The following is a 115343-nucleotide window of genomic DNA, read 5'->3' on the forward strand; positions in this document are numbered from 1 at the left end:
GATAAAAACACAGGGGACTGCACTAAATGGTGCCATAGATGATTGGATTGCCAAGATTCTCCAAAAAGAAATGAGAACCTACCAAAGCAACTATATGTTCGAGGCACGACTCTTAATAAAGTTTAAAGATTTCCTGAACAGAATTGGAAAAGGAAACCTACCCATGACTCCAGGAGTACGAGAGGTGACCAAGGACTATCTAAAACAATGGGGTACGCTAAAAACGGAGCTGCAAAGTCTTAAGGTCAAAGATGTAAATGCGTATAATGCGCTGTTAAAAAAAGAAGGCTTACCAGAGTTGTATTGGCCACAGTAAATATGAAAAAGTATCCATCAAAAATAAGTTATGGCCTTTTACTCTTTGTATTGGCAGTACCAATTGGCACCATTTTTCCGTTGATTTCTTCACAAAGATGGTTCGCGATTGGGGTTAACTTATGCATTGTGACTTTTATACTGATACTCTTTTTCAACCTCTTTTATGCCATAGATGAAGAATGGTTATATATTAAATTGGGCTTGGTGTTGATTAAAAAAATTGATATTCAATCAATAATAATGATGTCAGAGACAAGAAGCCTCATAAGTGCCCCGGCAGTTTCTTTGGATAGGTTAGAAATAATCTATAGTAAGCACAAGAGTATCATTATATCACCAAGGGATAAATCTGGATTTATCGACCATATAACTCTTATCAATCCTAACATAACCGTACAATATAAGGCAACATGAGGACCATCACCATCTTAACTTTCTTTATCATAGCAATAGGCGTAAATGCCCAGAACATTTACCTTAAAAACGTAAATATCTTTGACGGCAATAGTAATACTATTTCATCTACATCTGCTGTCAAAATAAAAGGAAAAACTATTGAATGGATTGGAAATCAATTAAGTCAGGACCCCGATGGGTATCAAGTAATTGATGGTTTAGGCTACTACCTTATGCCAGGGATGATCGATGCGCATACCCACATAAGTGATTTTAAAGCTGCAGAACGAGCACTGAATTCGGGAGTTACCACTGTGCGATCTGCCAGTACTAAATTCTATCAAGATGTGACCCTTGGTAATCTGGCTAAAAAGGGAGTTATACCAGGGCCCGACTTTGTCAGCGCAGGTGTATATGTCACCCCTAATTTAGGAGAGACGATATTGGCTGACACAAGATTAAGCAATCTTAGTGAAGGAGTTTATTCTGAAGAGGCCCTGCGCCAATTGGTAAGGATTAATGCAGCACGTGGCGTGGATGTTATTAAAACCAGGGGGACGGAACGGGCAGGACTCCCAGAAACTGATCCAAGACAACAAACATACACCAAAGAGCAACTCCGTATTGTTGTAGATGAAGCAGCTAAACATAATCTAAAAGTTATGGTGCATGCACATGGTGATGAAGGAGGAAGAGCAGCTGTTGAAGCCGGTGTTGTAAGCATAGAACACGGTACTTTTCTAAGTAGGGCAACTCTTGGGCTTATGAAAACGAAAGGCACCTTTTTAGTCCCTACTTTTATAACCATTGAAGATTTAAAAGTTCCAGGTGGGGAGTACAGTAATCCTACATTAGAGTTACGCGGTAAGTTTATGATGGTTGAAGCTGAAAGAACAATCAAAGAAGCACTGGCACTAGGCGTAAAAATGGCAACAGGCGCAGATAATGACTATAGCGCCGAAAGCACAACAAGGGTGTCGTTGGAAGCCGAACACTTCGTGAGATTGGGAATGACCAACTTTCAGGCGTTGCAAGCGGCCACAAAAAATGGGGCAGAACTGCTCGGTCTTAGTAATCAAATTGGAACCTTGGAATCTGGCAAGGAGGCGGATATGATCTTACTTCCCAATAATCCATTAGAAGACATCGTTGCCCTTCAAGATGTTTTGTTGGTCATTAGCAATGGGCAGATAGCATTGAAGCGCATTCCTTTTACGCTTAATGAATAACAGTATTGAATTGAGAACTGTAAAAAAATACCTAAAAAAAGTGTTGGTGACCATAGTATTCCTAATAGCGGCCTTAGTAATCGCGTATCTACTCTTTGTAAACTTCTATCCAAGTTTTGGTGGTAATGTATCCAAAGAATTACAAAAGCAATATGCAAAATCTCCTAATTACAGGGATGGAAAGTTCGTTAATATTAAGGATGTTCCAAAGGATTTAAGTTTTGGGGAAACTGTAAAACTTGCCTACAAATTTTTTACCACAAAAGTTCCTGAAGGTAGACCAAAACAGGATTTAAAGGTTATAAAACTGGATTCTTCAGATGTTGCGAGTTTTAAGAACAATACCCGCCTCATTTGGTACGGACATTCTGCTTTTCTATTACAAATTGAGTCTAAAAACATCTTGATTGACCCCATGTTTGGAAAAGTTGCGGCGCCGCACCCTTTACTGGGAGGAGATCGTTTTAATAAGGAAATACCATTGGAAATAGAAAAATTACCCCGTATTGAAGCGGTGCTAATTTCACATGACCATTATGATCATCTTGATTACGAGTCCATCGGAAAACTAAAGGATAAGGTAGCTATGTTTTATACGCCGCTTGGCGTAGGAGTCCATCTGGAGAAGTGGGGAATCAAAAAAGAACGTATTGTTGAACTGGATTGGTGGCAGGAGGCAAAACTTGATGGATTGCTATTCGCATGCACACCGGCACAACACTTTTCAGGAAGGAAGTTTGGAAATGAACAGAGTACGCTATGGAGTTCTTGGGTCATTGTATCTTCAAAAGAAAGCATCTTTTTTAGTGGTGACAGTGGATATGGAAGTCATTTTAAAACAATTGGAGAAAAATATGGCCCTTTTGATTTTGCCATGATGGAATGTGGGCAATACAATGCCATGTGGCCAGATATTCATATGTTCCCTGAGGAAACTGCACAGGCTGGAAAGGATGTAAATGCCAAGGTAGTAATGCCCATTCACTGGAGCGGATTTAAATTGGCATTGCATAGTTGGAGAGACCCTATAGAACGGGTTGTTAAAAAAGGAGCTGAGTTAGGAATTCCCATTGCCACACCAAAAATAGGAGAGGTCATTAAACCTAGTGATTCCCTCCAAACCTATGAGGTTTGGTGGAAATAGCAAGATTCGGAATTAGGGTATAATTTCCTGAAAAGCTTTTCAATTTTATGAAAAGCTCCCTCATATTTATAGACGGTAAATACAACTGTACGGATTTGGAAAATTATTTCCATATGCAGGTGAATCTCAATATTTTTATAGAGCAATTAAAAATATAGCAGTTCCAACTTAATTAATCTTGTTCTTTCAAAGAGAATCAATTGATGGAGAAAAGTAACGAAAACCAGTCTGCGTACTATCCGGATATTTCCATATTCCTTATTTTAATTCCTTTTATAAGTGCCATCAATTATCACCTTACCTATGCAAATATCAAGTTCAATGGATTCTTAATATTGACCTTTACTATTGATACTGTAACTGGATATATTGCCTGGTTCTTTACAAGAAAGCTAATCTTATACCTAGATATAAAACTTCCCTACAGTAAAGGCATAATTAAGCGTTTGGGTATACAATTACCCGCCACTACAGTTCTTGGATTGTTTATTATCAGTTTTTTAACCGAACTGACCAGCTTTATAGCCAAAGGAGAAGGAGCGCCACTGGATTTCTACACTATTGACCTTATTATTATTGGAATTTGGTTCTTTTTCATAAACGCCATTTACCTTGGGCTCTACTATTATAATCAATGGAAAAAAACAGAGCAAAAGATAGCAAGGGAAGAAAAATTAAAAGCAGGTGGTTTCATAGTGAAAGTTGGCAAAAAAGACATGAAACTGGATTTTGACAACCTAGCTGGTTTTTTCATTGATACTGACTATACTGTTGCTCAGGATGCCAATGGGAAAAAGTTTTATTTGGATGATTCCTTGGAAAAAGTTGAAAACAGACTCCCAGGAGATACTTTTTTCAGATTGAACAGAAAATACATATTACACCGCAATATGATATCTGGCTTTAAGCGGATAGAAAACGGAAAAATTCTGGTGCTTCTTCATAAAAATGAGCTTTTCCCCTCTAACATTACTGTTAGCCGCACAAAAGCCCCTTCATTTAAAAGATGGTTTCGGCCAAATTTGTAACATTTCAGAGGGTTAAATACTACACTTCAGCATAAAAGGAAGAACTAACCGAGATTTCAATGTCAGCCAGGCCATACTTTTGGGGCATTATTATTTCAATTATGAAACTAAAACTTTTACTTTTTCTGATTGTAAGTTGTTTATCACAGCTAGTAAACAGCCAAAACAATTTTTCCAAGAATCATAGGAACTTTCCCCTAATAGTAAGCTTGCAGTTTAATTCTTTATCAATGCCTTTTAAAAATATGAAAGCTAATTTTTCCAATATTGGCATCGGCATTGGAACAGAGGTAAGCCATAATGGTAACAATAACTGGGTACAACAATTTAATGTGGTATGGTATCGGAATAAAAATACTGGAAATGGCTTGTTTCTATATTCTCAAGCTGTATGGCGGCCCCATATCACTAATAATTTTTATACTGAATTAAAACTAGGGGCTGGCTATATGCTGAAATCCAGACCTACGCAATCATTCAAGCAAGAAAGTGATAACTGGATTTCGGTCGGAAAGAAGGGCAAAGGGCTCTTTGCCATTCCGGTCGGAGTTTCAATAGGTCACAATGACTATTCAGAAAAAACTTATGTATCACCTTTTGCGAGCTATCAATTTATAGTATTGAAGGGGTATAATGAAAGTATTCCCATTGTACCAGAAACTCTCATACAAGTTGGATCAAGAATACACTTTAAAGATTAAGACAATGAAAATCAATAGCTTTTATGTACACTTTATTTGGATGGTTCTTGCTTTCAATGATCTCAATGCGCAAGAGTTTGAAGTAGCATCATGTGACCCAATAGAACCAATTAATGCCTTTGCAAGAGGGGAAGCTTTGGAAAAGGCCATGGAAAAGTTGGTTAGCAGCGGGGTGCCTGGAGCTTCGATTGCCATTTTTTCGGATAATGGTTGGTGGTATACTGCTAAGGGATATTCAAGAATTGAGGACAAAACTTCTTTGGAGGTGTGCAACCTTCAATATTTACAGAGTGTAGCCAAAACCTATCATGCCGTTGCCATTTTAAAACTGTATGAACAAGGCAAAATTGATCTTGAGATGTCTATCTCGAAATATCTCCCGGAGAAAATCAGCAATTATGTAACAGATGCTGAAAAAATAACTGTAAAGATGCTCTTGAATCATACTTCAGGTATTTCAGAATACAATTTTAACCCGAACTATGTAGCAAAACTTCTACAAAGTCCTGAATATGCTTTTACAGGGGAAGAGTATCTGAGCTATATAAAGAAAAAACCTCTTGATTTTGAACCAGGGAGTCGCTACTCATACCGTAATACCAATTACGTTTTATTGGCCTTGATACTTGATGAACTGACTGGAGACCATGAGAAATTTATTGATGATACTATTTTTAAGCCATTAGGCCTTACCCGTACTTTTTATAGAAATGACGACAATTTTCTAAACTATCCCGAATTGGTGAACAGTTATTGGGATCGTAACAGTACAGGAATAGTGGAAAACGCCACTTACCTGCAGCGTAAAAATGTCGAACATATGATTGGCGATGATGGTATAGTAACCACACCGATAGAAGCCATAAAGTTTTTAAAAGGTTTGGTAGAAGGTAAACTATTATCTGAAAAAACTTTAGCGCTTATGAAAACATGGGTGAAAAGAGACAATGGTGAATTAGCTTACGGATTAGGTCTAAGTCATGTCGAAGTGGGTGGGATAGAAGCTTATGGACATTCTGGCGGGGGAATTGGAGCTGGTTGCGAGCTTTATTATTTCCCACAGAAAAACCTATACTACTTTATTGCTATCAATTTAGGCACAGTAACATATAGCCCTTTACATGATGAAATAGAAAAAGTACGATCAGAAATATATAGCATATTGTTACAATGATCAAAGAATGTAATAGGTCGTTGACCATTAGTTTGTTTCAAGACAAAAGATAATTAAACACGAAAAAAAGAGATTAATTGGGATTCTACATATAACAAGTGCATAGATTATTTAAAATCGATTATCCAGTGGATAATTGGTTTTAAATACAAATCCTTTAAATAATTATGCTCTTGTGGCAAACTAACGAGAATCGTCTAAAATTTTTTATTACGTACATTTTTATCGAATACGCGATTTTTAAACAAATCTAAAAGGGTTAGCTTTTTTTGGCGCTGGCAATGCGGTTGGAAATTGTGTTTTAAAAAATTAATGCGATAGCATAATTATTTTAAAAAAGCAATCGAGCGCATTGGCGTGCGGCAATTTTACATAACGGCTAATTATAGATACAGACGAAATGTTTGTCGCTGGGATTTTCTAAGAATTTGAAGTTTTCCAAAAAGGATTTTTATTTACCGAAATTTCGAAGCAGCGTAAATTAAAAAGGTTGATGACCCTGTTGCTACGCTAAATAAAAGGAATGCTCTCTAGAGATATTTTACATAATAGAATTATGACCTACAGCTAAAGGATTGAACCTGGAATACTTATACATCAATCTGTATCATAATGTTCTGCGTTATGTAACTTGAGCTTTGATTAAAAGCGAAAGTTTGTGCTACTTATTAAAAAAAATTCTTCTAAAATGTCCTTTAAGAAGGTAATGGAATACTGTTTTGCCGAACCAACAGAGTGGGAGAGGTGAAAGTGTATGGAATGGTCCAAAACCTAAATTGTTAATAAAAATTGCCAAAAACACCTTGAAATAGCAGGAAAACCCCAGAATTTCTAAGGTTTTTCTATAATGGTTTTTGGCAATCATTTTCTATATTACCAATCTCCAAAGTATTGACTTCCTACGTTTTACTTCCCCCAAGAAATACCCTTTAATGGGTATAGCATTCAAGTAATTCATTTTCAAGATTTGAATAACTGATATTTTTAAATACTAACTAAAAACCTATTAAAATGAAGAAAGTGTTCTTTTTGTTGACTATCCTATTAATTTTTCCCATGACAAATTATAGCCAGGAAAATGATGATGAAAAATTGGAAAAAGCTGTAAATAAAGGAAAAGAAATAGGAACATTGGTTAAATCAATTGTTGAAACTGCATTGCCCGTTTGGGGCTCAATATCAAGCGTATTATGGCCAGATGGGAAAAATAAAAAGGTTAAGAAAGAAGATGCTGATGCAGCAATGGTAAAATTTCAAGATTCATTGCAAAAGCAATTAAAAGCGCGATTAGTAAATACCGCTAAAGAAGAAATAAAACCAATTGAAGATTTAGCCTCCGAACTTAGTGTCGTCTACAGGATAGCTGAAGCTTCTATGCTAGGACAGCAAGAATTACCTCAGTTGACAGCTGAATTGAACAGAGAAGACGTCAATTGGGCAGACGCAAGGGATGAGTTAGACGATGTTAAAGCAGATCTCAACAAAATGGACGATGTAACAGTCGACGAAATCAGGCAAAAAGTTAAGGAAAGAACACTCAGGCTTACATTAGAAAATATCAAATCCAACAAGGAAGAAACCTTAAGGCGGTTGACAAGATATTTGAGAGATGACACTAAAGATAAAGAAAGGGCTGTACAACAAATCCAAAAGTTGATGGAAGACCTCCAGCCAGTAAATTATCTCACATCAGGCTATATCTTTGATATTTACAGCGATTTAAGAGGGTTAAACTTTTGGTCAAAAGAGGCGATGAATGGTAACGAGAAAGTTGAAAATGTAATGTTTTCAGAATTGGAAAAAACCCTACCAAAGCAATAAGATGAATCGACTAATTATAGCCTTTCTTTTTGGTTTGAACGTATGTCTTGCTCAACAGGATTTGTCTATAGAAAAAAATAAAATTTATGCTTTTATTGTAGGCATATCAAAGTTCGATACAGAACATTGGAATAAGGAGACATCTATCTTAAAGACAAGTATTAATGAGGCGGTAGATGGTCTGTACAAAGAATTGGACAATAAGCCATACATAGAAGAGGTTTTTTTGTTTGATTCTATCCACAAGACAAGTAGAGAATATTTGGATAAAGCAATAAGTGAAGAACTGTTCAAATTAAACCTTAAGGGTGAGCCAAGCGTAGTACTATTTTTTTTCATTGGTCACGGTCTATATATAGAAAACGATGATTTTTATATAGTTACCTCAAATGCTAAAAAAAACTCAGGAAGGGATTTATTTGGAATTAACAGGGATTTTCTTAGGCACATAAATGGATTTTTAAAAAAGTCGCATGTATTGACTTTTATTGATGCATGCTCTTCAGGAGAAATAGAAAACCTACCTTTTTTAGATAATATGAGAAGGACTTGGAAGGACAATGGTGTTTTACATTATATGTTAACTTCAACTACAGACGCAAGACCATCTTATGGGGCTTACTTTAGCAAATCTCTATTAGAGTTTATTAGAGATAAAGGTAAGGGCGCTGGAAAGGATTGCGATTTGGATTTTTCTTATGTCAATAGCACGAAAGCTATCATTCCATACATGAGGAAAGTTTACCTAGATGCTGGGAAAGATACCACTGAACTTTCAATTAAAAAATTTGAACCGATATTTACTTTTAGTTCAGATAAATTCTGTCTAGATTCCTTCAGAGGGATAAAGGGATGTGGAGTAATTCAGAACAATAAAGAGATAGATGTAAGTTGCGTAATTAAAAATCCAGGAGGCAAAATTTTGATTAATAAAGAATTAAAACCTAATGAGTATTTATGGTTTTTTGGCAAACTTGGAATTGACTACTCAATTAACTACTCTTGGTATGACTCAAGAATGAAAGAAGAAAGAAACAAAAAGGACAAGTTTAATTTCACATCTGAAAACCCTGTTTCTGAGCTTTTTTTAGAGGGCAAGGCTAATTACAGTATCAGATATGCAGATTTACTTTTCCAATCAAGTAAGGCTGCGGAAATGATTGGTGTAAGGGAAGAATTTATTACAACTCGATTGGCTCAGGCCAAATTTATTGAAAGAATATCCAAAATTGCCGATGATGGCGATTACGCCTATGTTGAAAGAATCGATACTCTTCTCAAACAATCAGACTCAAGAGTTGCTAACAATTGGTCAAAAAGAAATGGAGAATGGTACGTTGTAGAATCAGGAGATGCTACAATAAACTTTAAGGGGAAGATTAGACAGCTATTTGCAGAAGGAGATTTTAAAAAAGCTTCATTACTTTCTCATGACCTTTATTTGCGAAGTGGAGAAAAGGAAAACTTAGAACTGAGTAGAGACATGGAATTAGCTTTTTTGACAGCAGATTTAACTCGTAAGGAAGATTCCATTCAAACTTATTACAATTCCGCAGATTTGCCATGGGTCGCAGTAACTGAAAATGCTATCACCAGGCTTTCTCCTATTCCCGAGCTGCAATCTGTTTCAGATAAATCCACAGTAGAATTGATAATGAAATTAACGGATATAAAAACTAAGGTCACCGAAAAAATTGTGGCTTGGATTGAGGAAAACAATGCTGGTTATATTAATCTTAAAAAAGAGTAAGTATTTTTTTTAATACTATCCGAATAGTTAGAGAGTGGGTGAAATCGTATTGAATGGAAAACTATACTTAGTTGAACTTTTCAATATTTATGTAAAACTCCATGACGACCTCCTTTAGTCCCATCAAAATATGAGAAGCATTTTGTCTCTCCAATTCCGAAAATGTGTCTACTGGCAGGTAATTAAACATATAAAACGCTTGGTTCAGCCATTCTGATAATGATACCTTAATACTCGTTTATACTTTTAACCCAGTGTTTTTCTTTTAAAAATCACCATCTTGAAGAAAGTAAATAATCATTAGAAGTATAATATGAAAAAAAAGTATATCTAGGCAAGGATGCTGAAATGATTGAAGGCATGTATAAACATCTTTCTTTTCGTAATTACAGTAGACACACGGTAAGCAATTACATCAAAGAAATGAACCATATCTGCTGCCATTACCGATGTAGCCCAAAAGATTTAGATCAGCGACAAATACAGGATTACCTCTACCTTCTTGTTTCCAATAAAAAATTTGGGCCAAATAAAATTGCGGTTGCAATAGCTAGTTTTACTTATTTCTATCATAACATTGCTAAAACTACTAAAAAGATAAAGCTACTCCGAAGCCCAAGAATTCCAAATAGGGTGCCATTTGTTCTTTCCCCACAACAGGTTTACCAATTTATTGAATCATTATCTACGCTTAGGGATAAAGTAATTGTTCAAATGTTGTATTCCACCGGAATTAGAGTAGGGGAGTGTGTAGGTTTAAAAAGGCAAGATATACACCCTAGTCGTATGGTGATAAGAATAGTAAAGGGAAAAGGTCAAAAAGACCGTTACGTTCCACTTAGCCCAATGCTGTTTGGACAACTGGAACAATATTACAAGCAATATGATCCTAAAGATTATATTTTTTACGGTAGGAGTAAAGAGGAACCAATGAATAGAATAACAGTTAATCGAGTTATTTGGAAGGCAAACTTTATTCTAAAAACCAAGGAAAAGATTACACCTCATACTTTTAGACATTCTTTTGCTACCATGCTAACTGAGGAGGGGGAAAACCTCTTCACAATTCAAAAGATATTAGGGCATAAAAGTATTAATTCGACCTTCCGATATATTAAGGCATCTAAAACGAAACTGAAATCTTGTATAAATCCGTTAGATAAGATATACAGCGATAATATTGAATCTAAACCCTAGAAAATGTATGGAATAGATAGCGTGACTAATTATCTTTTTTGTTTAAATAAATCTCCATAACCGCCTCTTTCAGTTCCATTAAAACATGACAGCAGTTTTGCCTTTCCAAGTCTGAAAAGGTGTCCATGGGAATAAAGTGGAGCATAAAAATGGTTTTGTCCAAACTTTGGGTAAGAGAAAGAAGATCTCCTTCATGGCATTCTTCAAAATATGAGAGTAGGGGAGTGAGGTCATCGTTGCTAAGTTCATTATTTCCTTGTTTCATGTGTAAGAAATTAATATCAAATATTCTGATAATCGGAATAAATATACTTAAAAACGGACAAAATAGTGCATTAAAGTTTAGATTTCCGGATAAAAATTTCTTATAAGGTAACTTTATGAACTGAAAATCAGATAAGAATGACAGAGTTAGGTTTGTTTCTTGCCAAGAAATCAGTTAATCGTTCAGATGTTGCTAGAAAAACGGGAATAAGCAAAACACGTTTAAGCGAACTTTCTAATAATAAAAGAACAAAACTTCGCGCTGATGAACTCTATTTAATAGCTCTAGCAATTGATGTAAATCCTTGCGAAATCTTAAATGAGGTATGTAAGCATTTAAAAATTGAAAAGGGAGGCTAATCTGTTTCAGATATCCAAAATATGGCTGCATACTATTACATCGAAGATTTAATTGATTTTGATGTCAATACCGAATTAGAAATTGAGGAAGGTCTTGTATTGAAGGTTGCACCAGAGGAACAACTTGAATTGTTAAAAAGGTTGCTAGTTCAATTTGGAGTTATACCATTTGATTTTAGTTTACACGAGCATAGGGTAAAAAAAAGGCTCGAGTCTGGAGGAGCAAATCTAGAAAAAAGAAAAAACGATGATTTTAGATACTTTGTTCTAGAACATAGTATTGGCAATCACTATGATCTAAACTTTGCAAAAGCACTCCAATTAATGGACAAGGATTTTTTTGTTCCCTTTGGATTTGCTAAATCCTCTGAAATAGGAGTCTCAATAAAATACTCATTTGAGCAGTTAAGTGCGCATACTTATTTTATTGACAAGAACATAATTAATTTTGATGCACAAAGAAGTCAGTTTTATCCAAAAAAATGGGACGCTAAGTCTTTTACGACTGAGGACAAAGCCCAATTTTTGAAAAATCTCCAATTACTCAGAAACTTCGAGCGGATAAAAGATGATTACATTCATATCTCTAAGGCCTTAGATGATTTTTTTAAGATAAATGAAATTTCGAATAATTCGGTTTTTAAAATTGTGAGCTATATAGCTTGTTTAGAATTGCTCCTTGTAGATAATGGTATGGATCGTTTGAAATCCATTAATATGCAATTACAATCGAAAGTGAATTTGATAAACAATAGGCTTGACACTCCAATAATAGTATCAGATTTTTTCAAAGGCCCTGATTCACTTGATTTAGGCACAGTAATAGGAAAAATATACAACTATAGGAGTTCAATTGCCCATGGTGACATTCTTGATTTTGAGAAAAAGCTTAAGGTATTGGAGAAGGTTTCGTATTACGATGTTCTGAGGTTTTTAAGAATAATTCTGAAACAAACAGTTTTGTTTGCTCTCCAAGAGCCTCAAATGGTTACCGATTTAAAGAGTTGCTAGAAGAAAATGCGGGCAGGCGAGGGTGTGAATTTGTGGCTTGGCACAAAGAGCCATTGCCCTGGGCTTTGTGTGTGGGTGCGTAGCACCGGAATAGCGAAGCTATAAGACACAAAGGGAGCGTGGAAGCATATTTTCTTCTTGATTTTTTGTTTCTTTTTTATCAAGAAAAAAGAAAGGAATAACTTTGCTTTATGCACGAAATAACCTTAAAAAACGTTAGAGATTTACTGGAATCAGGCACACTTGAGTTAGTAGCAACTCAAGATGCCATTAATCTACCAATACTTCAAAGGATTTATAAAAAAATGAAAATTGGTATTGAATTTGCTAATATTAGGGTAAAAGGTTCTCGCATTGTTGATGGACATCACAGATATATTTGTTCTGAATTATCAAAGACTAAAATAGGTCAAAATGACTGGCAAATATCATCAACTGCCGTCGATTGTAGTTGGAGGGATGTAAATATTATAGAGAAAGACTATGAAACCCCTGAAATGATTCAAGTACACAACGAAAGAGATGCAGAATTAAACGACGTAGATATTAATGTTTTAAACGATTTATAAAATAAAACATATCTTTGTAACATGTTGATTTTATTAGACATAGATGGAGTAATGGTTCCTGCAGCAAGTTGGAAACGGCCTGAATTTGAAAATGATGGATTTCCGAGGTTCAGCAGAAGAGCTGTATTTAGCCTTCAGAAAATTATTTCTGAAACAGGTGCAGATATTCTATTGACAACTTCTCACAAGTCTAGTTATAGTATTTCTGAGTGGAAAAAGATTTTTTCTGCAAGAGGATTCCAAAATCTTAATATTAAGAGACTTAATAAGAATATTAATAATCTTAATAGGAGAGAAGAAATAATGAAATGGGTAAATAAAGGAAATGAAAATTCCTTTGTTATAATTGATGATGATAAAACTTTAAATAATTTACCATATAATATTAAATCTAAACTTGTACAACCAAGTGCAACGGTTGGTTTAAATGATGAACTAGCTGATTCAGCTATTAAGATTCTGAAATCTTCTGAAAGAATAGCTAGTTAAGAATAATACATATATCGTATCTAAAATCCCATCATATTCTGGTGGGATTTTTATTTTACATAATGTTATAAGCGCTCACAAAAAAAAGCTGATTTGGTGGAGGATGTTAGCAAGTGCTTAGAATTTACGCATCAGCGAAATTTTAAGCTTTTGCAGAAAGCTGACGAAAAGCCCGTGAAATTTTTCTTCTCCAAAATTTCAATTGAACCAAAGGTTTCAATAAAAAACGAAAGCTGAGCTTTTAATGACGCTGGCCAAGTGGCTGAGAATTGCGTATAAAAATAAATGTAAGGGCATTTACTTTTTATGAAAGCAATGTGCTGTTGGCCGAGCGGCTATTTTACATAGCGACTGATTATAGATACAAATGAAAACATGCGGCGTTAGCCGACCGCTAGTGAATGTTTCATGACCCTGTTCCTAATTCCCATAAATGACGAAATGTTGAGGGATATTTTACATAATAGAATTATAGCTTACAAATGGATAAACAGCTAGAAAAGCAAAATAATACATTTGTACTATAATGTTCTTGCGTTATGTAACTTGAGCTTTGATTAAAAGCGAAAGTTGTTACAATCTTCATTGATTTTTTTTCTTTCTAAAAACTTCCTGAAAATGTAATGGAATACTCTTTGCCCGAAGCGACGATAGAAGCGAAGTGGTAATGTGTATGGAATGGTATTTTACTACAATTGTATAATTTTATAACGGTTTTCCGTAATTGATTACTTGTTAAAATTTAATATATTTGAATTGCCCTCATCACTTAAATTTTGGCTTTATTATTACTCATAAAACGTTATGTTATTTGGTATTGCTAATAACTATTTTAAAAAGTATAAATGAGAGTAGAGGACATCATATTTTTTTCCCCTAATTTTAAAACAGCTTATTTAAATTTAGATGATGACAATGAACTGATAAGTGCTTTTGTTGATAGAATAGAAGGTTTTTATTTCAAACCAGCAGAAAAACTTAATGAAGAATTTGAGTCTTTTGCAAAAGGTCTTATTGTGTTAACAGCCATTGATTTTATTGGTGAATTTTTAATAAGAACAAATAATTCAGATAGAATCAAAAGATTTTGTTTAGGACTAAATAGTATTAAAAAAGAAGATGAAAAAGAAGCTAAAAAATTGGTTGACATTCTGAACAACGACTATCGTAATGGACTCGTTCATGAAGGACGAATAAAAAACTTAGGTCAATTTTTTAATGGGATTGAGGCACTAATTGTGGTTGGTGAAGGTAATTCTATGGTCAATCCGCAAATTTTGCTGAATGAGACAAGAGATAGGTTTTATGAATACATTGAAATGATTAAGCAATCTAAAGAGGAATTGTTTCAGTTTAGAAATAAAATCAAACAAAGGTTTGAAGATGAAATAAAAGCCTTACCAGAATAAAGATGTGTTGTTTTACTAAATTATATTTCAATTTTATATGAATTACAGACTTGAAGAATTATCTGAGGATGATTTTGAAAAATTAGTAAATACAATTTGTCAATCCATTTTGGGTACAGGAGTTATATCTTTTACAAAAGGCAAAGATGGTGGACGTGACGGTAAATTTACTGGAACAGCAAACAATTTTCCATCAAAGACTGGTAATTGGTCAGGTAAATTCATTATTCAGGCTAAACATACAACCAACCCTATAGCAAGTTGTTCGGATTCTGATTTTAAAACAATTATTGGTAAAGAAATTATTTCAATAAAAAAGCTAATAGCAGCTGGAGAGGTTGATAATTATATTCTATTCACAAATAGAAAATTTACAGGAATTACTGGTACTTCTCTGGTAAAACAAATAAAAACAGAAACTGGTCTAAGCAATGTTGAAATTATTGGAAAAGAAACTATAAATGATTCCTATTTAAGCGGAAATAAAGATATTGTAAAGCTGTATGGCCTAGATAAATTTAGTTTGCCATTTTCATTTTCAGAGGACGAATTAAAAGATTTAATTGTTGATTTCAAGTCGCAAATGGATACTATTGAGGACGAAATAGCTAAGGGTGTTGCAAAAGTTAAATTTGATTATAAGAAGCTTGATATTAGCGAGAAAAACAAAAAAAACATACTAGGACAGACGTACTTTGAAGACGTAATTTTGTCTGAATCTTTAGAGCATTTTGATAAAATCGATGTTTTTTTACAAAATCCAAGAAATTCGGATTTAAAGGATTATTATTATGATATTGCCGACGAATTAAGGCAGATAATAACTGTAAAAAGAGAGGATTTTGGGGCTTTTGAAGAAATTTTAGTATTCATAAGACAGCTGACTACTGAAGGGAGCACTAAATTAAAAGGAAAGAAAAGGTTTGTTAGTGTATTTTTGCATTACATGTATTATACCTGCTCAATTGGAACAAAATAAGTGATAAAGCCTGACAAACATATGAACTTAGATATTTCACTTATAAACGTAAGTGCACATATCCTTTCTAGCTTTAAAAGAAGAAATGTTGTTAAGTATGATGAGCTTTTAAACGCAGTTAAAAATAATTTGGAAAAAGATTCAGAAGAAATATTTCCATATGCATTAAATTTTCTATTTCTATTGAATAAAATTAAATACGAGAAGGACAAAGATTCTTTTATCTTGAATGAAGTTAAATAAGCTATATACAAATAAGGATAACTTTAAAAATATAAAGTTCAATCGCGGTATTAACGTGGTTTATGCTGATGTGAAAACCAAAGTAAGTGCTAATAAGAATGCTCACAATTTGGGGAAAACATTGTTATCTGAATTGATTGATATTTTATTACTTAAAGGAATAACACCAAAAAATCACTTCCTTTTTACTACAAAGGACCAAACTGGAAAAGATATATTCTCTTCATATATTTTTTATTTAGAAATTTTGTTAAATAGTGGAAAATTTTTGACAATCAAAAGGGATGTTCAAAATCATTCTAAGATATCTTTTAGTTTAAGTGTTAATGAAACAAATGGTTTTAATCCACCTCAAAAATGGGACGACGAATTAGTTCCAATAGAAAAAGCTAAACTATTGCTTGCCGAATACTTAAACTTTGATTTTTTCAAGAATAAGGATTACGATTACAGAAAGTCAATAAATTATAGTATTAGGAGACAAGGAGATTATGCAGATATATATAGACTAACCAAATTCAAAGGAAGGGATATTTACTGGAAACCTTTCATGTTTGATTTTTTGGGTTTTGATGGAAATTTATTACTGGATAAATATGATAGCGATAAGAGCAAAGATGATATCCAACAATACATTAATAAACTTAAGAATGAGTTTTCTATCAATATTAATGATAGAGATGAAATCGTTGCTCAATTACAAATAAAAGAGGCACGTTCTGTTGAAATGACTAAAGAGATTGACAAGTTCAATTTTTACGAGCAAGACAAAAGTTTAATACAGGAAGGAGTTGAAGAGTTTGAAGTAAAAATCAGTAATTTAAATACAATTGCCTATAATTTAGAGTATGACATTAATAACTTAAAAAAATCAATTAAAAATCAATTTAGTTTTGATTTAAAAAAGATTGATAAAGTCTTTAAAGAAGTAGATTTATTTTTTCCAGACCAGTTAAAAAAGGATTATCAAGAACTAATTAGTTTTAATAAAGAGATAACCGAAGAAAGAAATAAACTACTCAAAAAGACATTAAATAAAAAGGGCGTTGAACTCGAAAGTATCAGAAAGGAATTAAAAGAATTAAATTCTCAAAAAGAGCAGTTGTTATCGGTCTTACAAAATACGGATACCTTTAATAAATTTAAGGTGTACCAAAAGGATTTAGTTAAAATAGAAGGCCAACTAATTCAACTTAGAGAAAAATTAAAAACAATCGATTTACTCGTTGAAAAGGAAGAACAAATCAATGATATCGAAAAGAACTTAGAAGGTTTAATTAATTCCATAAATAAAGAATTTCAAAACACAGATAAAAACGAGTTTTATAAAGAGGTAAGAACTAAGTTTTCACAATATTATAAAACCATTCTAAATGAAGATTCTTACATATCATGGACAATAAATAATAGTGGGAATGTGGATTTTCAATCGCCGAAAGTGCTCTCAAATACTGAGAACAGATTTGACACAGCTCAAGGAGATGGATACACTTATACTAAACTATTTTGCGTTTGCTTTGACCTAGCAATTTTGACTGCATATTTTAAAGAATCTTACTATAGATTCGTATATCACGATGACGTGCTAGCCAATGAAGATAATGGTGTAAAGCACAGGCTCCTGAATTTAGTTAGAAAACTAATTGAAGACTATAATATTCAATACATATTTTCCATTATCAAAGATGATTTGCCAGCTGATGAATCAGACTTACCTATAAAATTCAAAGATTCTGATATTGTGCTTAATTTGAGTGACAAAAGTGAAACTGATACCTTATTTGGTTTTAAGTTCTAAATCCTTTGGCCTAGGAGAATTTTAGCTAAACAATAGGCGAGGGGAGCGGCCATATTTTAGGGGGCTGGTTACTATTTTTCATGACAATTGAAAAGGTGCTTTTACCTCAAAACAGTCTTAAGAGTTACAATGGATCCTAAAATATAGCGATTGAGCCGTACATTGTTTCTAAAATTATCTGTAAGCCTTGATTTTTTTGTTTCTTTTTTTATCAAGAAAAAAAGATAAAAGAAACGCTTACTAGTTACAATGTTGAATTTCTATTTTACATAATGTTAGAAACACCTAAAGAAAAGCTTCAATCAAGACGAGAGGTTAGCAAGGGCTAAGAATTTTGCTCGCAGAGAAAATTTTAGCTGTTGCGGCAAGCTAACGAGAATGTCATAGAAAAAAATCTTGCACACATTTGCTCGAATACGAGAATTTTAAATGAATCTAAAAGGCTAGCTTTTAAATGGCGTTGGCAAGCGTTGGCAAATTGTGTTTAAAATAAATTGCCATGAGCAATTTGATTTTAAAAAGCAATCGAGCGTTTGGCAGCGGCTATTTTACATAACGGCAAATTATGAGTACAGACGGAAGGTTTCTTAGCAGGATTGCGGAATTTCAAAGTTTAGAATAAATTTTCTTCTGTGTGGAAAATTTGAAGCTACGTAAATTAAACAGCTTGATGACCCTGTTGGTAATTCGCTTAAAAGCTACAAACGTGAGGGATATTTTACATAATAGAATTATGACTTACAGCTAAAGGTTTGAACCTGAAATACTTATATATCAATCTGTATCATAATTTATATTATGTAAAATAGATTGTTTCAACCTCTACTGAACCAAGGCACCTTAAAACAGTTACTTCGTAATCAAAACCGGAATATCAAGTCTTTGAGCAATTTCTTTTGGAGAAACCTGACCCTCCAACACTACCTTAGATTGTTGCTTGGAGATACAAAATAATTCGGTATTGGTTTTGGACACATAAGATGTTAAACCGTCCAGTGCATTTGAGCCTTCAGAAAATACGTAAGAAATGGTATCCTTCAATTCTTCCTTAGGCGCATCCCCAGAGTCACCAATACTAAAAAACTTAGTAGGCTTTGTCGTTTGCCTATTCAAATCGCTAATAATATCCAAATCATATTCTTTAACAGCATTCCCGAAAACTCCTAGAGAGAGATTTGAAAAAGAATGAAATCGTTTGTCATCTCCCATGATTAATACATCTGCGCCACATTCATTCACAACAAATTCTGTGATTCCTTTACCAAAGAAATTGGCGAGTTTCGTCCTTTGTTTACCCATTACCACAATACTCGGTTGTTTACTGGAAATATAGTCCTTTATACAGTTTTTAACATTTCCGTAGGCTATTTTCCAGGACACAGGAAACCCTTCCCGATCGCTTACTCGCTGAATTAGCTTTTGCAATTCCGCTTCTGTGGTTCTATTGTCTTTGTGAATGGTACGCATTGCGGACAACTGATTTTCAGACTTAACCACGTCCACCGGAGCTTTTACACACAATACTTCCACCGCTCCGTCTATCGTTTTGGCCAAACCAATGGCATTGTTTAACACAACTTCCGAAGCATTAGGCAAATCCATTAAGACAGCCAATTTGTATTTTGCTTTGCTCTTTTTAGTATCCATAAGTAGTAGTTGTTTAAGGGTTTTGACTAAAAATAATATGAATACTATTAATATCTAATAGTTTAACTTTTATTTAGTAAAAGTATAACAGCCAGTGCCTTTTCTGCCTTAAAATCTTAAAAAAGATGTTTTAGTTTCTTTACCCAATTAACCGGAATAGTATATGGAGCATAGCGAATTGGAACATCTATCCAATTTGATTTTTTGATTATGGCTTTTTTATGTGAGAACAAATCAAAAGAATGTTTGCCATGGTATCCACCAATGCCAGACTGCCCTACTCCACCAAAAGGCAGGTTTTTATTGGCAATCTGCATAACGGTATCATTTATGATACCTCCCCCAAAGCCATATTGGTTTACTATCTTCTTTTGATGCTTCTTATTTCTAGAAAAGATATATAGCGCCAGTGGTTTTTCAAAATTCAATAGGTATGTTGGAATGTCTGCTTCAGTTTTATATCCAATAATGGGCAATAATGGTCCAAAAATCTCATCTTGCATTAGTGTACTATTTAGCTCTGGTTCGTTCACCAAAGTAGGCTCAATAAATTTTCCCTCATCAATACATTTCCCACCATACAATACTTCCTGGTTCTCAAGTTTTCCTTTCAACTTGTCATAGTGGTCAGAAGTTGTAATTCTGGCATAGTCCCCTGATTCTTCGATGTTTTTGCCATAAAACCTCACTAAATAGTACTTTAATTCCTTTATCAGTTTGTCTTTTACAGATTCTTGCACTAAAATATAATCAGGTGCAATACAGGTTTGTCCAGCATTTAAAAATTTGCCCCAAACAATTCGTTTTGCAGCTAGTTTTATAGCGGCTGTTTCATCAACAATACAGGGATTTTTACCACTCAGTTCCAATGTAACAGGTGTTAAATGTTCTGCGGCACTTTTATAGATAATCTTACCCACACGGGAACTGCCTGTAAAAAAGATATAATCCCATTTGTTAGCTAATAGCGCTTTTGATTCCGGAATGCCGCCTTCAACCACTGTTACATATTCTGGAGGGAATACTTTTTTAACTATTTCGGCCATAATACGAGAAGTATTAGGACTAAATTCTGATGGCTTAAGGATAACGGTGTTTCCTGCTGCCACGGCTCCAATTAATGGTGACATACTTAATAAAAATGGATAGTTCCATGGCGAAATAACCAACACATTACCATAGGGTTCCGAATAAATACGATCTTTTGACGGAAAATTTGCCCAGGTAGATTTCACTCTTACTGATTTACTCCAAAACTCCATATTGGTAAGAATATGCTTTAGCTCTGAAAGCACCAGTTGCGTCTCGGTCGCAAGTGCTTCAAATCTCGGCTTTTTAAAATCCTTGTATAGCGCATCACAAATTGCATCTTCATTTGCAACCAATTCATGTTGCAACCGTTTTAAAAATTGTCTGCGATATTGAACATTTTTTGTTTTATGTGTTTGAAAAAAATCTCTCTGTTGTTTTACTGCATCTGCTATCATAAACGTATTCCAAATTATCTTTCAATTTTAAAACTGAAAAGGACCTTATAAATATAAAATTATACCCGGACGTTTTACAAAATGTATCGCATTTAGTTATCTATGCAATTATGCCCGCAAACAAAAAAGGCATCGTTTTACACGATGCCTTTTTTGTTTTATGTTTGGATTTAATCATAAGGTTACTTCTTCCGTATTGCCATTTGGTAAGGTAATGGTAGCTAAATTGTCACAGGTGCCATCACCAAAGTCTACTATAATTGAGAACCCATTTTTTTCTACATTCATAATTCCAGTGGTAAGATGCTCACAGCTAAGATTCCCTACTAGGTCGGCAGTGGTCTCTACAGCATAAGTATTTCCATTGGCTTGTATCTGCCAAGCGCCAGAAAGACTAAAAGTGCTGCCTTCAAGGTTTTCGCCAAACGTAAAACCAAAAGTTTTTGTGCCACTTTCAGATATGACACTTTCATCTTCCAAGACCACTGTCATGTTACTGGTAACCGTGAAAGATATTGTGTTTTGATCAAGACTACTGGTCAATTCGTAATTTCTAGTTCCATTCACTTTAATGGAACCTACATAGAAATCCACATAAGTAGCCGTAAAGGCAGCAGACTCGTTACCAACTTCATAGGTAACGGTAAGATTACCATTTATGTTTTCAGTTCCATTTAACACACAATTATTGAACGTAACCACAAATCCAGTTTGTGTGGATTCTGTAGAATAGCAGTCATTTGATGTGTTTGTTGATTTTCCAGCGGTGGTATTGTTTGCAAAAAGCTCAGCCAAAACAGTGTCTGCTGCTCCCGCGATTTCGTCCGTTTCTAAAATAGTTTGTAACTCAACTTGTGTTAGCTCTTGTTCATTTCCATACGTATTAGCATCCTCACTACAAGATTGAAAGGCTAAAAACGCCAAAAAGAGAAATGATATGTTGCGCGTTGCAATGATTAGTTTGTTCATTAGTACTTAAGTTATGGGGTTATTCAGCACTAACGAAAAACAGGACTTTTTAGTATTTATTGGTCGTGGATATCGATAAAAGGTTTCTATTTACAAAGACGCTATTATTTGTGTCTGATCTGCACTAAACTGCATACGTTTTCCAGACCAGTAGGATGCAGCAGCCAAAAAAGAAGGCTTTACAGCGTTTAGCCCAACATCTATTGGTGCAGAAAGCTTTGCTCCCGTTTTAATGGCATCAAAAAAGTTCTTCACATGTGCTTGGGTCAGGTTTTCATCATTTTGAAAAATGACAGGTTCACCTTTATGCGGTGTGTAAATATATCCTGCTCTATAAAGTTCTAATTTGCCTTCTGTGCCATGGAAAAGAACGGAATCTTGCTGGTTTTTAACCGGCATTACACTACATTCAAAGGTGAAGTTCCACCCTCCCTTATATTTAATAATAGTATTTACGGTATCCGGGTTGGTTCGATCATCTTTAAGATGGTAAATACCTCCGGTGGTAACAGCATTAATAGGATCCGTATCATCCATCATCCATTGCGCTACATCGCCCCAATGTGTCAACAAATCTGATAAGATTCCAGTACCATATTCTTTATAATGACGCCAGCCATCATACCTTGGCCAGTAATAATCCATTTTTGGAGAAGGTCCAAGAAAGGTTTCCCATTTAAAATTTGCCGGCATGGGCTGTTGTTCCAATTGGCGTCTTTGCCATCCAAAATTGCTCCATACTGCTCTTACAAAAACAATATCTCCCAATTTTTTTGACCCTCCAAAAAACTCCTCTTTTACCCTTTGATACATAAGCCCACTGCGTTGCTGTGTCCCGGTCTGGCAGATTACTCCACTACTGGCGACAGCATTTTTTAGCAAAGGCCCTTCTTCATAATGCAAGGTCACTGGTTTTTCCAACAATAGATGTTTTCCTGCCTCCAGAATCCGAATAGCATAATTTTTATGCAAATGGTCGGGTGTTGCCAAAAGTACCGCATCCACTTGTTTGTTGCTTAATACCTCTTCCAAATCATACGTCATTGGAATTTTATCCAACTTTAAGTATTCTGTTGTTCTTTTTACCTGTTCGTCCCAAACATCGCAGAACATTATGGGTTGAATCTGGTTGGTCTTAAGCATTTCACCAAGGACCCATCTTCCTCTTCTCCCCGCTCCTACTACCGCAATGCCCAATCGATCATTGGACCCAAGAATATTTCCATAAGAAGCAGCTGTTAAAGCAGCTGCTCCAGTTCCAATGATAAAGTCTCTCCTTTTCATTTTATACGTATTTATTCGCTTTTTGGAGCAGCATGCAACAACTCCATACCAATAGAGGTTCTTGGTTTAAAACCTTTCCAATTTCCTGTATTCGCATCAGGTTCAACATTCAAATACTCCTGATAATCCATTCCCTTTAAATGAATTCCCAAGAATGCGGTAATAAAATGCTGATTAATGTTGTTGATACGGCGCATATCCCAAACAGAATCAGCATACCTTAGATACTCATCTATGTGTAAACCTTCCATCATTGTGGCCTCCACTGGTGGATTTGGTGCGACATTATGTCTGGCGTTTACATAGGTAAGCAAATAACGGTCACTATTCAACGATCCCTCATAAATAGCTTTTATGCCTTTTTCATAGCCTGAAATATCATCTTCACTTCCAGCTACAAAAAGCGTTGGGGTTTTTAAGCCTGCTAAGCCTTCAGCATCCCATACCCCATTGGCCATACCCCATGGTGCCAGAGCTACAAAAGCGGTAATTTTATCTGGATCAGCAGATGATTTGTAGGATTCATTGCTCATTCCTCTTGAATCCAATGCATCGCTACCTCCTGTCATTGATTTGAAAAAGTCTAAAGCACCATCACTGTACCCCGCACCACAGGTGTTAAGCCCTCCATATCCACCCATGGAATATCCCACAAGACCGGTTCTACTTGTATCTACCAAATTTGCAAGAAAGCTATCATTTGAAGCGGCTGAAAGGCGTTCAATTTCACTTAAAACGAATAACTGGTCCAAAGATCTATTTGCAAGCGTACTGGTAAAGTGTGCCGCATCCTTATATGTAGAGTCAGTATGGTCAATAGAAACTACTACATAGCCTTTTGATGCTAGGTTTTCAGCCAGATATGTAAACAGAAATCGTGACCCCACATAGCCATGCGATAAAATCACTAATGGAAATTTGCCTTGGTTGCTAATAATTTTTGCATCTCTCAACGCCCTTCCTTTAAAGGTAAATGGGGTTACAGGACGCCCTTCTGCTCCATTTCTACCCAAGACCTGCGTATATATTTCTATTTCCTTGACCCCATCTGGAATAGTGGCTGGATACCATATTTCAACTGTTATTGGGCGGTCATAGTTAGTACCTTTACCTTCTGTAATACTCAAAACATCCAGTTGGTCTTTATTTACAAGGTTTAGGGTTTGCACTCCTACTCCATAACTTCCTCTGGCGGTAAGTTCAGGAGCATCAGGTAGTGCGTCTCCAACAAGAAAATCATTCTGGGAGTGTGCATTTTGAAAGGTTACTAGGCAAAACGTAAATAACAGGAAATAAGAAAAAGAAGTGAACTTAGTCATAGCATGTAAAATTATCAACTTACTAAATGTAATGAAATTATGCACAAAAGATGAACAAGAATAAGCCTCTTGTTGTTTCAATTTGGGATCAGCACAAAAAATATCGGATAAATTGTCTTATTTTACATAAAAATAATGTTGGAAAAAGAAATTGTATTATGAAAATTTTAAAAAAATCTGCACTTTTTGCTTTGCTCTTATTTGCTGTAACTTCTTGTGGTCTTGATGATGGTGTTGAAGGCATTGAACCTCCAAATTTTGATGTTATTGGCTTATGGGACCTAGTAGAAGTAAATGTTAGTCAAGCCCAAGACTTAAATATGGATGAAACATCTTCTACCAATTTATTAAATGAGCTGGACTGTATTTCAGGAACATTATTAATAGATGGGGATTTGGTGTGGACATATGAACAATCGGATATTGCAATAACAGCGATAACCGGAGACCAATTTAATGCGGATTGTTCAGGAACTACTTCTGCTACTGGGACTTGGTTTGCAGATGAGACAGAGGTAACTTTTACCGGAGATCCTGTTTTGGGTGAACTTAGTATTGTAGGTAATAGACTGGTAAATGAAATTGGTGAAAACCTACCTGGTGTTCTCAGTTTTGTATATGAAAGAAGGATTGTGAACTAGTCACTTTCTGGTAGAATCGATTTATAATACTCATGGGAATCAAGTAAATTCAATGCATAGACTTTTACTAATTTTTTCTTTTTTAGTATTCAAGCTTAATGCGCAACAAGCCCCTATTAAGATTGTTGAAAAACCACAAAACAATAGGCTGGCCTTCTTTGCAGTTAATGAAACTTGGACAGATTATGATGTACTCTTTGAGGTTAAAGGGAAAAACTTTAGGCAGAGTGCGGCAAAACCTAGATTAATTAGGGTGCCGGCAACGTCCAAAGTGCATTTGAAGACCATTATACTCTTCAGGGATAAGAAACCGATTTATACTACGAAGATCACGGTAAATGACAGTTTGTCCAAAAGGGCCTTAAAAAAGGAATTTGAAATATTGGATATTCCACCACCCAAAATCAAACCAAAAAAACAGATAACTATTTACACTACAAATAATTGTACAACTTGCGATAGTATTGTTTCAAAGTTGACTTTTGAAAATTACGTTTTCAGAAATGTTGAACTAAGCAAAAATCCAGATATCAAACAACAGCTTAGCGGTTTTTTGGCGAAATCAGTTGAAGAAATGGATTCCATTACAAATCCAATAATTAGCTTAGGAGGTCGACTTTATAGCTGGATTACCTCTTACAAGCAATTACAAGAGGAATTAAACAAGGAGTAAGGAAGGTTTATTCCGACTTTTGAGCTAGTAGTACCCACATTTGCTTGTCTTCTTCCCTTTCCCATTTTCCATGATTTTCTATTTTGGATATAATGGTAAATCCTGCTTGTTCCAATTCTTTTTGAACATAGCTAGGCCCAAGTGAATGGGCGCTAACTTGTTCAGCTCTTGATTTATTTTTAACTCTTTTTTTCAGCTTCTCCAAAAGCATCACTTTACCACCGGGTTTTAGTGAACGCTTCACATGTAGCAGCATTTTTTCATGGGACGTTATCTCATGATAGGTATCAACAATAAAAATGATGTCCAGCTCACGCTCTGGTAATTTAGGGTCATCATAATCTCCTAGAATGGTAATGATATTTTTGAGATTTCTATCGTTCGCATTTTCCCGTAGGGTCTCCAAACGGTCTTCACGCACATCTACGGAATATACCCTTCCATTATCCAAGACTTTTCGGGATAAATGAATGCTTAAATAACCCTCATGACATCCAATATCCGCAACCCTATCTCCTTCAGTAACTCCTGCCCACTTTAGCAAAGCTTCCGTTTTCATCCATTCATCTCGCTCCTTCCAATCTTTCTCAATATATTGGGAAAATACGTCACAAGTTGAAAGCAAACCAATAAAAATAACCGCAAAGAAGTGTTTCATATATACTTCTTAGTCTTCTATTAGTCCTTGACCTTCAATCCACGGTGCTCCAGCAGATTTTAACGCTGCTTCAAGTGCAGGCAAGGTATTCTTTGATAGAACGCTTAGCTCCTTTTTTATATCTCTTAGTTGATTTGTTGCACGCAATAAAGCAGCTTTTTGATTTCCTGTAGGCCCATAGGTATTTCCGAGCGATACCAAACCAATAAAACTACCATCGGCAGGTGAAGGTGGGGTCTTCTCCCCTACCTCATTCTTGGTAGGGCTACCATCCATTTGTTTTTTGAGCGATAACAAAGATGATTTAGCACTATAGATACTCGAAACCAATTCTGCACTAGGTCTCTCGGCTTCATCCATAGCGCGTTTCATCGCATCTATTTTCGAAATGCTTTTGTTCAAAATTGAATTCACAGCAGTTAAATCCTGTCTGAAATTTTGATAATCCGCTCTAAAGGCATCTATTTCACTGGTGGGTTTAGCAGGTAGCGCTCCCTTGGCCAGTGGTTTTACCTCAAATGTCTGGTTACTTGAAAGTTGTTGTAACGACCCATCAACCCTTTGGTACAGTCCCACAGAATATGTTCCTGGTGTTGCTCTAAATGGAGATCCAAAAAAGTCATCATCATTATCACTTTTAGGATTCTTTAGTTTGATACCTGTTCGGTCCGCGTAAGAAAGATTCCAAGACACTCTATTAAATCCTTTCTTATTTGTTCCCGCCACGGTATTTACAACTTTCCCTGAACTGTCTTTGACCAAAAGCACAATTTCAGGCTTTTCCTGATTCTTTTCGGTATCCAAAGCATCCCAACCAGGAAAAGTAATATTGCTCTTTTGTTTATTAAGTTCTTTCTCTCTTTTTGTTCTAGTGTCTTTAAGGGCCTTTAATTTCTCGGGCAAGAAATAAGTGAACGTAGCACCATAAGCCGGATTCTTGGCAGCGTACTGTGAGTTACCTTGGCCATACACAGCGTCTTTTTCAATATACCAATAAGCTGGTTTTACCTTAAAAAGTGTAGACTGTGACATTTTAGATACATCAAAATCACGCAGGGGACCAATATCGTCCAACACATATATTCCTCGCCCGAAAGAAGCTCCAACTAAGTCATCTTCCCTTCTTTGAATGGTGATATCCCTAAAGGAAATAGTAGGTAAACCTCCTTCAAGTTGCATCCAATGAGCACCGCCATTGCTTGAGAAATAAATTCCATATTCAGTCGCGGCAAACAGTAAACCTCTTTTCTTATGATCTTGTACAATTCTCCAAGTAATTAAATTCTTAGGCAAATTCCCATTGATAAACGTCCAACTGTTTCCTTTATCTGAACTTTTTAGCAGGTAAGGCTTGTAATCCCCTTCTTTATGATTATCCAACACCAAATAAACTGTACTTGCGTCATATAAATCTGCACGTACATCATTTACGAATGCCCTATTTGGAACACCTTTTATATTTCCAAGCATTATTCTTCTCCAGCTGCTGCCGCCATCTTCGGTAACTTGCAAAATTCCATCATCTGTTCCAGCATAAATAAGCCCTTCCTGTATTGGTGATTCTGCCAAAGAAGTAATGGTATTATAGTTAGACATTGCACCAACGTCCCATGGATTGTCCCAGCTTTGCTGCCTTCCTAAAATGGGCAATGTCAATCTTTCTTCGTTTCTGGTTAAATCTTGCGATATGGCAGTCCAGTCATCCCCTCTATTCTCTGATTTCCAAACACGATACGACGCAAAATACAAACGCTTGGGGTTATGTGGGCTTACCAAAATTGGAGCGTCCCAGTTAAAACGTTCATGCGGTTCTCCTGCGGCGGGTTGTGGTTGAATAAAAACAGTTTCACCTGTAGTTTGATCAATTCGCCATAACCATCCTTGTTGAAACTCACCATAGGTGATATCTGGATTTCCAGGTTCAACAGCAGATTGATGACCATCTGCACCTAAAGTAATCCACCAATCGGAATTTAAGATTCCCGCACTGCTTCGCGTTCTGGATGGCCCACCGTGTGAACCATTGTCCTGGGTTCCACCATAAATATTGTAAAAAGGTGCTGAGTCATCTACTGCTATTTTATAATATTGGGTAAGTGGAAGGTTTGCAAAATAATTCCAAGTTTTGGTTAGGTCATAAGACTCATATAATCCTCCATCAGTGCCAAAAAGCACATAATTTGGGTCAGACTTTTTAAACGCCATAGCATGACTGTCAACATGCTTTTTGTCTTCGTTCATGAATTCAAAATGCTTTCCATGGTCATCGGATATCTGAACAGTGTTACTCATTAGATATAGCTTTCCTTCTTGATGGGGAGACGCATAAAGCTCCTGATAGTAATGTGGTCCAGTACCTCCTGAGACGGCATCAGATTGCTTTGTCCATGATGCCCCTTGGTTATTGGATACAAACACACCGCCCTTTTTTCGATCTAACTCAATCGCAGCGTAAAGCGTTTCGTTATTAAATGGAGAAATTGCCAATCCAATTTTCCCAAGATTAGATTTAGGAATGCCGTTGGTCAATTTTGACCAGGTTTCACCCCCATCGGTACTCTTATGAATTCCTGAACCAGGTCCACCACCCATGTATGCCGCAACGGTCCTATGTCTATCCCAAGTAGCAGCATACAAAATATCAGGGTTTTTATAATCCATTACAATGTCAGTGACGCCAGTCCATTCACTGTTACCTAGCGTTCTTTTCCATGTATTACCTCCATCCACAGATTTGTAAAAGCCACGTTCGCCTCCTTTACTCCACAGTGGCCCTTGGGAAGCTACCCAGATAATATTGGAATTTTCTGGATGTACAATTATTTTGGAAAGATGTTCTGAAGCCGTGAGCCCCATATTTTTCCAGGTTTTCCCTTCGTTATGACTCACATATATTCCATCTCCAAAGCCTACATGTCTACCTCCAACATTTTCTCCACTGCCTACCCAAATGGTACTTGGGTTACTTGGGTCAATTGTAACACAACCAATAGAATAACTGGATTGTTTGTCGAAGATAGGTTTCCAAGTAGTACCGGCATTTACTGTTTTCCAAACACCACCAGATCCGACGGCAACATACCATGTACTTTCACTTTTTGGATGTATAGCAATGTCCGCTATACGTCCTGAGGTCAATGCAGGACCTAAACTTCTGAATTCAAGACCTTTAAAGGTTGTTGAATCCGGGTTTTGGGCAATTAAATTAGTTGTGAAAAAGAAAAGAACAAGTAAAGAGAAGCAAAAGTTGAAGCCGTGTTTCATGTGTAGAATTTTAGGTTGAATTAGCGTTGTAAGATAACCAAAAGCATAAGCCTTAATTCTAAAAAAAATGTGAAAATTATGACAGGATACTAAAAAATAGAAACTACTTTCTATCCTTGAGGCGATACACAAATTTTAATCCACTCCAATCCTTGTCAATGGCAGCTACTTTTACATCTACAATACCTATGGATAGCAAATGTTCGCGAATTGGCTCCCGTTTTAGATCAGTTTTAATCGAGGACGCTCCTTTAGGCCAGCTTACCCAAAGCAAACCGTCTTTCTTCAGGACGTTTTTGTACCTAATGGCTATTTCAGTTAATGTCATATATGAAGTGCAGAACATGTGGATAAAATCCATTTTCTCCTCACCCATTTCTTTATGAAAAGAAAGATTGTTAGGTAAATCTGTGAATAAACCAAGATAATGTTCAGGTTGATTATATAATAAGATAGAAAAACCTTCTTTGATTCCAAGCTTTTTTCCAAGTGGTGTTCCTGAATATCCTACTGGCATAATTTTACGTCTAGTATCTTCAAATATAAAAAAATGATTAGCAGGAAATTCTGGGATACCAATACGATAATGAACTTGGAAATCTTGTAGAATTCCAATAGGGTTTAGGCATCATTTTTCTTTTCTATAAAGCTAAACAAGCCTGAAAGGGCATTTTCAATATTTTTCTTAAATACCTTTTTGCCAAATAGAGCCATAAATAATTTCTTAATCGGAGATTTGACTTTCCAATACAGTTCCAGCTCTAGTTCACAACTATTTTCAGATATAGGTGTAAATATATAAAACTGGTACATCTCATCTAAAGGTGGTGGGCTCGTGGTGAACTCTCCATATATCAAACTTCCAGGTTTTACATCCTTTGTGGCCGTGGTAAAGTTTAAATGTTTTCCGTTGACTACGCAAATATGTTCTGAACCTGCTCGGGTTATTTCATTTTCGTTGTATTCCAGTCTGTCTATCCCTTCTGTCCAAAAATGCCGATACGAATAATTGGTAACATATTCCATGAGTACCTCGGCTGCAACTGGAAATTCCTTTCTCATAGTAATTTGAGGAGGGTTTTCAAAATAAACCTTATTGGGTTTTGCAAATGTTCTTAGTTTAAGCTCACTTGGATCAATTATAGAGTAGATGTATTCAATCTCCCTATCATCGTAAGCATCCGAACCATGTCTAAACCTGAAGATTTTACTTGAATAATAAGGCGATAGCATGATATCCAAAGACAATGTCCTACTAATTAAGGCATAGTTATCACTATCAATAGAATTCTTGAGCAACCTATGGGCCTCTATCACTTGTTCACCAAAAGGCTTTCTATTTCCTTGTACTTCTATATGCTGAAGGTTTCCACTGTGGGCAACTATCTTTAATTGAAGGTTGGGAGCTGTTGCACATGCATTACATGGACAGATTCTGTTCTTTTCCAGCATTTTCAGATGACTGTAAAAAGCGGTGAACATAGATTCAATTTGCGCCAAAAGGTTCTCTTGCGATGGAATATCATTCTCTTTGTAGAAAAATAGAGCATCCCCTTCAATCTCGGCCAATTTTAAATCTTGGGTGTTTGCATTCAGAAGCACTTCCAATAACTCTGAAATCACATGCTGGCTGTGCTCAACCTCGGTGGTTTGAATAAACTTTGTATACCCAGAGATATCTGGAATAAACAATAAGGATTTTGGCATTTTTTTGATTGATGGGTTTGTATTGACTTGGTCTTAATTCCAATAGCGAACTTACTGTCAGTTAAAGATTAGTTGTTTTAATCTTTCTTTTCCATTTCTTCCAATATCTTTTTAAAGCCCAGGGCCACTCCATTGGTCCACCCAAATCCATCTTGTGTTTCGTATTCTCCTCCCCCAGAGAGTAGGGTAAGATCTTCAACATTGTATTTTTCCATCATTTTGCCAGTGTTTTTATAGACTTTCTCATTTAGTGCCAACCATCTATTCATAATATCCACGGCTTCTTCTTCATATCCATAGTTCAGAAGTCCCTTTACGGCAACCCATTGCAAAGGTGCCCAACCGTTGGGTGCATCCCATTGTTGTCCTGAATGTTCCAATGTGGTGACCAAACCACCATCTTTTAAAAAGGAATCCATAAGCCTGTTCTTAACCTGCTCCGCTTGTTCTTTGGTGGCTATATTAAAATAAAGCGGAAAAACACCTGCCAGGGTGAGCTCTGCGGTTACAGACTTCGTATTAAAGTTATAATCTTGAAAGAACCCGTTTTTGTCGTTCCAAAAATATTGGCTTATGGTTTCTTTTCTTTTGGCAGCTTTTCCCTGAAATTCAAGATGAGCTTCTTCTTCGCCTTTTATCTTATTTGCCTTTGCTATGGTTGTTTCTAAAAAAAATATTAGGCAATTTAAATCAATGGGGAGAATGGAGGTCGTTTCGGTTGAATTGAACTCCCCTTTTTTACCGTACCATCTTGAGCTAAAATCCCACCCTGAAGCGGCGGCAGCCCTTAGGTTTTTGTACAATCCAGATTTAAGCGCCTCTGTGTCCAATTCATGTGCGAGATGCAAATCTTCTTTGTAAGCTTCAGGTCTTGGAGTGGTTCCCTTGTCCCAATAGCGATTAAGGAGCGATGGGCCTTGGACATCAACGACATGCTGTACGGGTTGTGTTGGCGTTGCGTTTTCGCTTCCTTGCATCCAAAATTCATATTCCTTGTTTAGCTCTGGCAAATAATCCAATAGCAGATTTTCATCCTTTCGAGACACGGCATCTACCATAAGCACAAAGAAAGGAGGCTGAGATCGTGTCCTATAGTAATCTCTGGTGCCGTTAGGTATAAATCCAAGGGAATCTATTAAAAAACTGAAGTTATCCACCATGTCTTTAGCGAGTCCGTCCCGCTTATCCACCAAAAGACCTTCCAATGTAAAATAGCTATCCCAATAATAAATTTCCTGAAAACGTCCACCAGGGACCACATATTTTTTTGGCAATGCAATTCTTGATGAGTTTGGAATAACACTATCTGGACCTCTTGTTAGCTTATCCCACATCTGCGTAATATGCTCATACATCGTATTGGTTGTATCCGTTTCAAACTCCAAAGCTTTCATGGATCTATTTTCAAAGCTATCCTCCACAAAAGTTTTAAGATCAAAATCCTCTTTTTCTCTTTCGAGAAGATATTGTGCTTCAAGAATTGAAGCTCCCTTTTTTGGCACGAGATCAACAAAGGTTTTGGAATCTTTAAAAATAGCCGCCAGTTGCACATCCTTAAACAATTGGGTCTCATATAAGCTTTCTATTTGAACGACTTCATTTTTCTTACAAGAGAAAATGAACAAAAAGACAATTAGAAGGTGGGTATAACGGAGCTTCATAAAAAGGTGAATGAAAGGGTTGATATTAATCTAGAAAAGTAAGGAATTAATTCAACTTTATATTTGCTTCATTCGTGATTTACCTTCATGAAGTTGTATCTGAGGACGATTTCTTTCCCTTAACTTATGTCCAAATAAAATAAGTAGAAAGTCATTGCCAATGATTGATCAGTTAATACACTAATTTGAAGATATCCCCGTTTTATTTAGTTAAATCGTATACGATTCATACCTTTATAGGATGCATAACAATCAGATTTTACGCAATCGGGTAAAAAGCCATTTACTTGTTCAAATTCAAAAAGGAGATCTAGTTGTTGGAAAAACCATCAACTTAGCTGCATTATCCAGAAAAATAGGTGTTAGCGTTACCCCTATTCGAGAGGCCCTTAGCCAGTTGGAACAGGCTAGAATAATAAATGCAGTGCCAAACAGAGGGTTTGTTGTTACACGCTTAAGTAAAAAAGAAGCCAAGAACCTTTATGAAACCATTGCCCAGTTAGAGATTATGGCATTGGAAAACTCAGATTTTTCTAAAGAAGATGTTAGTGCACTACAAGTACAGCAATTAAAGCTACAACAAGCCTATACCCCAGTTAGCCGTTTAAAAGAGCGGTTTGCGTTTCATAATATTTTGGTGAGAAAATGCAACAATGCTGTATTGATGCAAATTTTGGAGACATTGTGGGCAAGACTTCTGTTTTATGAGCAAGGTTTTGGGAACGATGCCTCCTTTTATGAGAACGTGGACAACCAGAATGAGGCAATAATTAGGGCGATTGAAGAAGATAATTTACCCACAGCCGCATTAATACTTAAAATGAATTGGATGGTAGTATTGGAGTATGTAGAAAAACATATTGAGGCTTAAAGGAATTCCAGCTTCCTTTTCAAAATAAAACCCTACGGATTTCGTTTTTAAGGTAAACCTATTCTTATGCAATTTTTAAATAAGGAAATTGAACTCCTTGCAAAACATAAAAAGTCCAAATCCTTGGTTAAAAAACCAGTATCATGTGGCATTTTTCAAGAATATGATGTTCAGGAGATCCCCACTGACAAAGAATAGCTTTTCTGCTTTGGACACATTGTTTATTTTTGGATAAATCCAACTCGTTTGTGAACCAGGCCTTCCCCGATTTAATTTATAATGGAGTAATGCTATGCATCAGCATACAGCTTCTACTGATTGCACTATTTTATTTTTACAAAAAGCAACTGCGACTTATTGTACTTGGAGTACTCTGTTTTCTTGTGGGTACCATGTTCATCAATAATTTATACTGGAATGTTGTTAAGGAAAGTCTTTTCCTGAGTATACTGCTTGGGGCTGGTAAAAATATTTTCTTTGGCCCTTTGATATATCTTTATGTGTCTACAGCGGTAATTCCATTAGGAAAGATAAAAAAGCATGTTTTAATACATCTGACCTTTCCATTCATTGTACACCTGATATATCTCGTTTTAAAATTTGGATTTAGTTCATTTTATGCACAGTATTATTATTGGGTAGTTACTTCATTGGGTTATATAATCCTCCCTTTGAATTTGTTTTATTTGATTTTGGGCATTTTAATGCTAAAAAGAAATGCCCGTAAGTTTTTGGCACCTAGAGTTCAAAAAAGATATTGGTATTTTGTATCCATAATGTTGGGCTACTATACCTACTCAAGTCTATACAATATGTTACCCTATTTGACCGGGTCTCCTTTTTTTGGAAGAAATTTTCTTATGCTGAATCGATATGTTTTTATGCCATTGGGACTATTGATAAACTCTTATTTGCTCATTTTTTCGATAACAGAATTTTTTAAGTTTAAATCGCTTTTTGCTCCAAGTTTATTATATAAACAGGAAGCTTTAAACCATGAGGAAAGTTCTTTAATAGTCCAAAAATTACAACAGGGGTTTGTTGAACAAAGACTCTATACCAAACCCAATTTGAGTATTGATGATTTGGCTAAGGCGTTGGATTTGGGCAAAGGAAGTTTAAGACACTATTTTAAGCAAAACAACACTAGTTTCAAACGATATTTGAACAGAACAAGGGTTGAAAAATTTAAAGAGTTGTTGACAAATGCGGAATATCAAAATTACAGCCTTGCCGGGCTATCCACTTTAGTGGGGTTTCAATCCAATGCTACATTTTTTAGAGTATTTAAGGAGCTCGAAGGAATTACTCCAAGTGAGTTCCAACGAAGCTTGAACACCTAATTCAATTCACTCACTTTAGTAAGTGTAAATACGGCTGGAGTATTAGCAACATTGCAGTCATCAACATTCATTTGGGCAACCAATCTATTGGCATTTCCAGTGGTATCCAAAGTTCCTTCACCTGTATATAAACCTGTGCAAGGGGTATTTGGGTCAATATTGAAATCTACCCGTATTATGAAATTGGTCAAGGCCATTGTTTCGGGATTGTAATCAAAATTAAACGTACCATCCTGTGGATTGGAACTACAGCATGGCGTAAACCCATTGGTTTCAAAGAAATCACCTGCGAATTTATTTGTTGAGGCCATATTGACTATCAACGACATTGGAACGGTGATATCATTTCCATCTATGGTAATTGCAATAGAACCTGTATAAAATCCTTCTATGGCGGCATTTTCTGGGCTGTCATCCGAGTCCCCACTATCATCATTGCTGGAACAAGAAAGAATGCATACAAAACAAATTAGTGAGAGTAATGGTTTTTTAAGAAATCTTGAATTAGCCATTGATAATTTTTTATCAATGTTATGCATTAATGGCTTTCAATTCTTCAAAAAATAGTATCAAAATGTTTTATTGATACTTATTTAAATAAGGCACTATCTAAGCCAGGGATAAGGCTGATAGCATTTTTGTAATACACTTTTTGCAAAACTTCATCTGGTAAATCCAAACCATACATGGCCCAAAATGCATGATATTTTTTGTAGTATGGGAAATACTCGTCCGCTGTTTCCAATACTCTAAAATATGTGGGGAATTCTTCAGGTTTCCAACTATCTTTTCCAAATAAGATACGGTCTTGATATTTTATAAAAAAAGCTTTTGCCCTTCTAGGCTGCCTCCCTAGCTCCGCAATTATAGCTCCAATACCAACGGACATATTAGGAATTTCGTCCATTAACTCCCCTAGCCTATCCAAATTATTGGCATACCAACCCATATGGGCATTAATAAACTTAGTATTGGGATGCTTTTTAAACATTCGATGTTGTTCATCAATAATTTGTTGCCAAGGTGCAGGGTTGGTAGCAGAACGCTTTCTGCGTGGTCTAGTCTTGAGCTCTAACCATCGCTCATTACTATTATCCATTGGATCCCAAAACGATTTTGGATCAGCGGCATGAATCAATACAGGAATTCCTAATTCACCACATTTTGCCCAAATAGGGTCTAATCTAGGATCATCAATCGCTATTCGTTTTCCCTTGGTGTCTTTGTTTCTCAACCCAAGACTTTTATAAATTTTCAATCCTTTGGCACCACTTTTTACATCCAGTTCCAATTGTGCTGCTGCCTGTTCTCCCCAGTTAGGGATGCCAACCCCGCTAAAATCCACATTAGCAAAAACAACAAATCTATTGGGGTAATGCTCATTAACATTTTTGAGCATTGCTCGTAAACCCTCACCAGAACCACCACTCAAATTAACCATAATGCCCATATTTATCCTGTCCATATCCTTGATCAGACCTGATAAGTCTTGGGTGGCCATACGAAACTGATGGCTGTGTACATCAATAAAAGTAAACTTCGCTCTTTCTACAGGGTTTTCCGGCACAACCAGAGTTGATTTTGGGTTGTATTCTTCAAACCCCATTTCCTGTGCATTGGAAAAATTGAAGCAAAAAATGAAAATTAAAGTAGTTATTAAAGCTTTCATATTTAAAGGTTCATATTATCAATTAGTTGTTTATACTCTTTCGGGGTGTCCACATCAACTTCTTTCCCTTTAGGGAATACTGTTTTTGTGAAACGCTGATATTTTTGAATTATATGTTTTGCCCCATAATTATTATTCAAATTGGATAGTTCTGGCAATATGGAATGATGAAATACAGCAGGGACCCCTAGCCTATTCTCGTACGCTGTTGCCACAATAAACAGGGAATCTTCCCTGAATGCTTCTTGCAACTCTTTTAGGTATCCCGAATCTATTAAAGGTTGATCTGCTAACATGATTAAAAGTCCATCCAAATTTTCGTGTTTATCTAAAACGTATCGAACTCCAACACTAATTGAACTTCCCATGCCAGATTTCCAATTAGGATTATGGATAACATTTATTGGAGGTGAAAGAGATTTTTTTATGATGTCCATATTGGACCCCAGAACAACATACACATCATCTGCTACATTGTTTGCCTGCTTCACTGCATTTTCCAAAAGCGTAACATCTTTCCAAGGCAACAGTTGCTTTATTTTACCTTCCATTCTCTTGGATTCGCCAGCTGCTAATAATAAGATTGGAATGGACATATGCTAACTATGGATCTTTCCCATTTTATTTTTCAAGAGCGAAGGCTCTTTTTTGTTGACGACGGATAGAATTTCTGAAATAATGGAAATGGAAATTTCCTGTGGTGTCTCTGCCCCTATATCAATTCCTGCTGGGCCATGAATCTGTTCCAAGAATTTTTCAGAGATATCAGGGCATCTCTCCAGTAGCTCATCAAATAGTTTTTCTCTTCTCTTATAAGGGCCCAAAAGTCCAATATAAGCCCCTCTTTCTTGCTTTAAAGCAATCAGGTATTGTAGATCTTTTACAAAACTGTGTGTCATAATAACTACAGCGGTTTGTTGATCTAGTTTTATTTGAAATATCTCAGGGTCTACGTTTAACAATTTGTGAATTCCAAGGAAATCACTTTTAGTTTTTTCCTCCTTAGGATTAGCAACGACCGTAACCTCCCAACCCATTAAACTTGCGTACTTGCACAACTGTACAGCATCATGCTCTGCACCTACAATAACCAATTGAAAACATGGGTCCATTTCTTGAGTAAACTGGGCCAATGCGGTATCCGTTTTTGTTTTTTTATTCTCTAAGGAATATGAAATGCCACCTATCGTAAAGAAACTGCCATATTCTTTATGCTCTCCATATTCCTTTTTGTAAAGTGAGCTTATGGAAAATGGTTTTCGTTCTTCAATGGCCTTCCAAAAGTGTGATAAAAAGTCGCTATGGGGTTTAAAGGGTTCCAATAAAATGTATAATACACCTTCACAACCCAAACGATATCTTCCATCATAAACCATGACCTTGGCAGTACCATTTTGGAAAACGGATTGCGCTTGGCGCAGCACTTCTTTTTCTACACACCCTCCACTAACAGCTCCAACCATATCTCCATTTTCAAAAATCAACATTCTAACCCCAGGTCTACGATAAGACGAGCCATCCAAAGCTACCACAGTTGCCAAAACGGCTGCTTTTACATTGGGCGGCCTTTTTTCATAATGTTGAATTATGGTTTTTAATTCGTGTGTCATCTTAAATTATCCTTCTAGTGGGTATAAATGGAACGTTTTGACCACTTTCACTTAACTCTTGTTTGGGTTTTAGTTGAATAAAGCCATCGATTTTTGAAAGACTTACTAAATCCCCGGATCCTGTTGTTTTAATAGTTGAAGCATATAGCAACCCATTTTCCATGTGTGTCTTTACACCTACAAAGAGCATTAAATCTGTCTTATTAACTATTGGTTCATTTAAAAATACTGTAAAATGTTGGGTGGTGATTCCCAAAGTTTTGTTAAGCCATGGCTTAAAGTATACATGGTAGTTAACAAATGTTGACACAGGATTTCCGGGAAACGCAAATATGATGGTTTTCTTGGCCTGATGCTCTCCAAACCAAAATGGTTTACCGGGGCGTTGCAATACTTTATGAAAGATTTTTTCCACTCCCAGAGCCTCAAAAGTTTCAGGTAAAAAGTCATACTTGCCCTTGGATACACCACCGCTCAATACTAGAACATCGTACTGGTCACTAAGTATTTCCAATTTTTCTTTTAAAGTGGATGGTTCATCCGGTATGTGATAGGAATCCGAGATGATTTTTTCATCCTGTAATAAAGCATTTAAGGTATGGGAATTTGATTTTCGTATTTGATATGGAAGCGGTTTTTCGTTAACCTCTACAAGTTCGTTTCCCGTAGCTACTATTGCTATTTTGGGTAATTTTTTCACCAAAACTTTTGACTTGCCCACTGAAGCCAAAACCCCTATTTCAGAAGCCGTTATGGGTATGCCGGATTTGAGCAATATTTCATTTTGTTGCGTATCACTTCCTGCATAGTGAATATTCTGCCCTTTTTTTATGTTTTCAAGAATGCTAACGGTGTCCTTTTCAATAACGGCATGCTCATACATGATTACAGTATCCGCATTAGCCGGCACAATGGCCCCTGTCATTACCTCAATACAGCCGGATGGGTCAGTCAAGGTGAGTTGGGGACTACCCGCTTGTGCAATTCCCAAAACCTTAAATGTTTGCTTTTGTGATTCAAATGATTCAAACTTTATGGCAACCCCGTCCTTGGTAGCTCTGTTAAAAGGTGGAAAATCTCTATCAGCAAAAATATCCTCATCTAAAATGCGGCCTACGCTTTCATCAAGATTAATCAGTTCCTGCCCATAGTTTTGGGTGCTTTTGAGTACTTCTTGTATTGCATCGATAAAAGGAATCATGACATCATACTTAATTGGAATCCGTTTTTAAATAGAACACGTAGCCCCACAAAAAGCACTAAAAATGCTGTGAGCATTCGTATGCGCTTTGCGGATAATTTACTAATACTTAGCCTTACCCCCAGTTGACCACCGAGCAATACGGCCAATAAAAGTCCAATAGTTTCGGGCCAAAGCACTTCAAAGGAATTGCTTGCAAACAAACCACCTATACCCGAAATTGAATTTACAAAAATGAAAAAGCTAGCAAGTGCGGCTATTACAATGGGCTTGTCCCATTTTATGTAGTTTAGAACAGGTGCGAGAAAAATACCCCCTCCAATTCCTACCAAACCGGATAATAACCCAACAGTACCACCAAGTAGATAGGGAATATATGTTGGATATTCTTTAAACTCATTGTTTGAGTTTAGCTTCAGTGTTTGATATATCAATGCTATTGCAGAGATGATAAGAGCTAGTGCCAAAAGGATAAAAAAGAATTGTTCATCCAACTTAAATGAAGCCCCAAGAAACGCCATGGGGATGCTAGTAATGATAAATGGAACAAACTTTTTAAGGTGCAGGTGACCACTTCTATAAAAGAGGATACAACTTCCAGTCACCACAACTAAATTACACAGTAATGCTGTGGTTCTTATGGCAAAGAAACTGGTTAAAACGAGAGTTAATATGGCCAAATAACTAGATCCACCACCAAAACCCACCGCAGAATAGAGCATGGCAACAATAAAAAAAGCAAAAAATAATAAAACAAGGTCGCCAGAGGCTAAGGACATACCGTCAACATTTTGTTCATGCCACCTAAAATATGATAAAAAGTCAAGTCGGGATAATCAATCTGCAGTTGTTTTAAGGCCAGTTCACTTCGCTTACCTGATTGACAAATAAGATAAATTTTTCTGTCAGCTTTAATTTGAGGATTTGCAAGACTTAAATGGCTCAGCGGAATACTAATCGCCTCTTCTAAATGATGACTTTGGAACTCTTCTGGGGTTCTCACATCTATTAACGTATGAACTTTTCCTGAATCTCTCAATACTTGAAAATCTTCTGCGTTGATAGAAGGGACTACATCACAATCAGAGGATTCATAACGCTCCTGTAATTTTTTTATTTTTTTATTTTTTGGATTGGTTTTAAACCTGACTTTATTCGAATATTGGCTAAGTCCGTCATATACCAATAGTTCTCCTGAAAGCACCTCTCCCACTCCCGTTAAAACCTTAACTGTTTCCAAAGCTTGTAATGTTCCAATGATGCCAGGTATAACACCTAAAACACCATTCTCATTACAATCTGGGATTTCTTCGAATCCTGGCATTTCAGGATATAGACAGCGATAGGTGGGCCCATCGTTATAGTTAAAGACACTTACATGGCCTTCAAAACCGTGAAGCGCACCATATACAAAGGGTTTATCCAGAATCACACACGCATCGTTGATTAGGTATCGGGTTGGAAAATTATCTGTGGCATCCACCACAACATCATAATCCTCTATGATTTCCAAAGCGTTTTCTTTAGTAAGAAAAGAATCGTATAACCTTAATCTTGTTTGCGAATTTTGAGCAGACAATTTCTCTTGGGTGACATCCAATTTTAATCTTCCTAAATCCTTTTCAGCATATAAAACCTGTCTTTGAAGGTTGTGCAGGGCAACGATATCTTGATCCATTAGACCTAGAGTACCTACTCCCATTGCATTCAGATACTGTGCCACGGGAATTCCCAAACCTCCAAGACCTACTATCAAAACACTGGCTGCCCCAAGCTTGGCCTGTCTTTCAGCGCCAAAACTCTTTAAGCTTGTTTGTCTAATATATCTAGGATTCATTCGTAGTTGCAATTTTGGACTTTACAAATTCATAATCCGAAATGGAATTTGCATTGTATAAAACTTCATCTTGACTAGGATGTACAAGTTCTGTATCTGAATTAATCAAAAACTTTCTTGGACATGAACTTTCCGTAGTTTTTAGATATGCAATTGCCTTTTGTAATCCAGAAGGTTCCCAAATGGTAATCAATGGTTCTGGTAATCCTGACATTTTAGAGGCAAAAGAAGTTGCAAGTTTATCGGTATTTCTAGAATCACTTAGCTGTTTCAAAGCTGCCAAATCTATCATAGGTAAATCACAAGCAAGAACTAACCAAGCTACTTCTGGGTATTCCGAATGTGCACTAAGAATTCCGTTAAAAGGGCCTTTGTATTCATTTTTATCGATGACGAAATTAAACTCGCTTCCTAGTGCTGCATGTTGTTCATCGCGAACACTTAGAAAGACGCTATCGCATACATTTTCTAAAAGCTTATACAAATACTCTTGTTGAGGTATACCATGATAGCTAAGCAACCCTTTGTCGGAGCCCATACGGGTACTTTTACCACCAGCTAAAACTAAACCATATATTTTAGGAACCTTTTTATTCATGATTTGTATATGGAAAAATTAACCTCCTATTGATGTCATTGAGTTATCGAACACTGTATCTGTATGCTCTTTTTGAGCATCAAAACCAGTTTTCGCACGGGTGCCAACAGCTTTTAGAATAGCCTTCTGTATGCCCATTTCTGCAGATTTGTTACGTATGATGTCTCTGAGGTTCGCTTTTGGTTTTCCATACAGACATGTAATTACGTCACCTGTGGCAGTAACTCTCAACCTATTACAACTTCCGCAAAACGTTCTACTGAAAGATGGAATAATCCCAAATGTACCTTTATGTCCTTTTATGCTATAGTTAATAGAAGTGGATGTAGCAGGTGATTCCAACTTTTCAAAATCTGGATATCGTGTTCTAACATGTTCTAGAATTGCTTTGTAATCCCATTTGATGGAAGCAAAGTTTTTGGAACCTCCATTAAACGGCATTTCTTCTAAGAATCGTACCGAAACATTATAATGCTTCATTACATCTAGAATGGGTAGAATATCTTGTTCGTTTTGCCCATCTAAAACAATGAAATTAATGCGAACATTGAATCCTTCGGTAATTAATCGTATTAAGTTGTTATGGACCGTATCAAACTGTTTACGGCGGGTAATTCGTTCAAAAGTCTCCCTATTGATAGAATCCAGACTAACGTTCACATTCTTAATGCCTAATTGCTTTAACTCGTCAATATGGGGACCTATAAGGGTTGCATTCGTGGTTACCGAAATATCGTTTAAGCCATCCATTTGAGCCAGAGCCCTTAATAAAACCATTAAGTCCTTTCGTACAAAAGGTTCTCCACCTGTAATCCTGATTTTATCTATCCCCTGGTTTACCAGTATCTCACTTATCGTTGTAAGCTCTTTTATAGAGAGTAGCTTGTCATTTTTCACAAAATCGATACCTTCAGATGGCATGCAGTAGTTGCAACGTAGGTTACACCTATCCGTCACTGCAAGTCTTAGATAATTAATTGTTCTACCGTGATTATCTATCAACATATATGTTTCAAAGCTATAAAATAAACTGATGTCCTACTCATCACCCCCCACTTACTGGTGGTATAAGGGCAATCTCATCATAAGAATTAATTTTTTCATTGTCTTCTGCGTAGCTGTTGTTTACAGCTACCGCCAGAGACGACAATTTGTTCAGCTCTGGATATGATTCACCCAGAAACTGTTTTAATTCTTTTACCGTTTTCGGAATTTTTCTACCAGTAACACTGGATGTAGGGACGGACAAAGTGGAACTTCCCACAATATCTTTGGTTATCCCAAACAATAATATCGTCATAAATCAACCTATAATTTCCTTTGCTGGTACTTTTAAAAGTTCTGGTGTTTTGGTGAATGGTTGTTTATAGAGTCTATTCCCCGTAGCCGCTTTAAACGCATTTGCTACCGCACCTCCTGCTGGTGGCAATGTGGGTTCTCCTAATCCGGTAGGTGAAAGCTCATTCTGTATAAAATGTGTTTCTACCTCTGGCGCCTCTTTCATTCTGATCATGCGATAGTTATCAAAATTATTTGCAGTCGGTCTCCCATTTTCAAATTGCAATTCGCCATACATGGAATGCCCAACTCCATCAATAACACCACCTTCTATTTGATTTAACGCCCCCATTGGATTAATCACAATTCCACAATCCACAACACAAGTAATTTTTTTGACTACTGGTTCTCCATTTTCAATTTCAACATCCGCAACTTCTGCCACATGGGTATTATGGCAATAATAGTTTACAAAGCCTTGATGAATATGTTTAGGCTTGGTTCCCCAGCCAGACTTTTCAACAGCAACTTTAATAACTTCTTTCATTCGCTCTGGAGAATATTGAATGCGCTCATCCTCTTCTGGCTTCACCTTGTCCAAGAGATCTAATCGCATTTGTATTTTATCTAATTCCATCATCTCAGCTAATTCATCAAAGAAACTCTGTTCTGCATAAGCCAAGAAATTGGTGTACGGAGCTCTCCAAGCCCCGGTGGTAATATTGCTTTCATAATTGGCAGTATCCACCTGATAGTTCTCAATGGCTCCGGCAGGAAAGAAATTGGGAATCAACCCATACATATTTGAATTTACCGCAGCCTCTTTAAGGTGGTACGCCGTTATTTTCCCATCCTTTACGCCTGCTTTAATTCTGTATTTAATGGCCATTCTATAAATGCCATCTTCCATATCATCTTCGCGAGAATAAACAACCTTGACTGGTTTTTTTATGGCATCTGAAATTTCTGCAGCTTCCAATACGAAATCTCCATATAGTCTTCTACCAAAACCGCCTCCCATTCGAGTCATTTCTAAATGGATGTCCTTTTCTTCCCTTCCAAGCATTTTGGCCACAAGGCCAGCTTTCCAAGCTGGGGTTTGTATCGGTCCAGCTAAATTTACTTTTTCTCCGGTTACATTTGCGAAGAAATTCATTGGCTCCATACAATTGTGCGGTAAAAATGGGGATTCATACGTACGCTCTAAAATTTCATCTGCTTCTGCGAATGCTTTCTTTATATCACCATCCGAACGTTCCGTTTTAAAAGTAGTGCCATCCAATAAATCCGTAAGTATTTTATCGTGTTCTTCGGTACTTTCCATTGTGGTTTCTTCTTCCCATTCCACTTTTATAGCTTCTTTTGCCTTCATAGCTTGCCAAGTAGACTCAGCAATTACCACCACTTTATCGCTCGCAGATATTTTACTTGAAAAACTTGGGTCTTCTGCCAAGAGCCCTCTTACTTTTTCTCCGATTTTGATAACATCCAAGACACCAGGCATCGCTTTTGCGGCTGTATCATCGTAGGAAACCAATTTATGTCCAAATGCTGGCGGACGTACCACGGCAGCATAAACCATCCCGTCAACTTTATAATCCAATCCAAATAATGGTTTTCCTGTCGCGATTTTAGTAATATCTACATTGCCGGCATCCTTGCCAATAATCTTATAGTCCTTTGGTTCTTTTAGCGCAACGTCCTCAGGCACTTCTAATAGAGCAGCTTCTTTAACTACATCCCCAAAACCTAACGTTTCTCCAGCTGCATTTGTAATAACGCCATCGCTCACTGTACATTCTGAAGCATCAACACCCCATCTAGCTGCTGCTGCGTTTACCAACATCTGTTTTGCAGTAGCTCCTGTTTGTCTAAGAGCATCCCATCCATGACGAATAGACTGGCTACCCCCTGCTACTTGCCTAGTATAATTTTCGGTATCGAGGATTCCTTGTTCAACATAAACATCTTTCCATGCCACGTCAAGCTCTTCGGCAATAATCATAGGCATAGCTGTTTTTACACCTTGCCCAATTTCTGGGTTTGGAGAAAAAATGGTTACCGTCCCATTGTCTGCAATTTTGATAAATGCATTGAAATCATTGTAATTTAATAATGATAGGTCTACCGGCGGAGCGGCCTTAGGTTTGCACGCCTGGAATAAGTTAAAACCAATCAGCATTCCGCCTCCTGCGAGTGACGAGGTTCGCATAAAAGCTCTTCTACTGAATGTTATATTTGATTTTGTTGACATTGTTGTTGTTTTTGAAGTAAAAAATTGGTCTTGAAATTAATCCATGTTTTCAGCTGCAATCATTACAGCCTGACGGATTCGTGAATAAGAGGCACATCTGCAAATATTACCGTGCATAGCATTCTTTACATCTTCTTCTGAGGGATTTGGATTATTCTCCAAAAATGCTGAGGCGGTCATAATTTGTCCTGCTTGACAATATCCGCACTGTGGAACGTCAACCTCTTTCCATGCTTCCTGCACCGGATGCGTACCGTGTTCTGAAAGACCTTCAATAGTAGTTATGGATTTCCCGTCGATTTGATCCAATGTAAGGGAGCAACTTCGCATTGCGGTACCATCAACATGTATAGTGCATGCACCACACTGTCCAATTCCACAACCGTATTTGGTGCCCACCAAATCTAAATGATCTCTTAGCACCCACAAAACAGGAGTATCCTCAGTTACATCAACTGTCTTGGAAGCTCCATTTACTTTAATCTGATACGTTGGCATAGTTTTTTGATTAGATTGAGTTTCAAAAAGTTTTCATGTTGAAGTTACCAAAATTTGGTTTGATTGCTTTTTTTTTAACAGGACGCCTCTTTTTTTAACTTTTCTTTAAATCTATTGTTGGTCTCAAAGGTAATTTTCCAACAAATCGTGCGTTTTGCAAAAAGAACTTCAACTATTACAAAATGAAAAATGTATTGCGATATACGCTGATATCCCTATTTGCTATCTTTTTATTTTCATGTGGTAACGCGGATGATGATGTTAATTTTGATCTCAATCAAAGAGAATTGGGTCAAGGTAAGGATCCTGATGATTGCTTGGGCTTTGAAGACAATGAGCTGCTATTATCCATTCAAGATCAGTTTACAACCTTACCAGGCAAAGTTTCCATTCTTTTTAAAGTATCTGATTTGTTGGGCAATCCAATTTCTGGATTAGTTGCGAATCAATTCACTATATATGAGCAGGGCAGAAATGACGATTGTTTTAATACAATTTCCGCGTCTGAATCTCAAGCCAGAATTTCTCCAAACTCGCAGGTTTTCAATAACAATGCGCTGTTGGTTTTAGATTTGAGTAATAGTGTTTTGCAGAGTAGCCTTGAAGAATTGAAAACCGCATCAACCAGTTTTATTAACAATGTGATTCCATCTCCCGAGACAGATTCATTTAAGATGGCAATTTATTGGTTCGATGGGGAAGACGAACTCCATCTCTTAAACGAGCTTACATCGTCCGCTGCCGAGCTTACCGCTGCAGTTGAGGGCATTACACCAGACATTAGCAGTGACCCATCCACAGATTTATATGGTGCTGTGATTAAATCGACCAATATTGCTGAGGGATTAATCAACGCTAACAATAATGCATCTATAATAGGAGCAGCTTCTATAGTCTTGTTTACGGATGGAACAGACCAAGCCTCTCGATTTACTGAAGATGCTGCCTTGCGTGCCGTAAATGAGGCAGACCGAAACATTTCATTCTTTACTATTGGTCTGGGAGCCGAAATAGACACCGAAGTATTGACCGACATAGGTAAAACAGCAAGCGTTTTTGCAGGGAACAAAGAAGAATTGGAAGCGACGTTCACGCAAATTTCTCAACGAGTTTCTGAACAGGCCAACAGTTTCTACCTATTTGAATATTGCACACCAAAACGAGATGGAAGCGGTGATAATAATTTGGTGATTCAGTTGACCAATGGCAATCTTCAAGGTGCTGTCCAAACCAAGTTTAGCGCAAATGGATTTACTGGGGGATGTGAGTGATTCCCATTCCTTCGTATTTTAAAGTTGATTGGTTTACTGAATAGGCTTTATGGTAATGTTTCTCCATCGGACCTTAATTCCCCCGCCATCATGTATTTGAAGAGCAATGGAGCCTTTCCCCTCACCTATCTTTTCATCTTCAATAGCCACCATTTCAACACCGTTTAGCCATGTCGAGATTTTAGGTCCGATGGCGCGTACTTTCATGGTGTTCCATTCGCCCATTTTTAAGGCCTTATCTTTTTCGGGGTCTGGTTTTATCAACCAACCACGCCCGTAAGATTCGTAAATACCGCCTGAATCATAGCCTGGAGGTGCTACCTCTACCTGCCACCCAGTAACTTTGGTGCCTTCAAAAGTAGATCTAAAGAAAACCCCACTATTTCCATTGTTTTCTTGCTTAAACTCAAGAGTCAGTTCAAAGTCATCATAATGCTCTTTAGTGCTCAAATACCCATAGGCAGCATCGGGTCCACTCTCACAGATAAGTTCCCCATTTTCAACATACCATTTCTCGGTTCCATGATTTGTCCAACCATCTAAATTTTCACCATTGAATAAATTTATTGTGGATTCTTGTGCAGTACCAAGTTGAAATAACAATACGGATAAAAGTATTATAAGTGTGTTTTTCATATTCAAAATGTCTTGTTTTAGGCTTTGAAAATACTGATTCTTTGAAGTTATAAGTAGGGTTTTTAGACCAACAGTTGTTTTAAACATATAGACAACAACTAATTACATCCCAATAAACTATTCAAAAGTTTAACTCAAAATAAAAGCTATGGATGTAGTAAAAGAGATTATTCAAAACAGCGCCCTTGGTCCTTTTTCAAACGGATTTAAAGGCTTAATACTATCCTTGTTCGCTTCAATTGTTGGAGTACTCCTAACTATGCTGGTGGTATTGATTACCTACGGCCCTGAAATGAGTATTCGATATGGATACTAACGGTAAATAAGCCCATTTCCAAAGTTCTGCTTTTCTATGGGTTTTGATAAATCGATAAGAAAACCATTGATAACGGCATGAGTTAATTTACCATCTTTTTCCAGAAAGAACGTTGGATTTACACCTGGTTGAAGCTTGAACTCTGGTATTTTATAAGATTCTGACACAAAATGACCTGGTAATTCGGTATAAGCAATTGGTGGCAAAAAGTCTGATGTAAAATACCCATAGCCAGATTTAAAAGGGCTGTTTTCGGCATTCCACATTGCTCTGGTATTTGTATTTATTGCTCTAGGATAGCGTTTTGCAGGAACTATCTTATACCTTGTGGCATCAAATGTTTCATAACCATAGAAAGTGGACAAATCTCCTTGATCTACGACAATACTTTTGTGATAAAAAGATTCATGTTTCTCATCATCTACTTCTTGTCGTTGAATACCCAAATCCAATATATACTCCTTTCCTAAAAGCTCATAGGTCACATGTTCCAGCTTTAAATCGAAAAGTTTACGATCGTTATGTGGTATTTTTTCGTAGTCCTCAATGGGAATATCTTGATAGCTGTTTTTTGCTATGGTGTATAGTGCGGAAAGGATGGAAACATAGTTTAGCTTTCGTATTTCCTGTTTTTCTGTATCATTTGCATACCCGCCAGATTCAATTAAAATAAGGCTTGTCCCCCATTTTGCTATATTGTCACCAAATGCCCGAGGTTCAAAATCATCATTGTATCTCCCTACCTGTCCTGGTGCATATTTCTGAATGATATTGTTCATGTAGACAATGACCTTCATAGCATTTGAACGTACATCATTAATATCTTTTTCATAGTTAAACGCAGTGGCTAAATAAGAAATGGTCGCTGGTTTATTGGTCAATTCTGCATTGTAATACGTGCTTTGATCATGAAGGTTAAATCCAAATTTGGCATCCAAGCTATCGCGAAGCCTTTTAAGTGTCCGACCTTCAGGGGATTGCAAGCGCAGTGCGTCCCTGTTGATATCGATTCCCAGCGCATTTCTTCTTTGATACACCTCTGCCCCATCCGGATTGAGCATAGGTAAGAAATGAAGTTTCAGCTTTGAAAGAATCTCATTTTTTTCCTCTTTAAAATCCGGAGCATCCAGGAAATTGAGAATATCAAAAATAGCTTGGGTGGCTGTTGGTTCATCTCCATGCATTTGGGACCACAAAAAGATGTTGGTTTCTCCAGAACCAATGCTAATTAAACTCAAATCACGCCCCTCTATCGATTTTCCCACCTTTTGTACCTCAAACTTAGGGTTTGCCGCAAACCGATTGATTAAAGGCTGTAGTTGTTGATGCTTTATCCTTCTTTTATTCAGTGATGGCTCTTTAAACTCTTCATAGGTTTCATAGAGTTTTGATGTTATCTCTTCCTGGGAATATATGGTTAGGCTAAAACAACCTATAAGGAATACTACTATCTTTTTCTGCATGCTTTTATTTTGATGGAACTGGTTTAAAATTAAATCTTTTTGTTGCTTTTCGCACTTTTTTCATGAAATCCATTCCAGGGTCTGTCTTTTCGGTTCGGTATCCATCATCCACTTCCAGCCATAGTGAATGCCCTTCAAATTGGGTATATTCTTGATGCCCAATAACATATTCGATATGGTACTTGGTCGCTAAGTATTCAACTAAGAAAATATTGGCTTTTAATTGTTTTCGGGTCAACGGAGTTTCTTTGGTGCCTCCAACATTTTCAATTCCTATTGCGCAATGGTTTAATCCAATTACATGCCTTGCCATAGTAGTTTCTGGCATCAATTGATAAATAGTGCCATCTTGATCTACTAAAAATTGGGAAGAAACGTTTAGACCGCTTACGCTTTCAATATCTGGTCTCCAATTTGGCAAAGTTGAATTCTCAAAAGCTTCAAAGGATTTTTTTAAGGTCGGAATTGCCGTCCAATGCAATACAATCATCTTAGGAACTATATCTGCAGTTTCTTGTTCCAAATTGTAGCGCTGCATTAAATATTCCTTTGTGAGTGCAATGCGTTCCTCATCAAAAATAATGGGCTTGTCCACAATGGTTTTTTGAACATTGCATGACCATAGCATGCTTAATATCAATATAATCAATCCAATTTTTTTCACACAGACTTATTTAGATGACGTTAAAGTATCGATAGGGATAGCGTAACAAATATTGAGTTTTCGCTTTCCCCAGGCTCTTGCTTTTTTTATATCCTTGCCCATATAAATATCAATTCTATTTTTCCATCTTCTATTCATTTTATCTTTTACATAAAAGGTGTCCGGAAAGGTGTCAATCATTACCATGGTATTATGTTTTAACCCTATATGCAGTAAATCCCTAGAAACAGCAATACATTTCATTCCAGGCTTTAAGGTATCTCCCCAAGCCGCGATGGATGGGTCTCCTTGTGTTTGCCACGAAACAGAATTGTATGCTGAAACTATTACTTCGTGACCATACCAGTGATGAATTTCCGCATTTTGCGATGTCTCTGCGGCAGTATTGCATCCCGCAGAAAAAAAACATATTGTAACCGATATGCTAAAAAATCTTTTCAACGCAACTTATTTTCCAAAACCAAGATATCGACATTATCCTCCGACCACTGTTTCGACAAGGAATCTGGCACAGGGGTAAAAACATAGTTGAACGCACTGAGCACGATATCTTCATCACCATCTTTATCAATATCCGCAGCATCCATGAGAAACCATCTACCAGCATTAGGGTTTTTGAGTACTTTGCTTTCAAACACAAAATCTTCAGCATTTACATTTTCCAAGTATACAAATGACAATTCTGGTGAAGTATCATAATCTGGAAAAGTACTAATCAAGCCAAAATCCACATCACCATCCTCATCAAAATCCCTGGCCAATACCCTAGTGGCACCATACAATGGATAAAAATAGGCTTCGTTAAAGGTATTATCACCATTGTTTAAATGTATGCGCATACCGTGATATGGCTTGTGCACATATGATTCATCTGCATTGTCCCCATTAACCGTTATGATGTCGTCATGACCGTCTCCATTATAGTCTATAAGTTCAAACCAGCTACTGCCGTATACCGGACTAAATTCCAACACTTTTTCTGCCTTAAATTCTAATTCTTCTTTTTGATATAAAATAGTAATGCTTTCATTTCCCTGAGATGTTACGGCAATTAAATCGGTCTTTCCATCATGATTCATGTCCTTGGCAAGTGTTCGGATGCAACCAGGGAGATTTAGCAGGATGGTTTTATCATATTGATTAGTGTTGGATTGGGTCAATAACGATAGTCTCCCTGTCTCATCACCAAATTCACTCACTACAAGTTCTTTTTTACCATCACTGTTTAAGTCCTCAAAAAGCGTATGGACAGGTCTATAGAATATGTTTTGCAATGCAGTAGTATCCTCATCTTTTTTTATCATTAGTTTCCCTTGTTCCAATTCTGAAGGGTCTAGAATACCCACCTCGGTGAAAATTTCAATACTGTCTTTTCGATTATACCAGGTTATCGGTGTTCTTCCTTGATATAAATTTTCTGCACTTCCATTTTCAAAGTTATAAGAGCTGAGATTTCCGGTTATATCACCATAATAAAGTTTAGAGCTGTTGTCTTTAAATTCTAAATATGTTATGAGCGCGCCATTTTGACTGTCAAGCGCCATTTCTTTTGGTTCAAAAAGCTCCAACGGCTCAGATTCTGGAAATTTTATTGCTTCTAATTTTTCTGGAGCCAATTGTACAATGTAATGCTGAAGGTCAAGCCAATCTTTCAATTTTATTTTTGGCCTAAAACCAGGTTTAATATCGTTGGGGTCTTGATACATTTCCTCAATTTCCATACGGGAAGCCATATCAGGCAAAACATGATCTTTCCAAATGTCTTTGGGTAATTCATCAATTTTCGGAGCCAAATGGCAGCTAGTACAATAGGTGTTAAAGAGCTCCGCTTCTCTAGGCGGTTTTTCTGGAGCACAAGAATTCAAAAAGAAAATAAAAACGAATGCTGTTGATACGAACAGCTTTTGGAAGGTTACGGTCATTAAAGGATCTTTGATTACTAAGTAATCATTTTTTTGATAAAGAACCTAATCTGGCAGAGGAACATACGTTTTATCGTGTTTCATCATGGGAAAGGTCTTGTTCTTCCATTCTCCTTTGGCTTGTTCTATTTTCTCCTTACTCGAAGAAACAAAATTCCAATAGATATGTCGTTCCTCCGCAAGCGGTTCTCCTCCAAACAAAAGCAGATGGGAATTGGGCTTCAGGATAATTTTGCACGTATCTTCAACTTTAGATACCAATATGTTACCTTTTCCAATAGTTTCTTCACATGCTTCTATTCCACCTTCAACAATGCAAATCCCTATTTCACCTTTAAGGTTTCCATGAACATTAAGCTCATAAATGAATGTATTTTTTACTTCCACCATAAAAAGTGGGGAATAGGTTGGCACCGGGGATTTTTTACCATAGCCTTCGCCAGCAACCAAAGTGAAGGATGTATCACCATCTTTCCAGGTTGGTAAATCTTTCCCTTTAATATGATGGAATTCAGGGTCCATATCCTCCAATTCTTTTGGAAGCGCTACCCAAATCTGATAGCCATGAGCCATAAACACTTTACCGTTGCGCATATCCTTTGGGGTTCTTTCGGAATGTGAAACCCCTTTGCCAGCAGTCATCCAATTTACCGAGCCGGGGCTTATTCGCTGTGTTGTGCCTATACTATCTTCATGCATTATTTCACCCTCTAGCATAAATGTCAAGGTAGAAAGTCCTATGTGTGGATGCTGGTTCACATCCATATACTTTGATGGCCCAAGCTGAGTTGGTCCCATATGGTCTATAAAAATAAAAGGACCAATCATTCTTTTCTTTCTGAAAGGAATTAGCCTGCCAACCAAAAAATCTCCAATATCCCGGCTTCTTTCTTCTATAATCAAACCCAAATTAGACATGAGCTAAATGTTTATATTAGTCCCAGAAAGTTACAACAAATCTTAATCTATGAAACTACTTAAACGAGTATTAATCCTACTACTTATTGTTATTGCAGTTGTAGTGTACTTTAACTACACCAAGCTAAATATCATCTCTGGGTATGCATCTAAAAATATGGCCTCAAGCGTTTTTGTTGCTGGCAGGTCTACAGAATCGATTACACAATACGATAACAACGTTCCACTCATCAAACTGGCTGAGACTGAGGTTGATAATTCAATTAAACAAGCTTCCTCATCCGTTTATGGATTTATGGAGCGGCAATCGGTCTACAGGGAAGGACTAGGTACCGTCCTTATTAATAATGATTACGACCCAAATAAATTCACATTAAAACCAAATCGGAATAAGGTATCCGATACTATTCCATATCCCTATGGACAGGCGAATCCAAGGGATACCGTTTTTCCAGAAATTGATATAGATCAGTTGAATAAAGCAGTGGCAATCGCTTTTTCCAATCCTGAAGTACAAAAAACCAGGACCGTTTTAATCCTTTATAAAGGACACTTGGTTACAGAGAACTATATAGATGGATTTACGAAGGACACTCCTGTTTTAGGCTGGTCTATGGCTAAAAGTGTATTGGCAACCTGTTATGGAATCTTAGAACATCAAGGGAAATTGGGAATGGATTGGCCTGCCCCCATTGCGGAATGGAAACAGGATGAACGAAAAGACATCACCTTAAATCATTTATTGCGTATGCAAAGTGGCTTGGAATGGGAAGAGGATTATACTAAAATCTCCGACGTTACGAAAATGTTGTTTTTGGATAGTGATATGACAAAAGCACAAAAAGGGAAAAAAGCTGTAGCAAAGCCTACAGAAATTTGGAACTATTCCTCCGGCACTACAAATCTGCTTTCTGGAATCTTGAGACAGCAATTTAGATCGCACCAAGAATACTTGGATTTTCCCTATTCTGCCTTGATTGATAAAATAGGCATGTATTCCATGGTTATGGAGGCAGATATTGCGGGGAACTACGTTGGGTCTGCTTATGCATGGGCAAGCACTCGGGACTGGGCACGTTTTGGTCAGTTATATTTAGATAAGGGTTTATGGAATGGAGAACAACTTTTTAATACCGCTTGGGTAGAGTACATTACAGAGCCGACACCTCATTCTGATGGCACATACGGCGCACATTTCTGGTTAAATGCCGAAGGTAGATATCCCGATGTCCCTAAAGATTTGTTTTCATGTAATGGGCATGAAGGCCAATATGTGTTTGTAATTCCATCTAAAGAGTTGGTCATTGTACGCACAGGATTGGCGCAAGACCCTCTTTTTGATGTAAATACGTTTTTGTCAGAGGTCGTTAAATCTGTGCAGTAAATCGATAATTTATATTAAAATTTAGCGTAAACCACAACAAAACGGCCCTTCACAACAATAATTTCATTTACGGGAACACTGGTACTACATTTACAAAGTAATAATAACAAAAAATAAATTTTTTCATTTTCATATAGTGTTCTCGTAAAAGAGTCTTGACCATAACGGCAAGGCTCTTTTTGGTTTGACCCATTGGGTCTTTTGTTTTTTATACTCCTATATAAAACATTTTACGGCAAAGCTTGCTCAGGGCAACCATTTGTTTTCTCCAAATTCAGGCTTCCGCTTCTCCAAAAACGCATTTCTTCCCTCTTTTGCTTCATCGGTCATATAGGCCAAACGCGTGGCTTCACCTGCAAATACCTGTTGCCCCACCATACCATCATCAGTAAGGTTCATAGCAAATTTCAACATCTTAATAGAAGTTGGGGATTTTTCCAATACCTCTTGTGCCCATTGGTAAGCAGTGTCTTCTAATGCAGCATGAGGCACAACAGCATTCACCATTCCCATTTCAAAGGCCTCTTGAGCTGAATAATTTCTTCCTAAAAAGAAAATCTCTCGAGCTTTTTTCTGTCCAACCATCTTTGCTAGGTAGGCGGAACCATATCCCCCATCAAAACTAGTAACATCCGCATCAGTTTGTTTAAAAATGGCATGTTCTTTACTCGCTAAGGTCATATCGCAGACTACATGCAGGCTATGCCCACCACCCACGGCCCATCCTGGCACGACAGCAATCACCACTTTGGGCATAAACCGAATCATGCGCTGTACTTCCAAGATATTTAATCTATGTTGCCCATCTTGGCCCACATAACCTTGGTGTCCCCTAGCCTTTTGGTCTCCTCCGCTACAAAATGACCAAATTCCATCTTTGGATGAAGGTCCTTCAGCTGAAAGCAATACCACTCCAATGGAAGTATCCTCCTGGGCGTCATAAAAAGCCTTTATCAATTCGGTGGTGGTATTTGGCCTAAATGCATTGCGGACATTGGGCCTGTTAAAGGCAATACGAGCAACGCCTTCACATTTTTTATAGGTGATATCTTCAAATTCGATGGCCGTCTGCCAATTGGGTGTCTTTGTCATTCAAAAAGTGTTTGCTCAAAGATAAATAGATTGTCTAAACTCGAAACCCTGTTTTGAAAATGCCAAGAAACATAGAGTTGCACTTCATCGAGATCCCTCTCCAATTTAAAATATGTTTTGTTGATATGCGTTCATCCTATTAAACAAGAACGCTATGCATAACCTCAAATCTTGTATTCATCTATTTTCATTTCTTTTCCTTTCCATCCTAGTTCTGTCCTGTAGCAAAGAGGAAGATGTCATCGATGATTCATCTCAGGATGATACCGACATGACAGACCCCAATGATCAAACACCAGATAACCCAGATAACCCAGATAACACCAATCCTCCCGAAACATTAGTACTTGAAACTGGCTTCACTATAGATGAGGAACGAGCATTCACTAATCTTGTCCTTTCTGAGAGTGAATACAATAAATTCCTTATAGATGAGGGAGACATGCAGATGGTCTCTAATAAGGTTTATGAACATTTTAATGATGAGTTTGATTTTATTATCATTCTAAATGTGGAGGATTCCCAGCCGGATGGTCTTTACTTTGGATTGTCTACTCCCGCCCAAAGTGATATACAGGGCTTGGGAAGAAACATTTGGGACAATACGAATGCTTTTGGTTCTGCCGGAAAACTTAAAACCGTCATTCATATGCCTCGGGCAGAATATATACGAAACGGCCCCTTTTTACATGAAATACAACATTACTGGAGTAACCATGGTCTTATCCCAACCACTGCTGGTGGTCATTGGGGGTACTCAAGTGCAGGCGGACAACTAGGTGGTTTTGATGAAGTGGAAGATTTAGGGGGTAATACCTATCGCGGTTTAGTAGATGGTGAAGTTGGTTTTGGTACCGTGGCAAATGGTGGTAATTCCGTACCATATTCAAATCTGGAACTTTATGCCATGGGACTCATTGATGCTAGTGATTTGGAAGCGGTAACGGTTGCTGAAAATCCTAGTTCAACATCAGAATTTGGAGTTTTTACGGCTGATGGACTCACCGTTTTAACGCCAGAAGATATCATTAACGAAAATGGACCTCGAGTTCCTTCTTCGGAAAATGCCCAGACTGCATTTAAGGCATTAGTAGTTGTACTTTCTACAGGTGATGTCCCACAAGATAAAATTGATGCCCTAAATTCCAATCTTGAAAATTTTGCTGCACAAGGTGATCCCGATAACTCATGGGGAAATCTCTTCAATTTTTGGAAAGCAACATTAGGCAAGGCTACTTTTGATTTCGAAATAGCCAATGAATATTTGAAATAGAGATTGGGTTAATAAGGCAACATCCCTTGGTTGGATATATCCATCACCTTATATTTTACATTACGCTGTCTTAAGGTAATTACTTGGGTGTCCTCATCCCCTGTTTGATTGTTCCTAAGTGTGAATTTTAGATAGGTAGGCAGATTAACTTGATTGCCCAAATAGGTCATATTGACCAACCATTGTCCCTCTTGCATTTCATCTATATTGAAGGTGGTGGACAAAATTCCGTTTACACGATCTTCATTGGAAATTTCCGTTGCATTGTTCCAATTGTAAAAACGTTTATCTGGCCCAACAAACTGCAATTCAAATTGGGTGTTAGGATCGTTCCATTCAACAACCAAAGTAAAGTCCCCACGATTCTCTAAAGGAAAATTGGATGGATTCAACCCTAATTCGGCAGCGTGGTTCTGCACCAAGGTCAACATTTCATCGCGTACCATTTTATCCAACCCATTATCTTGAAGAACAGTTCGATTGCCAATATATCCTTTATATACATTCCATGCACTTTTATACTCCCCCATCTTCACATACATATTGGCCAAATCGCGTTTAGCTTGCGGGCTACCTTTGAGTTTATATATGCGTTTGTAGATATGCAATGCCTCATCCAAAGTTCCAGTTGCTTCATAGGCATAGGCAAGAATTTTAAGTGCGTCTATTTGTTCCGGAAACAATTCCAAAATACTTGATTTTATTTCCTCAGCTTTTTGCTTATCATTCCAGTGTTCGTCAAAAATTACACTGGATTCCTTATAAAAACTTGGGGTATTTCCATAATACTTCCTCTCCTCTAAATACTGAAGGTATGCCCTATCCACTGTTTCCGCGTTGGCTATCTTTTGAATGTATATGGGGTTGCTGGTTAATCCATTTGCCAATTCCACAGCATCGTAGGAATATCTATTTTGGGCATCTTTCTTACGCTCTGCAGCCTCCAAATCATCAAAAGTATTACTGATGGTACGTACAATAATAATGCCTCCTGGTGCCATTAGTCCATATTTTGCAGCAGCCCATGCTGGAGGCATTAGTGTGATGTCTTTTACATTATGCATATTGATGTGAAGTGGAGGGTTCGTTGGAGGGTATACATGCCCATCAACATCCCAAGACATCCAGTGTATTTTTAACTGCCCTCTTAGCCTAACTACTTCATAATCTTCAGGATATAATCTTACCACTTCAACTCCTGGGAATTTGCCTTCGATAGCATCCATAAGTGTCTGTGCGGAGGGACTAATCTCAGAACCCTCCATTTGTTTTGCAGAGAAGCCAATTTTGTTCATGTCTATAGTACCAAACTTGGTACTAATGTTTTTATTCAGTGGTTTATGAAGTTCTTTTAATCTTAGATTTTCTTCCAATACCACTTCATCCAAGGCCGTAATCCCTTGGGGCATAATAATCTTCAGCATTCTGGAGGAAGTATTAACCACCGTAGCTGCCGGTTCTCTGCTTGGATATGAAAAATCCAAAATCTCCCCATTGGAAGCTTTTATGGAAAAATCTCCATTAGTGTCTGTTCGTGTTTCTCTGTCCGTATCCCTTACTTTCACCAAAACATTGGCCAATGGGTAATCTAAATCTCCCACACTACCCTTTACTTCGGAGAGTTTACTCGTTTGCTGTCTTGTGGTATATTCCAAGTTGTCCACAATACGTTGTTTGGTAAAATTTACAGCCAAGGCCATATTGTCTAACTTCTCTAGATTAATATAGTTTCCACCATGATCCTCTGCAATTTCTTTGAGCAACTTGTGATTAGCAGTCGCATTTCCGTTTATAGTAAAAAGGGTTCCATCCCAATCTTTTGTGGCATCTGCCGGGAAATGTTTCCCATCTGTAAAAAGTAAGGTGTGTTGATATGGTTTTAGCAGTTTCCAAAGCTTGTTTCCTACCGCACCATCATAAGTGGAGGATTTCAAGACTTGTTTTAAAGCTTCCCAATTGCCGTTTTCAATCTGAAAGGACTTCTTTTTTCCAAGATGGTATGCAAAAGGTTGAAACACTACTTCGATATCCCTCCAAGTATTAAAGTAATTATCCAAAAATCGGAGTTCTTTCTCCAAATCCCTTTGTTTCATGGACAGCGAAGTGTCCCAAAGCAGCATTACCGAATTCGGTTTGTCTCTTAATTCCAATGGTGTTTCGGCAATCAACGCTTCCTTCTCAATCTCGGACGTATTTAGGTTGAAAGCAATGGTAAAGCCTTTTCGCATTCTTTTCCAACGGTCCTGACTAAGCAATCTCGTATATGACCTTGAACCATCATTAAAAGCAGAAATACCAATACCAACCCTGCCTCCATAAATCTTTAAAAGCTCTAAACTGATAACAAAGTGGGAATCCACCACAATGTTGTAGGGAGACAAATCAATAGCAATGGTTCCTTGGCGCTGTCTTATGGTATACAAAATGTTCCCATTGGAGATATTTTTACCGGGAAGTCCTTTGTCAAACTCATACACATTGACTCTTACCAATAAACTATCAGAAATGTTGGCGATAATATTAAAGGAAACATCTTCAAGTTTTAATGGTCCCTTCCTAACCAAAATTTTGGAAGCATGCTCTCCGCCAAGCGCAAGGCTATCGTTCCAAAAGCCAAAAAGCCGTTTAGAACTACTCTGGTAACCCACCTTTCTTTTATCGGCATCACTGCTTTTTACCGTAACTCCTTCCAATTGATATGGCACGGGCTCAAGGACAATAGTGGGCTGGGTTTTTAACACCTTCATGAAGTTTTGTGTAGAGAACTTCAAGGTCTTATACCCTATTCTAGAAATTTGGAGCGTATCTTTTTGGTTGATTTCAACTTCATCCAACTCAAACTTAAACGTGCCATCAAAATCTGAAACGGTCCCTTTAGCCCTATCTACAACTCCAATATTGGCAAAATCAACAGCTTTGCCAGTTTCAAATTCAGTGATAATGCCTTGAACGGTAATTTGCGCAAATGAAGCATTGCATACAGTGAAAATCAGAATAACTAAAGCAGGGATTGGATTTTTCATAGGGCAAAATATAGCATAAGGTACAAAACTTATATTTTTTTGTTTTGTATACATTTTCATATATCTATAAAGCGATAAAAATGATTCCTGACTGTAGAAACTCCCTTTTTCTATATTTTAGTTGAATAATGAACGACGAAAATTATTTTTCCCATTTATATGAAATAGCGAGTCATCTCAATAAGGAGTTTTCTCTGCAGTCTGCTCTCCGTATATCATTGAAGAAGACTGTTGAAGTCCTAAATATTGAAACGGGCTGGTTTTGGCTTACTGAACCAGATAACAAATCCGTATATCTAGCAGCTTCGCATAATTTACCTCCAGCACTAAGCAATTATCCTGAGCGGTTATCTGGTTGGTGCTATTGCATAAAGCAATACTTGTCAGATGATATGGACGAGGCAATGAACATTAGTGAGATTGCTTGCTCACGGTTGAAGGACATCAGCGCCGGTACAAAGAACCTCAAATTTCATGCAACCATTCCTATTACCATCAATGAAGAAAAGGTAGGGCTCATGAACTTGTTGAGCAAAGAGACGAGGCAACTGGACGAAAGGGAACTGGCCTTTCTTAATACGGTGAGCGAATTGGTGGGAACTGCTATTCAGCGCACCAGATTGCGAAAATCATATGGTAGCGATACCATCAATGCAGATGCAAACGTCCATAATGTGCTAGAGCGGGTTTTCCAACCACAAATGGAAGCTATAATTTCATGTCTTGATGACGCAAAGGATAATAAGCATAAAGTGAATGAAGCCTTAAACAAGGCAAAAGGGCTTCAGAAACAGTTATCCCTGCTGAGCAAAGAGACAGAGGAGCGTGAGGAGGAAAAGTCAGCGAAAAAAGAGTTTCACTATCCTGGGTTACCGCTTACAAAACGTGAACTGGAAGTATTGACCTTGATAAAGAAGGGCCTCACCAACGGCCAGATTGGCAAACAACTCTTTATAGCTGAGCGCACTGTTAAATTTCATGTTACGGCAATCCTATCCAAGCTCAATGCAGATACTCGAACGGAAGCGGTAGATATCAGCTTGAAGAGAGGGTTACTCAGCATCTGATCTAAAACACTGCCTTACCTGAACCTTGGTACAGGTTCTTTTCTGTACTTAAGTCCGTTTTATGGGTTGTGCACTCTTATGATATTTGCACCAAAACAAAGTATTATGAGAACACAAGGTATCTATTTAGAACATGCCAATATTACAGTAAACGACTTGCAGGAGGCAATCAGATTTTTTCAAACTGCTTTTCCACATTTTAAGGTAAGAGGAGGTGGCACTGATATGAGAGAATGGGTTCATCTAGGTGATGATGACACCTATATAGCCATTAATCAAGCTAAGCAAAATGATTTAAAACCTGATAAAAACTATGACACTGTTGGAATAAACCACTTAGGTTTTGTAGTTCATGATGTTGAGGAGATTGCCAATAATTTATTAGCCAATGGGTACAAACGGGATTATCCAAAACAAGAAGAGCAATTCAGAATAAGGGATTATTTTGCTGATGCTGACGGAAACCAATATGAGTTTGTACAGTATCTTAGCGAAATCGTAGAAGAAAAAAACAGCTACAATAACTAAACCAACAAGTATTAAAAGTATGAGAATATCCATTTTACTAGTATCCATAATAGTGATTGTAAGTTGTAAACGGCAGCAAAAAGAAATCTCCAATGCAGAAAATGTATCGGAGATACTTGTAAAAAAAGAACACTCAGATGTGTTGGCCCATAGCAAACCTTCTGAATTCAACACTTTGGTATGGTCAGATGAATTTGATGGCGAAGGTGCTATTGATTCTGCTAAATGGTTCCATCAAACACAGCTGCCGCCGGGCGGAAGTTGGTTTGGAGGGTTGATTCAGCATTATACCGATGAAGTAACTAATTCGTTCTTGCAAAATGGTCATTTGAACCTGGTTGCTAAAAAAGAAAAGTATATAGATCAGGGTGAAACCAAAGCATATACATCCGCGAGATTAAATTCAAAATTTGCATTTACCCATGGTCGGTTAGAAATAAGAGCAAAACTGCCGAAGGGTGTTGGTACCTGGCCTGCGATTTGGATGCTGAACAAGAATATTGATGAGGATGGTGCCTATTGGGACAACCAAGGTTTTGGAACAACGAAATGGCCACATTGCGGTGAGATTGACATTTTGGAACATTGGGGCAAGAATCAAGATTATGTGTCGAGTGCGGTACATAATTCATCCAGCTATGGGGATAATGTTATCAATCTTGGGGGGCAAAAACTGGTGGAAGCATCGGAACAATTTCATATCTATACCCTAGATTGGTCAAAGGAAAAAATGGTTTTTAGTGTTGATGATGTGGAACATTATGTATATAATCCTCCAATTAAAAATACGGAGACATGGCCCTATGATGCGGATCATTACATTCTACTGAACATCGCTATTGAACCTGATATTGACCCAAAGTTTACTAAAAGTGCCATGGTAATAGATTATATACGGGTTTTTCAATAAGAACTGACAGTTTAGTGATTACATGACAAGGGGAATGCATCCAACAGAGCCACTATTGATTTTGATATATAAATGACCTTTTTCAATTGACCAGTAATTGGCTTTTGATGTGAAAATTGGCGAACTTCGTTATCGGTTGATATAGCTCATTAAAACGAGACCATATCTTTTACGTTGTATGCCATTTGAGAAAAATGCGAAAACCAATCAAATTATTTAGCGGATTAATTCACATTGTCACTGGAATTGCGACAGCATTAATCGTACTGTTTTCACAAAATTGGTTTGGAGATGGCGATATATGGTCATACTTATTTTGGACTATTCCACTCGCAATTGGAATTTCGGTAATCGGTAACAACCTTTTAGGACTAATTCCAACCGAAAACAAATTATGGCGTGTAATCGGAATTGTAACAATTTCTGGAATTTTCTCTTATGCTTGGGTTTGGGTCCTTTATTTAATAATTGGACCATGGATTAATGCCTTTAGTATTCCGATTTTCTATTTATGGACTATTGGAATGTTATTCCAACTTCTATACCTTGATTGGAAATTGCCAAAGGATGAAAAGAGAAAACCAATTAAGAAAAATCTAATTAGGTTACTTCTATTTCCACTTATCGCATTCGGCTCAATAGTTGCAATTTTTGGATTTTCACACTTACAATCCTATCTGACAAAACCAGAGGCAGAAACTTACCTAATTCCTGAAAACTTCAGCGGACAATTTAAAATCGTTTATGGAGAAGAATGTGGTATAATGCCAAAGACTGAAAATGACAGACGAATTTTGGAGATTCCTCAAAACGGAGTTCTGATTATCAACCCAGAATTTAAAGCTGGAATAATTGACCATGAATACTATCTCGTGGACAGTAACGGAAATCGAAAAAAGATTGAACAATACGACAACTATGTAGCAGGAGTAAAAAATGTTCCTGGAGTTAGACTTGGTGGCTCTGGAAATTACGCTGGAAAAACTGAAACTGGATTTTCTTCAGATTCACCATTTACAATAAGATATACGGATTTTGAGGTCTATAAAGACACTATAACCGAATTTGAATATAAGGACAGAATTAAAATGGATTCCTTAACTCGAAAATTAGTTGAGGAATGTAGAAATGGAAAATAAAAAATAGCATACAACAACGGCTATAGTTCTTTACGGCGGAATGATACTCGCGTACCATTCCGTAACGAAACCCTCCTATCCCCTATTCTTTTCTTCAATCCATTTGGCCATATACTTGGTGCTTGCCACTATTTGGTGTTGTAGCAGTCTTCCCATAAAATTATTACTACGATGTGTTTCTAAGTTTTGCTGTAGTTGTTCTAATTGGTTAAATAAGGAAGTTTTTAGTACTTCTCTATTATACATTGTATTGATTATGGTAATGCCATTGGCTTGTGCAGTTTGCCACTTTCTTTTGTTTTTATATTGTTCCACAGCCGCTTTTGCAAAAGCTTCCCAATCGTTAGATATCGTGCCATTCCATGGCAACTCCCCATGCATGCCTTCGGCACCTATACCCGTGGTGATACTTGGCGTTCCGTTTTGCATGGAGGCAATCAGTTTGCCTTTTATTCCAGCACCAAATTGTAAAGGAGCCAAACTTAGTCGGGCATTTTGTAATACAGGTCCCAAATCTTCAGCCCAACCTTTTATATGGAATCCAGATGCTGGGTGGTGCATTTCTAAAATGTGTTGCGGAAGGTATGCACCATAGATAAATAGGTTTGCCTTGGGGAGTTCCTTTCTAATTAGAGGCCAAATGGTCTTCTTTAAGGTGATAATGGAACCTATATTTGGGGCGTGTTTGCCATTACCAATACAAACAAAGTCCCTTCGTTCTTCAAACGGGGGCCATTTGGACATTGCCTCTTCTGAAAGGTTTTCTAATAGAAAAGGCAGATGCATCAACAGATTTTTGGGTATTTCTACTTCAGTTTGGAGCAACTTCATTTCATAGGAAGAAATCAGTAAAGAAATATCAGAACGATAAATGCTTGCCACCTCCCGAAGCGTCATTTCATGCTCCTTCCACCTTTGGGGAGAAAACGGTTCATTTTTTTTATGGCACGCTTCTCTTGCTTTGCGTAGTGAATGTAAATCCTCAGTATTTAGTACTCGAAGTGCATTTGGTGCATGCTCGGCGACACGCCAGCCGTATTGTTCTTCAATCATAAACCGGTCAAAAACCACTATATCTGGATTCGCCTCTTTTATAAAAGCATCAAAACTAGGGTGGTTTAATTGGATGGATGTTGTCCGCACGTCCATTGCTTCCAAAGCTATACTGTATTCAGATTTTACCGCTGCTGAACAAAAGGTGATTTGATATCCGAAATCCTTAAAGGCATGTATTAATTGCATCATACGATGACCAGCTGCCGTAGTACTTGGCTCTGGCCACACATAACCGATGATGAGTACTTTTTTCATGCTGGCTACATTAGCGCCGCAAACTTTTTGGAAATACTGGAGCGCAATTTTCGTTCGTAGTCCTCCTCTAGCCACTCCTTGTAGTTTTTGGTGTTGTTCATAATACAATAGGAATACTGGCGGACCCGATAAGCAATTTCTTCTTTTAGCTCTTTGGCTAGAATTCGTGCGTCAAAAACATCCTCGCTATTTTCCACACAGATTTGGGCATGTTGTTCGATGCTCATTTCCAGCACCAATTTTGATTTTTGTCCTTTTGCAAATACTTTCTTGTACTCCTCTTTTATATCAAAAGAGATGTTATCGGACTTGCTGAATTTAGCTTTGAGATTATCCGGCATTTCATAGATGAACTCGCGCTCAATCTCTTCATCATTTTTAATGTTTTCCAAATAAAAGTCAGGGAAAAGGAAGATTTCTTGCCAATCTAAGGGAGCTTCCCAAGGACCAAACCTTGCAATATTGTTTCCCATGTCTATTACTGAAAACTCATCTTTGTTCTCTAATACCCGTGACCCTCTACCTATCATTTGAAAATATAGCGTGAGCGATCTTGTCGCCCTGTTAAGGATAATGGACTGTACGCTGGGCTCATCAAAACCAGTGGTTAAAATACTTACTGAGGTAAGAATGGCATCTGGAGTGTTGGCAAACCAATCTAGTATGTCCCTACGTTCCGAAGCGGTATTCTTATTATCTAAATGCCTAATGGGATACCCTGCTTTTTTAAAGGTTTCATACACATAAAGCGAGGTGCTTATTCCATTGTTGAAAATTAAAGTTTTGGTACCCTTCGCGATTTCTTCATAGGCCGTTAATAGTTTGCCCAACATGCTATGGTTCCCATAAAACTCATCTGAGGATTTTACGGTATAATCCCCATGTATTCCGAGTTTCAGCGTTTTAAGGCTTACATCGTAGTTGTATAAATTCGCCTTGGCCAAAAAGCGTTTTTCAATCAAAGATTTTATGGACTCCCCTATGATCAAATGCTTGTAATTGTCCTTCATGGGAAGTTTTATGTTGGAACTTAAAGGGGTTGCCGTAACGCCCAAAATGGTAGAATTCTCAAAATATTTGAATAATTTTCTGAAGGAGTTATAGTGTGCCTCATCTATAATAACAAGCCCAATATTGTTAATGCTCACCTTTTCTTCCTGCAATCTGTTGTTCAAGGTTTCCACCATGGCAACAAAACAGGTGTACTCATCCTGATCATTTAGCTCTTTGACCTCACTGTTGATAATTTTATTGGCCACGCCAAACCCATGAAGCATCTTTGATGTCTGCCTACTTAATTCAATCCTATGGGTGAGAACGATAACTTTTTTCCCAGTTTCTTGAATATACTTTCGGGTGATTTCAGAAAAAACCACCGTTTTTCCACCTCCAGTAGGTAACTGGTATAAAATATTGGTGCCAGCGGGTAGCTCGTTAATGTGCTTGAAAATCTTTTTTAGGTCTTCGCGCTGATAATCGTATAATGTTTTTTTGCTTACTGCTTTTTCTACCTCCAAAGGAATAATGGATTAAATGTTCCAAAATATCAAACCTTACAAAATTAGGAGTTTTTTGGCCTACTGCTAAACATTATTTTGCCATTTCTTTTAAGATACTATCAACAATTGTGTTAGGGGTCGGTTTTGGCTATTCTTTTTGCATTTGCTCATAACATTTTGATAACAATAACAACTGCCGTTTGGAAAATAGCCTTTTATGGTGTATTATGTAAGCTATATTCACTTAGAAACCAATTTTATACATGAGGCAGCTAAAAATTATCAAGCAGGTTACCAATCGAGAATCCAAATCACTTGACAAATACCTCCAAGATATTAGCAAAATTGATTTAATCACTGCCCAAGAGGAAGTAGAATTGGCGCAACGAATTAGAGATGGCGATCAGGCGGCTCTTGAGAAGCTAACCAATGCCAACCTAAGGTTTGTGGTATCGGTGGCCAAACAATATCAGAATCAGGGATTAAAACTTCCTGATCTTATTAACGAAGGCAATGTTGGATTAGTAAAGGCAGCTAAGCGTTTTGATGAGACTAGAGGATTTAAGTTTATTTCCTATGCTGTCTGGTGGATTAGACAATCTATTCTACAGGCACTGGCAGAACAATCCAGAGTGGTTCGGCTTCCTTTGAACAAAATTGGCTCCATTAATAAAATTAAAAAAACCTTTTCTTATCTGGAACAAGCGCATGAAAGGCCACCTTCGCCTGAGGAAATTGCCAAGGAATTGGACATGACGGTAACCGAAGTAAAACAATCGCTTAAAAATACTGGCCGACATGTATCTATGGACGCTCCATTAAAGGAGGGGGAAACTTCTAGTTTGTATGATGTGCTAAATTCCGGGGAATCTCCCAATCCAGATAAGGCGCTGATGCATCAGTCATTAAATACAGAAATCAATAGGGCCCTTGAAACCCTTTCTCCTCGAGAAGCCGATGTAGTACGTTTATACTATGGCATTGGTGACCAACAATCCATGACTTTGGAGGAAATTGGAAGTACTTTTGATTTAACGCGGGAACGGGTTAGACAGATTAGAGAAAAAGCCATTAGAAAACTGCGACATACTTCTAAAAGCAAAATTTTAAAATCCTATTTAGGTTAGTAGGGTGCAGAAATAAAAAAGGGGATGCGAACAGCATCCCCTTTTTCATGATATACACTTTAAAACTATCATGGACGACTCAACTGACTTATATTAACATCAGTGAGCATATCATTTAAATCCTGTATAAAATTCAAATATGCTGTATTTTCTTGGTTTTGATTTTTCATGAGATAACGTTTTGGGGTGGTTTTCTATAAATAATCCAATTCTGCAAGTTCATTAATGCTTAAAATCTCGTTGAGTTCTTGAAGAAACGCCAAGTACTCTTCTCCGTAGGTATCGTACAACATAATTATTTAGTCTTTGGGTTGTAGTTATAACGTAAACCTATTGGAAAGATTATGGAAGTACAATAAATTGTGGTGAAATTCTAAGAATATGTTGTGAAAATGTAGTGAAAACTATAAACTGAAAACTGCATCTTTCATCAAGGATCGTATAAGGATGAGATAGGTGATATGTATAGCTGAAAAAATCCCTATTCTTCTTCAAAAATCTCTAGGGTTACATCAAAGTTCATGTTGAGCCCCTCCGTTTTTGCTGGTTTTATGCTGAACTCATCATACAAAAAACAAAGATTCATGGGAAGTCGTTTACTTTCTTTTGAGGCAGGCCTCCCAAGTTTGTCCAATAAAGCGGTTTTAACCTCGGTTGCCAGTTTACTAATGGGAGTTTCTTCGTTCCTTTCAAGCTCTTCAAGAAATGGAATCTCCTTGGCATCTCCGACCTCTAAAATTTGCTCCAAGAGTATTATTTTGCATCCAAGATCTTTTGCATGTTTAAATAATGGATGAAAGATACTTCTATAGTATTCGGGGAGGTTATCATCCTTCATAGGGTATGGGTTTGTTTCTACATATTGCGCAGTACATCAATTTCAAAGTCCACCAATTCTTCCACTTTTGGGTATTCTACAAGAAACTGATTATATAGAAAGTTTAAGTATTTAATGTCGTTATCCGTTTTGCAAACGGTAATCATTTGGTTTGTTATTTCCAATAAGCTCACCGTTTTCATCATCCTAAGGCATGGCTGTATCTTTTGGCAAGCAAAGTCTATTCCTCTAAAATTCTTGGCTTGCAACTGGACCTTTAAACTTCCAATAAACTCCAAGATATTCTGCTTATAAAGCCTTACCAACTCCTCCAAAAGCTCCATCTGTCCCATACATTCCGTTAGCACAGGTTTTAGGTTCACCTTATGGGTAGAAAGAAAAGATTCCAAGTTTTTTTCTATTAAAAGTGTATTTGAACTCATAGGTTGATTTTCTTTTTCAGTTTCAGTTAAGCGCTTTTTATTGCTCATGTATTCATGCCTTGCAGTAGTTTTAAGCTCCTTTACAATATTTTTTTGTTTTTCGGTCAATTCGGTCTTCTCCAATAATTCAATTAGGGAAGTAAACAATTGCGAGTCATTATGTTCCTCTTTTATTTCTTTCGGTGGGCTTTGTATCCCGACATCTTCATAAATCACTTCAAGTTGTTCCATTTGTGGAACACCAAAAACTTGATCTTCCAGTCCCGTTTTAAAATCATCAAAAGACCTCTTCAATTTTCCCGCTTCAACAGTGCCCAATTCCTCATACGAAAAACTGCTTAGTCCTATTTCCAATTTTTCCAAATACGTTAGTAGTTCTCTAGTGCCCAAACTTTTCCTAATTAATGGTTTTTATACTTTTAAAAATGTGGAATTAACCATGGGAATACAACTTATTGTTATATAGTGCAGACATTTTGTTGTCAAATTGCTTTATTTGTATGTGTAAAAAAAAACCATGAGATATTTCTATTTACTGTGCAGCATTACCTTGTTAATTTCTTGTGCTGAAAAGAATTCTAAAAAAACCGAAACTTTGGAAGAAAAAGCGAAACGAATACATCAAAAAGTAATTACTATTGATACTCATGATGATATTAATGTTAAGAACTTTACGGACAGTATTAACTACACCCAAAATTTAAACACGCAGGTAAATCTGCCAAAAATGATAGAAGGCGGTTTAGATGTTGCTTGGCTTATCGTTTATACAGGTCAAGATTCATTAAACGCTGATGGTTATGCTAAAGCATCTGAAAATGCTATTTCCAAATTTGAAGCAATACACAGGCTTTGTGATACCTATGCCCCAGACAAAATAGAGCTGGCACTCACTTCAGAGGATGTTAGACGTATCAGCGCTTCGGGAAAAAAAGCAGCTATGATAGGGGTTGAAAATGCTTATCCCATTGGAGAGGACCTGTCTAAATTTGAAGAATATCAAAAGCGCGGAGCACGTTATATTTCCTTATCACATAATGGGCACAGTCAGTTTTGTGATTCCAACACCGGCGAAAAAGATAGTATTTGGCTACATAATGGTTTAAGTGATTTAGGTAAAAGTGCTGTAAAAGAAATGAATAGATTGGGAATGATGATAGATATTTCGCACCCATCCAAGGAGTCCATGAAACAGATGGTTGCATTATCCAAGGCCCCAATAATAGCCTCTCATTCTTCTGCAAGAGCGTTGTGTGATCATAGTAGAAATTTAGACGATGAACAACTTTTACTGTTAAAAGAAAATGGCGGCGTGGTACAAACGGTAGCATTTAGTTCCTATTTAAATACCGAAAAACATGAAGCAAGAGCGGCTTATTTAAAGGAAATCCATTCGCAAATTGCTGATTCCCTTAAAGTAAATTGGTATGAACGTTCCCAATTCTCTACACTTACGGATCAAGAGTTGATAGAGTTTATGGAAAACCGTTTAAAAATCATAAAATTGGCCAATGCCGAAGCAGCAAAGGATAGTACAGCTCCCCCTGCAGTAAATGTATCAGACTTTGTTGATCATATTGATTATATGGTGAAACTCATTGGCATTGACCATGTTGGTATTAGTTCTGATTTTGATGGCGGAGGTGGCATTGAGGGCTGGTCCGATGCTTCTGAGACCTTTAACGTTACACAGGAATTGGTAAAAAGAGGATACACCGAGGAGGAAATAGCTAAACTTTGGGGTGAGAATCTACTACGTGTTTTAGATGAGGTACAGGCCGTTGCAGCTACGTTAAACTAAGACTATTCTTTTTCCTGCTTAGCTAGGCGATCTTTAACAAACTCCACTTTTGTTTTCCCATGCGGTTTTGGGTTTCCCTTGTCGTCTAGGTTTACCATGATAATATTGTCTACGGTGACAATACTTTCATGGTTCATTTTGTTTCTCACTTCGCAATTGAGGGAGATAGACGTGGTTCCAAATTTGATAACCTCAATTCCTATTTCTACAATATCTCCTTTAACCGCAGTGCTCATAAAGTTGATTTCCGACATGTACTTGGTGACAACTTTTTTACTTTCCAACTGAACAATACTATACAAAGCGGCCTCTTCATCAATCCAAGCCAATAGCTTACCCCCAAACAAAGTTCCATTGGCATTTAAATCTTCGGGCTTTACCCATTTTCTTGTATGAAATCGCATTTTATTGCTGTTTAATTAAGACCATTTTATATAAAATTAGTCTTTTGAATGCCATAATATAGAAGCTTCCAAGTTTTAACAAAAAGATTCATTTTTTATAAAGTTTGTTAATCTTAAAATAAACTTTTCTTAATTCTGTGGCATAAAAACTGAAATAAAAATAAATTCATACATCAATCAAAACTAACAAACTCAAATGAACGCTACTTCGGATTATTATTCGGACCCCAGCTTTACTATTTTCAAATTACCTACATGGCGCGCCCATTTTTACAAATTTCTTTCCGTTGATATCTGGGGGAATCTCCCTGGCAACATTCAACGTAAAATTTCTGCTTGGTATAGCTCTTTTTATAACAAACCTGCTTCTAAAAAGATCATTAAGCCCTATTTAAGAATAAATTATTCAGATGAAAACTACCTAGATAAGTTTAAGCCTCCACATGGAAAAACCGAGTTTGAAAGTTTTCAAGATTTTTTTATTCGAGAATTTAAGGTCTTACCCAAAAATGAGAGTCCTTATGTATGGCCATGTGAAGGCTTACTTTGTGATGCAGATAAGGTGTGTGACTTAAATCTTGTTCAGGTTAAATCTGACACTCGTTACATAGCGACTGTTTTCGGATTAAAAGAAGGACAAATACCAAAGGACTATACCTTCACCAATGTGTTTTTGCACAATAAAAATTACCATCGAATTCATGCTCCCATACATGGAACGATATCTAGAATACAACATGTTCCTGGTGATCTTGTGGTACTTAGGCCTTGGATCTATAAAGAGAGTCCTTCCCTACCCGCCTTTAGAAATGAGCGTTATAACATAGACATTCTAGACGAACATGGCAGAACCTGGTACGTTTCCATTATCGGAGGTCCAGCTGTGGGCACCATAAAACTTTCCAAAGACATTTGTGTTGGAAATGCCGTAGATAGATTGCAAGAATTATCATTGTTCTATTTAGGGTCAACATGTTGTATGGCCAGCCCTATCGCACCCAGATATCACACCAAAAACACCTTTGTGGAGGTAGGAGTCCCCTATTAAAACAGCGTGTTCGGTTTGGTTTTCACCAAAGTACTTGGAATGGTCAAATTACATCCCATCTGTTCATTCAGTTTTTTGATAAAATGAGCTGACAATAACGGAGATTCCAATTCTAAATTTTGATGTACAAAAAAATGGATATTCTCCAACCCCATTTGCTTCCATGCTAACAATCGGGTAATCCAATCCTCTAACCTAGGGTAATCAGAAGCATGGTTTGCTCCAACATACCGTATAAATGCCTCATTATTGGTCAATCGCATGTGCATTAAATCCCTTCTCCCAGCTGTATCCACCAAGACGTTGGCAATTCCATTTTCTTCCAACAAATGATACAGTTCTTGGGACACTTTCTCATCAGTGAACCAATCTGTATGTCTAAACTCCATCGCCAATGGAAATTCTTTGGGCCAATATTCCACAAATTGCACTACCCTATCCCAGTTCTTCGGATTAAAATTGTTGTGCATCTGTAAAAAAATGGTGCCCAACTTTTCTTTTAGCAACGAAGTCACTTCTAGGTAGCGATCAGCTATCTCATAAACCTTGTCATTGAGTCTTCGCAAATGACTTACTTCGTTGGTCATTTTTGGAAAGAATTTAAATCCTTCTGGAGTCTTATCGTACCATTTTTGATATTGCTCTGCAGGAAAAATTCTGTAAAAAGTGGCATTCAACTCAATACTATTAAATTGGGATGAATAATAGACCAATTCATCTTTTGTGCCTCTTGGATAAAAGTTTTTAAGGTCTTGTCTGTTCCACTTTGCACAACCAACATAAACATTGGTTTTCTTATTTTTTGGTCTTCCAGACAACAATATCTGTGTATCTGGATGGTCTTTAGGTATTGTAAAATCTATTAGTTCTGGGTGGTCTACCTTTCCAAACTTCATGAGTTACGTTTTAACAAAAGCCTAAGTTATGAATAAAAGAACCCTGTTCATAACATCGTTAAAAACTATTGACCCTGCCAAATTTGAGCTGATATTGATTACGTAATTTTAATAAAAACTACCACATGGATTCAAGATCCAAAAATCTTTTGGGTATTCGCCCAGAGATTAGTCAAGCTCAGTTGCACGAAAACATGGGCTCCGATGAGCGCTTTCAAAACCAAACTTTGCGTCCGGTAATCAAGCTTCAGAACTTTTTGTTGGTTGAAGCTTTTAAGAACTACATCCATAAACATAAAGGGGCCTTTTACGATTTACCCTTAGAAAAAAGATTGGGATATATAGAAAGGGCCATTCAAAAAGATATCAAATTCAGGAATTCTTTAAAAGGTATGATTATCGGTCAGTTTACCATTGAGGAATACCAGGTTTATACCATGAACTCTTCTGCTTTGAACAAAAGAATGATGAATATGGTTATTGAGCGTTTAAAAGACCAAGTTCAGTTATTGGAAAATGAACTGTTAGTCTAAAATTGACTCGCCGTTTAGATTGGTGGTCAAAATATCGCTCATCAAATCAAAAAAGGGTCTAATAGCTTTATAAGAATTATCCACTTCTTCAATAAAATTACTTGACAAGACCTCTTTATCCGTAAAATTCCTTACAAAGATGAACTGCTTTTTTTTGATTAAGTCAATATTTTGATGCTCTTTATCAAACCCTTTTGGTGCCGTTTTAACACCGTCACCTTCCAATTCACCCCAGATTTCTTTAAATGATTTTTTATTAATTACTGTACGAAAGTCAGATGCATCCATCTCCAATTCTTTACGTATTCGGAATAAATCTTCCTTGTTGGGCTCCCAGAAACCTACGGCAACAAAAGTCTCGCCAGGTTTTATTCTAAGGTAATACCCTCCTCTTAAACGTGCTCCCATTCGCGAGAAAGACCCTGCAAAATGGGTCTTATAAGGGGTTTTGTCTTTTGAGAAGCGAACATCCCTATATATCCTAAACATTTTCATTTTTTCAATTTCGTCATGTACATTCAATCGCTCTTGAATGTTTTCATAAAAGGATTTCACATCAGCTTCATGCGCTTTAAAAGTGGTTTTGTTTTCTTGGAACCATTCTTTGTTGTTGTTCTTTGCTAAAGTTTTTAGGAAATTGAAAGCGTCTTTTGTAATTGTTGAATTATTCACGGAACTAAGGCGTTGTGTTATTTTTAAGCTAAAGTTAGCCATTTCCATTACGGAGTGGTAATGATTTAGCTATTTTTAAGCTTTATTTTTTAACATGGATAAGGAAAGAATCATCGAAAAATTAAATAGGCATAAAAAACAACCCTATTTAGACTATAGATTAAAAGAAGAAACAGAAAGTTTCACCAACATCCTTTTTTATACACTTTTTGATGTAAACACTCCCGTAGCGAAAAATTTGGATGTTCTAGCTGAGAAGTTTAATCATCTTGTGGATTTAGCATGTTGGGATTTGGAAAGACCATGCAACAAGGTTTGGGACAATTATGTTTCCAGTTTGCCAACCGTTTTGGAGAAATTGAATTTAGATGCTGAAGCCATACTTAATTGTGATCCAGCTTCCCTATCAATTCAAGAAATCTATATGGCATATCCTGGTTTTTATGCCATTGCTATTTATCGATTGGCCCATGAACTCTATGCACAAGGCTTCCCTCTTGTACCTCGATTAATGACCGAATATGCCCATAGACAAACAGGAGTGGATATTAACCCTGGAGCACAAATAGGTGACTCGTTCTTTATAGATCATGCCACGGGTGTGGTTATTGGCGAAACTGCGGTAATACATGATAATGTAAAGCTATACCAAGGAGTTACGTTAGGAGCCTTGTATGTGGCCAAAAATCTTCAGAAAACAAAAAGACACCCTACCATAATGTCCAATGTTACCATTTATGCCAATGCCACTATTCTTGGCGGAGACACCGTTATTGGCGAAAATTCTGTTATCGGTGGTAACGCTTGGTTAACTGCATCCGTGCCAGCGAATTCAACAGTATTTCATACTCCTGAAATAAAAATAAAAACGGTTTCCAATGTCTAAAACTGTACTTGACTTAATTGGCAATACTCCTTTGGTAGCATCTAAAGTTTTAAATTCCAATCCTAATGTAAAGCTGCTCTTTAAATTGGAGGGGCATAATCCTGGAGGAAGTGTCAAGGATCGTCCAGCGCTTAATATGATCAGGAGTGGATTGGAGCGTGGGGAGATTAACAAGGCTTCAAAACTTATAGAAGCCACTAGTGGAAATACAGGTATTGCACTGGCCATGATAGCAGGTATTTATGGGTTGGATATAGAACTTGTTATGCCAGAGAATTCTACTAAAGAACGTGTGCAAACGATGCGGGCATATGGGGCTAAAGTTACCTTAACGTCATCTGATGTTGGTATAGAAGGTGCTCGGGATTATGCCGAGGCAAAAGTTAAGGAGGAAGGCTACCAAATGTTGAACCAATTTGCCAACAATGACAATTGGATGGCGCATTATAAAACCACTGGCCCTGAGATTTGGAAAGATACGGATGGAGGTATTACTCATTTTGTTTCGAGCATGGGTACCACCGGAACCATTATGGGTACTTCTACTTTTTTGAAAGAACAGGATCCAGCTATTCAAATCGTTGGGGTTCAGCCAACAGATAATTCCAGAATTCCTGGGATTAGAAAATGGCCTGAAGCCTACTTACCAAAGATTTTTAATCCAGAAAAAGTGGATACAATCATGGAAGTAAGCCAAGAAGAAGCACATGAAATGGCCAAAAGATTGGCAAAAGATGAAGGAATCTTTTCTGGAATGAGTAGCGGTGGCGCGGCAACAGTTGCTTTGCGACTAGCAGAGAACTTGGAAAGTGGCACTATAGTATCAATAGTATGTGACAGGGGAGATAGATACCTTTCGTCAGATTTGTTCGATTAAGAATTATTCCAGCTCTATCCGAATACCTTTCTGGTACGCCTCAAAATCATTTAAATCATTATGATTTCCATTTTCGATAGTATACAGTTTTTTGTCTTTGTTTGAAATAACATCAAAGAGTTTTTTCCCAGACTCATAAGCAACAATATTATCATCCGTACCATGAAAAATACGAATGGGGGATTTTACATTTTGAATGTATTCAAAGGAGTTCAATTTGTATTTTAAAACATGCTTCACAGGTAAAAATGGAAAGCGGTCTTGGGCCACATCCAACAAATTGTAAAATGGAGTTTCCAATATAAGTTTTGCAGGTGTATTGTTTGAAGCTAAATGGGTTGCAATACTTGCTCCCAAAGAGCGACCATAAATTATGATGCTTTCCTCAGCATATAAGTTCACAACATACTCATAAAACAATTGGGCATCTTTAAAAAGTGCTACTTCGCTTAATTTCCCCGTACTCTTTCCATATGTACGGTAATCCATAACGAGTATATCATATCCCAATTCAACAAATGAAGAAGTAATTTCCCCCCATCTGGACAAATCTCCTGCATTGCCATGAAAATATAAAATCAATCCTTTTGGGTTTTCTCTTTTAAAGTGAATGGCATTAAGCCGAGCTCCATCTGGACTATTTAGAAAAATTTCCTCAAAATTATGGGTAAAGGAATATTCGTAATTGTCGGGTAATTGTGTAGGTAAAAAAATTAGTTTTTCCTGAAGGGTATATAACATAAGTAGTGATAGAGATAATAAAACCAAAAGAGAAAGACCAAATTGCTTAAGCTTTTGCATTGGCTCGTTTTGATGAATGTTTTACATTAATACTTGAGCCTTCCAAATTGACCTTTTTAGGACGGGTAGTGATGATTTCGGTCAACATTTTATGGTAGGATTCAAAAGTATTTAAATTCTTGTGCCCTCCTCCTATTACCGTATAGAGCTTTGTGAGCTCTGGTTTTATTTTTGAAAGTTTCACGCTTGTTTTATATGGAATTAACCTATCATCCGTTCCATGAATGATATGAATTGGACAATTTACATATTTCAACCATTTGTATGTTGGCATTGGAAATTTTATCAGTAAAGACAAAGGCATAAAAGGAATATATTTTTTGGCTACTTTGCTTAAACTATAATAAGGCGCATCTAGTATCAACATCCTAGGATTGTTCATAGAAGCAAGCTTTGCCGCAAAACCAGAACCCATAGATCTTCCATACAAAATGATGTATTTTTCAGAGACTTTCTCTTTTAGCTTGTTATAAATCACTTGCATGTCTCGTTTTACCGCTTTTTGCGTTCTTCTGCCAGTACTTTTTCCAAATCCTCTATAATCTACCATGATGACATCATAACCATGCCTGGTAAAATCGACAGCAAACTTCCCCCACCCTTTAATACTCTTTGAATTTCCTTTTAAATAAAATACAATTCCTTTAGGATTATCTGCTTTAAACCGTAATCCATTTATGGTTGCACCATCCCTGGTTTCAATATTATATTCTTCAATTTCTTGATTATTATAATAAAATTGAAAATCCTTAGAGAGCTTTTCTGGCTTAAAAAGAAAGTAATCTTGTAGAAAGTAAAGCAAAACGCTTATGACAATATACGCTACAAGTACAGTAAGTAAAATGTAAAGCCAATTTTGCATTTCAAAGTGTTTTTCCCAAAATACGAAAAAATCTCATTAGGCTTCTTTATGGATTTATCGTTCATTTAATCCATTTAAACTGTAACAGTTAACACAAAATGTAGTCTTATTTCTATCATCCATCAAAAAACCATCATGAAAACAGCCAACAAAATCAACACATCACCTCAAAGGATTGAAATTGTAGATGCCCTACGTGGCTTTTCACTCGCTGGAATCGTCATCGTACATATGGTAGAAAATTATATTGCCGCCCCTCCACCACCGGTGTTATTAGACGCTATGCACCAAGGTATTGGGGATAATATCGTAGATGGATTTATTGGATTCTTGCTACGAGGAAAGTTCTTTGCATTGTTTTCATTCCTCTTTGGTTTAAGCTTTTTCATACAAATGGATAATGTATCGCAAAAAGGAGGATATTTTGGCGGGCGCTTTTTGTGGAGACTTATTTTGTTACTAGGTATAGGATATGCGCATAGTCTATTTTATGCAGGTGACATTTTAACCGTTTATGCAATGCTCGGGATTTTATTAGTTCCATTTTATAAAATCAATAGTAAATGGATTATACTGTTTATTGCAGTCCTCTTTTTAGGCATTGGTAGATATTTGGTATTTGTGTTTACTGGCGGTGAAAACTTGTTTGGAAAAATGGATTTTAATCCAGAAAGCCCTTCTCTTCTTGCATACTACAATACCCTAAAAAATGGTTCTTTACTCGAAGTTTTTAGCACAAATGCTTATGATGGTCATATGAACAAGCTCAATTTTCAGCTTGGAGTTTTTGGTAGAGCCTACATCACCTTTGGTTTCTTCCTTTTAGGTATGTTGGTTGGCAAAATTGGCTTTTTTAAGGATTATGAAGCTCGGAAAAAATTGGTGAAACGAACTTGGATATGGTCATTGGTTTTGTTTCTTGTTTCTGGAGCGCTTATGGCTGTAACCTTTGGTAGTCTTGGAGAAAATGTCACTTTTGACAATTGGGTGGCAATGTTGGGCCTTACAGCTTATGATTTGAACAATGTTTCAATGACGTTGATCTTAATAGCTGTGTTTGTCATCTTATATAAAAAATCTAAACCACAAAAATGGCTTTCTAAGTTTGCCCCGTATGGCAGAATGGCCCTAACCAACTATTTTTTTCAAAGCATTGTAGGCACTTTCATTTTGTTTGGATGGGGTCTTGGATTTTTAGGAGAATTGAGAAATGTTTACACCTTCATAATTGCACTTTTCATGATTCTCGTACAAATGCTATTGAGCAAATGGTGGCTTAAAAACTTCAGATATGGCCCCCTTGAATGGTTATGGAGAAGCTTAACTTTTTTAAGAGTTTTCCCATTAAAAAAGTAATTTAATCATTAACGAATAGTGGTTTTCTCGGATTAACTAAAATTACTGGCTGTTTAACGAATTGTTTAAAATAACCTGTCTGAAAAATCGTTCTTTACCTATATTTTGAGTTCCAAATCTCAACCAGTTATGAACCTATTTTTTAGAATATTTACTTGGAAAAGAAACAATATTATCTCTCTTGCAATATTGTTTATTCTTGTTGTTCTAAATTTTTATGGGCTATACACCAACAGGTTTTATTTTCTTAAGCCTGACAATTACATTTTCCCTTTATTAAGCACAATACATTTCCTTTACCTATATGTGATATGGTTCAAGATAACACAAGGCGAAATGCCCGACCCAAAAATGCGGAATCTAGAGTATGCGCTCTATGCGCTATTAGTTGTCTATTTGTTTAAAATATATGACTCAGCGCTAATCTTAGGTTCTTTTTCAGAGTATGAAGAACATGTAATTCCAGCTACATTCAAACCTATCGGGATTCTAACCTTAGTTTTATATTGCTCATTGCCTTTGTTTACCTTGATTTCTTTCATCCATAGAAAACGGTATATAGGCCAATATAATTTTGAAAATTACAATGACAATCTAAACATCTGGCAGTAATTTTGAATTACAAGCCTCTAATGTAGCTTCCATACAAGTCTTTAAACTCATAGCCCTTTGTGAATCGTTGTTTGCCCAATTTTTTATGGGCAACCAATCCCCAAAGCAGTAATTCCTTCATAAAATAGGAGTCTTCTTTTAAGACCTCTGGTTGATGTTCGACTAGTAAATCATTCAATGGAGCTACTGCATCTAATTTTGCGCAATACGCTTTGTCTGAATCTTCATCCAATAATTCAAAGCCTTCTCCATCAAAAAACCAATGGATTAAATCGTCATAAGCAGTTTCAGCATCTTTGCGTTCCAGTTTTGAAATCTCGGGAAAATAGTTTGGAAATAGCGATTTTATAGCATCTTCTATTAATATTTCGGCAACAGAGCCAGCACCTTCTTGTTCACCTTCGTAAACCAGCTCCACTTTTCCGGTTATCGATGGAATCACGCCCATGAAGTCAATCAAGCGAATGCCCGTATTCTTTTCTCCAGATTTTATCATCCGTCTTTCCGCAGTGCTTAATAAATTTTCAAATGCAGTTATACTCATTCTTGCACTTACACCACTCTTGGCATCTACATATTCACTTTTACGCGCTTCAAAGCTAATTTGCTCCAAAACATCCATAGCTACTTCTGGTACATGAATGTTATCTAACTGCCTACTATCCAATTGGGCTTCTTGTTTGGTTATCTTCTTTGCGATGTCTATACTTTCTGGATAATGGGTAAGTATTTGTGAACCAATCCTATCTTTCAATGGAGTTACAATACTACCTCTGTTGGTATAATCTTCTGGGTTTGCTGTAAACACAAATTGTAAATCTAAAGCAAGTCTTAGTTTGAATCCTCTAATCTGTATATCCCCTTCTTGTAATATATTAAATAATGCTACTTGAATTCTTGCTTGAAGGTCTGGAAGTTCATTAATAACAAAAATGCAGCGGTTTGCTCTTGGTATCATTCCAAAATGAATCACCCTATCATCCGCATACGAAAGCTTCAGGTTTGCCGCCTTTATAGGATCTATGTCTCCTATTAAATCAGCAACGGTAACATCTGGTGTGGCCAATTTTTCATAGAATCGTTCGTCTCTATGAATCCAACTGATGGGAGTGTCGTCACCTTTTTCCTTAATGATCTCCGTAGCAAATCTAGAAATGGGCTGGAACGGATCGTCATGAACTTCGGAACCTTCCACAACAGGAATCCATTCATCCAATAACTGAACCATTAGCCTGGCCAGCCTTGTTTTAGCTTGACCTCGAAGACCCAGTAGGTTGATGTTATGTCTAGATAAAATGGCTCGCTCCAGCTCCGGTATTACTGAGTTTTCATAACCCCAAACACCATGAAAAGTCTCTTCTCCACTAGCGATTTTCTCTAATAGATTTTCTCGCAATTCATCCTTAATGCTCTTGCTTTCATACCCTGAAGCTTTTAATTGCCCAAGGGTTTTTATTTTATTGTGATCTAGCTTCATCGTGTATAAGTGCTATCCTTTAATTCTTTTTCTTCTATTTTGTTCGTAATCCTCAAAAATCATTTCACCAAGTCCCTTCAATCCAGTGTAAAACGCTTTCCCTTTATTGGCTTGGGTAAATTCCCTTACAAATTGCATGAGGTAAGGGTCTTGAGCAATCATAAAAGTAGTTATGGGAATGTGCAGCTTTCTGGCCTGTTGGGCCATGGCATAACACTTCTCCACTATATAATCATCGAGTCCAACACTATTTTTATAATAATCACCATTAGGAAGCCTCAAACAAGAAGGTTTTCCATCAGTAATCATAAAAATTTGCTTATTGGTGTTTCGCTTTCTCCTTAGCATGTCCATTGCCAATTGAAGACCAGCAACCGTATTGGTATGGTATGGACCAACCTTTAAATACGGTAAATCTTTTATGGGTATAGGCCAAGCATCATTGCCAAAAACCAAAATATCCAATGTATCCTTAGGATATCGGGTTGTGATTAATTCAGCAAGTGCCATAGCCACTTTTTTAGCTGGGGTGATGCGGTCTTCACCATATAGAATCATACTATGGCTGATATCTATCATTAACACAGTACTCATTTGAGCCTTGTACTGAGTGTCCTCCACTACCAAATCTTCTTCGCTCAGTGCAAAGCTATCTAAACCATGGTTAATTTGGGCGTTTTTTAAACTTTCCGTCATGGAAATATGCTCCAAAGCATCTCCAAAACGATATTCCCTAAATTCTCCCGTATGCTCATCCCCCCTGCCCGACTTGCCCGTTTTATGATTACCAGAACCACTTCTTTTCAACTTTCCGAAAATCTGCTCTAAAGCCCTTTTTCGTAAGGCACGTTCCAATTTGGCGGTTATGGATAAACTTCCACCACCGTCGCCCTCTTCTCCATCTCCTTGCTCTCCATCTGTATCAAATTCTTCCAGGATAAAACCTTTGGCCTTTAAATCTTCAATAAAATCATCAATAGTATAATCCTCATCGGTGAGCTCATATTCCTTATCCAACTCGCGAAGCCAATCCAAGGCCTCTTCCACATCTCCAGAAGTATGCGTAACAAGTTCTTGAAAAATCTCAAAAAGTTTTTCGAACGGAGTTTGATCAGGGGCTTCGTAAGTAGTAAATCGAAATCCCTTTCTTGTATTCATAGCCATTATATAAAATTAACACATTCTGCTTTTACCATCATGGCTTTAAAGAAAACTTAACGCTTCTGTTTATGTTTGTAACCATGGACAAGCAATTGTGTTTTGGTTTTTATAATACTTTTCCCCTTTGGATAAATGAACAATTTGGAATACAGCAATTTGAATTCCCTAATCTTCCAATGTCAAATTTTAAACCGAAGCCCATTAATGACCGTTTGCGACTTGGCCATCAAATGGAATATGTGTTTGAACAATTGATTTCATATTCTAAACATTGGAAAATCATAGCAAAAAATGTATTAGTAGATGAGGGGAAAAATAGAATTGGCGAAATCGATTTTATCATTAGAAATAGGACAACCGCACAGATTTACCATGTAGAATTGGCTTATAAGTTCTACATCGTCAATCCAGAAATATCTGAACCTATTCACCGTTTAATGGGACCCAATAAAAAAGACATGTTCTTTACCAAATTGGATAAATTGAAAGAAAAGCAATTTCCATTGTTGTATGCTGCAGAGCTAAAAGATAAACTTCAAAAATTACAGGTAAACCCAGAGGCTGTTAAACAACAAGTGTGCTTTAAAACGCAGCTTTTCGCCCCCTATTCTGATGCTCCTATTTCAATACGTCCCTTAAACAAGAACTGTATTCAGGGTAAGTGGATTCGGTTTGATGATTTCAACTCAGAAGCGTTTAAAACATTCGAATACTATATGCCATTTAAAAGGGAATGGGTAATAGCACCTAGTCTAAATAGAGCGTATGCCACGCATTATGCGACACTTCTAGAAATTAACTTGAGGATGTTAAAAGAAAATGCGCCCATGCTTTGGCTTAAAAAACCAGATGGTACCATTGAAAAACTGTTTGTGGTTTGGTGGTAAGCTTGTATTATTTGATAAAATTTTTAAACTAATTTAATCTATATGCAACCTTTCACAATTTGACTTGTCTTTAGATTATAATTAAAAATTTATGCTAAAGAACTTTACTCAATTTGTTTTACTTCTAGTATTGCTATGCTGTAGTTCACAATTAAAAGCTCAGGAAGAGGAACCTAAAGATTATATTGAATTTAATGACCGTAAAAATGTAGTTCATGGGGTTTATTTGGGACTTACTGCTCACTATGGGGAATTGAAAAGTATACCCACCTATGGCTTTGGTTTTAAAATGGCCTATGTTGCCAATCAACAGTTTGAAGTTGGTATAGCGGCTACCGTTCTACAGTCAGACCAAGAGTTCATTACCGTTCAAGATGTTGATAATAAGCTTATTGGAGCATATGTAGGAGCACACTTGGAACCTATTTTCTTTAGTAAAAAAAGGGTCAACTTATCTTTCCCTTTGTTCGTTGGAGTAGGCGGAATTGGTTACACAACCCCAGGAGAAGACGATTTTGATGATGAGTTTATAGAAGACGAGTTTGAAAATGTAAATACCATTTTTGTTGTTGAACCGGGAGTAAGTGCACTTTTCAACATATCCAGATACGTACAATTAGAGGCAGGTGTCAAATATCGTTTTACAAATAAAATAGATCTTGCTACTAGTCCTATTAAGAGATTAAATGGATTTTCTACTGGTATTGGAGTAAAAGTTGGCGTCTTTAATATGGGAAGAAACCGTTACAAGAAGAATATTTCGGAAAAAGAATAACACTCTACCTATTTATGCCGCTCCATCAGCACCTTTTCAATATCATTCAATTGATATCCTTTGGCCTGTAACAATATTAGGTAGTGAAACAGTAGATCGGCACTCTCACTCAGAAAAAGTTCATCATTGTTATCCTTTGCCTCAATTACGGTTTCCACTGCCTCTTCTCCTACCTTTTGTGCTATTTTGTTTATTCCCTTTCTAAAAAGTGATGCTACATAGCTATCAGGGTTTTCAGCGTCATCTTTGCGTGATGTAATAATTTCTTCCAAAGTGGAAAGGAACCCATACTCTTGGATATTTTCTTCTGCCCAGCAGGTATCCGTCCCTTTATGGCACGTTGGGCCTTCTGGATTAACGGTTACGAGCAAAGCATCATGATCACAATCGTTTTTTATGCTTACAAGTCCTAAGAAGTTTCCACTCTCCTCGCCTTTTGTCCAAAGTCGATTTTTACTTCGGCTAAAGAAGGTCACTTTTTTGGTCTCTTGGGTTACGGTTAGTGCTTCTTGATTCATGTATCCCAACATTAAAACGTTCTTTGTTTGAGCATCTTGAACAATTACTGGAACCAATCCGTCTGTATTTTTAGTGAAGTCTATTTTCATATCTATAATCTAACGGGGATTCCCTCTTTCTTAAGTTCTTTTTTTAAATCTTTTATTTCAATTTCCTTAAAATGAAAAATACTTGCCGCCAAGGCAGCGTCGGCTTTTCCATCGATAAAGGTATCTGTAAAATGCGAAACAGCTCCTGCTCCACCTGAAGCAATTACCGGAATGTTGACAAGGGTAGACAATTTAGCCAAAGCCTTGTTCGCAAATCCGTTTTTTGTACCATCGTGATCCATGGAAGTAAACAGAATTTCTCCTGCTCCACGTTCCTCAACTTCTTTGGCCCATTCAAACAAATCAATTTCCGTAGGTACTTTTCCGCCTACCAAATGTACCTTCCAGTTTCCATCAATCTGTTTTGCATCGATTGCTACTACAATACATTGTGAGCCAAATTTAGCCACAAGTTCGTCAATCAATTCTGGTCTTTTTACCGCTGAAGAATTAATAGAAACTTTGTCCGCTCCGTTTTGAAGCAAAACATCGACATCCTCGACTGATGATATTCCGCCGCCAACAGTAAATGGTATATTGACCTTCTCGGCTACATGATACACTAAATCTGCCAAAGTCTTTCTTCGTTCTTCGGTAGCTGAAATATCTAAGAATACCAGTTCATCCGCTCCTTCTTGGGCATAAATTTCTGCAAGTTCCACAGGGTCACCAGCATCCCTTAAATCAACAAAGTTGATTCCCTTTACGGTACGTCCGTTTTTAATATCCAAGCAAGGGATTATTCTTTTCGTTAGCATTTAATCTTCATTTTTTACCGTGAGGTCTACTCCATCATAAAATCCCAGATCTCTATTATTCAATATCTTGGTCCACAATGCTATTTGCCCTGTATGATAAGACAAATGCTCAACTACATGAACAATGTTTCCAACACCAGAAAACTCAAAACCCTGGACCGATCTTTTCTTTAATAACTCTTCAATAGTAACTTCTGAAATGGCTTTTTTTGCGTCTTCAACTGTAGAGACCAACTTCTGAAAAAGTTCGTTTTTGGTATATCCTGACAATACTGAAAACTCTTCATCACGATTTCGATTGTCCTCTATACCTTGAAGTGAAGCAATTCCGTATTGGGTAATGTTACCGCATAAGTGCAAGATTAAATTTCCAATACTATTGGTCGCTTCATTTGGCTTCTGCCAAATTACTTCTTCAGACAACTTGTCTAAGCAAATTTTTATCATTCTTAGACTTTCGTCCATTCGATAATTTGCATTGAGCACAAATTCCTCTTGTATCTGATTATCCATTTTCCAAAATATAATTTTCCAACTGTTTCAAACTAATTCTGTTTTCATAGATGGCTTTACCTATAATAGTTCCTTCACAACCAATTTCTGCTAGTTTCGGCAATTCTTCAAAACTGGAAATGCCACCACTGGCAATCAAGTTTATGCCAACAACTTCTGTATCCTCTACCCCACTCCCAGTCACCAAAGTTTCATTTTTCATAGTCTTGGACAAAATCTTTTTATAAAGATCAAATGATGGGCCTTCCAGCATTCCATCTTTACTGATATCCGTACAAATGATGTATTTAACTCCTTTTTTCTGATACGATTGAATAAAAGGGATTAACTCCTTATCAGAGTCTTCCAACCATCCGGAAATTGATACTTTTTCATCTTTGGCGTCAGCACCCAAAATGATTTTTGTTGAGCCGTATTTTTGTAGCCACCCTAAGAAGGTTTCTTTATCCTTTACTGCAATACTCCCTCCTGTTATTTGACTTGCGCCGCACTCAAAAGCGATATGTAAGTCCTCATCCGCCTTTAAACCGCCTCCAAAATCAATTTTTAAACTGGTCTTGGTCGCGATACTTTCCAACACTTTATGGTTGACAATATGCTTTGACTTGGCACCATCTAAATCCACCAAATGCAAATGCTCTATTCCATGAGCCTCAAATTGCATGGCAACTTCCAATGGATTTTCATTGTATACCTTTTTGGTGTCATAATCGCCTTTGGATAATCTGACACACTTACCGTCGATAATATCTATAGCTGGAATTATTCGCATTTAGTTCTTCTTTTTAAACATCCATGTTTCAGGATTGGGAATGGATTCAAAACCATAAGTCGTATAAAGTGAGTGGGCATCATTGGTGCGTAATCCCATTCCTTTTACATTTTGTAATTCCGGGTAATTAAAAATATAGTCCAAAAGCATTTTTCCGATTCCTTTTCCTTGATGTTTTTCTACAACAAAAACATCCATTAACCACGCGAAAACCACAAAATCCGTAACAATTCTGGCAAAGGCAATTTGTTCTCCATCTTTGGCGAAAACACCAAAACATAATGCATTCTCCATCGATTTAACCACCAACTCCTCACTTCTTCCTTTCGCCCAATAGGATTCTTCAGAAAGGTATTTATGAATCAATGGGACATCCATTTTTGATTTCTCAGTCGATATATAAAAATCAGCACTCATTATAGTTCTAAAAAGTTTTTCAAAATCTGTGCTCCTACGTCACTACTTTTTTCAGGGTGAAATTGTGTTCCATAAAAATTATCTTTCTGCAATGCCGCGCTATATCCCAGGGCATATTCTGATTCTGCTATAGTTCCATCACCAAGTGGCGCATAATAACTGTGCACCAAATAAATATGGGATTTTTCTGGAATGGTTTTGAATAAATCTGATTTTAACTCACTGATTTCATTCCACCCTATTTGAGGCACTTTTACAGATTTTGGAAACTTCACCACATCTAAATCAAAAATTCCAAGCCCATCAGTATTTCCTTCTTCGGAAAAATTACACATCAACTGCATTCCTAAACAAATACCCAAAACAGGCTGGTTTAAATTAGGGATTATCTTATCCAAACCACTTGTTCTTAACTTGGTCATTGCAGAGCTTGCTTCGCCTACCCCAGGAAATATCACTTTATCCGCATTTTGGATCTCCGCTACATTATCACTCAAAATAGCTTCGTACCCTAATCGCTGTATTGCAAATTTGATGCTTTGTATGTTTCCAGCTCCGTAATTTATTATTACAATTTTCATCTACAGCATTCCTTTTGTAGATGGCAACACCATCTTTTCAACATCTCTTTTCACCGCCATTTTAATTGATTTTGCAAATGCTTTAAAAATTGCTTCGATTTTATGGTGCTCATTTGTTCCTTCAGCTTTCACGTTCAAGTTGGCCTTTGCGCCATCAGTAAAGGATTTAAAAAAGTGATGAAACATCTCTGTTGGCATATCACCAACTTTTTCACGATTAAAATCTGCATCCCAAACCAACCAATTACGACCACCAAAATCAATTGCTACTTGTGCCAAGCAGTCATCCATGGGTAAACAGAAGCCATAACGTTCTATGCCTAGTTTATTCCCTAGAGCCTTAGAAAACACCTCTCCTAATGCAATGGCTGTATCTTCAATGGTATGGTGTTCATCCACTTCTAAATCACCGTTTACCTTTATTTCCAAATCCATTTGCCCATGTCTGGCAAGTTGGTCCAACATATGATCAAAAAAAGCCAGCCCGGTATTGATGTTGCTTTTTCCAGTCCCATCTAGATTTAGTTTAATTTGGATATCCGTTTCATTGGTCTTTCTTGAAATCTCTGAAACCCGGTTTTCCAACTTTAAAAATTCATAGATCTTTTCCCAATCATTGCTCTCTAAAACGATATGATCGTCAAGTTCTTCTCGCTTTACCGTAATCTCCCCAGTTCCTAGATTAGTTTCATCATTAATGAAAATTCCTTTTGCACCTAAGTTCTTAGCCAATTCCATATCCGTTAACCGATCACCGAGCACAAATGAATTTTCTAGATCGTATTCTTCAGAAAAATATTCAGTCAGCAAACCAGTTCCAGGTTTTCTCGTATTGGCATTCTCTTTAGGAAATGTCTTGTCAATAAAAATCTTATCAAAAACGACTCCTTCATTTTCAAAGGATTTTAAAATGAAATTGTGAACAGGCCAGAAGGTCTCCTCTGGAAAGATATCAGTACCTAAACCATCTTGATTGGTTATCATGACCAATTCATAATCCAACTCTTTTGCAATTTTACCTAAGAATGTAAATGCTTTGGGATAGAAAATCATTTTTTCAAATGCATCTATCTGTTCATCAACAGTTTCTTTTATGATAGTACCATCTCTATCTATAAAAAGTACTTTTTTAGCCATTACTTTAGTTCTTTTAAAATAGCAATCAATTTTTTGTTCTCATCCGGAGTACCCACTGTAAATCGTAAAGTGTTTTCGCACAAAGGTTGATTACTCCTGTTACGCACCACAACTTGTGCCTCCAAGAGTTCTCGATATCTTTTGTCCGCATCATCAACCTTCACCAACACAAAATTTGAATCTGATGGGTAGGTCTTATTCACAAAATCCAATTCATTCAATGCTTGAACCAAAGTTTTGCGTTCTTTTAAAATCTGCTCAACTTCCTCTTGAACCATTGTATCATCCAGTACTCTTTTAAGCGCTTGATACTGGGTAAGCTGATTTATGTTGTATGGCGGTTTTATTTTGTTAAGGATAGCAATAATTTCTGCGGATGCATAGCATATCCCCAAGCGAATACCTGCCATACCGTAGGCTTTGGACATTGTTTGAGTAATAATCAGATTTGGATGGTTAGCCAAAACTAATAACCAACTCTCGCTTTCTGAGAAATCAATATATGCTTCATCAATGACCACTAGACCATTAAAGTTCTCTATCAATTCTTCAATACGCTTCTTTTGAAAGGCGTTACCAGTTGGGTTGTTGGGTGAACAAATGAATATGATCTTGGTTTTCTCATCTACATTTTCTAGGATTTGGAATACATCTGGTTCAAAATCAGATGTTAGCAGAACTTCTCTATTCTCAACGGCATTAATTCCTGATAAGACTTTGTACATACCATACGTTGGAGGCAGCGTAATCACATTGTCACTGTTAGGTTCGCAGAATGCTCTAAATATCAGATCTAAAACTTCATCACTACCATTTCCAAGGAGAATATTCGCTTCAAGAACCTGTTTCTGTTCTGCCAAAAGTGTCTTTAGACTTCGCTGTTGTGGGTCGGGATAGCGATTTAGACCATTTTCAAAAGGGTTCTCATTGGCATCTAAAAAAATCATTTTAGAGCCATCAGAAATATACTCATCTCTTGCTGATGAATAGGGTTTTAGCCCCCTAACTGTTTCGCGTACTAATTTGTCTATATTGAAAACCATCGTTATTCCAAACTTTTTAATCTCAAGGTCACAGCATTTTTGTGAGCCTGCAAACCTTCTGCTTCTGCCATTAGCTCAATTGCATTACCAATGCCCAATATTCCTTCCTGATTTATTTTTTGAAAAGTCATACTCTTCATAAAACTATCAAGATTTACACCACTGTATTGCTTTGCATATCCGTTTGTGGGAAGGGTATGGTTGGTTCCTGATGCGTAGTCTCCTGCACTTTCAGGAGTATAGTTTCCTATAAACACTGAACCTGCATTGACCGTATTCTCAATAAAAATTTCTTCATTTTCTACACAGACAATATAATGTTCAGGACCATATTCATTAATCAAATCAATTGCATTTTCATCGTTATCTATTAAAATAAGCTTGCTGTTCTCAATGGCTTTTTCAGCTATAGCTTTACGCGGAAGTGACTGTATTTGATTTTCTATTTCCACTGCAACATCATTTAATAGTTTTTCTGAAGTAGAAACCAATATGACCTGACTATCTATACCGTGTTCCGCTTGGCTCAATAAGTCTGATGCCACAAAGGCAGCATTGGCAGAATCATCAGCCACAACCAACAACTCACTTGGCCCTGCTGGCATATCTATAGCTACTCCATATTTTGTCGCTATTTGTTTAGCTACAGTAACGTATTGATTTCCTGGTCCAAATATCTTATAAACTTTTGGGATGGTATCTGTCCCAAAGGTCATGCCCGCTATAGCTTGTATACCGCCAACTTTGAAAATCTGTGTTACTCCGCAGCATTGAGCTGTATACAAAATTGTTGGATTGATTTCTCCTTTTTGATCTGGTGGCGTGCAAAGGATAATCTCTTTGCAATCGGCAATCTTAGCAGGAACTGCTAACATTAAAATTGTAGAAAACAAGGGAGCGGTACCTCCTGGAATATACAGTCCCACTTTTTGAATAGGTTTTTTCTCTTGCCAACACAGAACCCCAGGCATTGTTTCCAACACTACTTTTTCTGTTTTTTGAGCAGTATGAAACCTTTCAATATTACTCTTTGCTAAAGAAATGGCTTGTTTCAACTCTTCTGAAACTTTTGTTGATGCTACTTCTATTTCTTCCTTGGAAACCAAAAACGACTCTAACTGGACCTTGTCAAATTTTTCAGTATAATTTCCTATGGCCGTATCCCCTTCAGCTTTTATCTCCTCAAAAATTGTATTGACTGTTTCTTCAATATCTGAAACGCTACGAGTTGGCCTTTTTAGTAGCTCTTCCCATTTTTCTCTATTTGGATAACTAATTTTCTGCATAGCTTTTCAAAATCTTTTTTGATAGTGGTAACCTACTATTTGATAGCCTTCTCTTTCCCAAAACTTTTGACCAGATTTGTTCTTTGTATAACAATTAAGTTCAGAACCTTTACACCCAATAGATATAGCGTAATTAAAAATCCATTCCATCATCTGCTTGCCAACGCCTTTACCTTGGTATTCTGGTAGAATGAATACATTATCTAGTTCAATATGCTTTCCAATGTAATATTTGGTCAATATCCATAAACCAGAAATGCCAATAAGCTTGGAACTGTCATAAACACCAGCACACTGATATCCATTGGAAAACATCTCCTCTAATCTTTCATTTAATACTTCAACAGAAATAGAAGGGTCAAGTCTGCTCAAAAATGGAACAATTGTTTTTTTGTCCTCTTGCTCTATAAAAGCTATGTTGTACATCTTACAAAACCATTTTTTCAATTGGGCAAACCAAAATGCCTTCGGCACCAGCTAGTTTTAATTCATCTATAACCTCCCAAAAGGTATCTTTCTTGATTACGGTATGCACAGAACTCCAGCCTTCTTCCGCCAGTGGCAATACCGTAGGACTGCGCATTCCTGGCAACAAAGCAACAATATCATCCAGCTTTTCGTTAGGAGCATTCAGTAAAACATATTTATTCTGTCTTCCTTGCAATACTGATTTTATCCTAAACCGGAGTTTTTCCAGAATTTCCTTTCGTTCCTCAGAAATCTTTGAAGACACAGCCAGAACGGCCTCACTTTTTAGGATTACTTCTACTTCTTTTAAATTGTTTTTAAAAAGAGTGCTCCCACTGGAAACAATGTCACAAATGCCATCAGCCAGACCAATATTTGGTGCTATTTCCACCGATCCATTGATGATATGTAAATCTGCATTTACACCTTTGGACTTTAGATAATCATTGACCGTATTCGGATATGAAGTAGCAATACGTTTACCCTCTAAATCCTGAATGGAATTATATGATACACCTTTAGGCACCGCCAAACATACCCTGCATTTTGAAAAATTTAATTTTTCAGCTATGGTAATGTCCGTTCCTTTTTCTACCAACACGTTTTCTCCAAGTATAGCGATATCAACTACACCATCTCTTAGGTACTGGGGAATGTCTCCATTTCTAAGGTATAGTACTTCTAATGGAAAATTGCGTGCCGTGGCTTTTAGTTGATCTTTTCCATTGTCAATGGAGATCCCGCAATCTTTTAAAATCTTTAAAGAGTCTTCGTTCAAACGTCCACTCTTTTGAACAGCAATTCTAATTTTTGTCATTTCATTACATTTTGTTCGGAAACCAAACAGGTGCAAAAACAAAACCCGTTTGATTTCTCAAACGGGTTAGAATATATTTTAAAAACAACAATACATTTCTATCTCGCCTGAGTGCAAGTATAAAAATGGTGATGATGTGTGTTGTTATTTCTCATTTCGACTTCAAAAGTAGAATATATTTTTATATCAAAAAAGAGTTATTTAGTTATTTCCCAAAATCAATGGTAAACCAGAATCTCCACTACCCACAATAACAACTTTGGAATTTGGGGATTTTGAAAGCTCCAACGTAGCATCTATTCCTTTGTCCTGAAGTATTTTATCTGTTAAGGAAGCACTTAAGATACGGTTGGCATCTGCCTTACCTTGTGCTTCAATAGTCACTTTTTCTGCCTCTTTCTTAGCGGTAACTAATCGGAATTCATATTCCAAAGATTCCTGCTCCTGCTTTAATTTACGCTCAATCGCCTCTTTTATAGTTGGCGGAAGCGTAACATCTCTTACAAGCACCTCATTCAATTGAATGTATTGGCCGTCTACAATTTTCTTTGTCTCTTCAAAAATTTCTTGTTGAATAGCATCCCTTTTGCTTGAATACAATTGCTCTGGAGTATATCTCCCTACTACACTTCTGGCAGCGGAGCGGATAGTTGGTAGCAATATACGCTCTACATAAGACTCTCCTTTTTCTTGGTGTAATCTTCCTAAATCCTCAAATTTTGGTTGAAACCACGCAGAAGCATCAAGTTTTATTTCTAATCCATTAGAAGAAAGTACTTGCATTTTTTCAAAAACTTCTTGTTGTCTAACTTCATAGACATAGACTTTGTTCCACGGGGCCACTAAATGAAAACCTTCCCCAAGGGCAGCCTTATCTGTTACAACACCACCACCAAAAGTCTTATAAAGCACACCTGCTTCACCAGAGCCAATGGTAACGGCCGATTTTGAAATTAGAATAACTAAAAAAATTATGACTGCTATTACTGGTAATGCAATCTTTGGTAATCTATCCATGAGTTTTATTTTATATTAATCCGTTAAATTTTCTGATAAACCATTCTAATGAGAGGGTCAAAACAATTATTCCGAGTAAGATTCGAAAATCGATTAAAGATACGACATTTTGCTTGCTCTTTTGGATTGGAGTAAACCGCTCTGAATTTGATAAATCACTTATCAAAAGCTCCATGTCATTTGGAAAATAAAGCGAACCATTTGTTTTGTCAGCTAGGTCTTTCAGTTTTGTATAATTAGCTGATAGTAATTGTTTTTCTGGGTCAAAATTTAATATTTTGAACGTGCCCGAACGTTTTATGTTTTCTTTTTCTACAGTAACTATAAAATCATATTCGCCTACCTCTAAATCGCTCAAGTCAACCTCAAAAAATGACCCTTTTAGCAACATTGGTGATTCTCTTGAAAAATTATTCTCCCTACCATTTACATTTATTTTAATATCAGCATTGGAATCAAAACTATAGCTCTCATCAAAATAGGATGCGCGGATTCTTGCAATGCTGGGGTTGTCAAAAATGCGGACATAATCTAGCTCCAACCTACTTTTTTGATTATCACTGGCGAGATACACCATGAGTTTACCTATAAAATCATCAAAATTTTTGAAGTTTTGCTGACTTCTAAAGGCTTGTGCACGCCATTTCCATATATTTTCACCAAATAATATCGCTTCCTTGCTTTTATTTTCCGCAAGAATTGAAAACAGCGGTTTATCCAAACTCACTCCTTTTATTTTCTGAAATAGTATAGTTTCAGCATTTTTCTTAAACTCCAAATCCCCTAAATTACTTTTTAAGGGAGGGAAATCTTCTACGTTAAAGTCTGAAAGTCCAAAAACACCAAAGGCATTATTGAGCACGGGCAGTATTTCTTCTGTTTGATTAAAGTTTTCTTTAAAAAAACTCTGTTGAACTTGATTTAAGTATCTCCAATCTGTTTGGGTTCCAGTGATGGTAAAGATGTTCGTTTTAGATTTCGCTATATAATCGTAAATAGCTTTAAATTTTCTGTTGGGTTGGTATAAAATAAAGATATCTGTTTCTTGGAAAGAATCGATATTGTTTGTTGGCTTTACAATAGTGACCGAACGCTGCTCATTGGTTTCTATGGCCTTCTTCAACGCTCCAATATCAGGGTGAAGCATATCTGAAACAATTGTCACATTGGTTTTTTCATCTATTACCTCAATCGCAATTTCCTTGGTGTTGTTTAATCTGTTTTTTTCATTTTCCAACGGTCGCACATCAATTACAATAGACTTTACTCCCACACTTTTGGCTTCCAGCAGTACGTTTACTTCTTTGCTGTTTTCATTTAAGTTAAAATCAATATTTTCCCTATAGACAACTCTTCCATTCATTGCGATGGTAACCAATTGCGATATTGGTTTTGAGCCCTTGTATAAAATATTGGCTTCAACAGGAAACTTGTTCTTAAGAAATGCATAGGTATTGCTGTTGACCAACCCTACGGAAAGATCCTCGTATGCCGTAGTATCCCCAACAACTACAGGGTTTACATCTATTTCTTCTCGTAGATTTATAAAGGAATAATCCCTGCCCAGAGTCTGGTTTCCATCTGTAAATAAGACTACTGCATTTGAACTATTTGTGAAAATTTCATCAGTCGTTGAAAGTGCATTGGCGATATCGGTATTCGTTTTATTAAAATGCAATGAATCCTTCTTAACCACATTGCTGCCAAAGGCATATTGTTGAATTGCGAATCGGTCATTTAAATCTGAATTGGATTCAATGACCTTAATTGCATCTAATATCTCATCTTTATTCGCAGAATTTTCCATGGAAGAAGAGTCATCAATCAATAAAATGAGATTGGACTTCTCTAAGAAATAGTCATTTTTTGTAAACTTGGGATTGATCAATAAAAGTAGTGCGCTAAAAATAGCGATGAATCGCAATCCTGCAAGCCAAATTCTTAGGGAACCTTTTCTGGGGTTTTTATAAAAGTATTGATAAAATACGATGGTAATAGCAGCAAGTGCTGCCAATAAAATAAGGAGTACCGTACGTATTTCCATTCATTTTAGGTTAGCATACCACCATCAACATTAAGCACTTGTCCCGTAACATAGCCCGATAAATCTGAAGCCAAAAACAGACAGGCGTTGGCAACATCTTCTGGGCTTCCGCCTCTCTTTAGTGGAATTGCGTCTCTCCAACCTTGAACGGTCTTTTCGTCTAATTTATCAGTCATTTCAGTTTCAATAAACCCTGGTGCAATTGCATTGCAACGAATGTTTCTAGAGCCCAGTTCCAAGGCGACAGATTTTGTGAATCCTATCATTCCAGCTTTAGAAGCGGCATAATTGGTCTGTCCAGCATTTCCTTTCACCCCTACTACACTGCTCATATTGATTATGGATCCTTTACGTTGTTTTAACATGGTACGCTGAACGGCCTTTGTCATGTTGAAAACCGACTTTAAATTGATTTCTATTACCTTATCAAAGTCTTCCTCTCCCATCCTCATCAAAAGGTTATCCTTGGTGATCCCTGCATTATTGATAAGCACATCTATGCTTTCAAAATCCTCCAATACCTTTGCTACTAATTCCTCTGATTCTGAAAAACTTGCTGCATTACTCTTATATGCTTTTGCTTTAACTCCCATGCCTGAAAGTTCTTTTTCCAGCTCCAAAGCTGGTGCTTCGCTAGAGCTATATGTAAAAGCCACATTCGCTCCATGTTGTCCAAATACTTGTGCTATTCCTTTTCCTATTCCTCTACTAGCTCCGGTAATGATTACATTTTTGCCCTCCAAAAGTTTCATAATGTTCAAAATTTAGTCGTCTGGTTGATAATCAAATATAGTTTTTGTTTTACGTATTGACGAAAAAAAATCCCGTATAGCACGGGATTTACAATAGTTTTAACGATTGGTTATCCAATCACTTCTTTTACTTTAACGCCTATCTTTGCAGGAGAATCCACTACATGGATGCCACATTCGCTCATGATACGTTTTTTAGCCTGAGCAGTATCATCACTACCTCCAACGATAGCACCTGCATGCCCCATTGTTCTCCCAGCTGGAGCAGTCTCTCCTGCAATAAAACCGACAATAGGTTTTTTGCTTCCGCTTTCTTTATACCATTTGGCTGCATCTGCTTCCAATTGCCCTCCAATTTCACCGATCATAACGACACATTCTGTTTCTGGGTCATTTATTAAAAGTTCTACGGCTTCTTTTGTTGTTGTTCCGATAATCGGATCTCCTCCAATTCCAATAGCTGTAGTAATTCCTAATCCTTGGCGTACTACCTGGTCAGCAGCTTCGTAGGTCAATGTTCCTGATTTAGAAACAATTCCAACATGTCCTTTCTTGAAAACAAAACCAGGCATGATACCTACTTTTGCCTCACCAGGAGTAATAACGCCCGGGCAGTTAGGACCAACCAAGGTACAGTCCATATTTTTTATATAATCATTCGCTTTCACCATATCGGCAACAGGAATTCCCTCTGTGATTGTAATAATCACTTTAATTCCAGCACTAGCAGCTTCCATTATAGCGTCTGCAGCAAATGCAGGCGGCACAAAAATAATCGTAGTATCTGCTCCTAATTCTCTCACAGCATCTTCCACAGTATTAAAAACAGGCCTGTCCAAGTGCTCTTGTCCACCCTTTCCAGGGGTAACACCGCCTACAACATTGGTTCCATATTCAATCATCTGACCTGCATGGAATGTTCCTTCGCTCCCTGTGAAACCTTGAACAATTATTTTTGAATCTTTATTTACTAGAACACTCATATTTTTCTGATTATTACGCTGGACAAAAGTATGGTTTTGTCTATAATATTTAAAGTAATTTATTTGCTATTTCTTTTAGCATTCTTAAGCAATGAGGGAAGGTTTTTTATAGTTGCCAATTCTTTCATTTTTGCCCTGGCATTTGTTGCCGGGCTACCAAAATACGTTTTTCCGCCTTCCAAGCTTTCGGCAACACCAGATTGTGCATATACCACGGCTCCCTTACCAATCGTGATTCCACTAATTACTCCAACTTGGCCCCAAAGCGTCACTTCATTTTCAACAATTACACAGCCGGCTATTCCCGTATGGGAAGCAATTAAACATTTTTGGCCTATTACGGTGTCATGTCCAATTTGTATCTGATTGTCCAATTTAGACCCTTGTTTTATGGTGGTGTCTCCTGTGACTCCCCTATCAATGGTACAAGACGCACCTATATCTACATTATCCTCTATTACCACCCTGCCGCCAGAAAGTAACTTATCAAACCCCTCAGGTCTATTTTTATAATAGAAGGCATCTGCACCAAGTACTGTTCCACTATGAATAGTCACATTGTTCCCAATAACACAATTATCATAAATAGAAACATTGGCATGGATAACACAGTTTTTTCCAATCTTTACGTGATTTCCGATAAAAGTGTTGGGTTGAATTATGGTACCGTCCCCAATTTCTGCTGTTTCAGCTATTGAACTGGAAGCACTTTTAAAAGGTTTAAAAAAATGAGTGAGCTTATTGAAATCTCTAAATGGATCATCAGAAATTAAAAGTGCTTTTCCTTCCGGACATTCCACTTTTTTATTGATAAGCACTACAGAGGCATTGGACTCTAAAGCTTTATCATAATACTTTGGATGGTCTACAAAAACAATATCACCCTTCTCCACCACATGGATTTCGTTCATTCCAAATATAGGAAAGTTAGAATTTCCAACAAACTCAGTGTTAATTATTTCTGATACCTCTTTTAAAGTATACGTTTTAGGAAATTTCATTCAGAATCATTCTTTTACTCTTTCCATGTATGCACCTTTCTCGGCATCCACTTTGATCTTATCACCTTCATTAATAAAAAGAGGCACGTTGATTCTAGCACCGGTCTCCACAGTAGCGGGCTTGGTTGCGTTAGTGGCTGTGTTTCCTTTAACCCCAGGTTCCGTATGGGTAACTTCTAAAATAACACTGGCAGGCATATCAACAGACAGAGGCATACTATCCTCAGTATTGAACAGAATGGTAACGACTTGCCCTTCCTTAAGTAAGTCTGGAGAATCCAAGGAACTCTTCTCAAGTGTAATTTGGTTATAATCGTCTGTATTCATGAAATGAAAGGTGTCCCCATCAGCATATAAGTATTGATACGATCTTGTCTCCACCCGTACATCATCAATTTTATGCCCTGCAGAAAAAGTATTATCAATTACTTTTCCCGTAGTAACACTTTTTAACTTTGTACGGACAAAAGCTGGGCCCTTTCCAGGTTTTACATGTAGAAATTCTACTATTTTAAAAATATCGTGATTGTATTTTATGCACAATCCTTTTCGTATATCTGATGTACTTGCCATAGTATTAGTTTGAACTGAAATAACCTTTCATAATTCCACGTTGCGAATCTCTAATGAACTGAAGAATTTCGTCTCGCTCTGGAGTTGCCTCCATTTCAGCTTCAATAATTGAAGCTGCTTGAGAGTTATTATAGTTTCTTTGATAAAGTATGCGGTAAATATTTTGTACCTCTCTAATTTTATGTGCTTCAAATCCTCTTCTGCGTAATCCTATTGAATTGATTCCTACATAGGAAAGAGGTTCTCGAGCTGCTTTTACAAAAGGTGGCACATCTTTTCTTACCAATGAACCTCCGGTAACAAATGCATGATTACCTATAGAAACAAATTGATGTACAGCTACCATACCTGCCAAAACAACATTAGTTCCAATCGTTACATGACCTGCAAGGGTAGAGTTATTACTGAAAATACATCCATCGCCTATAAAACAATCATGGGCAACATGGCAGTACGCCATAATAAGACAATTGTTTCCAATTACTGTCTTCATGCGGTCCAATGTGCCTTTATTAATTGTAGCACACTCTCTAATGGTCGTATTATTTCCAATGTGCACAGTGGTTTCCTCTCCTTGATATTTTAAATCTTGGGGGGTAGCTGAAATTACTGCACCTGGAAAAATGTTGCAGTTCTTTCCTATTCGAGCGCCTTCCATTATGGTGACATTGGAACCTATCCAAGTACCTTCTCCTATAGTTACATTATTATGAATGGTGGTAAAGGGTTCAATCACCACATTTTTGGCAATTTTAGCTCCAGGGTGAACGTAAGCAAGTGGCTGATTCATCTACGATTCTGTTTTTTTGGTTTTTACAATCTGTGCCATTAGTTCCGCTTCTGAAACTAGTCTGCCATTGGCATAGGCGTAAGCCTGCATATGGCAAATTCCACGTCTTATGGGTGAAATTAAATCGCATTTAAATATTAAGGTGTCCCCTGGAACGACTTGTTGCTTGAATTTTACATTGTCTATCTTCATAAAGAAGGTAAGGTAATTTTCAGGATCAGGAACAGTGCTCAATACTAAAATACCTCCCGTCTGGGCCATTGCCTCTACCTGCAGTACTCCTGGCATTACCGGTGCTCCAGGAAAGTGCCCCACAAAAAAGGGCTCATTCATAGTTACATTCTTTACTCCTACCACATGGGTGTCAGAAAGCTCTAAAATCTTGTCGACCAATAAGAAAGGAGGTCGGTGCGGAAGCATGTTCATGATTTGGGTGACATCCATCAAAGGGGTCTGATTCAAATCGTAACTAGGAACCTTATTTCTTTTTTCAATCTTCATTATTTTGGAAAGCTTCTTTGCAAACTGGGTATTTACGTAATGTCCAGGTTTGTTTGCAATAACCTTTCCTTTAATCCTTGTTCCAGCGAGCGCCAAATCCCCTACTACATCCAACAATTTATGACGAGCAGCTTCATTAGGATAATGAAGTGTTAGGTTATCCAAAATCCCATTTGGCTTTACGGATAGCTTTTCTTTATCAAAAGCTTTCTCCAACTTTTTCATGGTAGACTCAGAAATCTCCTTGTCCACATATACAATAGCATTATTTAGGTCACCTCCTTTTATAAGGCCGTGCTCTAACAGCATTTCCAATTCATGAAGAAAACTAAACGTTCGAGCATCTGCAATTTCGGTTTTAAAGTCACAGATTCTTTCCAAGGTGGCGTTTTGCGTACCCAAAACTTTCGTTCCAAAATCGACCATTGTGGTAATCTTGTATTCATCAGATGGGATTACCGTAATCTCGCTTCCAGTAGCTTCATCTTTGTAGGATATGACATCTTTTACTACATATTCTTCTCGATCCTGCTCCTGTTCTACAATTCCAGCTTCCTCCAAGGCTTTTACAAAAAACTTAGAGGAACCATCCATTATTGGAGGTTCTGGCGAATCCAGCTCAATTAGAACATTGTCAATGTCCAAGCCCACCAAAGCGGCGAGTACATGTTCCGATGTTTGAATCTTTACCCCGTTCTTTTCCAGATTGGTTCCACGTTGGGTATTTACCACATAATTGGCATCTGCTTCAATAATCGGCTCTCCCTCTAAATCGACTCTCTTAAAAGCAAATCCATGGTTTTCCTTTGCGGGAACAAAAGTCATTGTAACGTCTTCCCCGGTATGTAACCCTACTCCTTTTAGTGTTACATTTTCTTTTATTGTGCGTTGCTTAGTGTGTGTTTTATTCACCTTCAACCTTTTTTTCTATGGTGTTGATTTTATTTACCAGCTTTGGTAAATTTTTAAAATGGACATATGATTTATTGTAGTCTCCATAATTTAAAGCCGGAGACCCTTGTAGTACCTCATCATCTTTTACGTTTCTGCCAATACCAGATTGAGCTTGTATTTTCACTCTATCTCCAATAGTAATATGTCCTACAATTCCAACCTGTCCTCCAATAAGGCAATATTTGCCAATTTTGGTGGACCCGGCGATTCCTGTTTGAGCTGCAATTGCAGTATGCTCACCTATTTCCACATTATGCGCAATCTGGATTTGATTATCCAGCTTCACTCCTTTTCTTAGTACTGTCGAACCTAGCGTAGCTCTATCGATTGTTGTGCCTGCCCCTACATCCACATTCTGCTCCAATATGACATTTCCTGTTTGAGGCACTTTACTGTATTCTCCTTTTTCATTTGGAGTGAACCCAAAACCATCAGCTCCAATTATTGCTCCGCTATGAATAACACAACCATCTCCAATAATGGATTCTGAGTATATTTTGGCTCCAGCAAAAACAACTACGTTATCTCCTATAGTTACATTATCGCCTATATAGACGTTTGGGTACACCTTTACATTCTTCCCTATTTCTACATTATCTCCTAAATAAGAAAATGCTCCTAAATAAAAACCATCTTCGTAGACTACACTTTCAGATATAAAGGAAGGGCTCTCAACCCCAACTTTATTGTTTTTTACCTGATTGTAGTATTCCAATAATTTGGAAAAAGACTTGTAAGCATCTTCCACCTTTATTAAAGTAGTGGACAAAGATTGCTCTGGAACAAAGTCTTTGTTTACAATAGTGATCGATGCTTTTGTAGAATAGATGTAAGAAGTATACTTTGGATTGGCCAAAAAAGTAAGGGAGCCTTTTTCCCCTTCTTCTATTTTTGATAGTTTGTGTACAGCAATTTGAGGATTTCCCTCAACTTCTCCCTCTAAAATTCCTGCAATTTGGGTGGCTGTAAATTTCATTTCTGCAAAAGTAACAAAATTTGTTAAACAGCTTCTTTAGGATAACAGCAATAATATTTGGTGACCGTTTTGGAAAGTGCCTTTAAACTAAGCTGATCTGATTCTTTTAACACATCCGTTATCTTTCCGGTCTTTTTTAGAATATTTATGGTTTGATGTTTTTCATTATAGGCTTTATTGGAAATCTCTCCCTGAAAAACAAAATACGAAGCTTCTTCTTTTGATATATTATGTCTATTGATTGTTTGTTGTAGCTTTTCTTCCATTTTCGCAGGATCAATAGGTTTATTCTTGATTTTTACATTCAGTAGTTTTCTATCAAGAAGCATAAGGCACATCTGAGATAGTACAAAATCATCATGAAACTGCCACGATTTTATCGCGCTCATAACATCAATATCATCTAATTGCGCAAATCTTTCAAGACCATCAGAATTTAAATTGCTATGGGAAACTTTCTTTAAAAAAAACAATAACGGCTCACTACCTTTTAAATCTTCATTACTTAGCAGTAGTTTTCTAGCCCTATCCATTATGCGCACAAGTAATTGTTCTGACACCAAACTGGTTTTGTGGAGATAGACCTGCCAATACATAAACCTACGCGCCATCAAAAACTTTTCAACCGCATAAATTCCTTTTTCCTCTAAAACCAAATGTTCATCAACCACATTGAGCATAGAAATAAGCCTTTCAGAATTTATATTTCCTTCGGTAACCCCAGAATAAAAACTATCTCGCTTTAAATAATCCAACCTATCCATATCCAGCTGGCTGGACACCAACTGATTCATAAAAGGTTTAGGGTATTCTCCTTTAAATATTGAGATTGCCGTTTCCAATCCGCCATTAAATGTCTTGTTCAACTCAAGCATAAACTCTAACGAGAGCTGTTCATGACTCAAATCTTCAATGATAAACCCTTCAAGCGCATGGGAAAATGGACCATGTCCAATATCATGCAATAAAATGGCGCAAAGTAATCCGGTTTCTTCTTCTTGTGTAATTTCAACATTCTTCCATCTAAGCACCTGTATGGCCTTGGTCATTAAATGCATACTGCCCAAGGCGTGATGAAATCGTGTGTGGTGTGCCCCAGGATATACCAAGTAGGACATCCCCATTTGCGAAATTCTTCGCAACCTTTGAAAGTAAGGGTGTGCTATCAGGTTAAAAATAAGTTCATTTGGAGTTCCAATAAAACCGTAAATTGGATCGTTAAAAACTTTAAGCTTATTGGTTTGCGCCAAGGAAGTTTGTTTTAATTCTGCAAAGATAACTACTATATGAACAAGATAACAATTCTGTGGGTCGATGACGAGATCGACCTTCTAAAGCCCCACATTCTTTTTTTAGAAAATAAAAATTACAAGGTAGTTACCAGCCAGAGCGGCCAGGATGCGTTGGATGAAATAAAAAATACACTATTTGATATTGTCTTTTTAGATGAAAACATGCCTGGTCTATCTGGATTGGAAACACTAAATGAGCTTAAAAAATATGATGCTTCCATTCCGGTTGTAATGATTACAAAAAGTGAAGAGGAATATATTATGGATGAGGCCATAGGTTCCAAAATCGCCGATTATCTTATAAAACCGGTCAATCCAAATCAAATATTACTATCCTTAAAAAAGAGTTTAGACAACTCACGCTTGGTTTCTGAAAAAACCACGGCGAACTATCAGCAAGAGTTTAGAAAGATTGCCATGGATTTGTCTATGGTCAACAGTTATGAAGAATGGGAAGAACTCTATAAAAAACTTATTTATTGGGAATTGCAATTGGAAGAAATCGAGGATTCAGGCATGTTTGAGATTTTGGAGTCCCAAAAGGTGGAGGCCAATGCGCAATTTAGCAAGTTTGTAGACAAAAATTATAGTGATTGGTTCCAAGATAGCGATGGCCCCGTAATGTCCCATACCCTATTCCGAAAAAAGATACAACCAGAATTAGAAGGTAATAAAACCCTATTGGTGGTCATTGATAATCTGCGTTATGATCAATGGTTGACATTTGAGGAAACCCTTGCGGTTCACTACAAGAAAAAGCATGAGTCATCATATTACAGTATTCTGCCCACTGCTACACAATATGCAAGAAATGCGATTTTCTCTGGTTTGATGCCTTTGGATATGGAAAAGCAACATCCAGATTGGTGGAAAAACGATACCGATGAAGGGGGTAAAAATCTTTTTGAAGCTGAGTTTTTGGGAGCGCAACTGAAACGTTTAGGATTAGACCTTAAATGGGAGTATCATAAGATAAGTAGCCTTAGGCAAGGGAAACAGCTGGCACAGAATTTTAAGTCGCAAAAAGACAATGACCTCACAGTGTTGGTCTATAATTTTGTAGATATGCTCTCGCATTCCAAAACCGAAATGGAGGTGATTAAAGAGTTGGCCGCTAATGATAAAGCCTACCGCTCACTTACTTTAAGTTGGTTTAAAAATTCACCATTGCTAGAAATTATTCAGCATGCACAAAATATGGGCATGAAATTAATTTTGACCACAGACCATGGAACCATTAATGTAAAACAACCTTCAAAAGTTATTGGAGATAGAGAAACAAGCCTTAATTTAAGGTATAAAACAGGAAGAAGTCTTACCTATGAAAATAAAGATGTTCTTGCCACTAAAAATCCGCAGAGCATTCACTTGCCCAACATTAACCTGAGCAGCTGTTTTATTTTTGCGAAGAACGATATGTTTTTTGCCTACCCCAATAACTATAACCATTACGTAAGCTATTATAGAAATACGTATCAACATGGTGGGGTATCATTAGAAGAAATAATCGTTCCTTTTGTAGTTTTGGATGCAAAATAATAGTGGGGAAGATGATTTTTCATTTAACTGAAATTGATAAAGCTGTTACTGCAATTCTTGAGTCTGCCAAAAACAAAACCATTTGTTTTTATGGAGAAATGGGTGCCGGTAAAACAACTTTAATCAAAGCATTGGTAAAAGAACTTGGAGGAGATGATCAAGGAAGTAGTCCCACTTTTGGTTTGGTAAATGAATATCACAATGAAAATGGAGAATTACTGGCCTATCATTTTGATTTCTACCGAATTGAAAATGAAACAGAGGCCCTAGATCTTGGACTTGAAGATTATTTGAATAGCGAAGCATGGTTGTTTATGGAATGGCCGGGGAAAATTAAATCCTTACTGCCAGAAGGCGCTGTCACTGTTTACTTACACTTTATCGATGAAAACACTCGTTCAATCGAGTTTAGTGCTGTGTAAATGCAATTACCTATATCTTTTAAAAAGTTTCGATGAACGGCAGATTGCTCGATAAAAAGCTTTTATTTTAGGATAAAATGCAATTTTTATCGACGAAATGCATTGTAGGTTGGGAAAAATTCCTACATTTGTTATTGAAATGAATTCATTTATTAACCAAAAACTCTTTTACGATGAACACTAAAAGACTATTTTTTGGATTATTGGCTGTTGCTTTTTTAGCGATGACTGCAGTTTCTACCGATGTTATTAACATTGATGAGGACCAAACAGTTAGCGTTGATAAAAAGAAGATTGGCCATATGTAACAATCAGAAAAAAGATTTTTTCTTTTAAACCCCTTGTAACGAGGGGTTTTTTTATACAATAAAATCTATCATCTTTAGTTATTAGTGTATGCGTGGAGAAAAAAAGATTAGAAAACGATTTATAATAGAGGGGTTAATTACCTTAATTATTGCCCTATCCCCTGTTCTTTTCTACTCCTATAAATACATGCCAACGAATACGGAATCCTTGGATTTCTATTTATTTGAAATTACCTCAAACGGATTTGCAGACGCTCGTACAGCATTTTGGTTTTACTTAATAAAACTTATTCCTTTGACTTTATTGATTATCTGGTTCGTGAGTAACAAACAGTGGTGGTATCATGCTATTCTTATTCCAATAGCCATGTATAGTTTTCAATTGTATAGTGTTGTTGCAAAAGATTCTCAAAAGGTCGATGAGAATGAGATTTTTTATGTCATCGCGGTAACAATGGTAGTAGTGCCTGTGGTGTATTTCATAAGGGTGAAGTTAATAGATAAACATGTTCATGGAATTGATCTAGATGCCATGGATACTGAACTTCAGATATTAAAGGAAAAAGAAGAACTTCGGAAAGAACGAGAGAAACTAGAACAACGCCAACAGACCCTTTCAAAAAAAATGTAAATTTGTTCATATCCGATAAGGATTACCTTCAGATGAACATTTTATGAACCAACCGTCCTCTCCTTTTAGTAAACAGCAACTTTTACCACAAGAAGAAACTTTAGAAATTCTAAAGCAAAAAGGAGAACTGTTTATAGGACTTCCAAAAGAAAACCAACATCAAGAAAAACGAATTTGCCTTACACCGGATGCAGTCAACGCTATTACAGCACATGGACATCGGGTGCTCATTGAATCTGGTGCTGGGGATGGCGCCAATTTTTCTGACTCGGATTACACCGAAGCAGGTGGAGAAATTACAAGGGATACCAAAAAAGTTTTTTCCTGCCCCCTAATTCTTAAAGTAGAGCCACCTACCCTATCAGAAATTGACCTGTTAAATCCGCAGGCCATAGTTATTTCGGCCTTACAGATTAAAACACAATCCAAGGAGTATTTTGAGGCGATGGCCAAAAAAAGGCTCACTGCAATTGCCTTTGAATACATCCGGGACGAGGATGGAAAATATCCTGCGGTGCGATCTCTAAGCGAAATAGCTGGGATTTCATCCATTCTTATTGCGGCTGAGCTTATGGCAACTACCAATAAGGGAAATGGGTTAATGTTTGGAAACATCAGCGGCGTTCCTCCTGTGGAAGTCGTTATTATAGGTGCAGGAACAGTAGGAGAATTTGCAGCGCGGTCAGCAATAGGACTTGGTGCGAACATTAAGGTATTCGACAACTCGATTACCAAGTTGCGCAACATTCAAACTAATCTAAAACAAACCATATACACCTCTACCATACAACCCAAAAATCTTTTAAAATCCCTTAAGCGTTGTGATGTTGCTATTGGCGCAGCAAGAGGGAAGGATCGCTCCCCTATTGTAGTATCCAGTTCCATGGTAGAAAACATGAAAAAAGGAGCAGTGATTATTGATGTAAGCATTGATATGGGCGGATGTTTTGAAACTACAGAAGTCACCAGTCATGACAAACCCACTATTGAAAAATTTGATGTAATCCATTATGGAGTGCCCAATATTCCATCAAGATACCCAAGAACCTCCTCCATATCCATAAGCAATATATTTACCCCTTATTTATTAAAAATTGGTGAAGATGGCGGATTGGAACATTCCCTTCGTTTCGATAAGGGACTACGAAATGGCTTGTATATGTATCATGGCATCCTAACCAACAAATCTGTGGGCGATTGGTTTGGGCTTACATACAATGATATTAATTTTCTTATTTTTTAAATTCAAATGGCATTTCTAAAGCGCTTGGGATGGTACCTTGTTGGACTATCCATCGGAATTGTATTTTTAGTGTTCTTTTTAAAGAAAAAATCAGACGAAACAGGAACAGAATTTTGTTATTTCCCGAATTGCCGAGTCCTAAAAGATATGCGATCTAAGCCCCTGATCTTTTCTGAAAATATAGGGAAGACTTCAAAAGATTCTATGTTAATCAATACTTTTTTACAAGATGGGGATATTGATTTTGGTAAAAGTGACACCAAATCAAAGCCTTGCAAAACCTACTTTATCTCAAATACTATCGAGGGAGAGGATTGGGTATTAAAGGTCAAGAATTGCCAGGATAAAGTTCTTATTGAAAATATACAAACGCTAAAGATCTAGTTTTCTTCGCTTCTTTTCCTTTTGCAACAAAGTAAGTTCCCTTGTAGTCTGGCCAGCCACGGAAGTATTTTCCTCTGCCCTTCGTATTAAATAGGGCATTACATCCTTTACAGGCCCGTAGGGAACATATTTGGCTGCGTTATACCCTTCAGTGGTTAGGTTGTAGGTAATGTGATCGCTCATACCATAAAGTTGTCCAAACCATATATTGGTATCAGAAACGTTTAAGCTTTTTTCTTTCATTAAAGCAACAAGCTTTAAACAACTTGCTTCATTATGAGTTCCGGCAAATATTGAAATTCGGTCTAAATGGTCCATCATATATGCAATGGCAGCATCAAAATTTTCGTCAGTTGCTTTTTTAGAAATACAAATCGGGCTTCTATAACCAAGCTCTTCTGCACGCTCATTTTCTTTTTCCATGTAAGCGCCACGAACTACTTTTAGTCCAATATGAAAATCTTCTGCCATGGCAATCTCATGCAACTCTTTAAGATAATCCATACGGTCCCACCGATACATCTGCAAGGTATTGAACACCACGGCCTTTTCTCGATTGTATTTACGCATCATATCCAAAGTAAGATCATCAGCTGCCTTTTGCATCCAACTCTCTTCGGCATCTATTAAAAGACATACATCAAGATCATGAGCTTTTTGGCAAACTTGATCATATCGGTTTAAGACCCGTTCCCACTCTTTGGTTTCTTCATCATTTAATTTACCCCCACTACTATTTTTTTCATATAATTTGAACCTACCAAACCCTGTAGGTTTAAAAACGGCAAAGGGTATAGCATCTTTTTCCTTAACAAAGTCCAACACTTCTAAAGTCTTGCTCAAGGCAAAATCAAATTGATCTTCCGTTTCTTTTCCTTCTACCGAGTAATCCAAGATGGATGAAACACCCTTCTCAAACATTTTATCTATTACTGGCATGCAATCTTCTTCATTAACACCGCCACAAAAATGATCAAATACTGTAGCTCTAATTAGGCCTTCAATAGGAAGATGCGCCTTAATAGCAAAGTTGGTGACAGCAGTACCAATGCGAACCAAAGGTTCATTAGCAATTAATTTAAATAGGAAGTAGGCGCGTTCTAACTCAGAGTCTGTTTTAAGTTGAAAAGCAATTGCGGTATTCTCAAAATTCGGGTTCATTATTATGAATCTATTAAAGATTCAAATATAAGTAGTGCCCATAGAACATTTTATATAAAAATAATCTTTATTTAGCAGTGTAAATTGAATTATGGAGTCTATAAAATCCCATTCATACGAGGTACATCTTGAGGAACTTGCGGAAGCTACTCTAAGACAGCATATTGCTAAGAGTAATTACTCCAAGATTTTTATTTTGGTAGATGAGAATACCAAAAAGCATTGTTTGCCCTCTTTTAAAAAAATGTTGGCAGATAAGGTTGATGGGATTTTGGAAATTAAATCTGGAGAAGAACATAAGCATATACAAACATGTCTTCAGGTATGGGAAGCTTTGTCCAGTCGCGGTGGAGACAGAAAAAGTCTTTTAATAAACCTTGGCGGCGGTGTACTAACGGATTTAGGAGGCTTTGTTGCTTCTACTTTTAAACGTGGGATAGATTTTATAAACGTACCCACTACCCTATTGTCAATGGTAGATGCATCAATTGGCGGAAAAACAGGTGTTGATTTGGGTTCTTTGAAAAATCAAATTGGGGTTATTAACCAACCTAAAATGGTGCTGGTATTCCCAAAGTTTTTAAAGACACTGGATGCTAGACAGGTAAAAAGTGGCTATGCCGAAATGTTAAAGCATGGTCTTATCAAAGATGCTGACTATTGGAAAGCTTTAAAGAATACGAAAACTTTTGCCGATTCAGCTTGTATAAAAAAATCTATCAGCATTAAAAATGATGTGGTACTGCAGGATCCTACAGAACAAGGGATACGGAAAATTTTAAATTTTGGACATACTCTGGGCCATGCTATTGAATCTTATTTTTTAGAAAGTGATGATAAAGAAACGCTTTTGCATGGTGAGGCCATTGCCATTGGGATGATTCTAGAGGGTTACCTATCGCATGAACTCAAAGGGTTATCCAAATTATCACTGCAAGAAATTAAGGAAACTTTTTTAAAGAGTTTTGATAAGGTGACTTTTGATGCAGAAGATATCAAAGCTATTCTTAAGCTTTTAAAGTATGACAAAAAGAATTCTCACGGTGATGTGAATTTTGTTTTGTTACAATCAATAGGTACAGCGGTCACTGATATTAAAATTCCCTCCAATCTTTTCCATAAAGCTTTTGCATACTACAGAGAATAGCCAGTACATATACTAAAATTTACCTTTTACAACTCTTTACATTCTTCGCGCACAAAAATTTATAGTTTAGGATAGTAAATCAAAAATACCATCCACTATGAAACGAATACTAATAGATTACAAAAAGCTGGACCATAAGGTTGCTGCTGTGTTAATTGATTCCTATCCGTACGGCTATGGAGATGAGGACATTATTACATTGAAAAAACCAAATGGTGAAATTATTGAAGCCGTTGAAGTAAAAACAGATGATGCTGTTTACTTGGTTAAAATAAGCAAGAGTCTGTCTAAATTTATTTCCAATTTTGAGGAAAACATTGAGAAGGAACTGGATAAAACTGCATCTAGTGAAGCAATTCTTAGTTCGGAGGATGAAAAACTAATTGACCCAGAATTAGAGTCTGATGCTGACCCAGAAACGGATAGCCTATACTAAACTTCTACTCTTCTTATTTTACAAATAACGTTCGCGGATGATGTTTAGGTGATGCGCCTGATGCCCACAAATAATAAATCCCATTGCACCTGCACTCATATTGGAGTCGCTAGCCATCCCTACTCTTTTGAGCGCATCATCATCAAAGGAAGAAAAAAGACTTACTGTGGCATTTCGTACCGATTCATACTCATTTAGTAATTCTTCTTTCGACTTTTTTAAAGCATTGGATTCCGGTACGTATACATCTTGATCAAAACCTGCTAAGGGTGCTTTATCATTTCTACCAAACCGCAACGCCCTATATTGAAATATACGCTCGGCATCAATAATATGCATTAAGACTTCAGCAAGCGTCCATTTTCCATCAGCATAAGCATAGTCCAGCTTACTTTTAGGCACTTCGGCCATTAACGCCGTAAATACCACTTTACCATTTTTAAGCTCTTCAAGTAATTCTACTTCACCAACGGCCAGTATATAATTATGGTAATACGGATTGTATTCAGAAGCTGACAAGTCTGAACTCAACATAAGTATGTTATTTTGTGATTATAGTTCGTTGAAAATGGTGTGCATCAAACGTTTTTTGTCGTTAATGCTTTCTTCCAATGAAATCATTGTTTCCGTTCTACTGATACCATCAATATCGTCTATCTTAAAAATGATATTTTTCGCATGTGTAGTATCCTTTGCCCTAATCTTACAGAAAATATTGAATTTCCCAGTAGTAATATGAGCAACAGTAACGTATGGAATTTGGTTAAGACGTTCCAATACAAACTTGGTCTGATGAGTTTTCTCCAGAAAGATACCCACATAGGCTATAAAGGAATATCCAAGTTTTACATAGTCCAGAGTAAGTGAGGAACCTTTAATAATTCCTGATTCTTCCATTTTCTTTACTCTAACATGAACTGTACCAGCAGAAATCAGTAGTTTTTTGGCAATATCCGTAAATGGAGTACGCGTATTGTCAATTAACATATCTAATATCTGGTGATCAATTTCGTCTAATTTTACTTTGCTCATTGCGTTATTATTTTCAACAAAATTAGTTAATTAAGAAATTATATTTAAAAAAAAACCATTTTTTTTAAATAAAATGTAACAATTAAGCCAAAATCATCGCTTTAGTTTTTTGAATTAACGATGAGATTGAGAATTTCCTTACGAGAATGCAGTTGTTCTACATCATTTTTTAGTGAGCAATCAAAAGTTTCATGCCCAAAATAGCCATTCAATTCTGCTACGTCCACAATTTCAGGTTCAAACAAAACCCTATTTGTTTCTAAAACTTCCTTAAAACGAATCCCTACGGAAACATTTGGAGTAAGGTCTGGATTAATTTCCTGTGGGTTCTTAACTAGGATATCGTAAAAGCGTTTCTCATTCTCTGGAATTTTGAAATAATCAGCGACCCGAAACTCATGAATCCTGTTTTCTGCTATTACCTTCAATGCCTCAATTAAAGAATGAAATATATACTCTCTGGTCTTCTCTCTTTCGTAATCATTGGGGTAATGACCGGCTTCAAACAATATGGTTGGCACTTTTTTCATCTGAAAAAAGTCTCCAACGCAATTATCGTTAAATCCATCGTCATACCTACCAACCTGCCCTGGAATTTCTTTTTGCAGCTCCTGATTCATGGCAACAATAAGCTTCATAGCACTTTCCCTTGTTGGATTCATCTTGCGTTCTGGGTCACTTGCAGGAGATAAAAAGGAAATTGTTGCTGGTTTTTTGGCATTACCTGCACTAAACAATGTGCGCTGGTCATGAAGATTAAAACAGTAATCCGGTCCAAACGCTTCAAATAGTTTTCTCAATGCCTGGCTTTCTAATTGGCTTAGTAACTTAGCATCTCTGTTAAGGTCGATATTATTTGCATTTGCCCTCGTATATCTTTTAGCTCCATCGGGATTTAATATCGGAACCAAAGTAATGGTACAATTATCATTGATTATTTTGGCCAGCTCATTTTTAGATGATAAAAAATTGACCAAGTCGAGTGCAGCTTTAGTAGTTGTAGATTCGTTCCCATGCATTTGGGACCACATTAATACCTTCTTGCTTCCACGCCCCAAAGTAATGGATGCTATTTCTTCTCCTTCTTCCGATTGTCCAATTACAGATAAAGAAATATTTGAAAGCTTAGTATACCAATTTTTTTGAAGCACTTCATTAGTAACGTATCGGGCTTGCACCAAGGTTTCTTTGTATTGTGAATGATTCATTAATGCCATCTAACATAAATAAGAATTCACAAAAGTAAATCATCTATCCGTTACAAATGTGACGCGCATATTGCTAAATATTTTACATGTGTAACATTTTTGAATCAAGAATTACACAAATGTGATAGCGTTGATATTGTTAAATCAATTTAATTGATATCATATCTATAAAAATCTAAAAAAGAGATATTTATATTGATTCATATAGATTATTGATTGATATTATTATTGAACAAATGTGACGTGTTTTGGTTGCACTTGACAATTCTAATCGATACTTTTACATTCTATAAGTACAATTGTGAATCAGGAGATGATAGAACGCATACAAACCATCATTAATCATTACAGCCTTACCGTTTCTTCTTTTGCGGACAAAATAGGGGTGCAACGTTCCAGCGTTTCCCATATTCTAAATGGGAGAAATAGACCAAGTTTGGATTTTGTAATGAAAGTGGTTCATAGTTACCCTGAGGTTAATTTATACTGGTTGCTGAACGGCAAAGGCAGTTTTCCCCATCTTGAACAAACTCCCAACCCTCCCTCCTTAGGTATTCCACCAATTCCTGAAAAAGAACATATGGAGTTAAGGAAAATGGAATCCGACGGAAAAAAAGTTGAAGCTTCTCGGATTGTAATATTTTATACAGATGGTACTTTCGAAACTTTTGAGCTAAAAAAATAGTCAAGGTTGTTTAGCTATTTCAGTACTTTCCATTTACTTTGCAATTATGTTTAAACAATGTATTCTTGGAGCATTATTTATAACCTTTAATGCTTGTAATGAACCCCCACAACGAAATTGTAACGACTTTAAAACTGGAAAATTTTCATTTACCAGTGTTATTGATGGACAGGAAAAAACAACAACCTTTTCAAGAACGTTAGACACAGAAGTGGATTATTTTGAAGGGAAACAGGATACTTCCTCGGTACGCTGGATTAATGATTGTGAATATGTGCTAAAGAATATAAATCCAAAAAGCAAGGCAGAAGAAAAATCAATTCATATAAAAATATTGACAACTTCAGATTCTTCTTATACATTTGAATATAACGCCATTGGCGACAAGCGTAAATTTAAAGGAACCGCACACAAAATACACTAACCATGTTTGAAATTTTTACCAGCCCTGATGCCTGGATGGCATTGTTGACCTTGACTTTTTTAGAGATTATTTTAGGAATAGATAATATCATTTTTATCTCTATTGCTGCCGGTAAGCTGGAGAAAAAGGATAGGAGAAAAGCAACAAATCTTGGATTGTTTTTGGCGATGGGGATGAGAATACTTCTGCTATTTGGAATTACATGGTTGACCAAAATGAAAAAACCTTTTCTGGTTTTTGATGAATCCTGGATATCGGGAGGACTCAGCTGGCAAGCCGTAATTCTTTTTCTTGGTGGGCTCTTCCTACTATACAAAAGCACCAAGGAAATTCATGAGAAAATTGAGGATCGTGGTCATGACGAAAGAGAGGTGACCAAATCCCGTTCATCCTCATTGACAAATGCCATTATTCAAATTACCGTAATCAACATTGTTTTTTCTTTTGATTCTATTTTGACTGCTATTGGGATGACCAACGGAATATCTCCTAACCCAACAGATGCATTGGTGTTAATGATAACCGCTGTGGTAATTTCAGTTATTATTATGATGTTATTTGCGAACCCCGTTGGGGAATTTGTGAATAGACATCCTTCTGTGCAGGTTTTGGGCTTGTCCTTTCTTATTCTTATTGGATTTATGCTGATTACAGAAGCAGCACATTTATCACACTTAATAGTATTCGATAACGAAATTGGAGCTATCCCTAAGGGGTACCTTTATTTTGCCATAACGTTCTCACTTATGGTTGAGTTCTTTGATTTAAGAATGAAAAAAAATAAATCAAAAAATACTGAAGTCCCGGAAGAGTAATACTAATTTGGTCTGCTATAAACCAATTCTGGATGTTGTTGTTTTTGGTCTTGGTGAAGTTTCTGCTGTTGTTTTACCGTAAGGGTACTTCCATCATGGCTCCACCCAGGAGGGCCAAAAATGTACATTAGTTTATGAGATAGTTTTTTGGATTTCTTTATATCATTCCAAATGTCCTTAAACTCATGCGTAAGGATTACAACTGGGTTATACGAGTCTGGTGAATGTATTACTCCGTATTTCACATCAACATCATCATCGAGCTCTTTCCAAGTGCCAAACATCTTGTCAAAAATATTCAGGAATCCTCCGTGGTTCTTATCCAAGTACTCCACATTTTGTGCATGGTGCACTTGATGCATGGTATGCGTATTAAAAATCTTTTCAATGAAGCCCATTTTAGGTACATAAACAGAGTGCAATTG

At 36.9% G+C, this 115343-nt stretch carries 118 protein-coding genes (2 of these 118 only partly in view); 50 read left to right on the forward strand and 68 right to left on the reverse strand.

Annotated features, from left to right (window positions below; genetic code table 11):
- The 10 genes from FVB32_RS14090 to FVB32_RS14135 form a co-directional block, all read left to right on the forward strand.
- On the forward strand, positions 1–316 hold the 3' end of the coding sequence (locus FVB32_RS14090) for a WD40/YVTN/BNR-like repeat-containing protein (RefSeq protein ID WP_147744446.1). The gene continues 2813 nt to the left of window position 1, outside the view; only the last 316 of its 3129 coding nucleotides appear in the window; its start codon lies off the left edge, out of view; it ends in the stop codon at positions 314–316.
- Positions 317–318: 2 nt separating this feature from the next.
- Positions 319–732, forward strand: coding sequence for a PH domain-containing protein (locus FVB32_RS14095; RefSeq protein ID WP_147744448.1), 414 nt, complete (start codon positions 319–321; stop codon positions 730–732).
- Positions 729–1943 (forward strand): amidohydrolase family protein, encoded by a 1215-nt coding sequence (locus FVB32_RS14100; protein WP_147744450.1) that lies wholly within the window; start codon positions 729–731, stop codon positions 1941–1943. Before FVB32_RS14095 ends, FVB32_RS14100 begins: the two co-directional genes overlap by 4 nt.
- A 10-nt stretch (positions 1944–1953) precedes the next feature.
- Positions 1954–3087 (forward strand): MBL fold metallo-hydrolase, encoded by a 1134-nt coding sequence (locus tag FVB32_RS14105; protein ID WP_246139891.1) that lies wholly within the window; start codon positions 1954–1956, stop codon positions 3085–3087.
- A 203-nt stretch (positions 3088–3290) separates the two neighbouring features.
- A complete protein-coding gene (locus FVB32_RS14110; RefSeq protein WP_147744453.1) occupies positions 3291–4115 on the forward strand; it encodes a LytR/AlgR family response regulator transcription factor in 825 nt (274 codons plus the stop codon).
- Positions 4116–4360: 245 nt separating this feature from the next.
- Complete coding sequence (locus tag FVB32_RS14115) at positions 4361–4816, forward strand: hypothetical protein (protein ID WP_222707965.1); 456 nt, start codon at positions 4361–4363, stop codon at positions 4814–4816.
- Between the two features lie 4 nt (positions 4817–4820).
- On the forward strand, positions 4821–5990 hold the full coding sequence (locus FVB32_RS14120) for a serine hydrolase domain-containing protein (protein WP_222707966.1): 1170 nt from the start codon (positions 4821–4823) through the stop codon (positions 5988–5990).
- A 1092-nt stretch (positions 5991–7082) separates the two neighbouring features.
- Positions 7083–7811 (forward strand): hypothetical protein, encoded by a 729-nt coding sequence (locus FVB32_RS14125; RefSeq protein ID WP_187269584.1) that lies wholly within the window; start codon positions 7083–7085, stop codon positions 7809–7811.
- A 262-nt stretch (positions 7812–8073) separates the two neighbouring features.
- Positions 8074–9561, forward strand: coding sequence for a hypothetical protein (locus tag FVB32_RS14130; protein WP_147744459.1), 1488 nt, complete (start codon positions 8074–8076; stop codon positions 9559–9561).
- Between the two features lie 360 nt (positions 9562–9921).
- Positions 9922–10758, forward strand: coding sequence for a tyrosine-type recombinase/integrase (locus FVB32_RS14135; RefSeq protein ID WP_187269585.1), 837 nt, complete (start codon positions 9922–9924; stop codon positions 10756–10758).
- Between the two features lie 25 nt (positions 10759–10783).
- On the opposite strand, the gene FVB32_RS14140 is transcribed toward FVB32_RS14135, so the two are convergent.
- Entirely contained in the window at positions 10784–11023 is a 240-nt protein-coding gene (locus tag FVB32_RS14140) for a hypothetical protein (RefSeq protein ID WP_147744463.1), read from the reverse strand.
- Positions 11024–11160: 137 nt separating this feature from the next.
- Between FVB32_RS14140 and FVB32_RS14145 the strand changes: the two genes are divergently transcribed.
- From FVB32_RS14145 to FVB32_RS14175, 8 genes are all read left to right on the forward strand, one after another.
- Positions 11161–11382: a helix-turn-helix domain-containing protein gene (locus tag FVB32_RS14145; protein ID WP_147744465.1), complete on the forward strand. Its 222-nt coding sequence runs from the start codon at positions 11161–11163 to the stop codon at positions 11380–11382.
- A gap of 21 nt (positions 11383–11403) precedes the next feature.
- Positions 11404–12393 carry a HEPN domain-containing protein gene (locus FVB32_RS14150; RefSeq protein WP_147744467.1) on the forward strand — a complete coding sequence of 330 codons (990 nt, stop codon included), beginning with the start codon at positions 11404–11406 and terminating at the stop codon, positions 12391–12393.
- A gap of 191 nt (positions 12394–12584) precedes the next feature.
- On the forward strand, positions 12585–12962 hold the full coding sequence (locus tag FVB32_RS14155) for a hypothetical protein (protein WP_147744469.1): 378 nt from the start codon (positions 12585–12587) through the stop codon (positions 12960–12962).
- A 21-nt stretch (positions 12963–12983) separates the two neighbouring features.
- Positions 12984–13451: an HAD domain-containing protein gene (locus FVB32_RS14160; RefSeq protein ID WP_147744471.1), complete on the forward strand. Its 468-nt coding sequence runs from the start codon at positions 12984–12986 to the stop codon at positions 13449–13451.
- Positions 13452–14296: 845 nt separating this feature from the next.
- Entirely contained in the window at positions 14297–14860 is a 564-nt protein-coding gene (locus tag FVB32_RS14165; RefSeq protein WP_147744473.1) for a hypothetical protein, read from the forward strand.
- Between the two features lie 37 nt (positions 14861–14897).
- Positions 14898–15839: an ABC-three component system protein gene (locus FVB32_RS14170; RefSeq protein ID WP_147744475.1), complete on the forward strand. Its 942-nt coding sequence runs from the start codon at positions 14898–14900 to the stop codon at positions 15837–15839.
- A gap of 21 nt (positions 15840–15860) precedes the next feature.
- The gene (locus FVB32_RS17775) at positions 15861–16082 is read left to right on the forward strand and encodes an ABC-three component system middle component 6 (protein ID WP_187269586.1); all 222 of its coding nucleotides are present in this window, start codon (positions 15861–15863) and stop codon (positions 16080–16082) included.
- A complete protein-coding gene (locus FVB32_RS14175; RefSeq protein WP_147744476.1) occupies positions 16069–17880 on the forward strand; it encodes a DUF2326 domain-containing protein in 1812 nt (603 codons plus the stop codon). Before FVB32_RS17775 ends, FVB32_RS14175 begins: the two co-directional genes overlap by 14 nt.
- Positions 17881–18729: 849 nt before the next feature.
- Here FVB32_RS14175 and FVB32_RS14180 read toward each other — a convergent pair.
- From FVB32_RS14180 to FVB32_RS14200, 5 genes are all read right to left on the reverse strand, one after another.
- Positions 18730–19527 (reverse strand): universal stress protein, encoded by a 798-nt coding sequence (locus FVB32_RS14180; protein WP_147744478.1) that lies wholly within the window; start codon positions 19525–19527, stop codon positions 18730–18732.
- 116 nt (positions 19528–19643) lie between these two features.
- The gene (locus tag FVB32_RS14185) at positions 19644–21014 is read right to left on the reverse strand and encodes an aldehyde dehydrogenase (protein WP_147744480.1); all 1371 of its coding nucleotides are present in this window, start codon (positions 21012–21014) and stop codon (positions 19644–19646) included.
- Positions 21015–21188: 174 nt separating this feature from the next.
- The gene (locus tag FVB32_RS14190) at positions 21189–21983 is read right to left on the reverse strand and encodes a hypothetical protein (protein WP_147744482.1); all 795 of its coding nucleotides are present in this window, start codon (positions 21981–21983) and stop codon (positions 21189–21191) included.
- Positions 21984–22073: 90 nt separating this feature from the next.
- Positions 22074–23267, reverse strand: a complete 1194-nt coding sequence (locus FVB32_RS14195) for a Gfo/Idh/MocA family protein (protein WP_147744484.1) — start codon at positions 23265–23267, stop codon at positions 22074–22076.
- A gap of 11 nt (positions 23268–23278) precedes the next feature.
- Complete coding sequence (locus tag FVB32_RS14200; protein ID WP_147744486.1) at positions 23279–24586, reverse strand: alpha/beta hydrolase family protein; 1308 nt, start codon at positions 24584–24586, stop codon at positions 23279–23281.
- A gap of 158 nt (positions 24587–24744) precedes the next feature.
- On the opposite strand from FVB32_RS14200, the gene FVB32_RS14205 reads away from it, so the two are divergent.
- Positions 24745–25227 (forward strand): hypothetical protein, encoded by a 483-nt coding sequence (locus FVB32_RS14205; protein ID WP_147744488.1) that lies wholly within the window; start codon positions 24745–24747, stop codon positions 25225–25227.
- Positions 25228–25279: 52 nt separating this feature from the next.
- Positions 25280–25900, forward strand: a complete 621-nt coding sequence (locus FVB32_RS14210; RefSeq protein ID WP_147744490.1) for a hypothetical protein — start codon at positions 25280–25282, stop codon at positions 25898–25900.
- A gap of 7 nt (positions 25901–25907) precedes the next feature.
- Here FVB32_RS14210 and FVB32_RS14215 read toward each other — a convergent pair whose 3' ends face one another.
- From FVB32_RS14215 to treF, 5 genes are all read right to left on the reverse strand, one after another.
- The gene (locus tag FVB32_RS14215) at positions 25908–26558 is read right to left on the reverse strand and encodes a class I SAM-dependent methyltransferase (protein ID WP_147744492.1); all 651 of its coding nucleotides are present in this window, start codon (positions 26556–26558) and stop codon (positions 25908–25910) included.
- Between the two features lie 9 nt (positions 26559–26567).
- Entirely contained in the window at positions 26568–29822 is a 3255-nt protein-coding gene (locus FVB32_RS14220) for a WD40/YVTN/BNR-like repeat-containing protein (RefSeq protein WP_147744494.1), read from the reverse strand.
- Between the two features lie 103 nt (positions 29823–29925).
- Complete coding sequence (locus FVB32_RS14225; RefSeq protein ID WP_147744496.1) at positions 29926–30339, reverse strand: DUF3052 domain-containing protein; 414 nt, start codon at positions 30337–30339, stop codon at positions 29926–29928.
- A gap of 104 nt (positions 30340–30443) precedes the next feature.
- Entirely contained in the window at positions 30444–31529 is a 1086-nt protein-coding gene (locus tag FVB32_RS14230; protein WP_147744498.1) for a DUF2652 domain-containing protein, read from the reverse strand.
- A gap of 77 nt (positions 31530–31606) precedes the next feature.
- Positions 31607–33190, reverse strand: a complete 1584-nt coding sequence (treF, locus tag FVB32_RS14235; protein ID WP_147744500.1) for an alpha,alpha-trehalase TreF — start codon at positions 33188–33190, stop codon at positions 31607–31609.
- Between the two features lie 241 nt (positions 33191–33431).
- On the opposite strand from treF, the gene FVB32_RS14240 reads away from it, so the two are divergent.
- Both FVB32_RS14240 and FVB32_RS14245 read left to right on the forward strand, forming a co-directional pair.
- Complete coding sequence (locus tag FVB32_RS14240) at positions 33432–34061, forward strand: GntR family transcriptional regulator (RefSeq protein ID WP_147744502.1); 630 nt, start codon at positions 33432–33434, stop codon at positions 34059–34061.
- Positions 34062–34309: 248 nt separating this feature from the next.
- Positions 34310–35404 (forward strand): helix-turn-helix transcriptional regulator, encoded by a 1095-nt coding sequence (locus FVB32_RS14245; RefSeq protein ID WP_147744504.1) that lies wholly within the window; start codon positions 34310–34312, stop codon positions 35402–35404.
- Here FVB32_RS14245 and FVB32_RS14250 read toward each other — a convergent pair.
- The 12 genes from FVB32_RS14250 to FVB32_RS14305 all read right to left on the reverse strand — a co-directional run bounded on the left by FVB32_RS14250 (position 35401) and on the right by FVB32_RS14305 (position 46349).
- Positions 35401–35916, reverse strand: a complete 516-nt coding sequence (locus FVB32_RS14250; protein ID WP_147744506.1) for a hypothetical protein — start codon at positions 35914–35916, stop codon at positions 35401–35403. The two genes, FVB32_RS14245 and FVB32_RS14250, sit on opposite strands and share 4 nt — an antisense overlap.
- A gap of 77 nt (positions 35917–35993) precedes the next feature.
- A complete protein-coding gene (locus FVB32_RS14255) occupies positions 35994–37073 on the reverse strand; it encodes an amidohydrolase family protein (RefSeq protein WP_147744507.1) in 1080 nt (359 codons plus the stop codon).
- A gap of 2 nt (positions 37074–37075) precedes the next feature.
- On the reverse strand, positions 37076–37669 hold the full coding sequence (locus FVB32_RS14260; protein WP_147744508.1) for a nucleotidyltransferase family protein: 594 nt from the start codon (positions 37667–37669) through the stop codon (positions 37076–37078).
- A 3-nt stretch (positions 37670–37672) separates the two neighbouring features.
- Positions 37673–38683, reverse strand: a complete 1011-nt coding sequence (locus tag FVB32_RS14265; protein ID WP_147744509.1) for an XdhC family protein — start codon at positions 38681–38683, stop codon at positions 37673–37675.
- Between the two features lies 1 nt (position 38684).
- Positions 38685–39884 carry a molybdopterin molybdotransferase MoeA gene (locus tag FVB32_RS14270; RefSeq protein WP_147744510.1) on the reverse strand — a complete coding sequence of 400 codons (1200 nt, stop codon included), beginning with the start codon at positions 39882–39884 and terminating at the stop codon, positions 38685–38687.
- A complete protein-coding gene (locus FVB32_RS14275) occupies positions 39881–40663 on the reverse strand; it encodes a sulfite exporter TauE/SafE family protein (RefSeq protein WP_147744511.1) in 783 nt (260 codons plus the stop codon). The genes FVB32_RS14270 and FVB32_RS14275 overlap by 4 nt, the downstream gene beginning before the upstream one ends.
- Positions 40654–41721 carry a HesA/MoeB/ThiF family protein gene (locus FVB32_RS14280; RefSeq protein ID WP_147744512.1) on the reverse strand — a complete coding sequence of 356 codons (1068 nt, stop codon included), beginning with the start codon at positions 41719–41721 and terminating at the stop codon, positions 40654–40656. The genes FVB32_RS14275 and FVB32_RS14280 overlap by 10 nt, the downstream gene beginning before the upstream one ends.
- Positions 41711–42319 carry an NTP transferase domain-containing protein gene (locus FVB32_RS14285; protein ID WP_147744513.1) on the reverse strand — a complete coding sequence of 203 codons (609 nt, stop codon included), beginning with the start codon at positions 42317–42319 and terminating at the stop codon, positions 41711–41713. The genes FVB32_RS14280 and FVB32_RS14285 overlap by 11 nt, the downstream gene beginning before the upstream one ends.
- An 18-nt stretch (positions 42320–42337) precedes the next feature.
- Positions 42338–43324, reverse strand: coding sequence for a GTP 3',8-cyclase MoaA (gene moaA, locus FVB32_RS14290; RefSeq protein ID WP_147744514.1), 987 nt, complete (start codon positions 43322–43324; stop codon positions 42338–42340).
- A 40-nt stretch (positions 43325–43364) separates the two neighbouring features.
- The gene (locus FVB32_RS14295; protein WP_147744515.1) at positions 43365–43619 is read right to left on the reverse strand and encodes a MoaD/ThiS family protein; all 255 of its coding nucleotides are present in this window, start codon (positions 43617–43619) and stop codon (positions 43365–43367) included.
- Between the two features lie 3 nt (positions 43620–43622).
- Entirely contained in the window at positions 43623–45851 is a 2229-nt protein-coding gene (locus FVB32_RS14300; RefSeq protein WP_187269587.1) for a xanthine dehydrogenase family protein molybdopterin-binding subunit, read from the reverse strand.
- 36 nt (positions 45852–45887) lie between these two features.
- Positions 45888–46349 (reverse strand): (2Fe-2S)-binding protein, encoded by a 462-nt coding sequence (locus FVB32_RS14305; RefSeq protein WP_147744516.1) that lies wholly within the window; start codon positions 46347–46349, stop codon positions 45888–45890.
- 182 nt (positions 46350–46531) lie between these two features.
- Here FVB32_RS14305 and FVB32_RS14310 point away from each other — a divergent pair, with 182 nt between their 5' ends.
- The gene (locus tag FVB32_RS14310) at positions 46532–47620 is read left to right on the forward strand and encodes a vWA domain-containing protein (protein WP_147744517.1); all 1089 of its coding nucleotides are present in this window, start codon (positions 46532–46534) and stop codon (positions 47618–47620) included.
- Positions 47621–47653: 33 nt separating this feature from the next.
- Here the strand turns inward: FVB32_RS14310 and FVB32_RS14315 are convergent, their stop codons facing one another.
- On the reverse strand, positions 47654–48256 hold the full coding sequence (locus FVB32_RS14315; protein ID WP_147744518.1) for a 3-keto-disaccharide hydrolase: 603 nt from the start codon (positions 48254–48256) through the stop codon (positions 47654–47656).
- A gap of 148 nt (positions 48257–48404) precedes the next feature.
- Between FVB32_RS14315 and FVB32_RS17780 the strand changes: the two genes are divergently transcribed.
- A complete protein-coding gene (locus FVB32_RS17780) occupies positions 48405–48572 on the forward strand; it encodes a hypothetical protein (protein WP_187269588.1) in 168 nt (55 codons plus the stop codon).
- Here the strand turns inward: FVB32_RS17780 and FVB32_RS14320 are convergent.
- Genes FVB32_RS14320 through FVB32_RS14340 form a run of 5 tightly spaced genes read right to left on the reverse strand, consistent with a single transcriptional unit; the run spans position 48569 to position 53539 of the window.
- Positions 48569–50035: a M14 family zinc carboxypeptidase gene (locus tag FVB32_RS14320; RefSeq protein ID WP_147744519.1), complete on the reverse strand. Its 1467-nt coding sequence runs from the start codon at positions 50033–50035 to the stop codon at positions 48569–48571. The two genes, FVB32_RS17780 and FVB32_RS14320, sit on opposite strands and share 4 nt — an antisense overlap.
- Before the next feature lie 4 nt (positions 50036–50039).
- Positions 50040–50699 (reverse strand): peptidoglycan recognition protein family protein, encoded by a 660-nt coding sequence (locus tag FVB32_RS14325; RefSeq protein ID WP_147744520.1) that lies wholly within the window; start codon positions 50697–50699, stop codon positions 50040–50042.
- Between the two features lie 6 nt (positions 50700–50705).
- Positions 50706–51140: a 3D domain-containing protein gene (locus FVB32_RS14330; protein WP_317132214.1), complete on the reverse strand. Its 435-nt coding sequence runs from the start codon at positions 51138–51140 to the stop codon at positions 50706–50708.
- Positions 51137–52621: an FG-GAP repeat domain-containing protein gene (locus FVB32_RS14335; RefSeq protein ID WP_147744521.1), complete on the reverse strand. Its 1485-nt coding sequence runs from the start codon at positions 52619–52621 to the stop codon at positions 51137–51139. Before FVB32_RS14335 ends, FVB32_RS14330 begins: the two co-directional genes overlap by 4 nt.
- A 45-nt stretch (positions 52622–52666) precedes the next feature.
- Positions 52667–53539 (reverse strand): pirin family protein, encoded by an 873-nt coding sequence (locus FVB32_RS14340; protein WP_147744522.1) that lies wholly within the window; start codon positions 53537–53539, stop codon positions 52667–52669.
- A 49-nt stretch (positions 53540–53588) separates the two neighbouring features.
- Between FVB32_RS14340 and FVB32_RS14345 the strand changes: the two genes are divergently transcribed.
- The gene (locus tag FVB32_RS14345) at positions 53589–54923 is read left to right on the forward strand and encodes a serine hydrolase domain-containing protein (protein WP_147744523.1); all 1335 of its coding nucleotides are present in this window, start codon (positions 53589–53591) and stop codon (positions 54921–54923) included.
- A 246-nt stretch (positions 54924–55169) separates the two neighbouring features.
- Here FVB32_RS14345 and FVB32_RS14350 read toward each other — a convergent pair whose 3' ends face one another.
- Positions 55170–56015: a 1,4-dihydroxy-2-naphthoyl-CoA synthase gene (locus FVB32_RS14350; RefSeq protein ID WP_147744524.1), complete on the reverse strand. Its 846-nt coding sequence runs from the start codon at positions 56013–56015 to the stop codon at positions 55170–55172.
- Between the two features lie 154 nt (positions 56016–56169).
- On the opposite strand from FVB32_RS14350, the gene FVB32_RS14355 reads away from it, so the two are divergent.
- Positions 56170–57288 (forward strand): hypothetical protein, encoded by a 1119-nt coding sequence (locus FVB32_RS14355; protein WP_147744525.1) that lies wholly within the window; start codon positions 56170–56172, stop codon positions 57286–57288.
- An 8-nt stretch (positions 57289–57296) separates the two neighbouring features.
- On the opposite strand, the gene FVB32_RS14360 is transcribed toward FVB32_RS14355, so the two are convergent.
- The gene (locus tag FVB32_RS14360; RefSeq protein ID WP_187269589.1) at positions 57297–60311 is read right to left on the reverse strand and encodes a carboxypeptidase-like regulatory domain-containing protein; all 3015 of its coding nucleotides are present in this window, start codon (positions 60309–60311) and stop codon (positions 57297–57299) included.
- Between the two features lie 128 nt (positions 60312–60439).
- Here FVB32_RS14360 and FVB32_RS18030 point away from each other — a divergent pair, with 128 nt between their 5' ends.
- The 4 genes from FVB32_RS18030 to FVB32_RS14380 all read left to right on the forward strand — a co-directional run bounded on the left by FVB32_RS18030 (position 60440) and on the right by FVB32_RS14380 (position 63955).
- Positions 60440–61378: a LuxR C-terminal-related transcriptional regulator gene (locus tag FVB32_RS18030; RefSeq protein WP_147744527.1), complete on the forward strand. Its 939-nt coding sequence runs from the start codon at positions 60440–60442 to the stop codon at positions 61376–61378.
- A gap of 105 nt (positions 61379–61483) precedes the next feature.
- Entirely contained in the window at positions 61484–61906 is a 423-nt protein-coding gene (locus FVB32_RS14370; protein WP_187269590.1) for a VOC family protein, read from the forward strand.
- Positions 61907–61925: 19 nt separating this feature from the next.
- Positions 61926–62816, forward strand: coding sequence for a glycoside hydrolase family 16 protein (locus tag FVB32_RS14375; RefSeq protein ID WP_147744529.1), 891 nt, complete (start codon positions 61926–61928; stop codon positions 62814–62816).
- Positions 62817–63010: 194 nt separating this feature from the next.
- Complete coding sequence (locus tag FVB32_RS14380) at positions 63011–63955, forward strand: DUF6843 domain-containing protein (RefSeq protein WP_147744530.1); 945 nt, start codon at positions 63011–63013, stop codon at positions 63953–63955.
- 75 nt (positions 63956–64030) lie between these two features.
- Here FVB32_RS14380 and FVB32_RS14385 read toward each other — a convergent pair whose 3' ends face one another.
- Together FVB32_RS14385 and FVB32_RS14390 are read right to left on the reverse strand one after the other, a co-directional pair.
- Positions 64031–65266, reverse strand: a complete 1236-nt coding sequence (locus FVB32_RS14385) for a glycosyltransferase (protein ID WP_147744531.1) — start codon at positions 65264–65266, stop codon at positions 64031–64033.
- Positions 65267–65271: 5 nt separating this feature from the next.
- On the reverse strand, positions 65272–66783 hold the full coding sequence (locus tag FVB32_RS14390) for a DEAD/DEAH box helicase (RefSeq protein WP_147744532.1): 1512 nt from the start codon (positions 66781–66783) through the stop codon (positions 65272–65274).
- 245 nt (positions 66784–67028) lie between these two features.
- Between FVB32_RS14390 and FVB32_RS14395 the strand changes: the two genes are divergently transcribed.
- Positions 67029–67892: a sigma-70 family RNA polymerase sigma factor gene (locus tag FVB32_RS14395; RefSeq protein WP_147744533.1), complete on the forward strand. Its 864-nt coding sequence runs from the start codon at positions 67029–67031 to the stop codon at positions 67890–67892.
- A gap of 481 nt (positions 67893–68373) precedes the next feature.
- Here the strand turns inward: FVB32_RS14395 and FVB32_RS14400 are convergent, their stop codons facing one another.
- Both FVB32_RS14400 and FVB32_RS14405 read right to left on the reverse strand, forming a co-directional pair.
- On the reverse strand, positions 68374–68730 hold the full coding sequence (locus FVB32_RS14400) for a hypothetical protein (RefSeq protein ID WP_147744534.1): 357 nt from the start codon (positions 68728–68730) through the stop codon (positions 68374–68376).
- 17 nt (positions 68731–68747) lie between these two features.
- The gene (locus tag FVB32_RS14405; RefSeq protein ID WP_147744535.1) at positions 68748–69542 is read right to left on the reverse strand and encodes a hypothetical protein; all 795 of its coding nucleotides are present in this window, start codon (positions 69540–69542) and stop codon (positions 68748–68750) included.
- Between the two features lie 127 nt (positions 69543–69669).
- On the opposite strand from FVB32_RS14405, the gene FVB32_RS14410 reads away from it, so the two are divergent.
- A complete protein-coding gene (locus FVB32_RS14410) occupies positions 69670–70953 on the forward strand; it encodes a dipeptidase (RefSeq protein ID WP_147744536.1) in 1284 nt (427 codons plus the stop codon).
- A 2-nt stretch (positions 70954–70955) separates the two neighbouring features.
- On the opposite strand, the gene FVB32_RS14415 is transcribed toward FVB32_RS14410, so the two are convergent.
- Positions 70956–71357, reverse strand: coding sequence for an acyl-CoA thioesterase (locus tag FVB32_RS14415; protein WP_147744537.1), 402 nt, complete (start codon positions 71355–71357; stop codon positions 70956–70958).
- Between the two features lie 196 nt (positions 71358–71553).
- Between FVB32_RS14415 and FVB32_RS14420 the strand changes: the two genes are divergently transcribed.
- A complete protein-coding gene (locus tag FVB32_RS14420; RefSeq protein ID WP_147744538.1) occupies positions 71554–72405 on the forward strand; it encodes a phosphatidylserine decarboxylase in 852 nt (283 codons plus the stop codon).
- Here the strand turns inward: FVB32_RS14420 and FVB32_RS14425 are convergent.
- Positions 72402–73301: a DUF72 domain-containing protein gene (locus tag FVB32_RS14425; RefSeq protein WP_147744539.1), complete on the reverse strand. Its 900-nt coding sequence runs from the start codon at positions 73299–73301 to the stop codon at positions 72402–72404. The two genes, FVB32_RS14420 and FVB32_RS14425, sit on opposite strands and share 4 nt — an antisense overlap.
- A 125-nt stretch (positions 73302–73426) precedes the next feature.
- On the opposite strand from FVB32_RS14425, the gene FVB32_RS14430 reads away from it, so the two are divergent.
- The gene (locus FVB32_RS14430; protein WP_147744540.1) at positions 73427–73834 is read left to right on the forward strand and encodes a glyoxalase; all 408 of its coding nucleotides are present in this window, start codon (positions 73427–73429) and stop codon (positions 73832–73834) included.
- Here FVB32_RS14430 and FVB32_RS14435 read toward each other — a convergent pair.
- Positions 73826–74506, reverse strand: a complete 681-nt coding sequence (locus FVB32_RS14435) for a DUF2461 domain-containing protein (RefSeq protein WP_246139892.1) — start codon at positions 74504–74506, stop codon at positions 73826–73828. The two genes, FVB32_RS14430 and FVB32_RS14435, sit on opposite strands and share 9 nt — an antisense overlap.
- A gap of 94 nt (positions 74507–74600) precedes the next feature.
- Here FVB32_RS14435 and epsC point away from each other — a divergent pair, with 94 nt between their 5' ends.
- Together epsC and cysM are read left to right on the forward strand one after the other, a co-directional pair.
- Positions 74601–75392: a serine O-acetyltransferase EpsC gene (gene epsC, locus FVB32_RS14440; protein WP_147744542.1), complete on the forward strand. Its 792-nt coding sequence runs from the start codon at positions 74601–74603 to the stop codon at positions 75390–75392.
- Positions 75385–76269: a cysteine synthase CysM gene (cysM, locus tag FVB32_RS14445; RefSeq protein WP_147744543.1), complete on the forward strand. Its 885-nt coding sequence runs from the start codon at positions 75385–75387 to the stop codon at positions 76267–76269. The genes epsC and cysM overlap by 8 nt, the downstream gene beginning before the upstream one ends.
- A gap of 3 nt (positions 76270–76272) precedes the next feature.
- Here cysM and FVB32_RS14450 read toward each other — a convergent pair whose 3' ends face one another.
- Together FVB32_RS14450 and FVB32_RS14455 are read right to left on the reverse strand one after the other, a co-directional pair.
- The gene (locus FVB32_RS14450) at positions 76273–77070 is read right to left on the reverse strand and encodes an alpha/beta hydrolase (protein ID WP_147744544.1); all 798 of its coding nucleotides are present in this window, start codon (positions 77068–77070) and stop codon (positions 76273–76275) included.
- The gene (locus FVB32_RS14455) at positions 77057–77932 is read right to left on the reverse strand and encodes an alpha/beta hydrolase (protein WP_147744545.1); all 876 of its coding nucleotides are present in this window, start codon (positions 77930–77932) and stop codon (positions 77057–77059) included. The genes FVB32_RS14450 and FVB32_RS14455 overlap by 14 nt, the downstream gene beginning before the upstream one ends.
- A 135-nt stretch (positions 77933–78067) precedes the next feature.
- Between FVB32_RS14455 and FVB32_RS14460 the strand changes: the two genes are divergently transcribed.
- Positions 78068–79288 (forward strand): DUF418 domain-containing protein, encoded by a 1221-nt coding sequence (locus FVB32_RS14460; protein ID WP_147744546.1) that lies wholly within the window; start codon positions 78068–78070, stop codon positions 79286–79288.
- Positions 79289–79639: 351 nt separating this feature from the next.
- Positions 79640–79900 carry a hypothetical protein gene (locus tag FVB32_RS17915; protein WP_246139893.1) on the forward strand — a complete coding sequence of 87 codons (261 nt, stop codon included), beginning with the start codon at positions 79640–79642 and terminating at the stop codon, positions 79898–79900.
- 7 nt (positions 79901–79907) lie between these two features.
- Here FVB32_RS17915 and FVB32_RS14470 read toward each other — a convergent pair whose 3' ends face one another.
- On the reverse strand, positions 79908–81377 hold the full coding sequence (locus FVB32_RS14470) for a magnesium chelatase (protein WP_147744548.1): 1470 nt from the start codon (positions 81375–81377) through the stop codon (positions 79908–79910).
- 12 nt (positions 81378–81389) lie between these two features.
- A complete protein-coding gene (locus tag FVB32_RS14475) occupies positions 81390–82541 on the reverse strand; it encodes a vWA domain-containing protein (protein WP_147744549.1) in 1152 nt (383 codons plus the stop codon).
- A gap of 173 nt (positions 82542–82714) precedes the next feature.
- Between FVB32_RS14475 and FVB32_RS14480 the strand changes: the two genes are divergently transcribed.
- Together FVB32_RS14480 and FVB32_RS14485 are read left to right on the forward strand one after the other, a co-directional pair.
- Positions 82715–83425, forward strand: coding sequence for a DUF1853 family protein (locus FVB32_RS14480; RefSeq protein WP_187269591.1), 711 nt, complete (start codon positions 82715–82717; stop codon positions 83423–83425).
- A 91-nt stretch (positions 83426–83516) separates the two neighbouring features.
- Positions 83517–84200, forward strand: a complete 684-nt coding sequence (locus tag FVB32_RS14485; RefSeq protein WP_147744551.1) for a hypothetical protein — start codon at positions 83517–83519, stop codon at positions 84198–84200.
- Between the two features lie 8 nt (positions 84201–84208).
- Here the strand turns inward: FVB32_RS14485 and hisIE are convergent, their stop codons facing one another.
- From hisIE to FVB32_RS14590, 21 genes are all read right to left on the reverse strand, one after another.
- Complete coding sequence (gene hisIE, locus FVB32_RS14490; protein WP_147744552.1) at positions 84209–84808, reverse strand: bifunctional phosphoribosyl-AMP cyclohydrolase/phosphoribosyl-ATP diphosphatase HisIE; 600 nt, start codon at positions 84806–84808, stop codon at positions 84209–84211.
- A gap of 2 nt (positions 84809–84810) precedes the next feature.
- On the reverse strand, positions 84811–85566 hold the full coding sequence (hisF, locus tag FVB32_RS14495; protein WP_147744553.1) for an imidazole glycerol phosphate synthase subunit HisF: 756 nt from the start codon (positions 85564–85566) through the stop codon (positions 84811–84813).
- Complete coding sequence (locus FVB32_RS14500) at positions 85567–86079, reverse strand: DinB family protein (RefSeq protein ID WP_147744554.1); 513 nt, start codon at positions 86077–86079, stop codon at positions 85567–85569.
- Positions 86072–86851, reverse strand: a complete 780-nt coding sequence (locus FVB32_RS14505; RefSeq protein WP_147744555.1) for a 1-(5-phosphoribosyl)-5-[(5-phosphoribosylamino)methylideneamino]imidazole-4-carboxamide isomerase — start codon at positions 86849–86851, stop codon at positions 86072–86074. The genes FVB32_RS14500 and FVB32_RS14505 overlap by 8 nt, the downstream gene beginning before the upstream one ends.
- Positions 86852–87268 (reverse strand): GNAT family N-acetyltransferase, encoded by a 417-nt coding sequence (locus FVB32_RS14510; protein WP_147744556.1) that lies wholly within the window; start codon positions 87266–87268, stop codon positions 86852–86854. It lies immediately after the preceding gene.
- The gene (gene hisH / locus FVB32_RS14515) at positions 87268–87849 is read right to left on the reverse strand and encodes an imidazole glycerol phosphate synthase subunit HisH (protein WP_147744557.1); all 582 of its coding nucleotides are present in this window, start codon (positions 87847–87849) and stop codon (positions 87268–87270) included. Before hisH ends, FVB32_RS14510 begins: the two co-directional genes overlap by 1 nt.
- The gene (hisB, locus tag FVB32_RS14520; protein ID WP_147744558.1) at positions 87850–88986 is read right to left on the reverse strand and encodes a bifunctional histidinol-phosphatase/imidazoleglycerol-phosphate dehydratase HisB; all 1137 of its coding nucleotides are present in this window, start codon (positions 88984–88986) and stop codon (positions 87850–87852) included.
- Positions 88986–90029: a histidinol-phosphate transaminase gene (gene hisC / locus FVB32_RS14525; RefSeq protein WP_147744559.1), complete on the reverse strand. Its 1044-nt coding sequence runs from the start codon at positions 90027–90029 to the stop codon at positions 88986–88988. The genes hisB and hisC overlap by 1 nt, the downstream gene beginning before the upstream one ends.
- A gap of 2 nt (positions 90030–90031) precedes the next feature.
- The gene (hisD, locus tag FVB32_RS14530) at positions 90032–91315 is read right to left on the reverse strand and encodes a histidinol dehydrogenase (RefSeq protein ID WP_147744560.1); all 1284 of its coding nucleotides are present in this window, start codon (positions 91313–91315) and stop codon (positions 90032–90034) included.
- A 6-nt stretch (positions 91316–91321) separates the two neighbouring features.
- Positions 91322–91741 carry a GNAT family N-acetyltransferase gene (locus tag FVB32_RS14535; protein WP_147744561.1) on the reverse strand — a complete coding sequence of 140 codons (420 nt, stop codon included), beginning with the start codon at positions 91739–91741 and terminating at the stop codon, positions 91322–91324.
- Position 91742: 1 nt separating this feature from the next.
- On the reverse strand, positions 91743–92600 hold the full coding sequence (hisG, locus tag FVB32_RS14540; RefSeq protein ID WP_147744562.1) for an ATP phosphoribosyltransferase: 858 nt from the start codon (positions 92598–92600) through the stop codon (positions 91743–91745).
- Between the two features lie 201 nt (positions 92601–92801).
- Positions 92802–93617, reverse strand: a complete 816-nt coding sequence (locus tag FVB32_RS14545) for a prohibitin family protein (protein WP_147744563.1) — start codon at positions 93615–93617, stop codon at positions 92802–92804.
- Positions 93618–93627: 10 nt separating this feature from the next.
- Positions 93628–95661: a vWA domain-containing protein gene (locus FVB32_RS14550; RefSeq protein WP_147744564.1), complete on the reverse strand. Its 2034-nt coding sequence runs from the start codon at positions 95659–95661 to the stop codon at positions 93628–93630.
- A gap of 5 nt (positions 95662–95666) precedes the next feature.
- Entirely contained in the window at positions 95667–96413 is a 747-nt protein-coding gene (gene fabG, locus FVB32_RS14555) for a 3-oxoacyl-[acyl-carrier-protein] reductase (RefSeq protein ID WP_109663333.1), read from the reverse strand.
- A gap of 110 nt (positions 96414–96523) precedes the next feature.
- Positions 96524–97396 carry a succinate--CoA ligase subunit alpha gene (sucD, locus tag FVB32_RS14560; protein WP_147744565.1) on the reverse strand — a complete coding sequence of 291 codons (873 nt, stop codon included), beginning with the start codon at positions 97394–97396 and terminating at the stop codon, positions 96524–96526.
- A gap of 59 nt (positions 97397–97455) precedes the next feature.
- Positions 97456–98397 carry a UDP-3-O-(3-hydroxymyristoyl)glucosamine N-acyltransferase gene (locus tag FVB32_RS14565; protein ID WP_147744566.1) on the reverse strand — a complete coding sequence of 314 codons (942 nt, stop codon included), beginning with the start codon at positions 98395–98397 and terminating at the stop codon, positions 97456–97458.
- A gap of 6 nt (positions 98398–98403) precedes the next feature.
- Positions 98404–98970 carry an elongation factor P gene (gene efp, locus FVB32_RS14570; RefSeq protein ID WP_147744567.1) on the reverse strand — a complete coding sequence of 189 codons (567 nt, stop codon included), beginning with the start codon at positions 98968–98970 and terminating at the stop codon, positions 98404–98406.
- 4 nt (positions 98971–98974) lie between these two features.
- The gene (gene lpxA, locus FVB32_RS14575; RefSeq protein WP_147744568.1) at positions 98975–99760 is read right to left on the reverse strand and encodes an acyl-ACP--UDP-N-acetylglucosamine O-acyltransferase; all 786 of its coding nucleotides are present in this window, start codon (positions 99758–99760) and stop codon (positions 98975–98977) included.
- The gene (locus FVB32_RS14580; RefSeq protein WP_147744569.1) at positions 99761–101173 is read right to left on the reverse strand and encodes a bifunctional UDP-3-O-[3-hydroxymyristoyl] N-acetylglucosamine deacetylase/3-hydroxyacyl-ACP dehydratase; all 1413 of its coding nucleotides are present in this window, start codon (positions 101171–101173) and stop codon (positions 99761–99763) included. It lies immediately after the preceding gene.
- Positions 101166–102191, reverse strand: a complete 1026-nt coding sequence (gene lpxD, locus FVB32_RS14585; protein ID WP_147744570.1) for a UDP-3-O-(3-hydroxymyristoyl)glucosamine N-acyltransferase — start codon at positions 102189–102191, stop codon at positions 101166–101168. The genes FVB32_RS14580 and lpxD overlap by 8 nt, the downstream gene beginning before the upstream one ends.
- A gap of 23 nt (positions 102192–102214) precedes the next feature.
- Complete coding sequence (locus tag FVB32_RS14590) at positions 102215–103441, reverse strand: HD domain-containing protein (RefSeq protein WP_147744571.1); 1227 nt, start codon at positions 103439–103441, stop codon at positions 102215–102217.
- A gap of 36 nt (positions 103442–103477) precedes the next feature.
- Here FVB32_RS14590 and porX point away from each other — a divergent pair, with 36 nt between their 5' ends.
- The 5 genes from porX to FVB32_RS14610 all read left to right on the forward strand — a co-directional run bounded on the left by porX (position 103478) and on the right by FVB32_RS14610 (position 107626).
- Entirely contained in the window at positions 103478–105022 is a 1545-nt protein-coding gene (porX, locus tag FVB32_RS14595; RefSeq protein ID WP_147744572.1) for a T9SS response regulator signal transducer PorX, read from the forward strand.
- 11 nt (positions 105023–105033) lie between these two features.
- A complete protein-coding gene (gene tsaE, locus FVB32_RS14600; RefSeq protein ID WP_147744573.1) occupies positions 105034–105444 on the forward strand; it encodes a tRNA (adenosine(37)-N6)-threonylcarbamoyltransferase complex ATPase subunit type 1 TsaE in 411 nt (136 codons plus the stop codon).
- A 173-nt stretch (positions 105445–105617) separates the two neighbouring features.
- Positions 105618–105752, forward strand: a complete 135-nt coding sequence (locus tag FVB32_RS17970) for a hypothetical protein (RefSeq protein WP_262712980.1) — start codon at positions 105618–105620, stop codon at positions 105750–105752.
- Positions 105753–105840: 88 nt separating this feature from the next.
- A complete protein-coding gene (locus tag FVB32_RS14605) occupies positions 105841–106383 on the forward strand; it encodes a hypothetical protein (protein WP_147744574.1) in 543 nt (180 codons plus the stop codon).
- Positions 106384–106426: 43 nt separating this feature from the next.
- Positions 106427–107626 carry an alanine dehydrogenase gene (locus tag FVB32_RS14610; RefSeq protein ID WP_147744575.1) on the forward strand — a complete coding sequence of 400 codons (1200 nt, stop codon included), beginning with the start codon at positions 106427–106429 and terminating at the stop codon, positions 107624–107626.
- A gap of 372 nt (positions 107627–107998) precedes the next feature.
- Here FVB32_RS14610 and FVB32_RS14620 read toward each other — a convergent pair whose 3' ends face one another.
- On the reverse strand, positions 107999–109171 hold the full coding sequence (locus FVB32_RS14620; protein WP_147744577.1) for a proline dehydrogenase family protein: 1173 nt from the start codon (positions 109169–109171) through the stop codon (positions 107999–108001).
- 91 nt (positions 109172–109262) lie between these two features.
- Between FVB32_RS14620 and aroB the strand changes: the two genes are divergently transcribed.
- Together aroB and FVB32_RS14630 are read left to right on the forward strand one after the other, a co-directional pair.
- The gene (gene aroB / locus FVB32_RS14625; RefSeq protein ID WP_147744578.1) at positions 109263–110318 is read left to right on the forward strand and encodes a 3-dehydroquinate synthase; all 1056 of its coding nucleotides are present in this window, start codon (positions 109263–109265) and stop codon (positions 110316–110318) included.
- Between the two features lie 97 nt (positions 110319–110415).
- Positions 110416–110754 (forward strand): hypothetical protein, encoded by a 339-nt coding sequence (locus tag FVB32_RS14630; RefSeq protein ID WP_246139894.1) that lies wholly within the window; start codon positions 110416–110418, stop codon positions 110752–110754.
- Between the two features lie 18 nt (positions 110755–110772).
- Here FVB32_RS14630 and FVB32_RS14635 read toward each other — a convergent pair whose 3' ends face one another.
- The 3 genes from FVB32_RS14635 to FVB32_RS14645 form a co-directional block, all read right to left on the reverse strand.
- Positions 110773–111288, reverse strand: coding sequence for a DinB family protein (locus FVB32_RS14635; RefSeq protein WP_147744579.1), 516 nt, complete (start codon positions 111286–111288; stop codon positions 110773–110775).
- 18 nt (positions 111289–111306) lie between these two features.
- Positions 111307–111786 carry an Lrp/AsnC family transcriptional regulator gene (locus tag FVB32_RS14640; protein ID WP_055392737.1) on the reverse strand — a complete coding sequence of 160 codons (480 nt, stop codon included), beginning with the start codon at positions 111784–111786 and terminating at the stop codon, positions 111307–111309.
- A 101-nt stretch (positions 111787–111887) separates the two neighbouring features.
- Positions 111888–112994: a M14 family metallopeptidase gene (locus tag FVB32_RS14645; RefSeq protein WP_246139895.1), complete on the reverse strand. Its 1107-nt coding sequence runs from the start codon at positions 112992–112994 to the stop codon at positions 111888–111890.
- Positions 112995–113307: 313 nt separating this feature from the next.
- Here FVB32_RS14645 and FVB32_RS14650 point away from each other — a divergent pair, with 313 nt between their 5' ends.
- The 3 genes from FVB32_RS14650 to FVB32_RS14660 are packed head-to-tail and all read left to right on the forward strand — an operon-like array spanning position 113308 to position 114918.
- The gene (locus tag FVB32_RS14650) at positions 113308–113679 is read left to right on the forward strand and encodes a helix-turn-helix domain-containing protein (RefSeq protein ID WP_147745075.1); all 372 of its coding nucleotides are present in this window, start codon (positions 113308–113310) and stop codon (positions 113677–113679) included.
- Between the two features lie 46 nt (positions 113680–113725).
- A complete protein-coding gene (locus tag FVB32_RS14655) occupies positions 113726–114103 on the forward strand; it encodes a DNA topoisomerase IV (RefSeq protein ID WP_147744581.1) in 378 nt (125 codons plus the stop codon).
- A gap of 2 nt (positions 114104–114105) precedes the next feature.
- Entirely contained in the window at positions 114106–114918 is an 813-nt protein-coding gene (locus FVB32_RS14660) for a TerC family protein (protein ID WP_147744582.1), read from the forward strand.
- A 2-nt stretch (positions 114919–114920) separates the two neighbouring features.
- Here the strand turns inward: FVB32_RS14660 and FVB32_RS14665 are convergent, their stop codons facing one another.
- Positions 114921–115343, reverse strand: partial view of a sterol desaturase family protein gene (locus tag FVB32_RS14665; RefSeq protein ID WP_147744583.1) — the 3' portion only. It continues 534 nt past the right edge of the window; the window shows 423 of its 957 coding nt (coding positions 535–957); its start codon lies beyond the right edge, outside the window; its stop codon occupies positions 114921–114923.

It is taken from the genome of Flagellimonas hymeniacidonis (assembly GCF_008040165.1).
GTDB classification, from domain to species: Bacteria; Bacteroidota; Bacteroidia; order Flavobacteriales; family Flavobacteriaceae; genus Flagellimonas; species Flagellimonas hymeniacidonis.

Coding starts and splice junctions, on each gene's coding strand:
- FVB32_RS14095 (WP_147744448.1), top strand. CDS start 319: ATGAAAAAGTATCCATCAAAAATAAGTTATGGCCTTTTACTCTTTGTA.
- FVB32_RS14100 (WP_147744450.1), top strand. CDS start 729: ATGAGGACCATCACCATCTTAACTTTCTTTATCATAGCAATAGGCGTA.
- FVB32_RS14110 (WP_147744453.1), top strand. CDS start 3,291: ATGGAGAAAAGTAACGAAAACCAGTCTGCGTACTATCCGGATATTTCC.
- FVB32_RS14115 (WP_222707965.1), top strand. CDS start 4,361: ATGAAAGCTAATTTTTCCAATATTGGCATCGGCATTGGAACAGAGGTA.
- FVB32_RS14120 (WP_222707966.1), top strand. CDS start 4,821: ATGAAAATCAATAGCTTTTATGTACACTTTATTTGGATGGTTCTTGCT.
- FVB32_RS14135 (WP_187269585.1), top strand. CDS start 9,922: ATGTATAAACATCTTTCTTTTCGTAATTACAGTAGACACACGGTAAGC.
- FVB32_RS14140 (WP_147744463.1), bottom strand. CDS start 11,023: ATGAAACAAGGAAATAATGAACTTAGCAACGATGACCTCACTCCCCTA.
- FVB32_RS14145 (WP_147744465.1), top strand. CDS start 11,161: ATGACAGAGTTAGGTTTGTTTCTTGCCAAGAAATCAGTTAATCGTTCA.
- FVB32_RS14150 (WP_147744467.1), top strand. CDS start 11,404: ATGGCTGCATACTATTACATCGAAGATTTAATTGATTTTGATGTCAAT.
- FVB32_RS14155 (WP_147744469.1), top strand. CDS start 12,585: ATGCACGAAATAACCTTAAAAAACGTTAGAGATTTACTGGAATCAGGC.
- FVB32_RS14160 (WP_147744471.1), top strand. CDS start 12,984: ATGTTGATTTTATTAGACATAGATGGAGTAATGGTTCCTGCAGCAAGT.
- FVB32_RS14165 (WP_147744473.1), top strand. CDS start 14,297: ATGAGAGTAGAGGACATCATATTTTTTTCCCCTAATTTTAAAACAGCT.
- FVB32_RS14170 (WP_147744475.1), top strand. CDS start 14,898: ATGAATTACAGACTTGAAGAATTATCTGAGGATGATTTTGAAAAATTA.
- FVB32_RS17775 (WP_187269586.1), top strand. CDS start 15,861: ATGAACTTAGATATTTCACTTATAAACGTAAGTGCACATATCCTTTCT.
- FVB32_RS14175 (WP_147744476.1), top strand. CDS start 16,069: ATGAAGTTAAATAAGCTATATACAAATAAGGATAACTTTAAAAATATA.
- FVB32_RS14180 (WP_147744478.1), bottom strand. CDS start 19,527: ATGGATACTAAAAAGAGCAAAGCAAAATACAAATTGGCTGTCTTAATG.
- FVB32_RS14185 (WP_147744480.1), bottom strand. CDS start 21,014: ATGATAGCAGATGCAGTAAAACAACAGAGAGATTTTTTTCAAACACAT.
- FVB32_RS14190 (WP_147744482.1), bottom strand. CDS start 21,983: ATGAACAAACTAATCATTGCAACGCGCAACATATCATTTCTCTTTTTG.
- FVB32_RS14195 (WP_147744484.1), bottom strand. CDS start 23,267: ATGAAAAGGAGAGACTTTATCATTGGAACTGGAGCAGCTGCTTTAACA.
- FVB32_RS14200 (WP_147744486.1), bottom strand. CDS start 24,586: ATGACTAAGTTCACTTCTTTTTCTTATTTCCTGTTATTTACGTTTTGC.
- FVB32_RS14205 (WP_147744488.1), top strand. CDS start 24,745: ATGAAAATTTTAAAAAAATCTGCACTTTTTGCTTTGCTCTTATTTGCT.
- FVB32_RS14210 (WP_147744490.1), top strand. CDS start 25,280: ATGCATAGACTTTTACTAATTTTTTCTTTTTTAGTATTCAAGCTTAAT.
- FVB32_RS14215 (WP_147744492.1), bottom strand. CDS start 26,558: ATGAAACACTTCTTTGCGGTTATTTTTATTGGTTTGCTTTCAACTTGT.
- FVB32_RS14220 (WP_147744494.1), bottom strand. CDS start 29,822: ATGAAACACGGCTTCAACTTTTGCTTCTCTTTACTTGTTCTTTTCTTT.
- FVB32_RS14225 (WP_147744496.1), bottom strand. CDS start 30,339: ATGCCAGTAGGATATTCAGGAACACCACTTGGAAAAAAGCTTGGAATC.
- FVB32_RS14230 (WP_147744498.1), bottom strand. CDS start 31,529: ATGCCAAAATCCTTATTGTTTATTCCAGATATCTCTGGGTATACAAAG.
- treF (WP_147744500.1), bottom strand. CDS start 33,190: ATGAAGCTCCGTTATACCCACCTTCTAATTGTCTTTTTGTTCATTTTC.
- FVB32_RS14240 (WP_147744502.1), top strand. CDS start 33,432: ATGCATAACAATCAGATTTTACGCAATCGGGTAAAAAGCCATTTACTT.
- FVB32_RS14250 (WP_147744506.1), bottom strand. CDS start 35,916: ATGGCTAATTCAAGATTTCTTAAAAAACCATTACTCTCACTAATTTGT.
- FVB32_RS14255 (WP_147744507.1), bottom strand. CDS start 37,073: ATGAAAGCTTTAATAACTACTTTAATTTTCATTTTTTGCTTCAATTTT.
- FVB32_RS14260 (WP_147744508.1), bottom strand. CDS start 37,669: ATGTCCATTCCAATCTTATTATTAGCAGCTGGCGAATCCAAGAGAATG.
- FVB32_RS14265 (WP_147744509.1), bottom strand. CDS start 38,683: ATGACACACGAATTAAAAACCATAATTCAACATTATGAAAAAAGGCCG.
- FVB32_RS14270 (WP_147744510.1), bottom strand. CDS start 39,884: ATGATTCCTTTTATCGATGCAATACAAGAAGTACTCAAAAGCACCCAA.
- FVB32_RS14275 (WP_147744511.1), bottom strand. CDS start 40,663: ATGTCCTTAGCCTCTGGCGACCTTGTTTTATTATTTTTTGCTTTTTTT.
- FVB32_RS14280 (WP_147744512.1), bottom strand. CDS start 41,721: ATGAATCCTAGATATATTAGACAAACAAGCTTAAAGAGTTTTGGCGCT.
- FVB32_RS14285 (WP_147744513.1), bottom strand. CDS start 42,319: ATGAATAAAAAGGTTCCTAAAATATATGGTTTAGTTTTAGCTGGTGGT.
- moaA (WP_147744514.1), bottom strand. CDS start 43,324: ATGTTGATAGATAATCACGGTAGAACAATTAATTATCTAAGACTTGCA.
- FVB32_RS14295 (WP_147744515.1), bottom strand. CDS start 43,619: ATGACGATATTATTGTTTGGGATAACCAAAGATATTGTGGGAAGTTCC.
- FVB32_RS14300 (WP_187269587.1), bottom strand. CDS start 45,851: ATGTCAACAAAATCAAATATAACATTCAGTAGAAGAGCTTTTATGCGA.
- FVB32_RS14305 (WP_147744516.1), bottom strand. CDS start 46,349: ATGCCAACGTATCAGATTAAAGTAAATGGAGCTTCCAAGACAGTTGAT.
- FVB32_RS14310 (WP_147744517.1), top strand. CDS start 46,532: ATGAAAAATGTATTGCGATATACGCTGATATCCCTATTTGCTATCTTT.
- FVB32_RS14315 (WP_147744518.1), bottom strand. CDS start 48,256: ATGAAAAACACACTTATAATACTTTTATCCGTATTGTTATTTCAACTT.
- FVB32_RS17780 (WP_187269588.1), top strand. CDS start 48,405: ATGGATGTAGTAAAAGAGATTATTCAAAACAGCGCCCTTGGTCCTTTT.
- FVB32_RS14320 (WP_147744519.1), bottom strand. CDS start 50,035: ATGCAGAAAAAGATAGTAGTATTCCTTATAGGTTGTTTTAGCCTAACC.
- FVB32_RS14335 (WP_147744521.1), bottom strand. CDS start 52,621: ATGACCGTAACCTTCCAAAAGCTGTTCGTATCAACAGCATTCGTTTTT.
- FVB32_RS14340 (WP_147744522.1), bottom strand. CDS start 53,539: ATGTCTAATTTGGGTTTGATTATAGAAGAAAGAAGCCGGGATATTGGA.
- FVB32_RS14345 (WP_147744523.1), top strand. CDS start 53,589: ATGAAACTACTTAAACGAGTATTAATCCTACTACTTATTGTTATTGCA.
- FVB32_RS14350 (WP_147744524.1), bottom strand. CDS start 56,015: ATGACAAAGACACCCAATTGGCAGACGGCCATCGAATTTGAAGATATC.
- FVB32_RS14355 (WP_147744525.1), top strand. CDS start 56,170: ATGCATAACCTCAAATCTTGTATTCATCTATTTTCATTTCTTTTCCTT.
- FVB32_RS14360 (WP_187269589.1), bottom strand. CDS start 60,311: ATGAAAAATCCAATCCCTGCTTTAGTTATTCTGATTTTCACTGTATGC.
- FVB32_RS18030 (WP_147744527.1), top strand. CDS start 60,440: ATGAACGACGAAAATTATTTTTCCCATTTATATGAAATAGCGAGTCAT.
- FVB32_RS14370 (WP_187269590.1), top strand. CDS start 61,484: ATGAGAACACAAGGTATCTATTTAGAACATGCCAATATTACAGTAAAC.
- FVB32_RS14375 (WP_147744529.1), top strand. CDS start 61,926: ATGAGAATATCCATTTTACTAGTATCCATAATAGTGATTGTAAGTTGT.
- FVB32_RS14380 (WP_147744530.1), top strand. CDS start 63,011: ATGCGAAAACCAATCAAATTATTTAGCGGATTAATTCACATTGTCACT.
- FVB32_RS14385 (WP_147744531.1), bottom strand. CDS start 65,266: ATGAAAAAAGTACTCATCATCGGTTATGTGTGGCCAGAGCCAAGTACT.
- FVB32_RS14395 (WP_147744533.1), top strand. CDS start 67,029: ATGAGGCAGCTAAAAATTATCAAGCAGGTTACCAATCGAGAATCCAAA.
- FVB32_RS14400 (WP_147744534.1), bottom strand. CDS start 68,730: ATGAAGGATGATAACCTCCCCGAATACTATAGAAGTATCTTTCATCCA.
- FVB32_RS14410 (WP_147744536.1), top strand. CDS start 69,670: ATGAGATATTTCTATTTACTGTGCAGCATTACCTTGTTAATTTCTTGT.
- FVB32_RS14415 (WP_147744537.1), bottom strand. CDS start 71,357: ATGCGATTTCATACAAGAAAATGGGTAAAGCCCGAAGATTTAAATGCC.
- FVB32_RS14420 (WP_147744538.1), top strand. CDS start 71,554: ATGAACGCTACTTCGGATTATTATTCGGACCCCAGCTTTACTATTTTC.
- FVB32_RS14425 (WP_147744539.1), bottom strand. CDS start 73,301: ATGAAGTTTGGAAAGGTAGACCACCCAGAACTAATAGATTTTACAATA.
- FVB32_RS14430 (WP_147744540.1), top strand. CDS start 73,427: ATGGATTCAAGATCCAAAAATCTTTTGGGTATTCGCCCAGAGATTAGT.
- epsC (WP_147744542.1), top strand. CDS start 74,601: ATGGATAAGGAAAGAATCATCGAAAAATTAAATAGGCATAAAAAACAA.
- cysM (WP_147744543.1), top strand. CDS start 75,385: ATGTCTAAAACTGTACTTGACTTAATTGGCAATACTCCTTTGGTAGCA.
- FVB32_RS14450 (WP_147744544.1), bottom strand. CDS start 77,070: ATGCAAAAGCTTAAGCAATTTGGTCTTTCTCTTTTGGTTTTATTATCT.
- FVB32_RS14455 (WP_147744545.1), bottom strand. CDS start 77,932: ATGCAAAATTGGCTTTACATTTTACTTACTGTACTTGTAGCGTATATT.
- FVB32_RS14460 (WP_147744546.1), top strand. CDS start 78,068: ATGAAAACAGCCAACAAAATCAACACATCACCTCAAAGGATTGAAATT.
- FVB32_RS17915 (WP_246139893.1), top strand. CDS start 79,640: ATGCGGAATCTAGAGTATGCGCTCTATGCGCTATTAGTTGTCTATTTG.
- FVB32_RS14470 (WP_147744548.1), bottom strand. CDS start 81,377: ATGAAGCTAGATCACAATAAAATAAAAACCCTTGGGCAATTAAAAGCT.
- FVB32_RS14475 (WP_147744549.1), bottom strand. CDS start 82,541: ATGGCTATGAATACAAGAAAGGGATTTCGATTTACTACTTACGAAGCC.
- FVB32_RS14480 (WP_187269591.1), top strand. CDS start 82,715: ATGTCAAATTTTAAACCGAAGCCCATTAATGACCGTTTGCGACTTGGC.
- FVB32_RS14485 (WP_147744551.1), top strand. CDS start 83,517: ATGCTAAAGAACTTTACTCAATTTGTTTTACTTCTAGTATTGCTATGC.
- hisIE (WP_147744552.1), bottom strand. CDS start 84,808: ATGAAAATAGACTTCACTAAAAATACAGACGGATTGGTTCCAGTAATT.
- hisF (WP_147744553.1), bottom strand. CDS start 85,566: ATGCTAACGAAAAGAATAATCCCTTGCTTGGATATTAAAAACGGACGT.
- FVB32_RS14500 (WP_147744554.1), bottom strand. CDS start 86,079: ATGGATAATCAGATACAAGAGGAATTTGTGCTCAATGCAAATTATCGA.
- FVB32_RS14505 (WP_147744555.1), bottom strand. CDS start 86,851: ATGCGAATAATTCCAGCTATAGATATTATCGACGGTAAGTGTGTCAGA.
- FVB32_RS14510 (WP_147744556.1), bottom strand. CDS start 87,268: ATGAGTGCTGATTTTTATATATCGACTGAGAAATCAAAAATGGATGTC.
- hisH (WP_147744557.1), bottom strand. CDS start 87,849: ATGAAAATTGTAATAATAAATTACGGAGCTGGAAACATACAAAGCATC.
- hisB (WP_147744558.1), bottom strand. CDS start 88,986: ATGGCTAAAAAAGTACTTTTTATAGATAGAGATGGTACTATCATAAAA.
- hisC (WP_147744559.1), bottom strand. CDS start 90,029: ATGGTTTTCAATATAGACAAATTAGTACGCGAAACAGTTAGGGGGCTA.
- hisD (WP_147744560.1), bottom strand. CDS start 91,315: ATGCAGAAAATTAGTTATCCAAATAGAGAAAAATGGGAAGAGCTACTA.
- FVB32_RS14535 (WP_147744561.1), bottom strand. CDS start 91,741: ATGTACAACATAGCTTTTATAGAGCAAGAGGACAAAAAAACAATTGTT.
- hisG (WP_147744562.1), bottom strand. CDS start 92,600: ATGACAAAAATTAGAATTGCTGTTCAAAAGAGTGGACGTTTGAACGAA.
- FVB32_RS14545 (WP_147744563.1), bottom strand. CDS start 93,617: ATGGATAGATTACCAAAGATTGCATTACCAGTAATAGCAGTCATAATT.
- FVB32_RS14550 (WP_147744564.1), bottom strand. CDS start 95,661: ATGGAAATACGTACGGTACTCCTTATTTTATTGGCAGCACTTGCTGCT.
- fabG (WP_109663333.1), bottom strand. CDS start 96,413: ATGAAACTTTTGGAGGGCAAAAATGTAATCATTACCGGAGCTAGTAGA.
- sucD (WP_147744565.1), bottom strand. CDS start 97,396: ATGAGTGTTCTAGTAAATAAAGATTCAAAAATAATTGTTCAAGGTTTC.
- FVB32_RS14565 (WP_147744566.1), bottom strand. CDS start 98,397: ATGAAATTTCCTAAAACGTATACTTTAAAAGAGGTATCAGAAATAATT.
- efp (WP_147744567.1), bottom strand. CDS start 98,970: ATGGCAAGTACATCAGATATACGAAAAGGATTGTGCATAAAATACAAT.
- lpxA (WP_147744568.1), bottom strand. CDS start 99,760: ATGAATCAGCCACTTGCTTACGTTCACCCTGGAGCTAAAATTGCCAAA.
- lpxD (WP_147744570.1), bottom strand. CDS start 102,191: ATGAAATTTACAGCCACCCAAATTGCAGGAATTTTAGAGGGAGAAGTT.
- porX (WP_147744572.1), top strand. CDS start 103,478: ATGAACAAGATAACAATTCTGTGGGTCGATGACGAGATCGACCTTCTA.
- tsaE (WP_147744573.1), top strand. CDS start 105,034: ATGATTTTTCATTTAACTGAAATTGATAAAGCTGTTACTGCAATTCTT.
- FVB32_RS17970 (WP_262712980.1), top strand. CDS start 105,618: ATGAACACTAAAAGACTATTTTTTGGATTATTGGCTGTTGCTTTTTTA.
- FVB32_RS14605 (WP_147744574.1), top strand. CDS start 105,841: ATGCGTGGAGAAAAAAAGATTAGAAAACGATTTATAATAGAGGGGTTA.
- FVB32_RS14610 (WP_147744575.1), top strand. CDS start 106,427: ATGAACCAACCGTCCTCTCCTTTTAGTAAACAGCAACTTTTACCACAA.
- FVB32_RS14620 (WP_147744577.1), bottom strand. CDS start 109,171: ATGAACCCGAATTTTGAGAATACCGCAATTGCTTTTCAACTTAAAACA.
- aroB (WP_147744578.1), top strand. CDS start 109,263: ATGGAGTCTATAAAATCCCATTCATACGAGGTACATCTTGAGGAACTT.
- FVB32_RS14630 (WP_246139894.1), top strand. CDS start 110,416: ATGAAACGAATACTAATAGATTACAAAAAGCTGGACCATAAGGTTGCT.
- FVB32_RS14635 (WP_147744579.1), bottom strand. CDS start 111,288: ATGTTGAGTTCAGACTTGTCAGCTTCTGAATACAATCCGTATTACCAT.
- FVB32_RS14640 (WP_055392737.1), bottom strand. CDS start 111,786: ATGAGCAAAGTAAAATTAGACGAAATTGATCACCAGATATTAGATATG.
- FVB32_RS14645 (WP_246139895.1), bottom strand. CDS start 112,994: ATGAATCATTCACAATACAAAGAAACCTTGGTGCAAGCCCGATACGTT.
- FVB32_RS14650 (WP_147745075.1), top strand. CDS start 113,308: ATGATAGAACGCATACAAACCATCATTAATCATTACAGCCTTACCGTT.
- FVB32_RS14655 (WP_147744581.1), top strand. CDS start 113,726: ATGTTTAAACAATGTATTCTTGGAGCATTATTTATAACCTTTAATGCT.
- FVB32_RS14660 (WP_147744582.1), top strand. CDS start 114,106: ATGTTTGAAATTTTTACCAGCCCTGATGCCTGGATGGCATTGTTGACC.